The sequence below is a fragment of the Sphaerisporangium dianthi genome (genome assembly GCF_042654065.1).
GTDB lineage: Bacteria > Actinomycetota > Actinomycetes > Streptosporangiales > Streptosporangiaceae > Sphaerisporangium > Sphaerisporangium dianthi.
On record NZ_JBHSFP010000002.1, the window covers coordinates 112481 to 225225 of the forward strand.

The 112745-nt window shown below is 71.4% G+C and carries 106 protein-coding genes and 1 pseudogene (2 of these 107 running past the window's edge); 70 read left to right on the top strand and 37 right to left on the bottom strand.

The genetic code is table 11. From position 1 onward, the window contains the following. A protein-coding gene (locus ACFO60_RS03555; protein WP_380836767.1) for a hypothetical protein crosses the window boundary here: on the top strand, positions 1–990 show its 3' portion. It extends 666 nt beyond the left edge of the window; the window shows 990 of its 1656 coding nt (coding positions 667–1656); its start codon lies off the left edge, out of view; its stop codon occupies positions 988–990. 67 nt (positions 991–1057) lie between these two features. Here the strand turns inward: ACFO60_RS03555 and ACFO60_RS03560 are convergent, their stop codons facing one another. Next, the gene (locus ACFO60_RS03560) at positions 1058–1306 is read right to left on the bottom strand and encodes a glutaredoxin family protein (protein ID WP_380836770.1); all 249 of its coding nucleotides are present in this window, start codon (positions 1304–1306) and stop codon (positions 1058–1060) included. Positions 1307–1540: 234 nt separating this feature from the next. Between ACFO60_RS03560 and ACFO60_RS03565 the strand changes: the two genes are divergently transcribed. The 13 genes from ACFO60_RS03565 (at position 1541) to ccsB (ending at position 15397) form a co-directional block, all read left to right on the top strand. Beyond that, the gene (locus tag ACFO60_RS03565; protein ID WP_380836773.1) at positions 1541–2248 is read left to right on the top strand and encodes a redox-sensing transcriptional repressor Rex; all 708 of its coding nucleotides are present in this window, start codon (positions 1541–1543) and stop codon (positions 2246–2248) included. Next, the gene (locus tag ACFO60_RS03570; protein WP_380836776.1) at positions 2245–3594 is read left to right on the top strand and encodes a glutamyl-tRNA reductase; all 1350 of its coding nucleotides are present in this window, start codon (positions 2245–2247) and stop codon (positions 3592–3594) included. The genes ACFO60_RS03565 and ACFO60_RS03570 overlap by 4 nt, the downstream gene beginning before the upstream one ends. Then, positions 3591–4532: a hydroxymethylbilane synthase gene (hemC, locus tag ACFO60_RS03575; RefSeq protein ID WP_380836779.1), complete on the top strand. Its 942-nt coding sequence runs from the start codon at positions 3591–3593 to the stop codon at positions 4530–4532. Before ACFO60_RS03570 ends, hemC begins: the two co-directional genes overlap by 4 nt. Before the next feature lie 122 nt (positions 4533–4654). Then, complete coding sequence (locus ACFO60_RS03580; RefSeq protein ID WP_380838075.1) at positions 4655–6187, top strand: bifunctional uroporphyrinogen-III C-methyltransferase/uroporphyrinogen-III synthase; 1533 nt, start codon at positions 4655–4657, stop codon at positions 6185–6187. A gap of 88 nt (positions 6188–6275) precedes the next feature. Continuing rightward, positions 6276–7271: a porphobilinogen synthase gene (hemB, locus tag ACFO60_RS03585; RefSeq protein ID WP_380836782.1), complete on the top strand. Its 996-nt coding sequence runs from the start codon at positions 6276–6278 to the stop codon at positions 7269–7271. A gap of 84 nt (positions 7272–7355) precedes the next feature. After that, positions 7356–8009, top strand: coding sequence for a bifunctional DNA primase/polymerase (locus tag ACFO60_RS03590; protein ID WP_380836785.1), 654 nt, complete (start codon positions 7356–7358; stop codon positions 8007–8009). Positions 8010–8168: 159 nt separating this feature from the next. After that, positions 8169–9473, top strand: a complete 1305-nt coding sequence (gene hemL / locus ACFO60_RS03595) for a glutamate-1-semialdehyde 2,1-aminomutase (RefSeq protein ID WP_380836788.1) — start codon at positions 8169–8171, stop codon at positions 9471–9473. A 62-nt stretch (positions 9474–9535) separates the two neighbouring features. Beyond that, positions 9536–10585: a LysR family transcriptional regulator gene (locus tag ACFO60_RS03600; RefSeq protein WP_380836791.1), complete on the top strand. Its 1050-nt coding sequence runs from the start codon at positions 9536–9538 to the stop codon at positions 10583–10585. A 13-nt stretch (positions 10586–10598) separates the two neighbouring features. After that, positions 10599–11240 carry a histidine phosphatase family protein gene (locus ACFO60_RS03605; RefSeq protein WP_380836794.1) on the top strand — a complete coding sequence of 214 codons (642 nt, stop codon included), beginning with the start codon at positions 10599–10601 and terminating at the stop codon, positions 11238–11240. A gap of 98 nt (positions 11241–11338) precedes the next feature. Beyond that, positions 11339–11920: a TlpA family protein disulfide reductase gene (locus tag ACFO60_RS03610; protein ID WP_380836797.1), complete on the top strand. Its 582-nt coding sequence runs from the start codon at positions 11339–11341 to the stop codon at positions 11918–11920. A gap of 63 nt (positions 11921–11983) precedes the next feature. Further along, positions 11984–12691, top strand: a complete 708-nt coding sequence (locus ACFO60_RS03615) for a cytochrome c biogenesis CcdA family protein (RefSeq protein ID WP_380838077.1) — start codon at positions 11984–11986, stop codon at positions 12689–12691. After that, positions 12691–14382, top strand: coding sequence for a cytochrome c biogenesis protein ResB (gene resB / locus ACFO60_RS03620; protein WP_380836800.1), 1692 nt, complete (start codon positions 12691–12693; stop codon positions 14380–14382). The genes ACFO60_RS03615 and resB overlap by 1 nt, the downstream gene beginning before the upstream one ends. Next, positions 14372–15397, top strand: coding sequence for a c-type cytochrome biogenesis protein CcsB (gene ccsB, locus ACFO60_RS03625; protein ID WP_380836803.1), 1026 nt, complete (start codon positions 14372–14374; stop codon positions 15395–15397). Before resB ends, ccsB begins: the two co-directional genes overlap by 11 nt. A 126-nt stretch (positions 15398–15523) precedes the next feature. Here the strand turns inward: ccsB and ACFO60_RS03630 are convergent, their stop codons facing one another. After that, positions 15524–15829, bottom strand: a complete 306-nt coding sequence (locus ACFO60_RS03630; RefSeq protein ID WP_380836806.1) for a PLD nuclease N-terminal domain-containing protein — start codon at positions 15827–15829, stop codon at positions 15524–15526. Between the two features lie 136 nt (positions 15830–15965). On the opposite strand from ACFO60_RS03630, the gene ACFO60_RS03635 reads away from it, so the two are divergent. Then, positions 15966–17024 (top strand): hypothetical protein, encoded by a 1059-nt coding sequence (locus ACFO60_RS03635; RefSeq protein ID WP_380836809.1) that lies wholly within the window; start codon positions 15966–15968, stop codon positions 17022–17024. A gap of 10 nt (positions 17025–17034) precedes the next feature. Further along, on the top strand, positions 17035–17283 hold the full coding sequence (locus tag ACFO60_RS03640) for a hypothetical protein (protein WP_380836812.1): 249 nt from the start codon (positions 17035–17037) through the stop codon (positions 17281–17283). Between the two features lie 247 nt (positions 17284–17530). Here the strand turns inward: ACFO60_RS03640 and ACFO60_RS03645 are convergent, their stop codons facing one another. Continuing rightward, positions 17531–17770: a BldC family transcriptional regulator gene (locus ACFO60_RS03645; RefSeq protein ID WP_189165217.1), complete on the bottom strand. Its 240-nt coding sequence runs from the start codon at positions 17768–17770 to the stop codon at positions 17531–17533. A 293-nt stretch (positions 17771–18063) separates the two neighbouring features. On the opposite strand from ACFO60_RS03645, the gene ACFO60_RS03650 reads away from it, so the two are divergent. Next, positions 18064–18264, top strand: a complete 201-nt coding sequence (locus ACFO60_RS03650) for a DUF4229 domain-containing protein (RefSeq protein WP_380836815.1) — start codon at positions 18064–18066, stop codon at positions 18262–18264. On the opposite strand, the gene ACFO60_RS03655 is transcribed toward ACFO60_RS03650, so the two are convergent. Next, positions 18261–19541: a delta-60 repeat domain-containing protein gene (locus ACFO60_RS03655; protein WP_380836818.1), complete on the bottom strand. Its 1281-nt coding sequence runs from the start codon at positions 19539–19541 to the stop codon at positions 18261–18263. The genes ACFO60_RS03650 and ACFO60_RS03655 overlap by 4 nt on opposite strands. 78 nt (positions 19542–19619) lie before the next feature. Between ACFO60_RS03655 and ACFO60_RS03660 the strand changes: the two genes are divergently transcribed. From ACFO60_RS03660 to ACFO60_RS03740, 17 genes are all read left to right on the top strand, one after another. Further along, positions 19620–20354: a demethylmenaquinone methyltransferase gene (locus ACFO60_RS03660; protein WP_380836821.1), complete on the top strand. Its 735-nt coding sequence runs from the start codon at positions 19620–19622 to the stop codon at positions 20352–20354. A 127-nt stretch (positions 20355–20481) separates the two neighbouring features. Continuing rightward, positions 20482–21756 carry a geranylgeranyl reductase family protein gene (locus ACFO60_RS03665; protein ID WP_380836824.1) on the top strand — a complete coding sequence of 425 codons (1275 nt, stop codon included), beginning with the start codon at positions 20482–20484 and terminating at the stop codon, positions 21754–21756. A 92-nt stretch (positions 21757–21848) separates the two neighbouring features. Continuing rightward, on the top strand, positions 21849–22208 hold the full coding sequence (locus ACFO60_RS03670; RefSeq protein WP_036325316.1) for an NADH-quinone oxidoreductase subunit A: 360 nt from the start codon (positions 21849–21851) through the stop codon (positions 22206–22208). 39 nt (positions 22209–22247) lie between these two features. Further along, complete coding sequence (locus ACFO60_RS03675; protein ID WP_380836827.1) at positions 22248–22799, top strand: NuoB/complex I 20 kDa subunit family protein; 552 nt, start codon at positions 22248–22250, stop codon at positions 22797–22799. Continuing rightward, positions 22796–23482, top strand: coding sequence for an NADH-quinone oxidoreductase subunit C (locus tag ACFO60_RS03680; protein ID WP_380836830.1), 687 nt, complete (start codon positions 22796–22798; stop codon positions 23480–23482). Before ACFO60_RS03675 ends, ACFO60_RS03680 begins: the two co-directional genes overlap by 4 nt. Then, positions 23479–24831, top strand: a complete 1353-nt coding sequence (locus tag ACFO60_RS03685) for an NADH-quinone oxidoreductase subunit D (RefSeq protein WP_380836832.1) — start codon at positions 23479–23481, stop codon at positions 24829–24831. Before ACFO60_RS03680 ends, ACFO60_RS03685 begins: the two co-directional genes overlap by 4 nt. Further along, positions 24828–25496: an NADH-quinone oxidoreductase subunit NuoE gene (nuoE, locus tag ACFO60_RS03690; protein WP_380836834.1), complete on the top strand. Its 669-nt coding sequence runs from the start codon at positions 24828–24830 to the stop codon at positions 25494–25496. Before ACFO60_RS03685 ends, nuoE begins: the two co-directional genes overlap by 4 nt. Continuing rightward, entirely contained in the window at positions 25493–26782 is a 1290-nt protein-coding gene (gene nuoF, locus ACFO60_RS03695) for an NADH-quinone oxidoreductase subunit NuoF (protein ID WP_380836836.1), read from the top strand. The genes nuoE and nuoF overlap by 4 nt, the downstream gene beginning before the upstream one ends. Then, positions 26779–29208: an NADH-quinone oxidoreductase subunit G gene (locus ACFO60_RS03700; protein ID WP_380836837.1), complete on the top strand. Its 2430-nt coding sequence runs from the start codon at positions 26779–26781 to the stop codon at positions 29206–29208. Before nuoF ends, ACFO60_RS03700 begins: the two co-directional genes overlap by 4 nt. A gap of 82 nt (positions 29209–29290) precedes the next feature. Then, positions 29291–30649, top strand: coding sequence for an NADH-quinone oxidoreductase subunit NuoH (gene nuoH, locus ACFO60_RS03705; protein ID WP_380836839.1), 1359 nt, complete (start codon positions 29291–29293; stop codon positions 30647–30649). Then, entirely contained in the window at positions 30636–31151 is a 516-nt protein-coding gene (nuoI, locus tag ACFO60_RS03710; protein WP_380836841.1) for an NADH-quinone oxidoreductase subunit NuoI, read from the top strand. Before nuoH ends, nuoI begins: the two co-directional genes overlap by 14 nt. Next, positions 31144–32034 (top strand): NADH-quinone oxidoreductase subunit J, encoded by an 891-nt coding sequence (locus tag ACFO60_RS03715; protein WP_380836842.1) that lies wholly within the window; start codon positions 31144–31146, stop codon positions 32032–32034. The genes nuoI and ACFO60_RS03715 overlap by 8 nt, the downstream gene beginning before the upstream one ends. Then, the gene (gene nuoK / locus ACFO60_RS03720) at positions 32031–32327 is read left to right on the top strand and encodes an NADH-quinone oxidoreductase subunit NuoK (protein ID WP_354837848.1); all 297 of its coding nucleotides are present in this window, start codon (positions 32031–32033) and stop codon (positions 32325–32327) included. The genes ACFO60_RS03715 and nuoK overlap by 4 nt, the downstream gene beginning before the upstream one ends. A 9-nt stretch (positions 32328–32336) precedes the next feature. After that, on the top strand, positions 32337–34247 hold the full coding sequence (gene nuoL, locus ACFO60_RS03725) for an NADH-quinone oxidoreductase subunit L (protein WP_380836844.1): 1911 nt from the start codon (positions 32337–32339) through the stop codon (positions 34245–34247). Continuing rightward, positions 34247–35776: an NADH-quinone oxidoreductase subunit M gene (locus ACFO60_RS03730; RefSeq protein WP_380836846.1), complete on the top strand. Its 1530-nt coding sequence runs from the start codon at positions 34247–34249 to the stop codon at positions 35774–35776. The genes nuoL and ACFO60_RS03730 overlap by 1 nt, the downstream gene beginning before the upstream one ends. Continuing rightward, positions 35773–37332 carry an NADH-quinone oxidoreductase subunit NuoN gene (gene nuoN, locus ACFO60_RS03735; RefSeq protein ID WP_380836849.1) on the top strand — a complete coding sequence of 520 codons (1560 nt, stop codon included), beginning with the start codon at positions 35773–35775 and terminating at the stop codon, positions 37330–37332. Before ACFO60_RS03730 ends, nuoN begins: the two co-directional genes overlap by 4 nt. A gap of 12 nt (positions 37333–37344) precedes the next feature. Then, positions 37345–38340: a polyprenyl synthetase family protein gene (locus tag ACFO60_RS03740; RefSeq protein WP_380836852.1), complete on the top strand. Its 996-nt coding sequence runs from the start codon at positions 37345–37347 to the stop codon at positions 38338–38340. A gap of 138 nt (positions 38341–38478) precedes the next feature. Here the strand turns inward: ACFO60_RS03740 and ACFO60_RS03745 are convergent, their stop codons facing one another. Together ACFO60_RS03745 and rarD are read right to left on the bottom strand one after the other, a co-directional pair. Next, positions 38479–39567, bottom strand: a complete 1089-nt coding sequence (locus ACFO60_RS03745) for an LLM class flavin-dependent oxidoreductase (RefSeq protein WP_380836855.1) — start codon at positions 39565–39567, stop codon at positions 38479–38481. A 155-nt stretch (positions 39568–39722) separates the two neighbouring features. Next, positions 39723–40640, bottom strand: a complete 918-nt coding sequence (rarD, locus tag ACFO60_RS03750) for an EamA family transporter RarD (RefSeq protein WP_380836857.1) — start codon at positions 40638–40640, stop codon at positions 39723–39725. A gap of 139 nt (positions 40641–40779) precedes the next feature. On the opposite strand from rarD, the gene msrA reads away from it, so the two are divergent. The 3 genes from msrA to ACFO60_RS03765 all read left to right on the top strand — a co-directional run bounded on the left by msrA (position 40780) and on the right by ACFO60_RS03765 (position 41845). Next, positions 40780–41442, top strand: a complete 663-nt coding sequence (gene msrA, locus ACFO60_RS03755; protein WP_380836860.1) for a peptide-methionine (S)-S-oxide reductase MsrA — start codon at positions 40780–40782, stop codon at positions 41440–41442. Between the two features lie 77 nt (positions 41443–41519). Beyond that, complete coding sequence (locus tag ACFO60_RS03760) at positions 41520–41720, top strand: hypothetical protein (protein WP_380836862.1); 201 nt, start codon at positions 41520–41522, stop codon at positions 41718–41720. After that, positions 41717–41845 (top strand): hypothetical protein, encoded by a 129-nt coding sequence (locus tag ACFO60_RS03765; protein ID WP_380836865.1) that lies wholly within the window; start codon positions 41717–41719, stop codon positions 41843–41845. The genes ACFO60_RS03760 and ACFO60_RS03765 overlap by 4 nt, the downstream gene beginning before the upstream one ends. 117 nt (positions 41846–41962) lie before the next feature. On the opposite strand, the gene ACFO60_RS03770 is transcribed toward ACFO60_RS03765, so the two are convergent. Continuing rightward, positions 41963–42565 (bottom strand): hypothetical protein, encoded by a 603-nt coding sequence (locus ACFO60_RS03770; RefSeq protein WP_380836867.1) that lies wholly within the window; start codon positions 42563–42565, stop codon positions 41963–41965. Between the two features lie 118 nt (positions 42566–42683). Here ACFO60_RS03770 and ACFO60_RS03775 point away from each other — a divergent pair. Continuing rightward, positions 42684–42791 (top strand): annotated as a pseudogene (locus ACFO60_RS03775) (peptide-methionine (S)-S-oxide reductase MsrA); the annotation flags it as partial. Between the two features lie 458 nt (positions 42792–43249). Here the strand turns inward: ACFO60_RS03775 and ACFO60_RS03780 are convergent. Continuing rightward, complete coding sequence (locus ACFO60_RS03780; protein ID WP_380836870.1) at positions 43250–43903, bottom strand: DUF998 domain-containing protein; 654 nt, start codon at positions 43901–43903, stop codon at positions 43250–43252. Positions 43904–43975: 72 nt separating this feature from the next. On the opposite strand from ACFO60_RS03780, the gene ACFO60_RS03785 reads away from it, so the two are divergent. Next, positions 43976–44449 carry a MarR family winged helix-turn-helix transcriptional regulator gene (locus ACFO60_RS03785; RefSeq protein WP_380836872.1) on the top strand — a complete coding sequence of 158 codons (474 nt, stop codon included), beginning with the start codon at positions 43976–43978 and terminating at the stop codon, positions 44447–44449. 607 nt (positions 44450–45056) lie between these two features. On the opposite strand, the gene ACFO60_RS03790 is transcribed toward ACFO60_RS03785, so the two are convergent. From ACFO60_RS03790 to ACFO60_RS03805, 4 genes are all read right to left on the bottom strand, one after another. Next, the gene (locus ACFO60_RS03790; RefSeq protein WP_380836874.1) at positions 45057–45362 is read right to left on the bottom strand and encodes a hypothetical protein; all 306 of its coding nucleotides are present in this window, start codon (positions 45360–45362) and stop codon (positions 45057–45059) included. A gap of 680 nt (positions 45363–46042) precedes the next feature. Beyond that, positions 46043–46969 (bottom strand): DUF6891 domain-containing protein, encoded by a 927-nt coding sequence (locus ACFO60_RS03795; RefSeq protein WP_380836876.1) that lies wholly within the window; start codon positions 46967–46969, stop codon positions 46043–46045. A gap of 18 nt (positions 46970–46987) precedes the next feature. Then, positions 46988–47653, bottom strand: coding sequence for a response regulator (locus ACFO60_RS03800; RefSeq protein ID WP_380836879.1), 666 nt, complete (start codon positions 47651–47653; stop codon positions 46988–46990). Further along, positions 47650–48924: a sensor histidine kinase gene (locus tag ACFO60_RS03805; RefSeq protein WP_380836882.1), complete on the bottom strand. Its 1275-nt coding sequence runs from the start codon at positions 48922–48924 to the stop codon at positions 47650–47652. The genes ACFO60_RS03800 and ACFO60_RS03805 overlap by 4 nt, the downstream gene beginning before the upstream one ends. A gap of 230 nt (positions 48925–49154) precedes the next feature. Between ACFO60_RS03805 and ACFO60_RS03810 the strand changes: the two genes are divergently transcribed. Further along, positions 49155–50243, top strand: a complete 1089-nt coding sequence (locus tag ACFO60_RS03810) for a hypothetical protein (protein WP_380836885.1) — start codon at positions 49155–49157, stop codon at positions 50241–50243. Between the two features lie 267 nt (positions 50244–50510). On the opposite strand, the gene ACFO60_RS03815 is transcribed toward ACFO60_RS03810, so the two are convergent. Both ACFO60_RS03815 and ACFO60_RS03820 read right to left on the bottom strand, forming a co-directional pair. Then, positions 50511–50705, bottom strand: a complete 195-nt coding sequence (locus ACFO60_RS03815; protein ID WP_380836888.1) for a sigma factor — start codon at positions 50703–50705, stop codon at positions 50511–50513. Positions 50706–50839: 134 nt separating this feature from the next. Next, positions 50840–51778, bottom strand: coding sequence for a GlxA family transcriptional regulator (locus ACFO60_RS03820; RefSeq protein ID WP_380836890.1), 939 nt, complete (start codon positions 51776–51778; stop codon positions 50840–50842). 272 nt (positions 51779–52050) lie between these two features. Between ACFO60_RS03820 and ACFO60_RS03825 the strand changes: the two genes are divergently transcribed. Continuing rightward, the gene (locus ACFO60_RS03825) at positions 52051–52461 is read left to right on the top strand and encodes a DUF6010 family protein (protein WP_380836892.1); all 411 of its coding nucleotides are present in this window, start codon (positions 52051–52053) and stop codon (positions 52459–52461) included. Here ACFO60_RS03825 and ACFO60_RS03830 read toward each other — a convergent pair. Then, entirely contained in the window at positions 52445–53368 is a 924-nt protein-coding gene (locus tag ACFO60_RS03830) for a helix-turn-helix transcriptional regulator (protein WP_380836895.1), read from the bottom strand. The genes ACFO60_RS03825 and ACFO60_RS03830 overlap by 17 nt on opposite strands. Before the next feature lie 462 nt (positions 53369–53830). Between ACFO60_RS03830 and ACFO60_RS03835 the strand changes: the two genes are divergently transcribed. The 3 genes from ACFO60_RS03835 (at position 53831) to ACFO60_RS03845 (ending at position 57121) form a co-directional block, all read left to right on the top strand. After that, positions 53831–54073, top strand: coding sequence for a hypothetical protein (locus ACFO60_RS03835; RefSeq protein ID WP_380836897.1), 243 nt, complete (start codon positions 53831–53833; stop codon positions 54071–54073). A 122-nt stretch (positions 54074–54195) separates the two neighbouring features. Further along, on the top strand, positions 54196–56715 hold the full coding sequence (locus ACFO60_RS03840; RefSeq protein WP_380836899.1) for an FAD-dependent oxidoreductase: 2520 nt from the start codon (positions 54196–54198) through the stop codon (positions 56713–56715). Positions 56716–56818: 103 nt separating this feature from the next. Beyond that, complete coding sequence (locus ACFO60_RS03845) at positions 56819–57121, top strand: 2TM domain-containing protein (protein WP_380836902.1); 303 nt, start codon at positions 56819–56821, stop codon at positions 57119–57121. 25 nt (positions 57122–57146) lie between these two features. On the opposite strand, the gene ACFO60_RS03850 is transcribed toward ACFO60_RS03845, so the two are convergent. Then, entirely contained in the window at positions 57147–58763 is a 1617-nt protein-coding gene (locus ACFO60_RS03850; RefSeq protein WP_380836904.1) for an FAD-dependent oxidoreductase, read from the bottom strand. Continuing rightward, positions 58760–60001: an MFS transporter gene (locus ACFO60_RS03855; RefSeq protein ID WP_380836907.1), complete on the bottom strand. Its 1242-nt coding sequence runs from the start codon at positions 59999–60001 to the stop codon at positions 58760–58762. The genes ACFO60_RS03850 and ACFO60_RS03855 overlap by 4 nt, the downstream gene beginning before the upstream one ends. 142 nt (positions 60002–60143) lie before the next feature. Between ACFO60_RS03855 and ACFO60_RS03860 the strand changes: the two genes are divergently transcribed. Together ACFO60_RS03860 and ACFO60_RS03865 are read left to right on the top strand one after the other, a co-directional pair. Then, a complete protein-coding gene (locus ACFO60_RS03860; protein ID WP_380836910.1) occupies positions 60144–60965 on the top strand; it encodes an alpha/beta fold hydrolase in 822 nt (273 codons plus the stop codon). 171 nt (positions 60966–61136) lie between these two features. Beyond that, positions 61137–61865, top strand: coding sequence for a hypothetical protein (locus ACFO60_RS03865; RefSeq protein ID WP_380836913.1), 729 nt, complete (start codon positions 61137–61139; stop codon positions 61863–61865). A 50-nt stretch (positions 61866–61915) separates the two neighbouring features. On the opposite strand, the gene ACFO60_RS03870 is transcribed toward ACFO60_RS03865, so the two are convergent. Together ACFO60_RS03870 and ACFO60_RS03875 are read right to left on the bottom strand one after the other, a co-directional pair. Further along, positions 61916–62569, bottom strand: a complete 654-nt coding sequence (locus ACFO60_RS03870; protein WP_380836916.1) for a DJ-1/PfpI family protein — start codon at positions 62567–62569, stop codon at positions 61916–61918. A gap of 1 nt (position 62570) precedes the next feature. Beyond that, the gene (locus ACFO60_RS03875; protein WP_380836919.1) at positions 62571–63539 is read right to left on the bottom strand and encodes a GlxA family transcriptional regulator; all 969 of its coding nucleotides are present in this window, start codon (positions 63537–63539) and stop codon (positions 62571–62573) included. 219 nt (positions 63540–63758) lie between these two features. Between ACFO60_RS03875 and ACFO60_RS03880 the strand changes: the two genes are divergently transcribed. Continuing rightward, positions 63759–64571 (top strand): DUF1206 domain-containing protein, encoded by an 813-nt coding sequence (locus ACFO60_RS03880; protein WP_380836922.1) that lies wholly within the window; start codon positions 63759–63761, stop codon positions 64569–64571. Positions 64572–64614: 43 nt separating this feature from the next. On the opposite strand, the gene ACFO60_RS03885 is transcribed toward ACFO60_RS03880, so the two are convergent. Continuing rightward, positions 64615–65358: an SAM-dependent methyltransferase gene (locus ACFO60_RS03885; protein ID WP_380836925.1), complete on the bottom strand. Its 744-nt coding sequence runs from the start codon at positions 65356–65358 to the stop codon at positions 64615–64617. A gap of 160 nt (positions 65359–65518) precedes the next feature. On the opposite strand from ACFO60_RS03885, the gene ACFO60_RS03890 reads away from it, so the two are divergent. Next, a complete protein-coding gene (locus ACFO60_RS03890) occupies positions 65519–65923 on the top strand; it encodes a hypothetical protein (RefSeq protein ID WP_380836928.1) in 405 nt (134 codons plus the stop codon). 170 nt (positions 65924–66093) lie between these two features. Continuing rightward, entirely contained in the window at positions 66094–66420 is a 327-nt protein-coding gene (locus tag ACFO60_RS03895; RefSeq protein ID WP_380836931.1) for a hypothetical protein, read from the top strand. A 92-nt stretch (positions 66421–66512) separates the two neighbouring features. Here the strand turns inward: ACFO60_RS03895 and ACFO60_RS03900 are convergent, their stop codons facing one another. Then, entirely contained in the window at positions 66513–67352 is an 840-nt protein-coding gene (locus tag ACFO60_RS03900; protein WP_380836934.1) for an oxidoreductase, read from the bottom strand. A gap of 147 nt (positions 67353–67499) precedes the next feature. Between ACFO60_RS03900 and ACFO60_RS03905 the strand changes: the two genes are divergently transcribed. After that, positions 67500–68045, top strand: coding sequence for a TetR/AcrR family transcriptional regulator (locus tag ACFO60_RS03905; protein ID WP_380836937.1), 546 nt, complete (start codon positions 67500–67502; stop codon positions 68043–68045). Between the two features lie 30 nt (positions 68046–68075). Here the strand turns inward: ACFO60_RS03905 and ACFO60_RS03910 are convergent, their stop codons facing one another. Continuing rightward, positions 68076–69062, bottom strand: a complete 987-nt coding sequence (locus tag ACFO60_RS03910; RefSeq protein WP_380836940.1) for an NAD(P)-dependent alcohol dehydrogenase — start codon at positions 69060–69062, stop codon at positions 68076–68078. 272 nt (positions 69063–69334) lie between these two features. Here ACFO60_RS03910 and ACFO60_RS03915 point away from each other — a divergent pair, with 272 nt between their 5' ends. After that, entirely contained in the window at positions 69335–70093 is a 759-nt protein-coding gene (locus ACFO60_RS03915) for a DUF2306 domain-containing protein (RefSeq protein WP_380836943.1), read from the top strand. 32 nt (positions 70094–70125) lie between these two features. Here ACFO60_RS03915 and ACFO60_RS03920 read toward each other — a convergent pair whose 3' ends face one another. Together ACFO60_RS03920 and ACFO60_RS03925 are read right to left on the bottom strand one after the other, a co-directional pair. Then, positions 70126–70815 (bottom strand): response regulator, encoded by a 690-nt coding sequence (locus tag ACFO60_RS03920; protein WP_380836947.1) that lies wholly within the window; start codon positions 70813–70815, stop codon positions 70126–70128. Beyond that, complete coding sequence (locus ACFO60_RS03925) at positions 70812–71951, bottom strand: sensor histidine kinase (protein WP_380836954.1); 1140 nt, start codon at positions 71949–71951, stop codon at positions 70812–70814. Before ACFO60_RS03925 ends, ACFO60_RS03920 begins: the two co-directional genes overlap by 4 nt. Positions 71952–72164: 213 nt before the next feature. Between ACFO60_RS03925 and ACFO60_RS03930 the strand changes: the two genes are divergently transcribed. Beyond that, positions 72165–73514 carry a cation:proton antiporter gene (locus tag ACFO60_RS03930; RefSeq protein ID WP_380836957.1) on the top strand — a complete coding sequence of 450 codons (1350 nt, stop codon included), beginning with the start codon at positions 72165–72167 and terminating at the stop codon, positions 73512–73514. Positions 73515–73753: 239 nt separating this feature from the next. Here the strand turns inward: ACFO60_RS03930 and ACFO60_RS03935 are convergent, their stop codons facing one another. The 3 genes from ACFO60_RS03935 to ACFO60_RS03945 all read right to left on the bottom strand — a co-directional run bounded on the left by ACFO60_RS03935 (position 73754) and on the right by ACFO60_RS03945 (position 78101). Then, positions 73754–75172 carry a glycoside hydrolase family 6 protein gene (locus ACFO60_RS03935; RefSeq protein WP_380836960.1) on the bottom strand — a complete coding sequence of 473 codons (1419 nt, stop codon included), beginning with the start codon at positions 75170–75172 and terminating at the stop codon, positions 73754–73756. A 5-nt stretch (positions 75173–75177) separates the two neighbouring features. Next, positions 75178–77322 carry a glycoside hydrolase family 6 protein gene (locus ACFO60_RS03940; protein ID WP_380836963.1) on the bottom strand — a complete coding sequence of 715 codons (2145 nt, stop codon included), beginning with the start codon at positions 77320–77322 and terminating at the stop codon, positions 75178–75180. A gap of 266 nt (positions 77323–77588) precedes the next feature. Next, positions 77589–78101, bottom strand: a complete 513-nt coding sequence (locus tag ACFO60_RS03945; protein ID WP_380836966.1) for a winged helix-turn-helix transcriptional regulator — start codon at positions 78099–78101, stop codon at positions 77589–77591. Between the two features lie 194 nt (positions 78102–78295). Here ACFO60_RS03945 and ACFO60_RS03950 point away from each other — a divergent pair, with 194 nt between their 5' ends. From ACFO60_RS03950 to ACFO60_RS03965, 4 genes are all read left to right on the top strand, one after another. Further along, complete coding sequence (locus ACFO60_RS03950; protein WP_380836969.1) at positions 78296–78976, top strand: SDR family oxidoreductase; 681 nt, start codon at positions 78296–78298, stop codon at positions 78974–78976. 265 nt (positions 78977–79241) lie between these two features. Further along, on the top strand, positions 79242–80312 hold the full coding sequence (locus tag ACFO60_RS03955) for a glycerophosphodiester phosphodiesterase family protein (protein WP_380836972.1): 1071 nt from the start codon (positions 79242–79244) through the stop codon (positions 80310–80312). Between the two features lie 88 nt (positions 80313–80400). After that, positions 80401–83535, top strand: a complete 3135-nt coding sequence (locus ACFO60_RS03960) for an AfsR/SARP family transcriptional regulator (protein WP_380836975.1) — start codon at positions 80401–80403, stop codon at positions 83533–83535. A 66-nt stretch (positions 83536–83601) separates the two neighbouring features. Next, a complete protein-coding gene (locus ACFO60_RS03965) occupies positions 83602–84765 on the top strand; it encodes an FAD-dependent monooxygenase (protein ID WP_380836978.1) in 1164 nt (387 codons plus the stop codon). Positions 84766–84782: 17 nt separating this feature from the next. Here ACFO60_RS03965 and ACFO60_RS03970 read toward each other — a convergent pair whose 3' ends face one another. Next, entirely contained in the window at positions 84783–85727 is a 945-nt protein-coding gene (locus tag ACFO60_RS03970; protein ID WP_380836980.1) for an SDR family NAD(P)-dependent oxidoreductase, read from the bottom strand. Between the two features lie 175 nt (positions 85728–85902). Here ACFO60_RS03970 and ACFO60_RS03975 point away from each other — a divergent pair, with 175 nt between their 5' ends. Next, a complete protein-coding gene (locus ACFO60_RS03975; protein ID WP_380836983.1) occupies positions 85903–86481 on the top strand; it encodes a TetR/AcrR family transcriptional regulator in 579 nt (192 codons plus the stop codon). A 67-nt stretch (positions 86482–86548) separates the two neighbouring features. Here ACFO60_RS03975 and ACFO60_RS03980 read toward each other — a convergent pair whose 3' ends face one another. Together ACFO60_RS03980 and ACFO60_RS03985 are read right to left on the bottom strand one after the other, a co-directional pair. Then, positions 86549–90709, bottom strand: a complete 4161-nt coding sequence (locus ACFO60_RS03980; protein WP_380836986.1) for a Pls/PosA family non-ribosomal peptide synthetase — start codon at positions 90707–90709, stop codon at positions 86549–86551. A gap of 43 nt (positions 90710–90752) precedes the next feature. Next, positions 90753–92135, bottom strand: a complete 1383-nt coding sequence (locus tag ACFO60_RS03985; protein WP_380836994.1) for an aspartate aminotransferase family protein — start codon at positions 92133–92135, stop codon at positions 90753–90755. A 578-nt stretch (positions 92136–92713) separates the two neighbouring features. On the opposite strand from ACFO60_RS03985, the gene ACFO60_RS03990 reads away from it, so the two are divergent. Beyond that, positions 92714–95101 (top strand): ATP-binding protein, encoded by a 2388-nt coding sequence (locus tag ACFO60_RS03990; RefSeq protein ID WP_380836996.1) that lies wholly within the window; start codon positions 92714–92716, stop codon positions 95099–95101. A 179-nt stretch (positions 95102–95280) separates the two neighbouring features. Here ACFO60_RS03990 and ACFO60_RS03995 read toward each other — a convergent pair whose 3' ends face one another. From ACFO60_RS03995 to ACFO60_RS04005, 3 genes are read right to left on the bottom strand one after another with little or no spacing between them, the layout of a single operon-like run. Then, positions 95281–95442, bottom strand: coding sequence for a hypothetical protein (locus tag ACFO60_RS03995; protein ID WP_380836999.1), 162 nt, complete (start codon positions 95440–95442; stop codon positions 95281–95283). Beyond that, positions 95435–95926, bottom strand: coding sequence for an ATP-binding protein (locus tag ACFO60_RS04000; RefSeq protein ID WP_380837002.1), 492 nt, complete (start codon positions 95924–95926; stop codon positions 95435–95437). The genes ACFO60_RS03995 and ACFO60_RS04000 overlap by 8 nt, the downstream gene beginning before the upstream one ends. Then, the gene (locus ACFO60_RS04005) at positions 95923–96120 is read right to left on the bottom strand and encodes a DUF5999 family protein (RefSeq protein WP_380837005.1); all 198 of its coding nucleotides are present in this window, start codon (positions 96118–96120) and stop codon (positions 95923–95925) included. Before ACFO60_RS04005 ends, ACFO60_RS04000 begins: the two co-directional genes overlap by 4 nt. Before the next feature lie 315 nt (positions 96121–96435). Here ACFO60_RS04005 and ACFO60_RS04010 point away from each other — a divergent pair, with 315 nt between their 5' ends. Next, positions 96436–97317, top strand: a complete 882-nt coding sequence (locus tag ACFO60_RS04010) for a chitosanase (RefSeq protein WP_380837008.1) — start codon at positions 96436–96438, stop codon at positions 97315–97317. Between the two features lie 75 nt (positions 97318–97392). Here ACFO60_RS04010 and ACFO60_RS04015 read toward each other — a convergent pair whose 3' ends face one another. Together ACFO60_RS04015 and ACFO60_RS04020 are read right to left on the bottom strand one after the other, a co-directional pair. Continuing rightward, positions 97393–97761: a DUF742 domain-containing protein gene (locus ACFO60_RS04015; protein ID WP_380837011.1), complete on the bottom strand. Its 369-nt coding sequence runs from the start codon at positions 97759–97761 to the stop codon at positions 97393–97395. Beyond that, entirely contained in the window at positions 97758–100076 is a 2319-nt protein-coding gene (locus tag ACFO60_RS04020; protein WP_380837012.1) for a sensor histidine kinase, read from the bottom strand. The genes ACFO60_RS04015 and ACFO60_RS04020 overlap by 4 nt, the downstream gene beginning before the upstream one ends. A gap of 167 nt (positions 100077–100243) precedes the next feature. Here ACFO60_RS04020 and ACFO60_RS04025 point away from each other — a divergent pair, with 167 nt between their 5' ends. The 3 genes from ACFO60_RS04025 (at position 100244) to ACFO60_RS04035 (ending at position 102241) form a co-directional block, all read left to right on the top strand. Beyond that, on the top strand, positions 100244–101173 hold the full coding sequence (locus tag ACFO60_RS04025; RefSeq protein WP_380837014.1) for an EamA family transporter: 930 nt from the start codon (positions 100244–100246) through the stop codon (positions 101171–101173). Then, positions 101170–101787 carry a GntR family transcriptional regulator gene (locus ACFO60_RS04030; RefSeq protein ID WP_380837017.1) on the top strand — a complete coding sequence of 206 codons (618 nt, stop codon included), beginning with the start codon at positions 101170–101172 and terminating at the stop codon, positions 101785–101787. Before ACFO60_RS04025 ends, ACFO60_RS04030 begins: the two co-directional genes overlap by 4 nt. A gap of 103 nt (positions 101788–101890) precedes the next feature. Continuing rightward, positions 101891–102241 (top strand): hypothetical protein, encoded by a 351-nt coding sequence (locus ACFO60_RS04035; protein ID WP_380837019.1) that lies wholly within the window; start codon positions 101891–101893, stop codon positions 102239–102241. A 41-nt stretch (positions 102242–102282) separates the two neighbouring features. Here the strand turns inward: ACFO60_RS04035 and ACFO60_RS04040 are convergent, their stop codons facing one another. Beyond that, a complete protein-coding gene (locus tag ACFO60_RS04040) occupies positions 102283–103038 on the bottom strand; it encodes a crotonase/enoyl-CoA hydratase family protein (RefSeq protein WP_380837020.1) in 756 nt (251 codons plus the stop codon). A gap of 254 nt (positions 103039–103292) precedes the next feature. On the opposite strand from ACFO60_RS04040, the gene ACFO60_RS04045 reads away from it, so the two are divergent. From ACFO60_RS04045 to ACFO60_RS04080, 8 genes are all read left to right on the top strand, one after another. Next, complete coding sequence (locus ACFO60_RS04045) at positions 103293–104759, top strand: sugar transferase (RefSeq protein WP_380837022.1); 1467 nt, start codon at positions 103293–103295, stop codon at positions 104757–104759. After that, positions 104759–105826, top strand: coding sequence for a glucose-1-phosphate thymidylyltransferase (locus ACFO60_RS04050; RefSeq protein WP_380837025.1), 1068 nt, complete (start codon positions 104759–104761; stop codon positions 105824–105826). The genes ACFO60_RS04045 and ACFO60_RS04050 overlap by 1 nt, the downstream gene beginning before the upstream one ends. Beyond that, positions 105823–106791 carry a dTDP-glucose 4,6-dehydratase gene (gene rfbB, locus ACFO60_RS04055; RefSeq protein WP_380837027.1) on the top strand — a complete coding sequence of 323 codons (969 nt, stop codon included), beginning with the start codon at positions 105823–105825 and terminating at the stop codon, positions 106789–106791. The genes ACFO60_RS04050 and rfbB overlap by 4 nt, the downstream gene beginning before the upstream one ends. Beyond that, the gene (gene rfbD / locus ACFO60_RS04060) at positions 106788–107660 is read left to right on the top strand and encodes a dTDP-4-dehydrorhamnose reductase (RefSeq protein ID WP_380837030.1); all 873 of its coding nucleotides are present in this window, start codon (positions 106788–106790) and stop codon (positions 107658–107660) included. The genes rfbB and rfbD overlap by 4 nt, the downstream gene beginning before the upstream one ends. Continuing rightward, positions 107660–109132, top strand: coding sequence for an MFS transporter (locus tag ACFO60_RS04065; RefSeq protein ID WP_380837033.1), 1473 nt, complete (start codon positions 107660–107662; stop codon positions 109130–109132). The genes rfbD and ACFO60_RS04065 overlap by 1 nt, the downstream gene beginning before the upstream one ends. Beyond that, positions 109129–110073: a glycosyltransferase family 2 protein gene (locus ACFO60_RS04070; RefSeq protein ID WP_380837036.1), complete on the top strand. Its 945-nt coding sequence runs from the start codon at positions 109129–109131 to the stop codon at positions 110071–110073. Before ACFO60_RS04065 ends, ACFO60_RS04070 begins: the two co-directional genes overlap by 4 nt. 97 nt (positions 110074–110170) lie before the next feature. Beyond that, positions 110171–111352, top strand: a complete 1182-nt coding sequence (locus ACFO60_RS04075) for a hypothetical protein (protein ID WP_380837038.1) — start codon at positions 110171–110173, stop codon at positions 111350–111352. After that, complete coding sequence (locus ACFO60_RS04080) at positions 111349–112122, top strand: WecB/TagA/CpsF family glycosyltransferase (protein WP_380837041.1); 774 nt, start codon at positions 111349–111351, stop codon at positions 112120–112122. Before ACFO60_RS04075 ends, ACFO60_RS04080 begins: the two co-directional genes overlap by 4 nt. A 46-nt stretch (positions 112123–112168) precedes the next feature. Here the strand turns inward: ACFO60_RS04080 and ACFO60_RS04085 are convergent, their stop codons facing one another. Continuing rightward, on the bottom strand, positions 112169–112745 hold the 3' portion of the coding sequence (locus tag ACFO60_RS04085; RefSeq protein ID WP_380837044.1) for a glycosyltransferase. Its footprint extends 359 nt past the window's final position; only the last 577 of its 936 coding nucleotides appear in the window; its start codon lies off the right edge, out of view; its stop codon occupies positions 112169–112171.

Genomic DNA, 112745 nt, shown 5'->3' on the forward strand with positions numbered 1-112745 from the left:
CCCTACGACGAGGAGCGTGACGGCGCGGACGACGACGACTGGGACGACGAGCGCCCGCCCGCGCGCCGGCGGGTTCCCGAGCACGCGCCCGAGGCCGCCTACGAGTCGGGGCCGCTGCCCGCGACCCCGGGGCCGCCCGCGGCGCCGCCGCGCCGCTCGGGTCTCGGCGACCTCGTGGCCGAGTACCGCGCCAACGATCCGGGGGACGTGGACTACGCGGCCCGCATGCAGCCCTCCGGCGGGTTCGGCGGTCCGGGCGGCATGAACGGCCCCGGCGGCTACGGCGGGCCGATGACCGGCGAGTTCATGGGACCGGACGCGCCGGGCGGCGGCCCCCAGGGGCAGGGCGCGCCCGGGCCCGCGGGGCCTTTCGGCTCCCCCATGGCCGGCGCGCCGGGCCGGTCCTCGCGTGGCCAGCACGGGCCGGGGCCTTCCACGGGGGACCCCACCGGACAGTACGGGCGCGGCCCGTTCGACGCCGGCCCCGGGGCGAACGGCGCCCACCGCGGCCCAGGGGGCCAGGACCCCTCGTTCCCGGCCACGGGCATGCTCTTCAACAGCAATGAGATCAACCGGTCGCTCGCCCGTCCGGACGTGCCGGTGGCGGGCGGGCGCCGCGCCGAGGCACCGCTGGGCTCGGGGCCCTCGGTCAGGCCTTCGCCCAGCATCTACGGCCTGCTCACCGTGTTCACCCTGATAGACGGGTCGGGCGACGCGTTCGACCGCCTGGCGGAGGAGACCGTGGAGGCCGTGCAGCGCAGCGAGCCCGACACGCTGATCTTCATCTGCCACGCGGTCAAGTCGGCGCCGGCCCAGCGCATCGTCTACGAGCTCTACCGGGACGAGGTGGCCTTCAGCGAGCACCAGCGCCAGGCGCACATGGAACGGTTCGCCCGTGAGCGCGTCGCCCACGTGCTGGCGGCCAACGTCATCGAACTCAACGTCAACGCCGCCAAGGTCGTCCCCCTCCCGACCGCCTTCCGCGTCTGAGAGCTTCGCGCGCCGGACCCCGCTCGGAGCGCCCGGGCCGGGGCGGGGTCAGGCGGACATGGCGGGGTCAGGCGGACAGGGCGGTGCGCAGGCGGGATTCGTCCACGCGCCAGAAGTCGTGCTGCACGCCGTCGATCAGCGTGACGGGGATCATCTCCCAGTAGGCCGCCTGGTCCTGCTCGGAGGCGGTGATGTCGCGCTCCTCCCAGGGAACGCCCAGCTCGTCGGCCACCCGCCGGACGACGGCCCTGGCATCGTCGCAGAGATGGCAGCCGGGCTTGCCGAGCAGGGTGATCGTGTGGTCTCGCGGAGCCATGCGCCCAGCCTAGCGGGCCCTCACGGTGTGTGAAGGATCACATCCGCGGGGGGTGGATCAGGGACCGCCACCCCTACCTGGGAAGGTTGGGACCCGAGAGCGGGCGCTCGTACTTTGTGCATAGCTTCACAAAGGTACTAACCTGAAGACCTGCGCCCTTTCTCCTCGACATCCGTCGCAACTGCGAGCGCGGCCGGGGCGCACCGGCCGCCCGTCCCCTGGAGTTACGGCCAAGTGACCCGCCGCCCGTCCCAAGCGCGTGAACGGGGCATCCCCGATGCGACCGTCGCGCGGTTGCCGCTCTACCTGCGCGCGCTGAACGGACTCGCCGAGCGGGGCATCGCCACCGTAAGCTCAGAAGACCTGGCCGTCGCCGCGGGGGTGAACTCGGCGAAGCTCCGCAAGGACCTGTCCCATCTGGGGTCGTACGGGACACGTGGTGTCGGCTACGACGTCCAATATCTGATCTACCAGATCTCCCGCGAGCTGGGCCTGACGCAAGACTGGGCCGTCGCCATCGTCGGGGTCGGAAACCTCGGCCGGGCGCTCGCGAACTACGGCGGGTTCGTGTCCCGCGGGTTCCGGGTGGCGGCGCTGTTCGACGCCGACACCGCCGTGGTCGGCGAGCAGCTCGTGGGGATGGCCGTGGACCACATCGACGAGCTGGAAAGCGTGATCGACAAGCGGGGGGTCTCCATCGTGGTGATCGCGACGCCCGCGGCGGCGGCCCAGCAGGTGGCCGACCGGGTCATCGCCGCCGGGATCACGAGTATCTTGAACTTCGCCCCCGTCGTGCTCACCGTGCCTGACGGAGTCGATGTCCGCAAGGTCGACCTTTCGACCGAACTGCAAATCCTTGCGTTCCATGAGCAGCGCAAAGCGGATCGCGAAACAGGGAGTCCAATGATGGCCGAGGACTGGGCCGAGGCGATGGACGCATGAGCCTTCTCACGGTAGGCCTCAGCCACCGGACGGCGCCGGTTGCGCTGCTCGAACGCGTCTCGGCGTCCGGGGACGCCCTGGTGAAGCTCCTGCACGACATCAGCCGCGACGCGCACGTGTCCGAGGTCATGCTCGTCTCCACCTGCAACCGGGTGGAGGTGTACGCCGAGGTCGACCGCTTCCACGGCGGCGTCACGGCGGTCACCGAGCTGCTGAGCCTGCACTCCGGCGTCCCCCAGGAGCAGCTCACCCGCCACCTGTACGTCCACTACGAGGACAGGGTGGTCGAGCACCTGTTCACGGTGACCTGCGGCCTCGACTCCATGGTCGTCGGCGAGGGGCAGATCCTCGGCCAGGTGCGCCAGTCGCTGCGCCTGGCCCAAGAGCAGGGCACCGCGGGGACCACGCTCAACGAGCTGGCCCAGCAGGCGCTGCGCGTCGGCAAGCGGGCCCACACCGAGACCGGCATCGACCGCGCGGGCGCGTCCCTGGTCGGGGTGGGCCTCACCCTGGCCGAGCGGGTCCTCGGCCCGATCCAGGGCAAGCGGGCGCTGGTGGTGGGCGCGGGGTCGATGAGCGCGCTGTCCACGGCGACGCTCGGCCGCGCCGGCGTCACCGACATCGTGGTCGCCAACCGCACCTTCGAGCGGGCCGCGCGGCTGGCGCAGAGCGTCGGCGGCCGAGCGGTCGAGCTGGCCGACGTCCAGCGCGAGCTCGCCGCCGCCGACCTGGTCATTTCATGCACCGGAGCAGGTAGCGTGGTCATCGACACCGAAATGGTGGCGCGGGCCGCGCGCGACAGGCCGCTGTTCCTGCTCGACCTCGCGCTCCCACACGACGTGGACCCCGGCGTCCGCACGATCCCCGGCGTCACGCTGGTCGACCTCGAGTCCATGCAGCAGGCCGGGCTCGGCGACCAGGCCGATGGTGGCGACGGTGTCACCGAGGGCGTCGACGCGGTCCGGTCCATCGTGGCGGCCGAGGTGGGCGCGTACCTCCGTGCCGAGCGCGCGGCCAAGGTCACCCCGACGGTGGTGGCCCTGCGGACCAAGGCCGCCGACGTCGTGGAGGCCGAGCTCGGACGCCTGGTCACCCGGGTGCCCGAGATGGACGAGCGGGTGCGGGGCGAGATCGCGCAGACTGTGCGCCGGGTCGTGGACAAACTGCTCCACGAGCCGACGGTGCGTGTCAAGCGGTTGGCCGCGTCCCCGGCGGGTGATCATTATGCCGAGGCGCTGCGCGAACTGTTCGACCTGAACCCGAAGGTGCCGGAGGCAGTGACGAGAGCCGATGTGGCGGAGGTCGAGACCGACGCCACCGGTCACGCGGGCGAGGAGGACGCATGAGCGGCGAGGCCGTGGGACTCGACACCGGCCGGCGCGTCCTTCGCCTGGGCACGCGCAGGAGCCTGATGGCGACGACCCAGTCAGGGCAGGTGGCCGACCGGCTGACCGCGCTGACCGGCCGCCCGGTCGAACTGGTCGGCGTGACGACCTTCGGCGACGTCACCAAGACCCATCTGGCGCAGCTCGGCGGCACCGGCGTGTTCGTCAGCGCCCTTCGCGACAAGCTGATCGAAGGCGAGATCGACTTCGCGGTCCACTCGCTGAAGGACCTGCCGACCAAGCCCGACCCGCGCGTGGTCATCGCGGCCATCCCGCCCAGGGACGACGCGAGGGACGCGCTCGTCGGCTCGGCCAAGCTCGCCGACCTCGCGCCCGGCGACCGGGTGGGCACCGGCTCCCCGCGCCGGGTGGCCCAGCTCCGCATGCTCCGCCCCGACCTCGAATACGTCCCGATCCGCGGCAACGCCGACACCCGCATCGGAAAGGTGACCTCCGGCGAGCTTCGCGCCGTGGTGCTGGCCGCCGCCGGGCTCGGGCGCATCGGCCGCGACGCCGAGGTCGCCCAATTCTTCGACGTCGCCGAGATGCTTCCCGCGCCGGGCCAGGGGGCCCTCGCGGTGGAGTGCCGCGCCGACGACACCGCCCTGATCGAGCTGCTCGCCGTCCTGGACGAGCCCCGCACCCGCGCGGCGGTCGTCGCCGAGCGGGCCGTGCTGGCCACCCTGGAGGCGGGTTGCAGCGCGCCCGTAGGTGCGTACGCGGCCGATGACGGGCACATTCTCAACCTGACCGCCACCGTGGTCGCCATAGATGGCACACGGTCGGTGCGCAAGTCCACCGCCGGTGATCCCGCGGCGGCCATGGAGCTCGGTCGCGACCTCGCGACCGCCATGATCGCCGAGGGGGCCGGCACGTTGATGGGGGAGCGGACCCATTGAGCTCCGGAAGCCAGACCAGCAAGACCACCGAGCCCGGTACGGCGGAGACCACGGGGGCGCCTTCGGCCACCGGCGGCCGGGAGGGCGTCGGCGCATGTGGTCACGCCGGTTTCGTGGCGTTCGTGGGCGCCGGGCCGGGTGACGAGAACCTCCTGACGCTCCGGGGCGCCGACCTGCTGTCGCGGGCCGACGTCGTGGTGCTCGACAGGGAGGCCTACGGCGCCCTGCTGCGCCACTGCCGCGACGACGTCAAGGTCGTTGACGTCGCCGACGGCATGGGCGCGGTGTCGCTGAAGGCCGTGCAGGAGGCCAAGGCGGGGTGCAACGTCGTGCGCCTGTGCGCGGGCGACCCCGGCCTGTTCTCCTCGGTCACCGAGGAGGTCGCGGCGTGCGCTAAGGCCGACGTCGAGTTCGAGATCGTGCCGGGCGTGCCGCCGGCGACCGCGGTGCTGACCTACGCGGGCATCGCCCCCGCCGTCGCCGTGCCGGAGTTCCGCATCGTGGACGCCACGCAGGTGGACGACTGGTCGGCGCACGCCGGGTCCGCGGGCACGGTGGTGATCTACAACGGCATCGCGGAGGCCGTCCCGATCGCCAAGGCGCTCGTGGCGGCGGGCAAGCCCGACACCACGCCGGTCGCCGTGACCCAGAGCGGCACCACGACCGAGCAGTACACCGTGGTCTCCTCGCTCGGCAGGCTCGCCGCCGACCTCAAGCACGCCGGCATCACCGAGCCCGCGCTCATCGTCGTCGGCGAGGCCGTCGGCACCCGCGACCGGCTGTCGTGGTTCGAGAACAAGCCGCTGTTCGGCTGGCGGGTCCTCGTGCCGCGAACAAAAGAGCAGGCCGCCGGCCTGTCCGAGCAGCTCCGCTCGTACGGCGCGGTGCCCGAGGAGGTGCCTACGATCTCCGTGGAGCCGCCGCGCACCCCGCAGCAGATGGACCGCGCGATCAAGGGCCTGGTCACCGGCCGCTACGAGTGGGTCGCCTTCACCTCTGCCAACGCCGTCAAGGCGATCAGGGAGAAGTTCGAGGAGTACGGCCTGGACGCGCGGGCGTTCGCCGGGCTGAAGGTCGCGGCGGTCGGCGAGGCCACGGCCAGGGCGCTGGTGGAGTTCGGCGTCAAGCCCGACCTGGTGCCGGTGGGCGAGCACTCCTCCGAGGGGCTGCTCGCCGAGTGGCCGCCGTACGACTCGATGCTCGACCCGATCAACCGCGTGCTGCTGCCGCGCGCCGACATCGCGACCGAGACGCTCATCGCCGGGCTCACCGAGCTGGGCTGGGAGTGCGACGACGTCACCGCCTACCGCACCGTCCGTGCGGCGCCGCCTCCCGCCCCGACCCGCGAGGCGATCAAGGGCGGCGGCTTCGACGCCGTGCTGTTCACCTCCTCCAGCACCGTGCGCAACCTGGTCGGCATCGCCGGCAAGCCGCACAACGTGACGGTCATCGCGGTCATCGGGCCGCAGACCGCCAAGACCGCGGAGGAGTTCGGCCTGCGGGTCGACATCATGGCCGACAATCCTTCGGCTTCGGCACTCGCGGCCGCCCTGGCGGAGTACGGTGCCAAGCAGCGCCAGGCGGCCCTCGCCGCCGGCGACGTTCCCCGGCGGCCCTCACAGACCCGCAGGGGCGCCCGCCGCCGGGCAAAGTGACCCGGCCGGCCTGACCGGGTCACCGACGCATTACAGATCCCCAGGTCGCGCGCACGCGCGGTCCCCGCGACCAGGCCTGGGAGGGGAGATGAGGATGACCGAGGCGGAGTTCCCCGTCGCGCGGCCGCGCAGGCTGCGCGGCACCGCGGCGATGCGGCGCATGGTGGCCGGCACCCGGTTGCACCCGGCCGAGCTGGTGCTGCCGATGTTCGTCAAGGAGGGCGTGACCGAGCCCCAGCCGGTGACGTCGATGCCCGGGGTGTTCCAGCACACCCGCGACTCGCTGCGCAAGGCCGCCCACGAGGCCGCCGAGGCCGGCGTGGGCGGGCTGATCCTGTTCGGCATCCCTGAGGTCAAGGACGCCAGGGGATCGGCCGGGGACGACCCGGACGGCATCGTGCAGAAGGCCGTGGCCGATCTGCGCGCCGACCTCGGCGACGCCGTCGTGGTGATGACCGACACCTGCCTGGACGAGTTCACCGACCACGGGCACTGCGGCGTGCTGACCGCCGCCGGCGAGGTCGACAACGACGCCACGCTCGAACGGTACGCCTCCGTGGCGCTCGCCCAGGCCGCCGCGGGGTCGCAGGTCGTCGCGCCGAGCGGCATGATGGACGGCCAGGTGGGCGCCATCCGCGCCGCTCTGGACGCGAACGGCTTCTCGCACATCCCGATCCTCGCCTACTCGGCGAAGTACGCCTCGGCCTTCTACGGGCCCTTCAGGGAGGCCGCCGAGTGCGCTCCCCAGTTCGGCGACCGCAACGCCTACCAGCAGGATCCCGCGGGCCCCGTGGGTGAGGCGCTGCGCGAGGTGCGCCTGGACCTGGCCGAAGGCGCGGACGCCGTCATGGTCAAGCCCGCGCTGGCCTATCTGGACATCCTGCGGCAGGTGCGCGACAGCGTGGACGTGCCCGTCGCGGCCTACCAGGTGAGCGGCGAGTACGCCATGGTGGAGGCCGCGGCGGCCAACGGCTGGATCGACCGCGACCGCATCATCATGGAGTCTCTGATCGCCATCCGGCGCGCCGGGGCGGACATGATCCTCACCTACTGGGCTACCGAAGTGGCCAGGAGACTATCCTGACGGGCCATTTTCCGGGGGTCGGCTCACCTTGGGCGACCCCCATCATGCATCATCGGTGAAAGGCAGGGGTGGGGGAGGAACACGATGGTGGGGGTACCGCTGGCGGCTCGCCGGGCGAAGAGGCGAGCTCGATCTCATGCGAAGGCGCACGCGATCACCTCGGTGATCGAGTACGCCGAGATGGGCTGGGCGAGCTGTCTGGGCGCCCACTCACTGCGCGAGGGCGCGCGCGCCTGTTCGTGCGACCGCGTCGGCTGTCCCGATCCGGGAGCCCATCCGATCTCACCGGCCTGGCAGATGATGGCCACCACGGACACCGCGCTGCTCACCCGCTGGTGGGAGCAGAACCCCGACGCGAACGTGATCCTCCCCACCGGCAGGGTGTTCGACGTCTTCGACGTACCTGGCACGGCGGGCCAGACGGCCCTCACGGCCATGGACGCCGCGAACTTCACCACGGGCCCGGTCGCCGCCAACGGCGACCGGGTCCTTTTCTATGTGGCCACGCGCGGCGCCCCCGAGGACGAGGACGAGTGGTGGTCCTGCCATCTCGACTACGCCCCCGAGACGATCGACGCGACTCCGGGCCTGCGCTGGCACTGCCGCGACAGCTACGTCCTGGCCCCGCCGTCGTCGCTGGCCGACGGCAGCCACGCCCGCTGGCTGCGCCCTCCCGACGGCCGGCCCCTCCCCGACCCGCTCCACGTCCTCGACTGGCTGGCCGACGCCTGCGAGTGACCGTCGCGGCCTGTCACAGGTCCTGAGCGACCGGCCGCCCTCGGATGCGCCTTCCACCTGCTCGGACGCGCCTCCGGCCGCGTGTTCTCCGTACGTCCGGCGCCTGGGCGGTTCCGGGGCCCGCCGAGGGCCGGCGCCGCCGGGGACTAACCTGGACGCGTGAGCCGTACCAAGATCTCAGAGGACCTGTTCGAGCGCGCCCGCGCCGTCGTGCCCGGAGGCGTCAACTCCCCGGTGCGCGCCTTCGGCGCCGTCGGCGGCACCCCCCGGTTCATGGAGTCCGGCGAGGGCCCGTACATCGTGGACGCCGACGGCAACCGCTACGTCGACCTGGTGTGCTCCTGGGGGCCGATGATCCTCGGCCACCGCCATCCGGCCGTGGTGGAGGCGCTCACGCGGGCCCTCACGCGGGGCACCTCGTTCGGCGCCGCGACGCGGGGCGAGGTCGAACTGGCCGAAGAGATCGTCTCCCGGGTCGCCCCGGTCGAGAAGGTCCGCCTGGTCAGCTCGGGCACCGAGGCGACGATGTCGGCGGTGCGGCTCGCGCGCGGGTTCACCGGGCGCTCGCGCGTCGTGAAGTTCGCCGGCTGCTACCACGGCCACGTCGACGCGCTGCTGGCCGCCGCGGGGTCCGGCGTGGTGACCTTCGGCCTGCCGGACACCCCGGGCGTCACCGGCTCCTCCGCGGCGGACACCATCGTCCTGCCGTACAACTCGCCCGACGCGGTCCGCGAGGCGTTCGCCGCGCACGGCGGCGAGATCGCCTGCGTGATCACCGAGGCGTGCCCGGCCAACATGGGCGTGGTGCCGCCGGCCCCGGGGTTCAACGCCCTGCTGCGCGAGCTGTGCACGGCGAACGGCGCCCTGCTCATCGTGGACGAGGTGCTCACCGGCTTCAGGGTCACCGGCGCCGGGTGGTACGGCCTGGACCCGGTGGAGGCCGACCTGATGACGTTCGGCAAGGTCATGGGCGGCGGTCTGCCGGCCGCGGCGTTCGGCGGGCGGGCCGAGGTCATGAGCCGCCTCGCGCCGGAGGGGCCGGTGTACCAGGCGGGCACCCTCTCGGGCAACCCGCTGGCCTGCGCGGCCGGGCTGGCGACGCTCCGGGCCTGCGACGACGAGGTGTACGACCGGGTGGACGCCGCGGCGCTGATCATCGGACGGGCCGCGTCGGACGCCCTGGCCACGGCCGGGGTGCCACACCGGCTCCAGCGGGCGGGCAACCTGTTCTCGGTCTTCTTCACGGCCGACCCGGTCACCGACTTCGACGGGGCGCGCCGCCAGGACACCGGCGCCTACCGCGCCTTCTTCCACTCCATGCTCGACCAGGGCGTCTACCTGCCGCCCTCGGCGTACGAGGCGTGGTTCCTGTCGGCCGCCCACGGCGAGGAGGCCGTCTCCCGCGTCGCGGAGGCCCTGCCCGCCGCCGCCAAGGCCGCCGCGGCCGCCGCGTCCACCGGCTGACCCGGTTCCCCTGGTTTCAGCGTGAGGGCGACGCGGCGGGGTTGATGATTTAGCATCGCTATATGCTCGATCTTCATCGGTTGAAGGCACTGCACGCGGTGTCGGTGTACGGGTCGGTCGGAGCCGCGGCGGAGGCGCTGATGGTGACGCCTTCGGCCATCTCCCAGCAGATCGCCAAGCTCGAGCGCGAGACCGGGGCGCGGCTCATCGAGCGCAACGGACGCGGGGTCAAGCTCACCGACGCCGCGGGGCTGCTCGCCGAGCACGCCGAGCGCATCCTCGCCCTCGTCGAGACGGCGGAGGCCGACTTCGAGGCGCTGCGCGGCGCGGTGGTCGGGCGGCTGACGATGGCCGCGTTCCCGACGGCGGCCCGCGGGCTGCTCCCCGGGGCGCTCAGCGAGCTCAGGCAGCGCCACCCCGATCTCGACCTGGTGCTGTACGAACGCGAGCCCGAGCGGCAGGTCCGCGAGGTGGCGCGCGGCGAGCTGGACCTCGGGCTCGTCCAAGACTGGCTGAACCGCCCGATGGCCATCCCCGAGGGACTGTCGCGGGCCTCGCTGCTCGACGACGTGGCCGATGTGATCCTCCCCGCCTCCCACCCGCTGGCCGGTCGCCGCGAGATCGACCTGGCGGAGCTGCACGGCGAGCGGTGGGTCATCTCCTCGCCCGGCACCGTCTGCCACGACTGGTTGCTCTTCACGCTGCGGACCGCGTCTCTGGAGCCCGAGTTCTCCTGCATGGCCGACGAGTACCCGACGCAGATCGCGCTGGTGGCGGCCGGTCACGGCTGCGCCATCGTGCCGCGCCTCGGCCGCGACCACATCCCGCCGGACGTCGCCGTCGTGCCGATCAGGCCCCGCCCGACCCGCCGCATCTACGCCGTGTGGCGCACCGACGCGGCCCGCCGCCCGGCGATCCGCGCGGCCGTGGAGGTGCTGCGGCAGATGGCCCCGCCGCCCGGCCTGCTGCCGGCGGCGGACGCCCCGTCCCCGGCGGTCGAGAGGGCCGGCGTCCCGGCCCCGGCGATCGGCGGGGACGGCGCCCTGTCCTCGGCCGCGGCGCGGGGCCACGCCGGGCCGACGCGGCGCGGCCCGCGGGGGCGGGGCCAGTAGGCTGTTGTCCGTCATGACTGAAAGCACCGTTGTTCACCTGCTCCGGCACGGAGAGGTGCACAATCCACAGGGCCTGCTCTACGGCAGGTTGCCCGGATATCACCTCTCCGAGAACGGCCGCTCGATGGCCGAGGTGGTGGCGAAGGCGCTCGCGGGCCGCGACATCGTCGCGCTCTGCAGCTCGCCCCTCGAGCGCGCGCAGGAGACGGCGGCCCCCATCGCGCAGACGCTCGATCTCCCCGTCCAGACCGACGAGCGGCTGATCGAGGCCGACAACATCTTCCAGGGCCATGCCGTCGGCGGCATGTTCCGCGCGCCCCGCAACCTGCGCCACATGTGGAACCCGGCGCGGCCGTCATGGGGCGAGCCGTACGTCGAGATCGTCCGGCGCATGCGCGCGGCGATCGACGCCGCCCGCTCGCGAGCCAGAGGCCACGAGGTGGTGATGGTCAGCCACCAGCTCCCGATCTGGGTGATCCGGCTGGCCGCCGAGGGCCGGCGGCTGTGGCACGACCCGCGCCGCCGCCAGTGCGCGCTGGCGAGCCTGACGAGCTTCACCTTCGAGGGCGACCGGCTGGCGAGCGTGGGCTACAGCGAGCCCGCGGGCGCGCTCGTCAAGCCGGCCGGGCCGGTCCGCCCGGCCAGACGACGCTAGCCGCCGGCCGCGCGCCTCGTGCCCCGATTTCGAGAGCGTGCGATGCGCTGGGTAGGGTTTGAAGCTCTACCAGTTGTAGTACAAGGAGACCCTGCTCCGTGTCCTCGAAGTCACGTGCCTTCGTCACCGCGCTGCTGGCCGTGACGGCCCTGGCGGGATGCGCCGGCAGTCAGGGATCATCGCAGCCGCAGTCGGGTGACACGCGTTTCGTCGCAGGCGACGGCAGCATGCGCGTGGTGCCCGCCGCCGAGCGGCAGGCGGCCCCGGCGATCGAGGGGCAGACGCTGGACGGCGAACGCGTCTCGCTGGCCGCCCACAAGGGCAACGTCGTGGTGCTCAACTTCTGGGCCTCCTGGTGCGGCCCCTGCCGCGGCGAGGCGCCGATCCTGAAGGACCTCGCGGCCAAGACCGGAGAGCGCGGCGTGCGGTTCCTCGGCGTGGACGCGAAGGACGACAAGGCGCAGGCCCTGGCCTTCCAGCGCACCCAGCAGCCGGGATATCCGAGCCTGTACGACCAGCCGGGCAAGATCGCGCTCGCCTTCCGCGGCATGGTCAACCCCGCGGCGATCCCCTCCACGCTCGTGCTCGACCGCAAGGGCCGGGTCGCGGCCCGGGCGCTCGGAGAGGTCCGCTACTCCGACCTGCTGAACGTGATCACCAAGGTCAGCGATGAGAGGTAGCCGCCGCCCCGGCGCCCGCCCCGGCCGGCGGGGCGGGCCGTGAGCGGCTTCGCGAGCACGGTCATGGCGGGCTCACTGATGCTCGCCCTGCCGGTGGCGCTGGCCGCGGGCCTGGTGTCGTTCCTGTCGCCGTGCGTGCTGCCGCTGGTGCCCGGCTACCTGTCCTACGTCACCGGCATGAGCGGTGACCCCCGGCGCGGGCGCATGGTGGCCGGCAGCGTCCTGTTCGTCCTCGGCTTCTCCCTGGTATTCGTGGCGGGCGGCGCGCTGTTCGGCGGCCTCGGCTCGCTGCTGCTCGGCAACGCCGAGGTGATCACCCGCGTCCTGGGCGCGCTGACGATCGTGCTCGGGCTGGGCTTCCTCGGCCTGCTGCCCTGGCTGCAGCGGGACGTGCGCATCCACCGCTTCCCCGCCGCCGGCATCGCGGGCGCGCCGCTGCTCGGCATCGTCTTCGGCCTCGGCTGGACGCCGTGCATCGGCCCGACGCTGTCGGCCGTGCTCACCCTCTCCCTCGACCAGGCCAGCGCGGCGCGGGGCGCCCTGCTCGCCTTCGCCTACGCCCTGGGCCTGGGCGTCCCCTTCGTCCTGGCGGCGCTCGCCTACCGCAAGGCCATCCAGACCTTCCAGGCGGTACGCCGCCACTCGCGGCTCATCACCCGCGCCGGCGGCGCCATGCTCGTCGTCGTCGGCGTGCTGCTGGTGACGGGCCTGTGGGGCCAGTTCATCGCCGGCCTGCAGGGCTGGGTGGGCGCATTCGAACCGGTGATCTGATGACGACGACCGAACCGATCACGACCGAGCCGAGCCGCCCCGCGGGGCACGGGGCGGCCGGGTGGCTGCGCTGGGCCTGGCGCCTGCTCACCTCGATGCGCACGGCGCTGATCCTGCTGTTCCTGTTCGCGCTGGCCTCGGTGCCCGGGTCGATCTACCCGCAGCGGTCGATCAGCCCCGACAAGGTGGCGCAGTACTTCAAGGACAGTCCAGGCGCCGCGGCCTGGCTCGACCGGCTGTGGCTGTTCGACGTGTTCACCTCACCGTGGTTCGCGGCGACCTACCTGCTGCTGTTCATCTCGCTCGCCGGGTGTGTCATCCCCCGGGCGGCGAGCCACCTGCGCGAGCTGCGGCGCAAGCCCCCGGCGGTGCCGCGCAACCTCGCGCGGCTTCCCCAGCACGCCTCCTTCGAGTCCGGCGGCCTCACGGTCGCGTCCGCGGCCGGGGCGCTGCGGGCCAGGCGCTTTCGCACCGTCACCGGGCCGGGATGGGTGGCCGCCGAGAAGGGCTACCTGCGCGAGACCGGCAACCTGCTCTTCCACGTCGCGCTGCTCGCCCTGCTGCTCGCGGTCGGCGCCGGCGGCCTGTACGGCTACCGCGGCAACGTGCTGCTCGTCGAGGGCAACGGTTTCGCCAACACCGTCGCCGCCTACGACCGCTACATCCCCGGCCAGCGGGTCTCCGCCGACTCTCTTGAGCCCTTCTCCTTCACGCTGAACGACTTCCAGGCCACCTATGTCGGCTCGGGAGAGCGCCGCGGCCAGCCGCTGGACTTCTCGGCGCGGCTTTCGGTGTCGGACCGCCCCGGGGCGGCCGACCGGCCGTACGACCTGAAGGTCAACGAGCCGCTGGACGTCAACGGCACGCAGACCTACCTGCTCGGCCACGGGTACGCCCCGGTGTTCAAGGTGCTCGACGGGAAGGGACAGGTGGCCTTCGAGGGGCCCGTGCCGTGCCTGACCGCCGACCAGACGACCTACACCTCCGAGTGCGTGATCAAGGTGCCGGACGCCCGGCCGCAGCAGCTCGGCTTCCTGGTGCGCTTCCTGCCCACCACCGTGCCGGCCCAGGACGGCTCATACGTGTCGATCTTCCCGGGCGCGGCCAACCCGACGGCGCAGGTCTTCGCCTTCTCGGGCGATCTCGGCATGAGCTCCGGGCGACCGCAGTCGGTGTACCAGCTCGACACCAAGAACCTCAAGCCGCTGGTCATGGGCCTCAAGACCAAGCCGCTCGCCGTCGGCGAGACCCTCGCGCTGCCCGGCGGCGCCGGCTCGATCCAGCTCGGCGGCGTGCGCGAGTGGATCAGCCTCCAGATCGCCTACGACCCCGGCCGGTTCCCGGCGCTGCTGGCGGCGGGCCTCGCCGTGCTGGGGCTGGTCCTGTCGCTGACCGTCCGCCGCCGCCGCGTCTGGGTGCGGGTGGCCGAGGCCGCCGGCGGGGCCCGCACGGTGGAGGTGGGCGGGCTCACCCGCACCGAGGGCGGCGACGCCGGGTTCGCCGAGGAGTTCGCCCAGATCGTCGCGGCCCTGAGAGGCACGCAGGCGGACCAGGACCACGGTCCGCCGCACGGCCCGGGGGAGGGGCCGGACGCCTCTCCGCAGGGATCAGAGGGCGGCCGCGCCGCCCCGTCGCAAGCAGTCGAGGCCGGTCAGGCCGCCTCGCCGCAAGGAGTCAAGGATGCCCACTGAGGTCAACGCGGGGCTCGCCACGCTCAGCGACCAGCTGATCCTGGCCACCGTCCTGCTGTACGTGTTCGCCATGATCGGGTACGCGCTCGACCTCGGCTTCGGCCGGGCTCGCGGCACGGGCCGGACGGTCGCCGCCGAGGCGGGCGCCCGGGCCGGGGTCGCGGCGCGGGCGGCGGGCGCCGTCCAGACGCTCGACCGTCCTTCAGACGGAGGCACGCGCGAGGAGGACGCCTCCGAGGGCGCCGCCGCGGCGAGCGGCGGCGATCGCCCCGCGGGCGGGTCGCCGCCGGCGTGGGCGGCGCGCGCGGCCACCGTCGCGGTCGCGCTGAGCGTGCTCGGCTGGGCCGCGCACCTCGGCGCCCTCGTCACCCGGGGCCTGGCCGTGGGCCGCTGGCCCTGGGGCAACATGTACGAGTTCGTGGTGGCGATCTGCTTCGCCGCGGTCACCGCGTTCCTGGTCATGCAGGCGCGCCAGCCGGTGCGCTTCCTCGGCGCCTTCGTCTCGCTGGCCGCGGCGCTCGGGCTCGGCTTCGCCGTCCGCTACCTGCACGTGCAGGCCGGCCCGGTCGTGCCCGCGCTGAACTCCTACTGGATCGCCATCCACGTCACCGCGGCGATCTGCGCCAGCGGCCTGTTCATCCTCGCCGGCGTCGCGGGCGTCCTGTACCTCCTGCGAGGAGAGGGGCCCTCGCGGCTTCCCAGCCGGGCCGAGCTCGACCAGGTGGCGCACCGCGCCATCGTCATCGCCTTCCCGATCTGGACGTTCGCGGTGATCGCCGGAGCGCTCTGGGCAGACAAGGCGTGGGGACGCTACTGGGGCTGGGACCCCAAGGAGGTCTGGTCGTTCATCGCCTGGATCGCCTACGCGGCCTACCTGCACGCCAGGGCCACCGCCGGCTGGCGGGGAAGGGCCGCGGTGATCGTCCAGCTGGTCGCCTTCGGCTGCCTGCTGTTCAATCTGGTCGGCGTGAACATCTTCCTGTCAGGCCTGCACTCCTACGCGCAGGTGCCCTGACCCCGCACCCTCCCCTGACCGCCCAGAGCACCCCCTAGGCCCGACCTTCCGCGCCGGAATTCCCCCGGCGCGGAAGCCCGCCCGCCCCCGCGAAGCCCTGGGCGAAGCGAGGCGAAGTGAACACCCTCAATCGTCCTCCTGGCGGAGGCGACGGTCGAGGTCGCGCAGGAAGTCGGGGTCGTCGTCGGGGCCGCGGGGCGCGGCGGGCCGGGGGCCTGACCGGCCCATGCGCTGCCGCTGGACGGCCTGCTGACTCAGTGGGCGGCCCAGAAGCAGCCACAACACGCCGCCGATGTCGGGCAGCAGGACGACGATGAGAACCCACAGGAACTTGGGCAGGTTCCGGACGTCGCCATCCGGCGTGGTGATCACGTCGAAGAGGCAGTAGAGCCAGAAGGCTAACAGCGCCAGGCCGAGAAGCACGCTAGGCATGTCCGCAGGGTATGTCATCCAACAGGAGATCGTGTCCAGCCGGGCATCTCCGGGGCCCGCGATCCATCCCCATCGGACATTACAGATGACTCCCGGGCGGCCTCGTCGTACGGTGGACCGTGACCACGCTTCGCGGATGGGAGAGGCTGCCGATGCTCGCGTTCGCCAGGGCCCGCTGGGCGCGGCCTTGACGGCGTTCCCCGGCGACAAGGGGCGCCATCGCAGAGGGCCGCGCTGGCGGCAGCGGGGGTCCTACGTCTTCCCCCATCGCGGTGAGGCGCCCCGTGAGGGGGCCGCCGAGTCCGGCGACGCCGACCGCGCCGATTCCCCGCGCGAGGGCCGCGGCGACCGCCGCGACGGCGGGCGTCCCGAGTCCTTCCGCGAGGCTCGCGCCGAGCTTCGCGACGGCGGGCGCAGGGCCGGCCGCCGTGAGAGCAAGGCCGACGCGTTCTTCGCCGACGAGCGGCCGCACACCGACGCGGCGCGGGCCGTCACCGCCCCGGTCGTCGACCGGCCCCAGTACATCTGGCGCGATTTCGAGCTGGACGACGAGCCGCCGTTGGCGCAGCCGAACTCCCCTGACACGCCCGACCGCGGGGACGGCCTCAAGCACTGCGGCCCGCTGGAGCAGATCCTGCATCGCCAGTGGGACGCCGCCGAGGGGCCGCCCTCCGCGGACGCCGTCCGCGCCGTCGACAGCCTGGCCCGGCTTCCCGAGCGGCTGAAGGCGCTCCTGGCGGTCGGACTCGACGGCATCTACGTCGGGCCCGGCGGAGTGCCCGATCTGGACGACATGGGCTATCTGAGGGGCGCTCCGCTGCCCTCGGGCAAGGCGACGTGGGACGTCTGCGCCGGCGCCTACGGCGACCGCAAGATCGTGGTGGGCGACCGGCCTTCTCCGACGCCCGACGTGATGATGCACGAGACCGGCCACGCTCTGGACGACATCGACTCCGCGACGGGCGAGTGGGTGTCTGACTCGCCGGAGTTCGCCGCGCTTTATGACGAGTGCGCCCCGCTGTTCGCGTCGGCGTTCCACAAGCAGCTGGGCGGTCTCGGGCGCAAAGAGTTCTTCGCGGACGCCTTCGCCGCCATCGCCTCCCGGCAGCGTCCGGCGCTGGTGGACATGCTGAACGGGGACACGCGCGCGGCGCTCAATGTCATGCTGTTCTTCAATCGGCGCTACGGAATCTAGGTGATCCGCCATGTACGTCATCCGGCTCGCCGATGGGACGTTGCGGATACCGCGCACCCTGACGAGCGACGACGGTCGCCTGATCGGCAACGCCTATGTGGAACTCGCGCCGAGCGATCCCGAGTACGCGCGATGGCTGCCCGAGTCGATCACCGAGGAGCAGGAGGCCGAACGGCGCAGGCGCTGGCGCGACGAGAACGACGACCTGGAGCGGGAGTTCCTGGCCTTCAAGCAGTCACAGGCGGGCTCCGACCACTGAGCGCGTGCCCGCGGCGCCCGAAATGGCATGTCGGCGTGCTGTGGCCGCGTGAGGGCGCGGGTCCGGGGCGGCCGCTCGAAGAGGGCCAAAGAGATCGGGCCCGAAATCGCGTTAAAGGCGCGACCAAAAAAGAACAGTGACCCTGCGGCTTCCGGGGGGCACGCAGGATCACCGGTGGTGCATGGTGAGACCCGAGATCACCGTGCCTCGCGACGGACGCCAGGCTCGGCAGGCTCTCACCCGTACATCAAACACGCGGTGAGTCGCCGCTCGGCCTTTCGGCCGTGAGGACTTCCTCGCCACGCAGGAGAGCGTGCACCTCCGACTCGCGGAAACGCCGGTGCCCTCCGGGGGTGCGGATGCTACTGATGCGGCCGGCTGCCGCCCAGCGCGTCACCGTTTTTGGATCGACCCGGAAGAGGGCGGCAACCTCTCCAGGGGTCAGCAGGCGCTCGCTGCTACTCTCCACAATCTCTCCCCCTCGCATCCCGCGTCCTGAAGCGGGCGGACAGGTATCCAGTTTGCCGAGCGAAAACTGATATATCCGTGATTTACATCCAATGATCACGGGTTGTTATCAGCTGACTGCCCGTTTGTTATATGATAGAGCCTCTTTGGGGCGCTCGTGGGTGTTTCTTTACATAAGCGCCGTGATGGGAACACTAGCAGTGCTCGCTCCCGATGCGAAGTGAGCGCTGTAAAGCTCCGTGCCCGAAATCGGCTCCCCCTCCAGGGAGGCCGTTGGCCGCGCCCACCGGCAGGTGACGTAACCTCGACGTTGTGCGACCGTTTCTCGTTTACACCGCGTCACGGCTGGGTCTGTTCGCCGTCACCCTGGGTGTGCTCTACCTGATCGGCCTCCACAACGCGCTGTGGCTCATCGTGACCAGCTTCGTGGTCAGCGGCATAGCCAGTTACGTGCTGCTGTCCAAGCAGCGAGACGCGGTGAGTGAGCAGATCAGCAAGGGCCGCAGAGGCTAGGGGAGCGGAAACATGCCGACCCGGGCATGGTACTCGTGTCCGAGGTGCGTGGTGTCGCTTCCGACGAGAAGGCCGTCTTTGAGCGCGAGGAACGCTTTGACGCCGATGCCCCGGTCACGGGTCGGGTTCCACGCGAGCGCCTTGCCGGTCGAGGGGTGAATCGCCCCGATGCCGGGCCGCGCGACCGCGCCCGGCCCCGCCGAGTCCGAGCCGCGCGGGTTGTTCAGCCAGCGCTGATGACCGCCGACGTACACCGCGGCCCCCGTGACGGCCACCGAGTACAGCGAGTCACCGCCGGTGTGGTTGACCCAAGTGGGCCGGACGTGGTCCCCGCGAGAATAGGTCTCGAAGCGGGCCGCTGAATCGCACAGCTTGCGCGGGCCCTTGGCGCCTCCTGTCGTCACCACGACGAAATACTGCCCGTCAGGTGAGAAATCCAGCCCCCGCACGTAAGAAGGGAACACCTCTTTACAGGCGGCGGCGTACGACTCGGTGTGCCAGCCGGTTACCGACGGCCGGGCCGCGCCGATGTCGATGAGTCCCACCTGGGGGCGGCGGTGCCCGTCCAGCGTCGTGAACGAGCCGTCCACCGCGAGCCGGTCGCGGGCGGCGGCCATCGCGTGGACCTTCACCTCGCCGCCGATGCCGCCGCCGGGGGTGACGGTGAACGACGGGTCGACCGCCCCGGTGGCCGGGTCGACCCGGGCCAGCGCGGTGCGCGGGACCCGGCCGACGCCGGTGAAGTCGCCGCCGACGTACAGGCGGTCGCCGTGCAGCACGAGGCTCGCGACCTCGCCGCCGTTGACCGGGGCCGAGAAGCCGGGGACCGGCGAGCCGTCGGCGACCTTGAGCCGGGTCAGGCCCCGCCCGGCGGCGCCGCCGGCCGAGACGAACGCCCCGCCGGCGTACACCGTGCCGTCGGGGCCGGCGGCCAGCGCGTGCACCGGACCGTCGAGGCGCGGTGCGAAGCGGCGGTCGACCCGCCCGGTGGCCAGGTCGAAGGCGAACAGGTTGCTCCTCGCGAGCCGGCCGGACCCGCCGGCCTCGCGCACCTGGCTGAACGAGCCGCCGACGACGACGGTGCCACCGACGAGGGCCAAGGCGTTCACGATGCCGTCGAGCACGTGCGGAGTGGAGGCCACGGGGTCGGCCGACACCACGCGCGGGTGGGGCACGCCCCCGGCGGAGGCGGGAGAGCCCGGGAGCAGGACGAGGGCCCCGGCGAGCAGTGGGGCGGAGATTGCGGTCGACCTCCGGGTCGACATTCGGGCGTACATCCACCAAGTCCTAGCAGACGGACGGTGATCGGGCGGCTACTTTGGGTGGATGAGCGCAAGCCCACTAAGCTTGTCGCCATGACGCGTGCCTCCCTGGACAAACAGCCGCACGAGGTGGCGGCGATGTTCGACCGCACGGCCCGGCGCTACGACTTGGTCAACGACGTGCTGTCTCTCGGTCAAGACCGCATCTGGCGCAGGGCCACGGCCGCCGCGGTGGACGCCGGTCCCGGAGAGCTGGTCCTCGACCTCGCCGCGGGCACCGGCACCTCGACCGACGCCTTCACCGGCCTCGGCGCGCGCGCCATCGCGTGCGACTTCTCCCTCGGCATGCTCCGCACGGGCGCGGCCAGGCGCGGCGGCTCCGGCCTGTCCGGCGGCGGGGTGCGCGGCGTCACGTTCGTCGGGGGCGACGCACTGAAACTTCCATTCGCCGACGACGCCTTCGACGCGGTGACCATCTCCTTCGGCCTGCGCAACGTCAACGACACGGTGGGCGGGCTGCGCGAGATGCTCCGGGTGACGCGCCCGGGGGGGCGGCTGGTGGTGTGCGAGTTCTCCCGCCCGACGATCAAGCCGTTCGAGCTCGTCTACACGCAGTACCTGATGAAGATGCTGCCGCCGGTCGCGCGGGCCGTGAGCTCCAACCCCGATTCCTACGAGTACCTCGCCGAGTCGATCCGCGCCTGGCCCGACCAGCCCGCTCTGGCCCGGCTGGTGGCCGAGGCCGGGTGGCGGGGCGTCCAGTGGCGCAATCTCTCGCTGGGCATCGTGGCCTTGCACCGCGCGGTTAAGCCGAGCGCGGGTGAGTAGGTAAGCTCCATCTGACAGCGGGCACGGAAAAAGGGTTAGACTTCCGCCGACAAGTTTGTGAAGTAGTTCACAAAGGAACGAAGGCCCCGATCCCAAGGCCCTCGACATCCACGACAGGACAGGTCCCGTGAGCGAGTCAGCCCCCGCGGCGGACGCCGACGTCATCGTCGTCGGCGCCGGTCCCGCAGGTTCGACCACGGCCTTCTATCTCGCGCAGGCCGGCTTGAACGTGCTGCTGCTGGAGAAGACGCGCTTCCCGCGCGAGAAGGTCTGCGGGGACGGCCTCACTCCGCGCGCGGTCAAAGAACTGATCGACATGGGCGTCGACATCGACGCCCCAGGCTGGATCCGCAACAAGGGGCTGCGCGTCATCGGCGGCGGCCTGCGCCTCGAGCTGCCCTGGCCCGAGCTGTCGAGCTATCCCGGCTTCGGCCTCGTGCGCACGCGCATGGACTTCGACGAGATCCTCGCCGCCCACGCCGAACGCGGCGGCGCCACCGTGCTGCAGGGCGTCAACGTCACCGGGCCCGTCCTCGACCCGCGCGGCGGCCACATCATCGGCGTGACCGCCAAGAAGGACGGCGAGCCGGTCACCTACCGCTCCCGCCTGGTCGTCGCCGCCGACGGCAACTCCACGCGGATGTCCCTGGCGATGGGCCTGCACCGGCGCGACGACCGTCCCATGGGCGTCGCCGTGCGCACCTACTTCACCAGCCCCCGGCACGACGACGACTGGCTCGAGTCGTGGCTCGAGCTGTGGGACACCGACGACGACGGCCAGGCCCGCCTGCTGCCGGGGTACGGCTGGGTGTTCGGCGTCGGCGACGGCACCAGCAACGTCGGGCTCGGCCTGCTCAACACCAGCGAGGCGTTCCAGCACCTGGACTACCGCGACCTGCTGCGCCGCTGGGTGAAGAACATGCCGTCCGAGTGGGGGTTCTCCGAAGAGAGCATGACCGGGCCGATCCGCGGCGCGGCGCTGCCGATGGCCTTCAACCGGCAGCCGCACTACACCCGCGGCCTGGTGCTGGTCGGCGACGCCGGCGGCATGATCAACCCGTTCAACGGCGAGGGCATCGCCTACGCCATGGAGACCGGGCGCATCGCCGCCGAGACGATCGCCACGGCGCTGTCCGGCCTCACCCCCGCCCAGCAGGAGCGGGCGCTGCGCGCCTATCCCCAGACGCTCAAAGACGTCTACGGCGGCTACTACACACTGGGAAGGCTGTTCGTCGAGGCCATCGGCAAGCCGGGCGTCATGGGCTTCCTCACGCGGCACGGTCTGCCACATCCCACTCTGATGCGGTTCGCTCTGAAGCTCCTTGCTAATCTCACGGACCGGCGGGGCGATGCGCCAGACCGGATCATCAACGCCCTGTCCAAGGTCACGCCGCCGGCATGACACCGCACCCGGAACGAAGATCGATGATCGCCCTGCTTAGACTCGTCAACCGATCGAAGAAAGCCATAGCGCTCAGAGGGGACGCATAAGCGATGGAACTGTACGTGCCGATCCTGGTGCTCGCGGTTCTCGCGGCGGGCTTCGCCGTCTTCTCCGTGGGAATCGCGCCCTTCACCGGCCCCAAGCGCTGGAACCGCGCGAAGCTCGACGCCTACGAGTGTGGCATCGAGCCCACGCCGCAGCCCGTCGGCGGCGGCCGGTTCCCCCTGAAGTACATGATCACGGCGATGCTCTTCATCGTGTTCGACATCGAGATCATCTTCCTTTATCCGTGGGCGGTCGCTTTCGACAAGCTCGGGGTCTTCGGTCTGGTCGAGATGGTGCTGTTCATCGTCACCGTGTTGGTCGCCTACGCCTACGTGTGGCGTCGCCGCGGCCTGGACTGGGACTGAGAGGCAGCGTGCCGGAGGCGCGCGAGAGGAAGCACTGAGATGGGTCTCGAAGAGAAACTGCCCAGCGGGTTCATCCTGTCCACCGTGGAGCAGGCGGCCGGATGGGCGCGGAAGAACTCCGTGTGGCCGGCCACGTTCGGCCTGGCCTGCTGCGCCATCGAACTGATGGCCACCGGCGGCCCCAACCACGACCTTGCCCGGTTCGGCATGGAGCGCGCCTCGGCGTCCCCTCGCCAGGCCGACCTGATGATCGTGGCCGGTCGCCTGTCGCAGAAGATGGCGCCGGTGCTGCGCCAGATCTACGACCAGATGGCCGAGCCCAAGTGGGTCATCGCCATGGGCGTCTGCGCGTCCAGCGGTGGCATGTTCAACAACTACGCGATCGTGCAGGGCGTCGACCACGTCGTGCCGGTGGACATCTACCTGCCCGGCTGCCCGCCGCGCCCTGAGATGCTCATCGACGCGATCGTCAAGCTGCACGACAAGATCCAGAACACGAAGTTCGGCGCGCACCGCGCCAAGCAGATCGACGAGCTGGAACTGCGTGCTCTGCGGTCGCTGCCGCTCATCGATCAGGGGACCTCGAAATGAGCACTGACAACCTGCCCGACGTGCCTGAAGTGCCCGAGGAGCCGATCGCCCGGCGGGGCATGTTCGGCGCCTCCGACTCCGGCGACACCTCCGGGTACGGCCGCCTGGTCGTCCGCCGGCCCGCGCCGCTGTCGAGCGCCAGGCCCTACGGCGGCTACTTCGACGAGGTGGCCGACGCGCTCGAGAGCGCCGCCGGCGACGCCTACGCCGGCATGGTCGAGCGGGTGGTCGTCGACCGCGGCGAGCTGACGCTCCACGTGGCGCGCGAGCGGCTCGTCGAGGTCATGAGCCACCTGCGTGACGACGCGTCGCTGCGGTTCGAGCTCTCCCTCGGCGTCTCGGGCGTGCACTACCCCGAGGAGACCGGCGCCGAGCTGCGCGCGGTGTATCACCTGTGCTCGATCACCCTCAACCGGCGCGTCCGGGTCGAGGTCTCGTGCCCCGACGCAGATCCGCACATTCCGTCCACGGTTTCGGTGTACCCGACGCATGACTGGCACGAACGCGAGACCTACGACTTCTTCGGCATCGTCTTCGACGGCCACCCCGCGCTCACCCGCATCGAGATGCCCGACGACTGGGACGGCCACCCCCAGCGCAAGGACTACCCGCTCGGCGGCATCCCGGTCCAGTACCGCGGCGCCACCATCCCCTCGCCGGACAACAGGAGGTCGTACGCATGACCGCCATCCACGACGGTGAGACCGCCCAGAACGAGCAGGACGTCGCCGAGGGCCGGGTCTACAACGTCAACGGGCAAGACTGGGACCAGGTCGTCGAGGCCGTCGCCGAGTCCTCGGAAGAGCGCCTGGTCATCAACATGGGCCCCCAGCACCCGTCCACCCACGGCGTGCTCAGGCTCGTGCTGACCCTCGACGGCGAGTCCGTCACCGAGGCCCGCACGGTGATCGGCTACCTGCACACCGGCATCGAGAAGAACATGGAGTTCCGGACGTGGACCCAGGGGGTCACGTTCGTCACCCGCATGGACTACCTCTCGCCGATCTTCAACGAGACGGCGTACTGCCTGGCGGTGGAGAAGCTCCTCGGCATCACCGACCGGGTGCCGCTGCGCGCGCAGACCATCCGGGTCATGATGATGGAGCTCAACCGCATCTCCTCCCACCTGGTGGCCATCGCGACCTTCGGCCTCGAGCTCGGCGCCACCACGCCGATGCTGTTCGGCTTCCGTGAGCGCGAGATGGTGCTCGACCTGTTCGAGTACATCACCGGCCTGCGCATGAACATGGCCTACGTCCGCCCGGGCGGTGTGTCGGTCGACCTGCCCGCCGGCGCCGTCGACAAGATCGGCGAGTTCCTCAAGGTCATGCCGGGCCGCATCAAGGAGATGCGCAAGCTCCTGGACGCGAACCCGGCCTACACCCGGCGCACCAAGGACGTCGCCTATCTCGACCTCACCGGCTGCATGGCCCTCGGCATCACCGGGCCCATGCTGCGCGCCGCGGGCCTGCCGTGGGACCTGCGCAAGTCGCAGCCCTACTGCGGCTACGAGACCTACGACTTCGGCGTGCCGACCGAGACCTCCTGCGACGTCTACGGCCGCTACCTGGTGCGCGTGGCCGAGATGGAGGAATCTCTCAAGATCATCTCCCAGTGCCTCGACCGGCTGTCGGGCTCGGAGCTCAAGGGCAAGCCGGTCATGATCGAGGACAAGAAGATCGGCTGGCCGGCGCAGCTCGCGCTCGGCCCCGACGGCCTCGGCAACTCGCCCGACCACATCGCCCACATCATGAGCAGCTCCATGGAAGCGCTCATCCACCACTTCAAGCTGGTGACCGAGGGCTTCCGCGTGCCGGCCGGGCAGGCGTACGTGCCGGTCGAGTCGCCGCGCGGCGAGCTGGGCGCCCACGTCGTGAGCGATGGGGGCACCCGCCCCTATCGCGTACACTTCCGCGACCCCTCGTTCACGAACCTGCAGGCCGTGCCCGCGACCTGCGAAGGCGGCATGATCGCCGACGTCATCGCCGCGGTCGCGTCCATCGACCCGGTCATGGGAGGTGTGGACCGGTGACGACTTATTCGCCGGAAGTCCGCGAGCGTCTCGAACGAGACGCGAAAGAGATCATCGGACGTTATCCGAAGAGCCGCTCGGCGCTGCTGCCGCTGCTGCACCTGGTGCAGGCCGAGGACGGATACGTCTCGGACGCCGGCCAGGAGTTCTGCGCCGAGATGCTCGGCCTCACCAAGGCCGAGGTCGTGGGCGTGTCGACGTTCTACACGATGTACAAGCGCAAGCCCGCCGGCGAGTTCCACGTCGGCGTGTGCATCAACGCGCTGTGCGCCATCATGGGCGGCGACCAGATCTGGGACGAGCTCACCGAGCACGTCGGCGTCGGCAACGGCGAGACCACGGGCGACGGCAAGGTCTCGCTCGAACGGCTCGAGTGCAACGCGGCCTGCGACTTCGCGCCGGTCATGATGGTCAACTGGGAGTTCTTCGACAACCAGACCCCAGAGACGGCCAAGAAGCTGGTCGACGACCTGCGCGCCGGCAAGGAGGTCGCGCCGACCCGCGGCCCGGCCCGCCTGTGCTCGTTCAAGGACGCCTCGCGCGTGCTCGCGGGCCTGCCCGACGGCCAGGCCGGCGACGGCCCCTCGGCCGCCGGCCCCTCGCTCGAGGGCCTCAAGATCGCCAAGGCGAACGGCTGGACGGCACCGAAGGGGGCCTCGGAATGACGACTCTGACTCCGGTCCTCACCGCGAACTGGGATCGGGCGGACTCGTTCACCCTCCAGGGATACGGCGAGTACACCGCCGCCAAGAAGGCGCTCGGCATGGACCCCGACGCCATCATCAAGGCGGTCAAGGACTCCGGCCTGCGCGGCCGCGGCGGCGCCGGCTTCCCGACCGGCATGAAGTGGGGCTTCATCCCGCAGGGCGACGGCAAGGCGCACTATCTGGTCGTCAACGCCGACGAGTCCGAGCCGGGCACCTGCAAGGACATCCCGCTCATGATGGCCAACCCCCACTCGCTGGTCGAGGGCGTCATCATCACGGCCTACGCCATCCGCGCCAACCAGGCCTTCATCTACGTGCGCGGCGAGGTGCTCCACGTCATCCGCCGGGTGCAGGCGGCCGTGCGCGAGGCGTACGAGAAGGGCTATCTCGGTACGAACATCTTCGGCTCCGGCTACGACCTGGAGCTGATCGTGCACAGCGGCGCCGGCGCCTACATCTGCGGCGAAGAGACCGCTCTGCTCGACTCGCTGGAGGGTTACAGAGGCCAACCTCGGCTCAAGCCCCCCTTCCCCGCGGTCGCGGGTCTGTACGCGTGTCCCACCGTCATCAACAACGTCGAGTCGGTCGCCAGCGTTCCCAGCATCATCGGAAACGGCGCCGACTGGTTCGCCTCGATGGGCACCGAGAAGTCCAAGGGCTTCGGCATCTTCTCCCTGAGCGGCCACGTGACCCGCCCCGGGCAGTACGAGGCGCCGCTCGGCATCACCCTGCGCGAGCTGCTCGACATGGCGGGCGGCATCCGGGCGGGCCACCGGCTGAAGTTCTGGACGCCCGGCGGGTCCTCCACGCCGATCTTCACCGACGAGCACCTGGACGTGCCGCTCGACTTCGAGTCGGTCGGCGCCAAGGGCTCGATGCTCGGCACCCGCGCGCTGCAGATCTTCGACGAGACCACGTGCGTCGTGCGCGCCGTCCTGCGCTGGACCGAGTTCTACGCGCACGAGTCCTGCGGCAAGTGCACCCCCTGCCGCGAGGGCACCTACTGGCTCAAGCAGGTGCTCAAGCGTCTGGAGAAGGGCCAGGGCACCGAAGAGGACCTGACCACCATCACCGACATCGCCGACAACATCCTCGGCCGATCGTTCTGCGCCCTCGGCGACGGCGCGACCAGCCCGATCCACTCGTCGGTGAAGCACTTCCGCGACGAATACCTCAAGCACTTCGAGATCGGCGGATGCCCCTTCGACCGGGCGGCGTCCACCGTGTGGGGGGCCTCCGCATGACCGTTCAGACATCCTCGGCAGGGCCGGTCGAGCAGCCGGTGGACATGCTGACCCTCACCATCGACGGCTTCCAGGTCAGCGTCCCGAAGGGCACCCTGATCATCCGGGCGGCCGAGCTGCTGGGCATCCAGATCCCGAGGTTCTGCGACCACCCGCTGCTCGAGCCGGCGGCCAACTGCCGCCAGTGCCTGGTGGACATCACCGACGCCGGCAACGGCCGCGGCTTCCCCAAGCCGCAGCCGTCGTGCGCCATCGAGGTCGCCGAGGGCATGGTCGTGCAGACGCAGCTCACCTCGCCGGTCGCCGAGAAGGCCCAGCGCGGCGTCATGGAACTGCTGCTCATGAACCACCCGCTCGACTGCCCGGTCTGCGACAAGGGCGGCGAGTGCCCGCTGCAGAACCAGGCCATGTCGAACGGCCAGGGCGAGTCCCGGTTCCACGAGCACAAGCGCACCTTCGAAAAGCCCATCCCGCTGTCCACCGAGGTGCTGCTCGACCGCGAGCGCTGCGTCCAGTGCGCCCGCTGCATCCGCTTCTCCGACGAGATCGCCGGCGACCCGCTGATCGACTTCTTCGAGCGCGGCGCCGCCGAGCAGGTCGGCGTCGCCGACGGCGAGCCGTTCCAGTCGTACTTCTCGGGCAACACCGTCCAGATCTGCCCGGTGGGTGCGCTCACCGGCGCGGCCTACCGCTTCCGGGCGCGGCCGTTCGACCTGGTGTCCACCCCGAGCGCCTGCGAGCACTGCGCCAGCGGATGCGAGCTGCGCACCGACCACCGCCGCGGCAGGGTCACCCGCCGCCTGGCCATGGACGACCCGCAGGTCAACGAAGAGTGGAACTGCGACAAGGGCCGCTGGGCCTTCTCCTACACCACCGAGCCCGATCGCCTGCAGACTCCGCTGGTCCGCGACGCCGAGGGCTACCTGCGTCCCGCCTCCTGGCCGGAGGCCCTGACCGCCGCCGCCGAGGGCCTGGCCCGGGCACGCGGCAAGGCCGGGGTGCTGGTCGGCGGCCGGGTGACCGTCGAGGACGCCTACGCCTACGCCAAGTTCGCCCGCGTCGCGCTCGGCACCAACGACGTCGACTTCCGCTCCCGCCCGCTGTCGGAGGAGGAGTCGGCCTTCCTCGCCCACGCGGTGGCGGGCAAGGGCATCGAGGTCTCCTACACCGACCTCGAGAAGGCCCCGGCCGTCCTGCTCGTCGGGTTCGAGCCCGAGGAAGAGTCGCCGATGGTCTTCCTGCGCCTGCGCAAGGCATGGCGCAAGCGCGGCGTGAAGGTCTTCTCCGTGGCGCCGTTCGCCGCCCCCGGCCTGGCCAAGATGGGCGGCACCCTGGTGCGCACCCTGCCCGGCGCCGAGGCCGAGGCCCTGGGCGAGCTGATCTCCGGCTCCTCGTCCGTCGCCGACGCGCTCAAGCAGCCCGGCACGATCATCCTGGTCGGCGAGCGGCTCGCGACCTCCAAGGGCGCTCTGTCCGCCGTCGTGCGGCTCAGCGCGACGTCCGGCGCGCGGCTCGCCTGGGTGCCCCGCCGGGCCGGCGAGCGCGGCGCCGTCGAGGCCGGCGCGCTGCCGAACCTCCTGCCGATCGGCCGCCCGGTCTCCGACGAGGCCGCCCGCGCCGAGGTCGCCCGCGCCTGGAACGTCGGCGCCCTGCCCGACGCCCCGGGACGCGACACCGGCGCCATCCTCGCCGCGGCGCTCACCGGCGAGCTGGACGCCCTGGTCGTCGGCGGCGTCGACCCCTACGATCTGGCCGACCCCGAGGCGGCGCTGGCCGCCCTGGAGAACACCCCGTTCATCGTCTCGCTGGAGATGCGCGCCAGCGCCGTCACCGACCGGGCCGACGTGGTGCTGCCCATCGCGGCCGTCACCGAGAAGAGCGGCACGTTCGTCGACTGGGAGGGACGAGGCCGCTCGTTCGAGCGGGCGATCGAGGTGCCGGGTCTGATGAGCGACCTGCGCGCCATCGCCGCGCTCAGCGACCACATGGACGTGCACCTGGGCCTGCCCGACGCCGCCGCCGCCCGCCGCGAGCTCGCGGCCGTCGGCGCCTGGCGCGGCTCCCGGGCGGCCGCCCCGAGCGTCACCGGCGGCACCCAGTCCGACCCGGCGACCGGCGAGGCCGTCCTGGCCACCTGGCACCTGCTGCTCGACTCCGGCCGGCTCCAGGACGGCGAGCCCTACCTGGCGGGTACGGGCCGGGCCGTGGAGGCGCTGCTGTCGGAGGCCACGGCCGCCGAGATCGGAGCGCTCGACAGCGGTAAGGTCACGATCACCACGGAGGGCGGCACGGTCACGCTGCCCGCGCGGGTGGCCGACCTGCCCGACCGCGTCGTGTGGGTGCCGGCCAACTCCGCCGGCTGCTCGGTCACCCGAGACCTGCGCGCCGTGGCCGGTGACGTCGTCAAGATCGGGAGTGTCTCGTGAGCGGCACGCCCAGGGCAGTGAGCGCAGTGGCCTGCGGGGCAAGCGCCGCCCGCGCAGCGAATGAGGAGTTGGTGAGCGACCAATGACAGGGCCTCTGCTCGTCGCCGATCCGGCCGGGCCCACCCTGGCCGACTTCGGCAAGGATCCCTTGTGGATCTCCATCATCAAGGCCGTCTTCATCTTCGTGTTCCTGATGCTGGGTGTGCTGTTCGGCGTGTGGACCGAGCGCAAGCTCATCTCGCGCATGCAGCACCGCTACGGCCCCAACCGCGCGGGCAAGTTCGGCCTGCTGCAGTCGGTGGCCGACGGCATCAAGATGGGGCTGAAGGAGGACATCCTCCCGAGGACCGTCGACAAGCTGGTCTACGTCCTCGCCCCGATCATCATCGCGGTGCCGGCCTTCCTGTCGTACTCCATCATCCCGTTCGGGCCGATGGTGTCGATGTTCGGCGTGCGCACCCCGCTGCAGCTCACCGACCTGCCGGTCGCGGTGCTGGTCGTCCTCGCGATGGCCTCCATCGGCGTCTACGGCATCGTGCTCGCGGGCTGGGGCTCGCGCTCGCCGTACGCCGTGCTGGGCGGCCTGCGCTCCACCGCGCAGGTCATCTCCTACGAGATCGCGATGGGCCTGTCGTTCGTGGCGGTGTTCCTGTTCGCGGGCACGCTGTCCACCTCCGAGATCGTGGCCAAGCAGGCGTCCGGCGGCACCTGGGCGCTCGGCGGGCTGAACATCCCGCTGCCGTCCTGGTACGCGGTGCTGCTGATCCCGTCGTTCCTGATCTACGTGATCACGATGCTCGGCGAGACCAACCGCGTGCCGTTCGACCTGCCCGAGGGCGAGGGCGAACTGGTCGGCGGCTTCCACACCGAGTACTCCTCGTCGCTGAAGTTCGCGATGTTCATGCTGGCCGAGTACGCCAACGTGTTCACGGTGTCGGGCCTTTGCATCACGCTGTTCCTCGGCGGGTGGCGGGCACCGTGGCCGATCTCGCTGTGGGACGGGGCCAACGTGGGCTGGTGGCCCATGCTGTGGTTCTTCGTCAAGCTCGTGCTGGTGTTCGCGTTCTTCATCTGGGTGCGCGCGTCGCTGCCCCGCATCCGCTACGACCAGCTCATGGCCTTCGGCTGGAAGGTCCTGATCCCGCTGAACCTGGCGTGGATCCTGCTGGTCGCCACCGTGCGTGCCACCCAGAACGCCGGCGCCCAGCGCAACCTGGTGCTCGTGATCGCGGCGGTGGTCGTCATCGGCTGCCTTGCGATCTACTTCCGCTTCGACACGGTCAACCAGCGTCGCAGGGAAGCGCAGGCGGCGGAGGTCGAGGCCGACTTCGAACAGCTGCGCGACGAACCCACCGCCGGCGGGTTCCCGGTGCCGGCCCTCGACCTGCCGCACTACCACGGCGTCAACGGACGCAAGGAGGTCCCCAGTGGGACTAACTGATTTCCTGAACCCCGTGAAGGGGTTCGGCGTCACCTTCCACCACATGTTCAAGAAGCCGGTGACGGTGAACTATCCCGAGGAGAAGAAGCCCACGGCTCCTCGGTTTCACGGCCGCCACCAGCTGAACCGCTGGCCGGACGGGCTGGAGAAGTGCGTCGGGTGCGAGCTGTGCGCCTGGGCCTGTCCGGCCGACGCCATCTTCGTGGAAGGCGCCGACAACACCGACGAAGAGCGTTACTCGCCGGGCGAGCGGTACGGCCGGACGTACCAGATCAACTATCTGCGGTGCATCCTTTGCGGCCTGTGCATCGAGGCGTGCCCGACACGGGCGCTCACGATGACCAACGAGTACGAGCTCGCGGACACCAGCCGTGAGAGCCTCATCTACACCAAAGAGATGCTGCTCGCGCCGCTGGGTCCCGGCATGGAGACGCCTCCGCATCCCATGCGCCTCGGCGAGACCGAAGAGGACTACTACCGGTTGGGCCGTAGCAATGGGTGAAACGATCACGTTCTGGGTGCTGGCGGTCGTCTCGGTCACCGCCGCGTTCGGGCTCGTCTTCAGCCGCAAGGCGGTGTACTCCGCGCTCATGCTGGGCGTGGTGATGCTGTCGCTGGCGGTGCTCTACGCCGTGCAGGACGCCCCGTTCCTCGCCGTGGTGCAGATCATCGTCTACACCGGCGCGGTCATGATGCTCTTCCTGTTCGTGCTCATGCTGGTCGGCGTCGACTCCTCCGACTCCCTGGTCGAGACGATCAGGGGGCAGCGGTTCTGGGCCTTCGTCGCCGGGCTCGGCTTCGCCGTGCTCCTGGCGGCCGGCATCGGCAACGCGGTGATCGGCGACGCCACCGGGCTGAGCGGGGCGGTCAGCGCCGAGGGCGGCAACGTCCCGACGCTCGCCGGGCTCATCTTCACCCGCTACGTCTTCGCCTTCGAGGTCACCTCCGCGCTGCTCATCACGGCCGCGCTCGGCGCGATGGTGCTGGCGCACCGCGAGCGCAGCGCGCCCAAGCCCACGCAGAAGGACCTGGCGCGCGCCCGCTTCCTCGGCGAGCACCCGACCCCGCTGCCCGGGCCGGGCACCTACGCGCGGCACAACGCGATCGACATGCCGGCCCTGCTGCCGGACGGCACCGTTTCCGAGCTGTCGGTCAACCGGGTCATCGCCCGCCACGACGTCGAGGACGGCCACCTGCCCGACAATCCGAGGCTGGCCGACGCGATCAGGAAGGTCGCCGCGAGCGGCGTCCGCACCGAGCAGCCGAAGGTCGTCCAGGCGGTCGCCGAGGCCCCCGAGGCCCCGGTCGCGGCGCAGGAGCAGCCCAAGGCCGCCCAGACGGCCGGCCCGGCCGCGGACCGCCCCCTCGAGGAGGAAGGCAAGTGACCACCCACTACCTGGTGCTCTCGGCGCTGCTGTTCGCCATCGGCGCCGTGGGCGTGCTGGTACGCCGCAACGCCATCGTCGTGTTCATGTGCGTGGAGCTGATGCTCAACGCGTGCAACCTGGCTTTCGTCACCTTCGCCCGGCAGCACGGCAACCTGGAAGGCCAGATCATCGCGTTCTTCGTGATGATCGTGGCCGCAGCCGAGGTAGTCGTCGGTCTCGCGATCATCGTGACGATCTTCCGAACCCGCAGGTCCGCGTCGGTGGACGACGCCAACCTGCTGAAGTACTAAGAGGTCGCCGTGGAAACCGCTGCTGAGATCGTCCAGCACTCCGGTGGAGTGATCGGCCTCTCCTGGCTCACGATCGCCCTGCCCCTGCTGGGCGCGGCGATCCTGCTGCTGGGCGGCCGCCGGAGCGACCGCTGGGGCCACTTCCTCGGCGTCGCCATGTCACTGGCGTCGTTCGTGGTCGCCGTGCTCGTCTTCTTCGAACTGCTCGGCTTCGGAGCCGACCAGCGCCGCCGCGCGGTGGAGCTGTACGACTTCCTGCCCGGCGGCTCCATCGACGTCAAGATGGGCCTGCTGCTGGACCCGCTGTCGATCTCGTTCGCCCTGCTGATCACCGGTGTCGGGTCACTGATCCACATCTACTCGATCGGCTACATGGCGCACGACCCGAACCGGCGGCGGTTCTTCGCCTACCTGAACCTCTTCGTCGCCGCGATGCTGCTGCTGGTGCTGGCCGACAACTACCTCGGCCTGTACGTCGGCTGGGAGGGCGTGGGCCTGGCGTCCTACCTGCTCATCGGTTTCTGGCAGCACAAGCCCTCCGCGGCGGCCGCGGCCAAGAAGGCCTTCATCGTCAACCGCGTCGGTGACATGGGCCTCGCGCTCGGCATCTTCGTCATCTTCACGACGTTCGGCACCGTGGCGTTCGGCCCCGTCCTGTCCAGCGTCCCGCAGGCGTCGCAGGGCACGCTGACCCTCATCGGCCTCGCGCTCCTGCTCGGCGCGTGCGGCAAGTCGGCGCAGCTCCCGCTGCAGTCCTGGCTCCTGGACGCGATGGAGGGCCCGACCCCGGTCTCGGCCCTCATCCACGCGGCCACCATGGTCACCGCCGGCGTCTACCTCGTGGTCCGCTCCGGTCCGATCTACGTCGGCGCCCCGACGGCGGCGCTCGTCGTGACCATCGTCGGCGTCGCCACGCTGCTCGCCGGTGCGATCATCGGTACCGCCAAGGACGACATCAAGAAGGCCCTCGCCGGATCGACGATGTCGCAGATCGGCTACATGATGCTCGCCGCCGGCCTCGGCCCGGTCGGGTACGCCTTCGCGATCGCCCACCTGATCGCCCACGGCTTCTTCAAGGCCTCGATGTTCCTCGGCGCCGGCTCGGTCATGCACGCCATGAACGACGAGGTCGACATGCGCAAGTACGGCGGCCTGGCTTCCAAGATGCGTATCACCTGGGCCACGTTCGGGCTCGGCTACCTGGCGATCATCGGTTTCCCGCTGCTGTCCGGCTACTGGACCAAGGACGGCATCATCGAGACCGCGATGGAGCACAACCCGGTCCTCGGCTGGCTCGCCGTGATCGGCGCGGGCATCACCGGCTTCTACATGTCGCGCCTGTTCTTCATGACCTTCCACGGCAAGCCCCGCTGGGAGAAGAACGCCCACCCGCACGAGTCGCCGGCCGTGATGACCTGGCCGCTGATCCTGCTGTCGATCGGCTCGGTCTTCGGCGGCGGCTTCCTCATCGCGGGCAACCGGTTCATGGAGTTCCTGGCCCCGGCCGTCGGCCGCCCCGAGGAACTGCCGGCGTTCCACCCGTTCAGCGTCACGGGCCTCGCGACCCTGGCGCTGGTGGCGGTCGGCGTCGCCTACGCGTGGATGAAGTACGGCAGGGCCGACGTCCCCGCCGTCGCTCCGCGCGGGTCGTTCCTCACCGTCTTCGCCCGTCGTGACCTGTACGGCGACGCGATCAACGAGGCGCTGTTCATGCGTCCCGGCCAGTGGCTGACCCGGCTCGCGGTGTTCTTCGACAACCGCGGCGTCGACGGGCTGGTCAACGGGCTGGCGGCGCTCATCGGCGGCACCTCCGGGCGCCTGCGCCGCGTCCAGACCGGCTTCGTCCGGTCGTACGCCTTGTCGATATTCTTCGGTGCCGCCCTCCTGGTCGGCGCATGGTTCGTCGTAGGGAACCTGTGATGCCCTGGCTCTCAATCCTGATGGGCGTGCCCGTGGTGGGCGCGCTGGCGGTGGCGGCGGTGCCCAAGGGCAACGACAAACTCGCCAAGCAGCTCACCCTCGGGGTGTCGCTCGTCGTGCTGGCGCTCACGCTGGTCATGGCGTCCCGGTTCGATCCGTCGGGGGCCCGCGACCAGTTCAGCGAGGTCTACTCGTGGATCCCGTCGTTCGGGGTGCACTACGCGGTCGCCGTCGACGGCATCGCGCTGGTGCTCATCGCGCTCGCGGTGGTGCTGGTGCCGATCGTGGTGCTGGCCTCCTGGCACGACGCCGACCGGCCCGAGGCCAAGCGGTCCGTCAAGACGTACTTCGCGCTCATCCTGGTGCTCGAGGCGATGATGATCGGCGTCTTCGCGGCGACCGACATCTTCCTGTTCTACGTGTTCTTCGAGGCCATGCTGATCCCGATGTACTTCATGATCGGGTCCTACGGCGGGGCGCAGCGGTCGTACGCGGCCGTGAAGTTCCTGCTGTACTCGCTGTTCGGCGGCCTGCTCATGCTGGTGGCCGTGATCGCGCTGTACTCGATCGCGGGCAAGGGCACCTTCCTGCAGCCCGAGCTCATCGGGGTCATCAAGGACCCGGCCACGCAGAAGTGGCTGTTCCTCGGCTTCTTCGTCGCCTTCGCCGTCAAGGCGCCGCTGTGGCCCTTCCACACCTGGCTGCCCGACGCCGCCGCCCAGGCGCCCGCCGGCGCGGCCGTGCTGCTCGTCGGCGTGCTGGACAAGGTCGGCACCTACGGCATGCTGCGCTTCTGCCTGGAGCTGTTCCCCGACGCCGCGAAGTTCTTCACGCCGCTGGTGATCGCGCTCAGCGTCATCGGCATCGTGTACGGCGCGATCGTCGCCATCGGGCAGACCGACATGAAGCGGCTCATCGCCTACACGTCGATCTCGCACTTCGGCTTCATCACCATGGGCGTCTTCGCCATGACGGCCGACGCCGGCTCGGGCGCGACGCTGTACATGGTCAACCACGGGTTCTCCACCGGGGCGCTGTTCCTGCTGGCGGGCTTCCTGATCAACCGCAGAGGGTCACAGTTCATCGCCGACTACGGAGGCGTGCAGAAGGTCGCCCCCGTGCTGGCGGGCACCTTCCTGGTCGCCGGCCTCTCGTCGCTGTCGCTTCCGGGCCTTTCGACCTTCGTCAGCGAGTTCCTCGTCCTGATCGGCACCTACGAGCGCTACGTCGTGCCGAGCATCATCGCGCTGTCCGGCATGGTCCTCGCGGCCATCTACATCCTGTGGATGTACCAGCGCATGATGACCGGTCCGACGGCCGAGTCGGTCAAGGCGCTCCCCGACCTGAACCTCCGCGAGAAGGTCGTCGTCGCTCCGCTCATCGCGCTGCTCATCGGCTTCGGTTTCTTCCCCGGGCCGCTGCTCGACGTGATCAACCCGGCGGTCAAGCAGACCCTCACCAGCGTGCAGGCGCCCCCGTTCACTCCCGCGATACCCGCCACCGCTGAGAAGAAGGGGGCAGGCCAGTGAGCACGCTCTCCGCCGCCGCGATCGAGGCGCCGAAGATCGAATACGGTGAGCTCGCGCCGATGCTCATCGTCTTCGGCGCGGCGATGATCGGCGTCCTGGTCGAGGCGTTCACGCCGCGCTACCTGCGCAAGTCGATCCAGATGCCCATCACGATCCTGTCGATGGCGGGCGCGTTCGCGCTGACCGTCTGGGAGGGCGTCCAGGGCGTGCACAACGCCGCCGCCATGGGCGCCGTCGCCGTGGACGGGCCGTCGCTGTTCATCTGGGGCGCCATCCTCCTGCTCGCGATCGTCTGCGTGCTGCTGATCAACGACGACGACCACTTCGTCGCGCAGGCCTCGGCCGTGCCGGGCAGCGCCGAGGAGGACCAGGCGCTGTCCGAGGGCGGCGCCCACACCGAGATCTATCCGCTGGTGCTCTTCGCGGTCGGCGGCATGATGCTCTTCCCCGCCTCGAACGACCTGCTGATCATGTTCGTGGCCCTGGAGGTCATGTCCCTCCCGCTGTACCTGCTGTGCGGCCTGGCCCGCCGCCGCCGCCTCCTCTCGCAGGAGGCGGCGATGAAGTACTTCCTGCTCGGCGCCTTCTCCTCGGCGTTCTTCCTGTACGGCACCGCGCTGCTGTACGGGTTCGCCGGGTCGGTGGACCTCGCGGCGATCGAGAAGTCCCTCAGCACCGTCGGCGGCCAGGACAGCCTGCTGTTCATGGGCGCGGCGACGCTGGGCGTCGGCCTGCTCTTCAAGATCGGCGCCGCGCCGTTCCAGGCGTGGAAGCCGGACGTGTACCAGGGCTCGCCCACGCCCATCACCGCGCTGATGGCCTCCGGAACCCTGATCGCGGCGTTCGGCGCGTTGCTGCGGGTCTTCTGGGTCGCGCTGGGCAACCTCGACGCCGAGTGGACTCCGGTGCTGTGGGCCGTCGCCATCCTCACGATGGTCGTCGGCGCCGTGCTCGCGATCACCCAGACCGACATCAAGCGCATGCTGGCCTACTCGTCGATCGCGCACACCGGCTTCCTGCTCACGGCGGTCGTCGCCACCGGCAAGTCGGAGCAGAACGCCGGCGCCCTGGCGGGCATCCTGTTCTACCTCGTCGCCTACGGCTTCGCCACGGTCGGCGCGTTCGCGGTCGTCACCATGGTGCGCGACCCCGGCGGCGAGGCGGGCCACCTGTCCCGCTGGGCCGGCCTTGGCAAGCGTTCCCCGATGCTCGCCGGCATCTTCGCGCTGTTCCTGCTCGCCTTCGCCGGCATCCCGCTCACGTCCGGGTTCTTCGGAAAGTACGCCGTGTTCGCGGCCGCCGTCTCGGGCGGAGCTGTTCAGCTGGTCATCGTGGGTGTTGTGACGTCGGCGATGGCCGCGTTCTTCTACGTCCGCGTGATCGTCCTGATGTTCTTCAGCGACCCGGCGCCCGAGGGCCCCACCATCGCCGCCCCCAGCATGGGGACCGCGGCTGTGGTCACGCTTTCCGCGGCGGCTACGGTAGTGCTCGGGGTCTTCCCGCAGCCGGTGCTCGACCTAGCGCACACGGCCGCGCAGTCGCTGTTCGTTCGTTAGGAGTAATGCTTGATGGCCGCGCCGCCCGTAGTCGACCTGCCGTTCATCGACGAGGGGCTCGCAGCGGATATCGCGAGCGGTCTCGACGCTGTCGAGAAGCTGCTCCGCACGTCCGCCGACAGCGAGGACGCCTTCGTCAAGGAGGCGTCCAAGCACCTCATCGAGGCGGGCGGCAAGCGCTTCCGAGCGATGATCGTGCTGCTCGCATCGCACTTCGGTGACTTCAGCGCCCCCGGTGTGATCCCGGGGGCGGTGGTCATCGAGCTGACCCACCTGGCCACGCTCTACCACGACGACGTGATGGACGAGGCGCGGGTGCGGCGCGGCTCGCCGTCAGCGAACGCCCTGTGGGACAACAAGGTCGCCATCCTCACCGGCGACTACCTCTTCGCCCAGGCCTCCGAGATCCTCGCCGACCTCGGGCCCGAGCTCGTCCGCATCCAGGCCCGCACGTTCTCCCGCCTGGTCCGCGGCCAGATCCGCGAGACCATCGGGCCGCGCCCGGGCGTGGACGCCGTCAGCCACTACATCGAGGTGCTGGCCGACAAGACCGGCTCGCTGATCGCCACCTCAGGACGGTTCGGCGCGATGCTCGCCGGCGCGTCCCCCGAGATCGCCGACCGCCTCACCAGCGCCTGTGAGGCCATAGGCGTGGCCTGGCAGCTCGGCGACGACCTGCTGGACGTGGCGTCCAGCGCCGGACAGAGCGGCAAGACGCCCGGCACCGACCTGCGCGAGGGCATCCGCACCCTTCCCGTCCTCTATGTGCTCGCCTCGACGGCCCCTGAGGACGCCCGGCTGCGCGAGCTGCTGTCCGGCCCGGTCGCCGACGAGGACGTGACGGAGGCGGTGGAGCTGCTCCGCGCCAACCAGGCCATGGTCCGCGCCCGCGCGGAGCTGATGTCCTGGGTGGGGCGGGCCCGCGACGACCTGATGACCCTGCCCGACATCCCGGCCCGCTCCGCCCTGCTCGCCCTCTGCGACTACGTCGCGGACCGCTCAGGCTGAGCTTCCCTGGACCGGCCGGGCCGACCCGTTTGGACCGGCCGGGCTGACCCGTTCACGTGTCGGCGGGCCGAACCGTTCCCGGACGGGGCGGTCGCGGGGCCGCCCCTGCGGGTACGGCGGGCCGACGTCGTTCTCGCCTCAGGCGCCGCTCAGCAGCTCCACGACCGGGGCCAGCCGGTCGGCGTACATGGCGTTCACCGTGATGTAGGAGATCTGGTGGGCGTCCCTGCGGCGCAGCAGCCGGTCGGCCATCTGCCGGGGCGAGCCGTCCAGCACGGCGATCGAGTCCGCCGGAAGGTCCGGGCCGAGCCGGCCGGCCAGCCACGGCGGCACCTCGTCGCCGACCACGTGCACTCCGACGCTGAGCTCCAGCCGGTCGAAGTCGTCACTGGCCTGCCGGACCAGCCGTACGGGGTCGGCCAGGCCGTCCTCGGAGGTGGAGGGGGGCAGCCCCAGGGCGACGGTGTCGGCGTTCCTGGCGGCGAAGCCCAGCATGCGCGCCCCGCCCGCCGCGATCAGCACTCGAGGACCACCCGCCCCGCCCGCACCGGGCCTGCCGGTACCAGCCCCGTCCGTCGCCGGCCTGCCGGTACCAGCCCCGTCCGTCGCCGGCCTGCCGGTACCAGCCCCGTCCGTCGCCGGCCTGCCGGTACCAGCCCCGTCCGTCGCCGGCCTGCCGGTACCAGCCCCGTCCGTTGCCGGCCTGCCGGTGCCTGATCCGTCGACACGTGGTCTGTGGGTGCCCGACCCGACCGCACCGGGCCTGCCGGTGCCTGGCGCGTCCGCGCCAGGCCTGTCGCCGTGCGGCCCGTCGGCGCCCGGCCACCTGCGCACCTGCCGGATGACCTCCTCCAGCCTCCTGATGCGCTGGTCGACCGTGCCGAACGGCATGCCGAGCCGGGCCGCGTCCTTGCCGGCGTCCGGCCTCCCGACGCCCAGTCCCAGCTCGAAGCGGCCACCGGACAGCATGCCGAGGCCGTTCACCTCCCACGCCAGCTGCTCCGGCCGCCGGTTGGCGACCGACAGGACGAAGGAGCCCAGCCCCAGGGTCGACGTCGCCGCCGCCGCGGCGCTCAGCGCCAGGAGGGGTGGCAGGGTGCCCAGCGTGTCCGGGGTGAGGAACGTCGCGTACCCCATCTCCTCGGCGCGGCGCGCGAGCTTGGACCATTGATCGGCGTCGCGGGCCGTCCCTGCGACGATCCCGAAGCGGAACAGGCGATCTGCCATCGTGTACTCCCTCGGCTCTCCGCCGATGCTCTCGCGCGCGACGGGGAGTCGTCGTCCGCCGGCCGGGGCCGTCCGCCCTACCGCCCGGGACGTAGCGGCGGCCCGGCGGGTACGCCGGGGGTCGTAGCCCGTGCCGCAGGGCGGCCGGAGGCGCGTCAGACGGTCTCGAGCGCGGGAGCGGAGCCGACGGCGCGTCGGGTCGCGTGGGCGTGACGCAGCCCTTCCCAGCTGAACACCGCCAGCGCCAGCCAGATGATCGCGAAACCGGCCCATCGGCTGGGCGCCATGGTCTCGTGCGCCACCAGGATGCCGCACAGGAACTGCAGGATGGGGGCGATGTACTGGAGAAGCCCGATGGTCGTGAGCGGCACGCGGATCGCGGCGGCGGTGAAGCACATCAGCGGAACCGCGGTGACCACACCCGCGCCGGCCAGCAGCGCGGCGTGGCCGAGCCCCGCCGTCCCGAACGTGGCCGTCCCCTGCCCCTGCAGGAAGGCCAGGTAAGCGAGCGCGGGCGCCAGCAGCACCAGCGTCTCCACGGTCAGGCTCTCCGCCGCGCCGACGTTCGCCGACTTCTTGACCAGCCCGTACGTGCCGAAAGTGACCGCGAGCACCAGGGCGATCCACGGCGGGCGGCCGTAGTCCACGGTCAGCACGACGACGGCCAGCGTGCCGAGCGCCACGGCCGCCCACTGCCACGGCCGCAGCCGCTCGCGGAAGATCAATACGCCGAACAGCACGCTCACCAACGGGTTGATGAAGTACCCGAGCGCGCTCTCCACCACATGTCCGGCGTTCACGGCGTAGATGTACACGCCCCAGTTCACCGAGACGAGTACGGCGGCGAGGGAGAGCAGGAGCAGCTTCCTCGGCTGCCTCGCCAGCTCGCGGAACCACGCCCAGTGGCGCCGTACGGCCAGAACCGCGATCACGGCGACCAGCGACCACACCATGCGATGCGCGAGGATCTCGACGGCCCCGGACGGCTTGAGCAGCGGCCAGTACAAGGGGAACAGACCCCACATGCTGTAGGCGGCTACGCCATACAGGACACCACGGCGCGAATCAGGCATGTACGCTATCTTCGCTGCTGGCAGCATTTAACACAAATAAGTAAGTCTTCTCCCTCTCTTAAGAGATGCTTATTTCAGGAACAACCGGCGGCCCCCGCTGGTTGCCTAGTCTGCAAAGAGTGTCCGACGGAGGTGCGCGATGGGTTGGCTCTTCGGCAAGAACAAGACTTCGATGGTGACTCCGCAGGAGGCACTGCCCGGCCGCCCGGGCAAGATGCCCGTGCCGGCGCGGCACGAGGTCCTCGACGCGCCTCTGGCCCCGCCGTACCCCGACGGGACCGAGATCGCCGAGTTCGGGATGGGCTGCTTCTGGGGCGCCGAGCGCACGTTCTGGCAGACCCCCGGCGTCGTCTCCACCTCGGTCGGGTACCAGGGCGGCTACACGCCCAACCCGACCTACGAGGAGGTCTGCACCGGCCTCACCGGCCACACCGAGGTCGTCCGAGTGGTCTTCGACCCCGCGAAGGTCTCCTACGAGGAGCTGCTCAAGGTCTTCTGGGAGGGCCACAACCCCACCCAGGGCATGCGCCAGGGCAACGACGTGGGCACGCAGTACCGCTCCGCGATCTACACCCACGGCCCCGCCCAGGAGAAGTCCGCCGCGGCCTCGCGCGACGCCTACCAGCAGGTCCTCATCGCCTCCGGCTACGGCGACATCACCACCGAGATCACCCCGGCCCCCGAGTACCACTTCGCCGAGGACTACCACCAGCAGTACCTCTACAAGAACCCGGGCGGCTACTGCGGCATCGGCGGCACCGGCGTCAGCTGCCCCATCGGCCTGACCACCGGCGAGGCCTGATCGATCGAGCTAGGGGCCGCACTCATCCGGGTGCGGCCCCTAGTCATGTGTGCGCCTGCGCAGGTCACAACCAGGGCTTGGGCGGCACGACCAACGACCTCGGACGGATCTCTGTCCTGGTGGAACGCTACGCGGACCTCCCCTTGGGCTCCGCCGACGCATTGGTGATCGCCCTCGCGGAGCGCTTCCACCTCCCCGAGGTCTTCACGGTCGACGTCAGAGACTTCTCGGTGGTCAGGCCGGCTCACATCCCGGCCCTCACGATCGTGTCCGCATGACCGAGTGCGACCACCACCAGCAGTACCTGGACAAGAACCCGGGCGGCTACTGCGGCACCGGCGTCAGGCTGGGTGACCTGTCCGAGTGGTCCTGTCCGACGGGGCTGACGACCTCGGATGAGTAGCCGGGAGAGCGTGGAGACCCTCCTACGGCCTTGGGCTGTTCGGCGCCTCGTTCGTTGCCACCCGACTGGCGATCGTGGATGTCGCCGCCGAAGATCTTTCCCGGCGCTGTGGCTGAGCTAGCAGACGCCGGGCAACGTACACACCTTGGTGGCCATCTTCCTGACGTCTCTGGTCAGCCGGCCGGGGTCGTAGGTTCCCTCGGTGGTCGTGTAGATCATCAGTGCGCTGCCCCTGCGCGCGACGATGCCGCTGACCGTCGTGTTCACGCTGCCGTCCTGCCAGGTCTGGTAACCCATGCCCATGGACTCGTCACCGGCCTTGGCCTTACTCGTCCGCCAACGGATCTTGAGTTCGGGTTCCGACGGGTCACCCTTGCGCGCGCACCGCTTGACCTCGGCGCGCAGACGGGTGAACGAGGTATGGGCGGCACGGGGGCTCTTGTAGATGACGAGCTGTTCGGAGGAGCCGCTAGGTGCGCTGGTCCAATGCGTGATCGTACGGACCGCCGCCCGATCGCGATCGATGGCACGCCGGTGTCCGCACGGGTTCAGCTCCAACGGCTTCGTGAGCTTGTCGCTGATCTGATAGCCCTGTTCTTCCGCTTCTTCGGAGCTCAGGCGCCTGCGCGCGTCGTGCTCGTAAATCAGGAAGTTCTTCGGAATCTCGATCGCGGTCGCCGGGGACAGCACCAGCAGCAACGAGAGTGTCACGTTGATCATGCAGAGTTAGATGCCGATGGGAACGGTTCGGTTCTCGGTGTCGACGGCGCCTGAACTGGGTTCAGCCGTCGTTGCGCCTCGGCTTCTCGCCGGATCGACTCAAGCGCGAAGAGCCCAGGCAAAGAGCTACCACCAGCAGTATCTGTTCCGTAACCCAAACGGCCACTGCGGCCTCGGAGGCACCGGCGTGAGCTGCCCCATCGGCCTGACGACCGGCGAGGCCTGATCCACTCAGCCACGGGCCGCACCACGTCCAGGTGCGGCCTGTAGGCATGTGTGCGGCTCCGCCCGGACATGGCCCTCGCTCCGCTCGGACGGCCATGCGTGGATCCCGGCCCCCATGCCTGAGGTTCCGATGCCCGACTCTCTCGACGGAGAAGAACCCGGCAGCCTGTTGAGCGACATCACCGCGCTCGCCGCGAACGACGTGTGGGCTGTTGGCGCGGTCACCCCCCACCTCTGCTGCGACACATGGACGTCTCCTCGATCGCCCGGCTCCTCGGCGTCAGCCGCTCCACCATCTACAAGTACGTCCCCGAGCTGAAGCCCGGCAGCGACCGCCAGATCGAGGCCGACCTACCCCAGCCACGCACCGAGCTCAGCCCGGCCGCAGAGCCTCAACCCGCTGACCTGGGCGGGACGCATCGGAACGGAAAGTCCCGTCAAGGAGATCAACCGAGGCGCCTAGCGAGACCTTCTGTTCCGATGTTCGTCAGCCCCGGTCCGTCCGGCGGCGTCCCGTGCCTTCCAGGCCAGCCAGACCATCCACACGTACCCCGTGAGGATCGACAGCCGCTCGGCGAGCCCGCTCGGCGCGGGCGACCAGGTGCCGCCGTAATCGAGGCCGGCCAGCACCCCGGCCACCACCCAGAAGAGCACCACCAGCGTTCCGCTGGCGATGCAGTATGCCTTCGCGAACCGGCGGGCGTAGACGAGGGCCGCGCCCGCCAGGGAGAAGAAGGCGATCGGCCCGGCGACACTGTGCAGGATGCCGTGCCAGGTCACGGCGGGGTCGCTTCCCGGCGGGTAACCGAGGCCGGGATCGGAGGAGAAGATCCCCGCCGCGAACAGGGCGGCCCCGTGTACCGCGACCAGCCGTGGCCCCCAGACCGAGCCGGGACCGGCCGGGAACGTCCTGCGCAGGCTGTCGGCGAACCCGATGATCGCCACCGCGCAAGCCAGGAAGGCGGCGATCTGGATCCAGCCGCGCCCGGTCAGCGCGAGCTCGCTGATCCAGTTGCGCATCGGGTCGTAGCCGGGCCTGAGCGTCCCCTCGATGAGCCACACCAAGGTGAACAGCACCGGCCCTGCCAGGCCGCCCAGCATCCATCTCCGCATTGTCTGCACTCCTCATCTTCTGCATGATGCAGATATTGATTAGTGCAGAATATGCGCATGTAAGGTGGGCCTATGTCAAGTCCCGGGTCGGCCGATCGCCACGCCCTGCTCGCGCGGCTGCAGGTGGAGGTGACCCAGACGATCGCGGACGGCATCCTGTTCCAGCAGGCGGTCGCCGACCGTCTCGGCCTCAGCCTGAGCGACTTCAAGTGCCTCACGGCGCTGGGCGAGACCGGCCAGGCCACCGCCGGGGATCTCGCCGTCCGCACCGGTCTCACCACCGGGGCCGTGACGCGCATGATCGACCGTCTTGAGCGTGCCGGGTGGGTGACCCGCCGGCACGACGCCGAGGACCGGCGGCGGGTCATCGTCGAGCCGGTGGCCGAGCGGCTGGAGGAGATCTGGCCGCTGCTCGCTGGCATGTCACGCGGATGGGCCGAGGCGCTGGCCGTCTACGACGACGAGATCGTCGAGACGATGCTCGAGCTCTTCACCCGTATGCGCTCGGTCGCCCGCGACCAGGCCGCCCTGCTCCGCGAGCGATGAGGCGGGCAGCGTGAACGGGCGGAGGCAGGGGGAGCTCGGGTTGGCGATCGGACCGCGGATCCCCTGGACGGCCGCGAAGGCTCTCCCCGCCTACCCCGCGGTCCGGATCGGCGCGGGCGGCGATGGCGAGCGCGCACTGCGGCGCGGATCTCGGCGTCGGCGATCTTGTCGCCGAGTAACGCGTACAGCCGGGATGGTTTCGGTGGAAGCGTGGCCGAGACGGCGACGGACGGCCTCGATGAAGACGCTGGCGTTGATGAGTTCGGTGGCGTGGGCGTGGGCGTGGCGCAGTCGAATCGAGGCGGCGGCCGCGGACCGGATGGCGGCTTTCCGGCGGATGACCCAGCGGGCCCGGCCTTGCCGGTGGGATCCAGGCTCATCAGTGCCAGGTGGGCGCTGGCCGACCACTTTCGCGTCGATCAACCGCCTCCCAGGGAACCGGTGCCGGACTGGCTCGCGGACCGCTCGATCTACACCGTCGGCATGCCTCGCGAGGACGTCGCCGATCTACGGCACACAGCAGGTCAGGATTCAGCGTTTTGGCCTGCCGGCGCTGGGCTCCCCTGCGGCGGGCGACCTGGGCGGGGGCCGATCTGCCGAACCTTGATCAGTCGACGCACGTCGCCTCGTGGGTGGACCGGAAGACCCATGTGCCGCCACCCGGAGAAGCATAGGTCAATATCGTGTTGTAGGTCCCAGTGGTGCAGTCGTGGCCGACCGCGAGGACGGCCTGCCGGGCCCGCTGTTCGGCCGCCGCCACCCCGGCCGCGTAGGTGTTGCCTGCCCCCGTAGCAGTGGCGTTGCGGGGAGTGTCGTAGCCGTCGGCGTGCGCGGCCACAGACGCGGTGGCCAGGCCGGCCGCCACCACCGCTGAGACGAGGCCGAGCCGGCGGAGCCAAGTGACTTTTTGCATGTTTCTCCTTATGGGAGGACGGGCCTTTGAACGATCAACATTGATTTAGCGTAGATCGATACAGCGCGATATTTACCGATCGGCCACAAAGATCTGGCGACCGTCGTCCTCATGATGGAGAGCATGGCTAATACGGCAACCGCCATTTGCGGGGTGAGCTGGGACAATGCGCCCCACTCCGATCGATCTTGTGATGGAATGCGAGGCAACTAGAAAAGCCGCTCGTGATCATGTAAGTGTGAAAAGTGCAAGATCGGAGCGGCTGTTGTCCGAGCTGGAGGGCATTCCCGACCTGGCGCAGCGACTCGGCAGGCTACGTGCGTGAAGACCGGCGAAAAGACGACGCGTCCACGGGCCGCGCCATGCCCAGGTGCGGCCCGCAGGTATGTGTCCATGCTGCGCCGGCCGGGAGTCCAGCAGGGTTTCACGGACTGCGAGCACGCCCGCGAGCAGATCGCGGCGCGTATCCCACCCGGGCCATGCGCACTGTGGTCCCGACACGTATCGATGCCTGAAGCGCGGTGCCGCCACCAGCGGTACCTGTAAAGAAGCCTGGCGGCTACTGCGGCATCGGCGATACGGGTGTGAGCTGCGCTCACCGGCCTCACCGTCGCGAAGCCTGATCCGTGGAGTTCGCTCTCACCTGGAGGGCGGGCTTTACCTGACCAGCCGAAGTCTTCTCATCCGATGAGCCGTTTGCGCCAATCCAGGGGCGCGACGGTCATGGCCCGGCCGGGGTCGCCGTTCCACTTCACCGGAAGCCCGGCTTCCGTCAGCGCGGCCACGACCTGCCGGCCGATGGTCGCCGTGGTGTCCGGTGAGCCATCGAAGCCGCCGTACAGCAGTGTCAGTCCGTGTCCTTCCGCCGCGGTGTCTGTGCATTGTTGGTGGAAATAGACGAAGCCGCGGGCATCCGGTGAGCCTGCCTCGCCGATCTCGGCCTGACCGCACGAACGGCAGCAGGCGAAGTTCTCCCGAGCGGTGACGCCTGCGGCCTCCAGGTTCGTGAAGGCTCTGGTGAGTCGTTCCGGGTCCGTCTCTCCCTCCCAGGCGGTCTGCTCCTCGACGCGCTCCAGCCACATCCGATTCACCAGTTGCCACGCCTGCTCGGAGGACACCGGTCGGCGGTCCCCTGACACGAGATATTCCTCCGCGATCTCCGCAAGTTGTGCGCGAGTGTTGTAGCCGCCCATGATCACGACGCGGAGGCACGACTCGAGCTCCTGCCGCTCATCTTCATCAAGTTCGATCGGAGGCACAGGCTCCGGGCTGCCCAGGTCCAAGGGCTTCCAGTTGAGCCCCGAATCCCAGTCGGCCTGCGAACGTGCCCAGCCTGTGATGGCCGCGATCACGGGGGCAGGCGTGTTCAGGGTCACCTCGAAGTGCCGATCCGGCGCACCGTCGCGATGCTCCAGCGCGTAGTCGCTTCCCTCTTCGTGCCAAACCTGGATGAAGACGTCGGGCAGGTCCGGAATTCGTTGGACGACCAGAAAACGGTTGTTCTGACCGCCGAGCCGACGAATCAGTTCGGTGAGCTCTTCCGCGGTCGCCCGGACGTACCGATGGCCGTCCTCCGTCTGCGCCATGATCGCGAGCATGCCGACCATGCTGGCACGGTTCGTCGGTCATGGGGTGGCGTTGCCGGTGTTCCAGGCCCAGGCGGCGATGCCGACGCGGTTGCGGGCCTCGAGCTTGCGCTGGATGCCGGCGATGTGGTTCTTGACCGTACCGGGCGAGATGAACAGGGCGGCCGCGATCTCGGCGTTGGTGTGACCCTGGGCGACCAGGCGGGTGATCTGGAGTTCGCGATCGGTGAGTCGCGCGCGGTCGGCGCGGCCGGACGTGGGCGGCGGTGGCGCGGTGAGATCGCGCAGGAGCCGTACGGTGATCTGCGGGCTGATGAGGGTGTCACCGGACATGGCGGCGCGGACGGCTTCGGCGAGGAGGGTGGGGCTGGAGCGTTTCAGCAGGAAGCCGCAGGCGCCGTTGCGCAGCGCGGTGTAGACGTAGTCGTCGAGGCCGAAGGTGGTGACGACCACGACACGGATCGGGTCGGCCACCTGTGGCCCGGCGAGCAGGCGGGTCACCTCGAGCCCGTCGATGCGGGGCATTCGGATGTCGGCGAGCACCACGTCGGGGCGCAGATGGCGGGCCTGTTCGACGGCGGTCGCCCCGCAGGCGGCCTCGGCGACGACGGTCATGTCCGGCTGGGCGTCAAGGATGATCCGGAACGCGCTGCGGATGTCCTCCTGATCGTCGGCGACCAGGACGCGGGTCGGCCTGCCGGTCATGCCGTCACCGGCCTGACGCCCCCGCCGTGGGGCGAGGCCGGCAGCGGCATGGTGGCGGCGACACGCCATCCGTGCGGAGCATGCGGGCCGGCGGCCAGCTCGCCGCCGAGCGCCTCGACGCGTTCGGTCAGGCCCGCCAGGCCGAAACCGCCGGTGCGGGCCGCAGTGCCGGGCACCTGCCCGGCGGCGGGTCCGGTTCGGGCGTCGTCTGTCACGGTGACCTCCAGGGCATGCCCGGTGAGATCACTCACGGTACGGGTGCGGCGGACGGTCACCTCCACCCGGCCGGCCGGCTCCGCGTGGCGGCGCACGTTGGTCAGTGCCTCCACGACGATGCGGTACGCCGTCGCGGCCACTTCCCGGGGCACGACGCCATCGGGGTCTTCGAGCCGCGCGTCGATGTCAAGGTGAACCATTGCGGCGCCGGAGACGGAGAACCGATCGGCCAGCTCGCGGAGGTCCGCCAAGGCCGGGAGCGGCGTTCGGCCCGCCGACTCCCCGGCCGTCAGATCGTCCGCGTCATGCAGCATCCGCACGGTCCGGTCCATCGACGCCAGCGCCTGGAGCGCGGCCTGCTCGATGCGCTGGAACGCGGCCTCCGCCTGCCGCGGGTCCTGCCGGGCGAGGATTCGGCCGGCCTGGGCTTGGGCGAGCATCCCGCTGACGTCGTGGGCGACGAAGTCGTGCAGGTCGCGGGCGAGCTGCGCGCGTTGCGCCTGGCGTGCCGCGCGTACCGAGCGGGCGCGATGGTCGTCCAGGGAGCGCAGGTAGAGCCCGACCGTGGCCGCGAGGACCGCCGACAGCCCCCAGACCGCGAATCCGGCCAGCGCCTCGAAGGTCGGAGGCCCCAGCCCGAACCGCAGCAGCAAGACCGGCGTGGCCACCCCCGCCAGTCCCGCGGCGATCAGCGCGTGGCGGACTGGCGCGGCACGCACCGCCAGGATGACCAGGATGAGTAAGCCCGCGGACTCGCCGGCCACCCAGCCGGTCGCAGAGGTTTCCACCCGGTGGGCCGCGCCGAGCAGCAGGACGGCGGCGGTCGCGGCCAGCGACACGATGCCCGCCCCGCCGGTGACCGCCGCGATCCGGCGGCCCTCGTACGGCCAGGCGGCGAGCACCCCGAGCGCGGCCGCCATCGTCAAGGACATCGGCAGCGTGGCCGACCAGCCGTACGCGGGCGCGGTGGCGATCCCGGCCAGCGCCACGAGGACGGCGGCGGCCGCACCGGCCCGCTCGCGCCACCGCCGGGCTCCGCTGCTTCGTCTGCGCATACACCGAGCCTAGATATTCGGCCGTTCCACCGGCCTGTGCCGAACGGCACATTCACCCGCCCGAATCCGCTTCCGGCCATGCCGTTCGGCACCTGGGCCGATGGCTGTCCCTCCTCGACGCTGGATCCGGGACGTGACCTTCCAGTGCCGCGGACACGGGCTCGCCGCGCCGCCTCGCGGGCGCGTCCGGACGTGGTTCGCGAACGAGATCGTGGGGATGTGATGGGCGGATGCTCCGCTGGTGGAGGTACTGGCCGGCCTGGTCCGGGTACGCCGCGGCCGCGTGGTCGCTGTCATACGGGGCGCTCGGACTCTTCTGGGCGCTGGGCGGCGGCGGCTTCCCGTTCGCGTCCGTCGACGACGCCCACGCCTCGGGTTCGATCCTGGAGGGCGGCCGGGTCGGGATCGTCGCGCCGGCCATGGCCGCCATCGGGCCGGCCGGCGCGATCGCCGCGCTGGCGATGGCCCGGGAATGGGGACGAGACGGTACCCGTAGGGCACTGGTCGTCTTCGGCTGGGCCCTGGCCGCAACGCTCGCCCTGGTGATCCCCGACTACACCCTGCTCGCGCTGCTGGCCTTCGCCCCGCTGCTGCTGGTGTTCGCCTTCACCGGGGTGCCCGGGCCGCAGGACGGCATCGGGGACATCCTGTACTGGCATCGGGTGAACCTGATCGTGATCTTCGCCGGTGGCCTGCTGTGGGCCCTGGCGACCCTCGCCTACCAGAGGCGTACCAGGCGGGCGTGCGCGCATTGCGGCCGGCGCGGCGCGGCGACCGGGCGGTGGACCACGCCGGACGCGGTGCGCCGCTGGGGCCGATGGGCCGTCTACGTGGCGTGCGCCGCGCCCGTGCCGTACGAGGTCACCCGAATCGCCTGGTATCTCGGAATCCCGCTCGGCATCCCCGAGGATTTCGCGCGGATGATGCGGGAGACGCCCGGCATGCTGGAGGTGGGACTTGGCTGCGCCATCGCGTCGATCTGCGGGTGCGTCCTCACCCACGGCCTCGTCCACAGGTGGGGCGAGGTGTACCCGCGCTGGGTCTGGTTCAGGGCGGGCGGACGAGTGCCGCCGGCGCTCGCCGTGATCCCCGCGTCCATCGTGGCGGTCGTCCTGATACCCGCCGGCCTGATGAACGTCCGGATGGGCGTCGATCTCGCCTCGTGGGGCGCCAACGCGCCGAGCATGCTGTGGATCGTGTGGGGCGCCGCACTCGGCGCCGCCGCCTGCGCCTACGGCCTGCGCCGACGCGGCCCCTGCCCCTACTGCCGGCCGGCCGAGACCTTCGACCGGCCCGCCGAACCGGTACACACGCTGTAGCGCTCGAGTATGCCCTCCAAGTACCTTTTCAAGGTCCCGAACGGCCACTGCGGCACCGGCGTGAGCTGCGCCATTGGCCTCGCCACCGGTGGGGCTTGACCCGCCGGACCAAGGTCGCACCTGTCCAGGTGCGACCGTGGGCATGCGTACGACTCCGCCCTGAGATGGCGCTCGCTCCGCCGAAGGTGTCGGCTCGACTCAGGAGGGGGGCGGGCGCCTGTTTCGCATGAGTCGCCGGTCCGCCGGCGCTCCTTCAGGCACGTCAGGTCAACGGTCGTGGAGACACCCGCTCGCGTGGGTACGGGCGAACGCCTCCTGCACCACGTCTTCGGCCGTCGCCCGATCACCCACCATGATCAGTGCCAGCCGGACGAGACCTAGATGATGCTCCGAGAAGATCGCCGCGACGTTCACTCGTTCTTTGATGAGGGGCTCCCCTGTGGAGAGCAGGTCGACTTCCACATCACAGAGACGCACGGGCGGCCGGGATGCTGCTTGAGACATCGGAAATCAGAGCGAATCGCCGGATGGACGTCTGGACGTCGTTCCGCCTGACTGGTCACTGCTCCGCTCGGGCGGCTCCGTCGGGGCCGGGCTCAGCGGAATGTGCGCCGGTAGGTGTGCGGGCTGACGCCTGTGACCCGCTTGAAGCGGTCGCGGAAAGCGGTGGGGGAGGCGAAACCGACCTGGGCGCCGATGCGTTCGACGGTGTGGTCGGTGGTCTCCAGCAGGTGCTGGGCCTGGCGGACGCGGGCTCGGTGCAGCCATTGGAGCGGGGTCGCGCCGGTCTGCTCGCGGAAGCGGCGCATCAGTGTGCGGGGGCTCATGCCGGCGTGGGCGGCGATGTCGGTCATGGTCATATCGCGAGCCAGGGAGGCTTGCAGCCAGATGAGCAGAGGTTCGAGCGCGGAGCCTCGGGGCGCGGGCGGGAGCGGCTGGACGATGAACTGGGCCTGCCCGCCTTCCCGTTCCAGCGGCATGACCGACAGTCGTGCGGCGTCGGCGGCCACGGCGGAGCCGTGGTCGCGGCGGATCAGGTGCAGGCACAGGTCCAGCCCGGCCGCGGCGCCCGCGGAGGTGAGGATCTGCCCGTTGTCGACATAGAGAACGTCGGGCTCCACCGTGATGTCGGGGTAGGCGGTGACCAGCCGGTCGGCCGCGGCCCAGTGGGTGGTGGCACGCAGTCCGCCGAGCAACCCGGCGGCGGCCAGAGAGAAGGCGCCCGAGCAGATGGAGGCGATGCGGGTGCCGTTGGCGGCGGCGGCCTTCAGCGCGTGGCGTACGGCCGGTGGCAGCGGGTCCATCGGGCGCGCGGTGCCGGGGACGATGATCGTGCCGGCGTCCTCCAGCCCGTCCAGCCCGAAGGGGGCGCGCAGGGTGAACAGACCGGCGTCCACCTCAGGGTGTTCGGCGCAGATGCGCACCTGGTAGCCGGGACGGCCGTCTTGCAACCGCGTACGGGTGAAGACCTCGATCGGGGTGGACAGATCAAAGGGAATCACCAGGTCGAGGGCGAGAACGGCGACGGTGTGCATGGCGGAACAGTACCCATCCGCCCGTATTGCGCCGAGGCTCCGGATCCGCTGCCGCTGCCGCTGCCACCGAGGAGTCTCCCGGTCAGTCCGTATGGCGGTATCCCGTTGAAAGATGTCGGAAATCCCTCTGGGAGCCGAACCGGCGGCCCGGCTAGCGTCGGTGACGTTTCCGGCTTCGGCGAGAGAAGGAACATGTACCCGTTCGTCCGCCCCGGCGGCGGTCCGGACCACGTACGCATCGGCTTCCGGCGTAGGGGGGCAACCAGATGATCATGAGCGTCGTCCCGCCGGTATTGATCGGCCTGCTCTACGTCGTGGTGATGTCACTGATTCGCGAACCGCACCGGCGCCGCTTCAATGCCATCATGCTGGCCGGGGCGGGAGCCGCCTACCTCAGCGGCGGTGGCCTGAACGGCTGGGAGTTCGCCTTCACCGCGGTCGTCACCTACTGCGCTTACCGTGGGCTGGAGTCGTGGACGTTCATCGGTGTCGGCTGGCTGCTGCACACCGCGTGGGACGTCCTGCACCATCTCAAGGGCAACCCGATCATCCCGTTCGCCCATGACTCGTCCCTCGGCTGCGCCATTTGCGACCCGGTCATCGCCCTGTGGTGCCTCCGCGGAGGCCCCTCGCTCGTGGACCTCGTCCGTTCCCGGCAGGGACTGCTCAACCGCTCTCGATGACCCGCTCCGGGATCGGTGGAGGCGCCGATGTGCGTCCTCCCCCGGGAACACCAGGCCGATGTGCGTCCTCGCCCGCGTCCGCGATGACTTTCAGGAGGCGCAGCCGCTCCTCATGTCCGGGCTGGGGGGTGAACACGATCATCAGCGGTCCGGGCGGTGGCTGCAGCGGATAGGCGTCCCATTCGACGGCGATGCCGCCGACGCGCGGGTGCTGGATGGTCTTGGCGCCGTGGACGCCTTCCCTGACGTCGTGCCGTGCCCAAAGCCTGCGGAAGTCGGCGCTGCCGATGCTCAGTTCGTCCACGACCGCGACCGCTCGTGGGTGGCCGGGATCGGTGGAGACGGCGGCGCGCAGTATGCCGATGTAGCCCAGCGCCGTGGCCTCCCACTCCGGGCACCGCGGCTGGAACTCCTCGTGGAACAGCGTGAGGAGCACGTTGCGCCGGGCCGGTGGAAGCTCGAGGGGATCGCCCAGCAGCGCCGCGGCCAGATCGTTCCACACGAGCATGTCGAGGTGGCGGGTGGCCACGAACGCCGGCAGGTCGATCGCCGCCAGCAGCAGCCTGGCGTTCATCGGCACCTGGTCCGTCACCCGGCGGGCCGGCGGTCGTGGCCTGCGCGTCAACTGCGCCAGCCTCATCAGGTGACGCCGTTCCACCTCGTCCAGATCGAGCGCGTCGGCGATCGAGTCCAGTATCGCGTCGGAGGGGCGCACGTTCCTGCCCTGCTCCAGGCGCTGGTAGTAGTCGGTGCTCAGCCCGGCCAGAGCCGCGACCTCCTCGCGTCGCAGTCCCTCGACCTTCCGCCTCGGACCGGGTTCCAGCCCGAGGTCCTGCGGGGTCGTCCTCTCGCGCCGGGAGCGCAGGAACATCCCGAGCTCATGGGCCGCTGCCCGCTCGTTGACCATGGTTGAAGTTTGCACTGTCACCGTGCCGTGATGGCGGCTCCACCACATCCGACATTTCCGGGTTCTCTTACTGTCCGGTCCTCTCCTGGCGTCTTCGGTCACGAACCCGTGGAACACACCCGATGTCCCGGAGCCACATCACCGCAGCCCGTGACCGGAGCCGGCCCCGGTAGCGGACCGCTGATCATCACCGGGCCGGCCCGGCACGGTGCGCGCGTCATCCTCGCCGTACGTGACGCCGCGAGCGGCGAGCGGCATGAAAGATACATGAGGCCGTGCCGGGCGGGATGCGCCTTCAGGCCGCCGCCGCAGCACGGAACCACAGCCTCTTGGTAGGCATGCCAAACCCAGGTTCAGAAGATCCAGGGAGCCCTCCGCCGCCGGTCCTACAGTCGGCGATACGACGTCAACTCGTCGTGGGGCCCGGACCTGCACCCAACCCTGATCGATGGGAGCCGAACCGTGAGACTCAGAACGCGCGTCGCCGTCGTCGCGGCCGTCGTCGCCTCCAGCGCCGGCCTGCTCGCCGCCCCCGCACAGGCGGCCAGGCTGATCAGCACCTTCGCGCCCAGCGAGGCCGGCGGGATCTTCTGCCACGCGGTGGAGGACTACTTCGAGGCACGGAAAGCCGAGGCGGAAGGGCACCCCGGGGACTGGTACACCTGCGAGCTGACACCCGCCAGGTGGGAACTCTACGAACGCTGACTCGTCCCCTGAGTCAAGGGCCGCGTCCCTCCAGGGGCGCGGCCCGACGCGTAGCGCGGACGACCGGTCGGCTCGCTGAAGCGATTCACACTTTATCCAGTGGCGCGGTGTTGGCTGCCCGCATGGCGTTCGAAGAGACCGACGTGGTGGTCATCGGGTCGGGTATGGGTGGGCTCGCGGCGGCCCGGATGCTAGCGCAGTTCGGCGGCAAACGGGTTCTCGTCCTGGAGCAGCACTACACGCTCGGTGGGATGACGCACGAGTTCTCCCGCGAGGACCGGTATCGGTTCGGCACCGGCGTGCACTACATCAGCGCGAATGCCGGTCCGTTCCTGAACTTCATGACCGATGGGCGGGTGCAACTGCAGCCGCTCCCCGACGACTACGACGTGCTGCACTTTCCCGGGTTCGACTTCGCGGTGCCCGCCACCCGGGCCAAGTTCCAGGCACGGCTGGCCGAACGGTTCCCGGACGAGGTCGAGGCGATCGACCGGTACTTCCGCAAGACGCGCCGGGCCATGGCAGGACTCGCCGCGCGCAACGTCGTGTCGTCGCTGCCCGCGCCGGTGCGCAGTGTCGGTCTCCCCGTCGTCGAGCGGCTGTTCCCGGCCACGTATCGCCCGCTGCGCGAGGAGGTTCACCGCAGCGTCGCCGATCCGAGGCTCCGGGCGATCCTCCAGGCGCGCTGGGGCCTGTACGGGACACCACCGGCGAGAAGCGCGTTCGGCTATCACGCCGCCGTCCCGACGACGTTCTTCATGGACGGCACCGCCCATCCGGTGGGCGGCCCGAAGGCCATCAACGAGGTCGTCCTTGCGGCCCTCGGCGAGCACGGCGTCGAACTGCGCGCCCGCCAGCTGGTGGAGCGGATCGTCGTCGAGCGGGGCCGGGTGTCCGGCGTCGACGTCTCCGACACCGCCACCGGGCGCGCCTACCGGGTGAAGGCGCCGACGGTCGTCTCGGCGGCGGGTGTACGCAACACCTATGCCCTGCTGGACCGCTCGGCCGAGGTGGCGGACCTGCCGGCCGAGCCGTCGGCGGTCATGCTCTTCCTCGGTCTCGAGCGGTCGCCGGCCGCGTTCGGGTTGCGCGGTGAGAACCACTGGTTCATGCCCGACCTCGACGGTTCCCCGCACGGCACGCTCTACGTCTCGTTCGCGTCCCTGAACAACCCTGCCGCCCGCTTCCACACCGTCGAGGTGCTGGAGCTCGTCGATCCGGCCACGTTCGACCAGTGGCGGGACCGGCCCGAGGAGTACCGGAAGATCAAGGAGGAGTGGACCGAGCGCCTGCTGGACCGCCTGGAGGAGCGATGGCCCGGTTTCCGGGAGACCGTCGCGTTCGCCGAGCTGGCGACACCGTTGACGTTCGAGCACTACCAGCACAGCGTCCGCGGCTCGTTCTACGGTCTCGCGGCGACCCCGGAACGGCTGCGCTCCCGGCGCGCGGGTACGCGTACGCCGGTGAAGGGCCTGGTGGTGGCCGGGCAGGACGCCTGGGGTTCCGGCCTGGTCGGCGCCCTCGCCGGCGGGTTGATGGCGGCCAACGCGGTGCTTCGGCCACGGCAGGTCGGGGCGATGTGGCGGGCCGTGCGCGGCCCGGTCGCCCGGCGTTCGGGTGACTGGCGCGGTTACCTGCGGGTGTCCGCGATCGAACGGCTGACCCCGTCGATCCGCAAGATCCGCCTGGTGCCGCTCGACACCGGAGCGACGCCGTTCGGGTTCGTCGCGGGGCAGTATCTGAAGATCGAGCTGCCGGTCGCGGTCGAACCGGTCGAACGCTCCTATTCGATCTCCAGCGGTCCGGACGTCACGGACTTCGTCGAGATCGCGGTGAAGCGGGAGCCGGACGGCCTCGGCTCCACCTTCCTGCACGACGAGTTGCAGGTCGGGCAGGCCTTGCGGGTGGGCGGGCCGTTCGGTGAGTTCACGTGGGCTCCCACCGGAAGCGGCGGAACACTGCTCCTGATCGCCGGCGGCGTCGGCATCACCCCGCTGATGAGCGTCCTGGCCGCCGCGGCCTCCGCCGGGCATCGCGGCCGCATCGTACTGCTGGTCGGCTGCCGGGACGAAGTGCCGTTCCAGCGCGAACTGGATGAGTTGCGGGCCGGCCTGCCCGGCCTCGAGGTGGTCGTCTTCCGGACCGGGCCGGGCGGGCGGGGGCGGATCGACCTCGACGGGCTGCGTCCGTATGCCGCAGGCGTGGCTCGCGTGCATCTGTGCGGACCGGCGCCGATGATGCAGGACGTGCTCGGCCACCTGGCGAGACTCGACGTGCCGCGGGACATCGTGCGCACCGAGGCGTTCGTGTCGGGCCGCAGCGGCCAGACCCGGCGGGAGCGCGCGCACGCCATCGCGGTCGCGGCGCAGGAGGCCGGCGTCACCGGCTACACGATCGGGACTCCCGGCGGCGGGTCCTTCCCGTGCCCGCCGGGACGGACGGTTCTCGACGCCGCGAACGCCGCCCGCGTCCCGTTCCCGCAGTCCTGCGGTGAGGGCGCCTGCGGCACCTGCCGGGTGCGGGTGCTGAAGGGGAACTACGAGACCGACACCCGGGGCCTGTTCTCGGCCGAGGAGCTCGACGAGGGCTGGCGGCTGGCCTGCCAGACCCTGCCCACCGGTGACCTGGTCATCGATCGCTGACGGCCGGCTTCGAGGGCGTCGGAACCCGAACCCATGCACCGCGCTCGCACCCATCGCCCACCGGTTTCACGGAACGAAGAAATCATGATCGTGAGGAGCGGAAATGTACGACCGCCAGCCCTTGCCCGATGTCGATCCCGACCCGATCCGGGCGCGCGCCATCCGGCAGTTGCATCTCAAACGGGGCCTCAAGCTCCATGCCCTGATCTACGTGATGGCCAATGTCATCCAGGTGGTCGTGTGGTTCGCGTACACCTCGGAGCAGTTCTTCTGGCCGCTCTGGTCGCTGCTCGGCTGGGGCATCGGCCTGGTCTTCCACATCTGGGCCGTGTATTCGGGCGCCAGCCTCGACGAGGCGCGCATCGAACGTGAGGTCAACCGGATCCACGGCGGAGCGGGTCGCTGAGCGTGCGGCGGACGGCAGCGTCCGGTCAGTCGCCGGCGAGCGCCGCGTGGACCGAGGAGACCGCGCTCGCGCCCTCACCGACCGCGGTGGCCACGCGTTTGATCGAGCCCGAGCGCACGTCGCCCACCGCGAACACCCGTGGCGCGCTGGTCTGGAACGGCAGCGCCGACCGGTGATCGGTACGGACGAAGCCGCGCTCGTCCTTGGCCACGCCCGTCAGCCAGGCCGACACCGGATCGGCGCCGATGAAGCAGAACAGCGCCCGGCAGTCGAGCCGGTATCGGGATCCGCCGTGCCGTTCGACGACGATCGACGCGAGCGTGTCCTGGCCGTCGAGGTCGCATACCGAGGCGCCGGTGTGCAGGCGGATCGCGGGATGCGTGCGGATCCGGTCGGCCAGGTAGGACGACATCCGGGCGCCGAGGGCGGCGCCGCGGATGATCAGGTCGACCGACGCGCCGCGGGCGGCGAGGGACAGCGCGGCCTGTCCGGCCGAGTTCGCGCCGCCGATGACGGTCACCGGCTGGTCCTCGTACCCGCGCACCTCCAGGTCGGTCGCCGCGTACCGGATGCGGCCCGCCTTCTCGAACGTCGCCCAGCGAGGGATGTCGAGGCGCCGGTAGTGCGCCCCGGTCGCGGCGATCACCGCGCGCGACTCGATGCGTGAGCCGTCCGCAAGCACTACCGCCGGCCGGCATTCGTCGGACGGATCGAGACTCGTGACCGCGCACGGCGAGAAGATCCGTACGCCGAACTTGAGCGCCTGGATCATGGCGAGCCGGGTCAGGTTCTCGCCGCTGACGCCCTGCGGGAAGCCGAGGTAGTTCTCGATACGGGCGCTCTTGGCGGCCTGACCGCCGATTCCGGAACGGTCGAGAAGCACCGTGACCAGGCCCTCGGACGCCGCGTACACGGCCGCGGCCAACCCCGCGGGGCCACTGCCGACCACGACCAGATCGACCGGACGCCCGTCGGACCGGTAGGAGAGGCCGAGCGCGTCGGCGACCGCGCCCGGCGTCACATTCCGCAGGACCGAGCCGGTGACCACCGCGGCCGGCAGGTCGGCTTCGCCGATCCCCGCCGAGCGCATCAGGGCGAGTCCGGACACCGCTGTCGCGTCGAACCACGCGTGCGGCAGGAGCAGTTGTGTCACGTAGGTGCGCAGGTCCAGCGCCGCCGCGTCGCCCGCCCGGCCGACGATCTCCAAGGCGTTGCCGGCCGCCGCCCGGATGGCGTCGCGACGCGTCCTGAACGCCTCGATCAGCACGTCGGCGATGTCGACCTGTTCGGCGAGGACCCGGCGCAGCATCGCCGCGCGGACCCGGACCACCGTTCCGGCGGTCACCACCCGGGCGGTCAGGTAGACGTGCTGACCGGTGAGCAGGCTCAGTTCGCCGAGGAAGTCCCCGGGGTGACCCTGGTAGACCCGGTGCTCAGGCTCGAGCGCGGTCGCCTCGCGGACGATGTCCACGGTCGCCGAGCCGAGCAGGAAGAGGTCGTAGGAGTCGTCGCCGGTCGCGTACAGCTCCTGGCCGGCCTCGGCCGGCTCCACGTCGCCGTACGAGGCGAGCCGGCGGAACTGCTCGTCGGAAAGGCGCGGGCCGCTCGGCGGGTTGCCGGTCGGCGCGGGACCCGCGTTCACGCCGGCACCGCCACGGGCGCGGCCCTGGTCCGTGCGATCGTCACCACGTAGAGGAGAAGGCCGGCGGCGGTGAGCGCGAAGCCCGCCCACACGGTCGACAGCGTGCCCCAGCCCGCGTCGATCACGACCGCCCCGCCGATCGCGCCCAGCGAGTTCGCCAGGTTGAGGGCGGCCAGGTTGAGCGCCCCCATCAGCGCCGGCGCGTCCGGGGCGAGGCTGGTGAGCCGGACCTGGATCGTCGGGATGGCGTACATCATCGTGGCGCCGACCCCGAACAGGCACGGGAACAGCACCGCGAGATCGGAACCGGCCACGCCGAGCAGCACGAGCAGCACCAGGACACCGCCGTAGCCGTAGAGCAGGCCCCGGTTCTCATGGCGGTCCGCGACCCGCCCGCCGAGGTGGTTGCCGGCCGCCATGCCCAGGCCGAAGACGGCGAGGGCGATCGGGATGAGCGAGGCGTCGCGGCCGGCGCCGTCGGTGATGAACGGGCCGATGAACGTGTAGACCGCGAAGATGCTGGAGATGCCGAGCGCCGCCACGGTGACCATCAGCCAGACGTTGAACCGGCGCAGCGCGCCCAGCTCACCGGCGATGGAGCCGCCGCGCAGGTCGTCGGTGCGCGGCAGCCACGCGACCAGAGCGGCGCCGGCGGCCAGCCCGATGGCGACGACGGTCCAGTACATGACCCGCCAGCCGGCGTTCTGCCCGATGAACGTGCCGAGCGGGGAACCGACGATGGTCGCGACCGTGAGGCCGCCCATGACGGTCGCGAACGCCTTGCCGCCGCGGCCCGGGCCGTACACATAGCCGGCCACGACGGCGCCGGCGCCGAAGAACGCGCCCTGCACGCATCCGGCGACGAACCGGAAGACCACGAGAAGCTCGAGGTTCGGCGCCAGCGCGGAAAGCCCGTTGCCGATCAGGAACAGCAGGATCAGGCCGAGCAGCAGGGTACGCCGATTGACCCGGGCGGCGAGCAGGGTGATCGCCGGAGAGCCGATCATGACGCCGAAGGCGTACGCCGTGATCGCGTAGGTGGCGACGGGGATCGAGACGTCCAGGTCGGCCGAGAAGAGCTGGATGATGCCGTTGCTGCCGAACTCCCCGGTGCCGATCGCGAAGGTGCCGAGCGCCAGCGCGAAGAGGGTCGGCTTCGGACTGCCCATCCGCGACGTGCCGGCGCGATGCCGGTGCTCCTCGGCGGCGCACTGCCTTTCGAACGCTTGGTGATGCATGGACTGGGATTCTGACGGCATCGAGTTGACGGCTTGTTCCCGCGCCCGGAGTTCGGATTCAGTGCCTGTCCACAACGGGTTCCTAGCGTTCGCCCTAGTCAGGGTGCATCCGCTCACTGACCGATCGACGAGGGAGAAGCACGTGTTGCGTACGATCAAATCCGTGGCGTCGGTCGCCACGACCGCGGCCGTCGTCGCGGGCCTGGGTGTTCTCGCCATGGCCGGCGCGGAGGCGCACTCGGGCGGGCATCCGGGAAAGAAGCCGACGATCGTGCTGGTGCACGGCGCGTTCGCCGACAGCAGCGGGTTCAACGAGGTGACCAGGCGGCTGCTCGCCGACGGCTACCCGGTGGTCGCGGCGTCCAACCCGCTCCGGGGGCTCTCCTCCGACGCGGCGCAGGTCAAGGCCCTGCTGCAGAGCGTCCAGGGGCCGATCGTGCTGGTCGGGCACTCGTACGGCGGCGCCGTGATCTCGTCGGCCGCCACCGGCGTCACCGGAGTGAAGGCCCTGGTCTACCTGGGCGCGTTCGTGCCGGAGGAGGGCGAGAGCGCGGAGCAGCTGGCCAACCAGTTCCCCGGCAGCACGGTGGGCGAGTCGTTGAAGCCGGTACCGCTGCCGGACGGGCAGGTCGACCTCTACATCGACCCGAAGGTGTTCCACGCCCGGTTCGCGGGAGACCTGCCGGCCAAGGAGGCGGCGCTTTACGCGATCACCCAGCGCCCCGCGACCGGGACCGCGCTCGGCGAGCCGGCGTCCGGTCCGCAGGCGTGGCACACGATCCCGAACTACAACCTGATCAGCGGCGCCGACAAGATCATTCCGCCGGCGGCGCAGGAGTTCATGGCGAAGCGGGCCGGCGCCAAGGTCCAGGTGGTCAAGGGCGCGTCGCACATGCTGTTCGTGTCGCAGCCGGGCACGACCGTCGCGTTCATCGAGAAGGCGGCCCGCGAGACCGCGCGCTGAGCGGTCCGGCCGCGACCTGCCGGGGTCGGCTGTACCGGCGACCGTCGCTGAGACCGGGCGCGTGAACAGACCGTCTGAGCAGGCACTACCGTTCCTTTAGCGAGGTGGGGGCCTTCGGCCTGCTGCCCAGGGGGAACACGGGGGGCGATCATGGTTCAGGGCGGAGCATCCATGGACTTCAGCGAGAGCGTGCGCTCGGCCTTCCGGCGTGGTGAGAGCGACGCCGTGGTGCGCATGAGCGAGGCCGAGATCGAGCGGGCCCGGGCGGCGGGCGACCCGGCGGGCGAGGTGGAGGCCCGGTACAGCCTGGCCCGGGTCGCCATCCGCGGCGGTGACCTGCGGGGTGGAGAGGCGAAGGCACGGGAGGCGCTCGAGGTCGCGCTGCGCTCCGGTGACCGCGGCCTTGAGGAACGGCCGAGGCACGTGCTGGCCGCGGTGGCGCGCATGTCCGGCGACCTGCTCCGCGCTCGCGATCTGTACCGGGAGAGCATCGCCCTCAACGAGGCGCTCGGCCGGCCCAAGATGGTCAACACCGAGAATCACAACCTCGCGTTCTGCGAGCTGGGTCTGGGCGATCTCGACGTGGCGAGGAAGCTGTTCGCCGAGGGGCGCGAGCAGGTGTTCCGCAACGGCTGGGCCGACCTCGTCCCGTACGTCTGGGTGGCGGGCGCCGCGCTCGCGTCGGCCGAGGGCGATCACGCGCGGGCGGCGCGGCTGACGGGGGTCGCGGAGGTCGCGTTCGCGTCGCTCGGCCAGGTACCGGACCCCGACGACGCCGCCGACCTCGCCAAGGCGCGAGCCGCCGCCATCGAGGCGCTCGGCCAGGCCGCCTTCGACGGGGAGCACGCGCGAGGCCGGCTCCTCGATCCGCGCGCGGAGTTCGCCGACGATCGAGCCTGACACGACGGTCCTCGACACTCGGACGAGGCCCGGAGCCCGGGCATCCCCGGTCAACCGCCGAGCGCGGGTGGATCGGCCGGGCACCCGGGCCGCAGCAAGGAGCGCAGCAGGGCGGTGATCTCCGCGGGGGCGGTTTCCGGCGTTCCGGCGTTGAACGGTGGCCGCGGCGCGTACTCCAAGCCCAGTTGGATCGCCATGGCGGTGTCCTCGTCCGCCAGCAGGGACGCGAGGTAGAGCGCCATGTCGACGCCGGCCAGCACGCCGGCCGAGGTTATGATCTTGCCTTCCCTGACGAAGCGTTCGTCGACCGGTCGAGCCCCGTACTGGGTGAGCAGGTCCCTGGCCACCCAGTGAGTGGCCGCCTTCACCCCCTCCAGCAGGCCCGCCGCGCCGAGGGTGAGCGAGCCCACGCATACCGAGGTGGTCCAGGTGGTGGTGGGATGCGCCGTCTTGACGTAGTGGATCAGCGCCTGGTCCGCCGTGCCGCGCGTCACGTCCTTGGTGCCGGGCACCACCAGGACGTCGGGTCTGGGCAGGTCGGCGAAGGAGGCGGTCGCGGTGAGGGTGACCTCCGCGTCGGCGACGACGCCCGGCCGCTCGGCCACGAAGGTCACCGTCGCGCCAGGGATGTTCCGGAGCACGAAGTACGGTCCCAGCGCGTCCATGGCGTCGTAACCCGCGTACAGGGGGATGGCGATGTGCATGTCAGCTCTCCTTGCCGTGGAATCTGCGCCGGTACTCCCCAGGCGAGATCTTGAGGTGGCGGTGGAAGACGCGGTAGAGGGTCTCGGGCGTTCCGAGTCCGACCCTGCCCGCTATCCGGTCGAGCGGCTCATCGGTGCTTTCGAGCAGTCGCTTGGCCGCCGCCGTTCGCACGTGCTCGACATACCGTGCGGGTGACACGCCGACCTCGGCCCTGAACAGGCGCGAGAAATGCCGGACGCTCGTGTTCACGCGTCCCGCGAGGACCTCGAGCGAGAGGTCGGCATTCAGGTTCTCCTCGATCCAGCTCTGGAGGTCGCGCAGGGGTTCACGCTTCGGCGTCCGCGCGCTCAGCGGCGTGCTGAACTGGCTCTGCCCGCCTGGTCGCTGCAGGTACACGACCAGCCAGCGGGAGATCTCCCTGGCCAGATCGTGCCCGTGGTCGCTCGCGACCAGCGCGAGAGCGAGATCGATCCCCGAAGTGACCCCCGCCGAAGTCCAGACGTTGCCGTCGCGTACGTAGATGCGGTCGGCGTCCACCCGCACGTTCGGATGTTCGCGTGAGAGCAGGTCTCCCACCGCCCAGTGGGTGGTCGCCCGCCGCCCCTCCAGCAGTCCGGCCTCGGCCAGCAGCAGCGTGCCCGAGCAGATGGACCCGACCCGGTCCGACACCGCGGCGATCCGCCGGATCTCCGGGACCAGCTCCGCCGTTTCCGCGGACACCATGCGGGCCGGAAGACCACCGACGACCAGCAGCGTGTCGATGGGGCCCTCCACGCTTCGCAGCGGCGAGCCGGCGGTCACCGTGACGCCGGACAAGGAGCGCACGGCACCGGCACGGACGGCGGTGACCTCCACCCGGTAGTCGGCGTTCGCATCGAGCAGGCCGGCCGCGGAGAAGACGTCGGCCGGGCCGGCGAGATCGAGCAACTGGAAGTCGTCGAAGAGCACCATCACGACGCGATGGGACATGCCGCCATACTCGGCCACCCGTGGCGATGGCCACAAGGACACATACCTTGCAGTTCCGGCCATGATGCGGCGCTGCCGCCAGGAGGACTACGGGGAGTCAGGAGCCCTGAACGGGGGAAATTGTTCATATAGCGAGAAGTGAGTACGGACATCGCACGTTTGACCGACTCGGTTCAGGTCAGCAGGCAGACCGATCCACCTTCCAGGAGAGGAACCGCTATGACGACCGCGAATCAGGCCGGCCGGCGGCTGGAGGGCGCGGCCCGGCGCGTGGCCGACCACCCCGTCCTGGAGAAACTCGCCAAAGTCGGATTCGCCGCCCGTGGCGTCCTGTACGCGATCATCGGGCTGGCCGCGCTCCAGATCGCGTTCGGCAGCGGCGGGGAGGCCGACAAGAGCAGCGCGATCCACGTCGTGCGCGACGCGCCCCTCGGTGACACTCTGCTGTGGGTCATGGCCGTCGGCCTGGCCGCACTGACGATCTGGCACATCTCCGAGGCCATCTGGGGCCGGCCCGAGGTCTACTACCGCGTCGAGTCCGTCGCCAAGGCCGCCGTCTACACCGCCCTGGTGTTCTCGATGGTGGCCCTGCTCACCAAGAACAAGGCCGCCTCCTCGACCGACAGTCAGTCGCAGGATGCCGCCAAGGCGCTGTTCGACCTGCCCGGTGGTCAGGTTCTGGTCGCCCTGATAGCGCTCGCCCTGATCGGCTTCGGCCTGTCCTGGATCCACGAGGGGTGGACCGGGAAGTTCATGCGGGACATGCACGTGGCCGAGCCGCTCGCCCACGGCCTCGTGGTCCACATCGGCAAGGCCGGCTATGTCGCCCGTGGCGTCATCGCTCTCGCCGCCGGCGCGTTGATCGGCCAGGCGGCCCTCACCTACGACCCCGACAAGGCGGTCGGCATCGACGGCGCGCTCAAGTCGCTCGCCGACACCCCGGTCGGTCCGTGGCTGCTCGTCGTGACCGCGATCGGCCTGATCCTGTTCGCCCTCTACTGCTTCGCGGAGGCCCGCTGGCACCGCGTGTGAGCCGGATCGCGCCCCGCGCCCGGACGGTCGCGTAGCGCACGGGTCAGCCTGTTCGCTGGAGCAGGAGGGTGACGAAGCCGAGGATTCCCCGGTAGCCGTGCAGCCACATGTCGCGGTGCTGGAGGGCGGCGGCGCGGGCCGCGTCGGCGTCCGGGCCGGGGTTCTCGTTGGCCCAGCGCAGGAGGGTCCCCGTCCAGGACCACTCGTAGTCGTCCCATTCGGACAGGTCGCTGGTGTACGCGTAGACGGTGCTGAAACCGGCGGACTCGGCGGCGGCGACGGTGCCCGGCAGGTCGAGGTACTCAGAGGACTCGGCGCCCAGCCGGGTGAGCGCCTCCGGCGTCGGCGGCCGTTCCCAGAATCCCTCTCCGATCAGCGCCAGCCCGTTCGGCCTCAGGTAGCGGCGCACGCGGTCGACGGTGGGGCCGAGGCCGCCGAACGCGTGTGTCGCCCCGACGCAGATGACCAGGTCGTACGGCTCTGCCACGGGGAAGTCGGCGGCCGGTCTCTCGTGCAGCCGGATGCGCTCCCAGACGCCCTGGATGTCCGCGTGGCTCTCGGCCGCCTTGAGCGCGTCGGCGGAGACGTCGACGCCGTCGGCGGTCGCGTCCTCGTAGAGCGCCAGCGCGCGCAGCGTCCAGGCCGCCTCGCCGCAGCCGAGGTCGAGGACCCTCGCCGCCTCGGGCAGCCGGGCCCGGCGCAGCAGCCGGGTCACGTGCGCGCCGGAGACCGGCGCGGCGATGGGATGGTCGCGATGGGCGAGATGGCTGATGAGCTGGCGTTCCACGGAAGCCAATCTGTCCTATCTCTCACCGGTCACACCAGCTGTTTTATCCGCATCGCCGGAAACACGCCGCGCTTGGCCTTGCTGCCGTTCTGGGCGAGCGACAGGTGGCGGCGGCGGTGCGAGCAAGCGTTCTGCAAGCGGGCGGGAATAACGTCACGCCATGACTCGCAGAATGTGGTTGACCGTATTGGTCTCAGCGCTCGCCATCCTGTCGTCCGGATGCGGTGGTGCGGGCGGGAGCACGCCGACGCCCCGCGATCAGGCCGGGAGTGGTCGATCCGAGAGCGCGGCGCCGGCCGAGACCTCCTGTGGCGGGGTCGCGGAGAAGGTCGAGAAGCATGTGCGGCGACCCGAGATCCTGTCGGTCACCATCGCGGGCCAGTGCACCTCGTTGTCGATCAAGACGGACCTGGATGACGGGAAGTCCGGCACGGCCGAGCGGATATGCGAGGCCGCGGCCGAAGTGGCCTACACCGGTGACACGAACGCCATCCGCGTGCTCGGCGGCTCGGGCAAGGAGCTCTCCGTGGGAATCGCCGGCGCCAGGTGTCTGGCGCAGCCGTAGGCCCCGTCCCTTCGACGACGGGCCGCGGTCGGCGCCCGCCGCGCTGAAAGCCGCCTGAAATCGATCTGCAAGGAGTTCTTCCTAACGTCTGTGGCGTAACAGGAACCACTGGGAAGGCACTGATGAACATCCTCAAGAACACTTTAGCCGTTGCCGCGGCATGCGCCCTTATGGCTCTGAGCAGCGCCTGCGGCGCCGGCGGCAATGCCGCCGTCTGTGAAGAGGCCACCAAGGCGTTCACCGACTACAGCAGCAAGGCGGCCGCCTCCGCCGGGAGCATGGAGACGTTCAACTCGGCCACCGCCGAGCTCGCCGCCGAGCTCAAGGGCCTCGCGGGCAAGACCGACGGCGACCTGAAGACGGCGCTGACCGGAATGGCCGACTCCTGGGCCGGCTTCAAGATCGACACCTCCGACCCCGCCGTCGCGACGAAGATGAGCGAGTTCACCACGAAGGCCACCGAGGCCACGCAGCAGCTCGCCGCCGCCTGCTCGTGACGCCGGCGGCGACGCTCAGCCCATCCGCGCCAGGGGCATGGTGGACGCGATCGCCCACGTGACACCGCGCCCGCGCCGGCGGAGCCGGCTGTTCACTCGCCGGGCGGGAAGTCCGCCGAGCGGCTCACCTCGGCCCAGCGGGCGGCCTCGGCGGCACGCTCGCGGGACGACCGTTCGGTGAGTTCCACGGCGCCCGCCCCGAGGAGCAGGCGCAGCGGGGGCTCGTCGAGGTCCACGATGTCGAGGATGATGCGCGCCGCCCGCACGGGGTCTCCCGGCGCGTTCAGGTCGAAGCCGGCGCGCCGGCGGTTCATGGCGCCGACGGTCTCCTCGTAGTCCGGCCCGACGGGGGGGATCTCCATGGACGAGCCGGCCCAGTCGGTGCGGAACGCTCCGGGTTCGATGATGCTGACCTTGATCCCCAGCGGCTTCACCTCGTTGTTGAGCACTTCGGAGAAGCCTTCGACGGCGAACTTCGCCGACTGGTAGGCCGCCAGGCCGGGAGATCCGCCCACGCGTCCCCCGACGGAGGAGAACTGGACGATGTGACCGCGACGCTGGGCGCGCAGGATCGGCAGGGCGGCCTTCGTGACGTTGACGACGCCGAAGAAGTTTGCTTCGACCTGCGCGCGGAAGTCGTCGTCGGGGGTCTCCTCGATGGGGGAGGAGTTGGCGTAGCCGGCGTTGTTCACGACGACGTCGAGCCCGCCGAACGCGCTGACGGCGAGCTGTACGGCGGCGCGTGCCGCGTCGGCGTCGGTGACGTCGAGGGCGAAGGCGCGCACGTTGTCGCCGTACTTGCGCACGAGGTCGTCGAGTCGCTCAGGCCGCCGGGCGGTGGCGACCACGTTGTCGCCGTGCTCCAGCGCGGCTTCGGCGAGTGCGCGGCCGAAGCCGCGTGAGCTGCCGGTGATGAGCCAGGTCCTGATCATGCCTGTTCTTCTTTCTGTTCGCGCCGGTTCGATCCCGTACGCGGTCTCGATCATCTGTTACACCGTTGTGGCATTTATGAAGGTATATGCCGCGCACGTGACGATGTCAAACGGTGATGTGTCGCACCGGTGTAGGCTGGAGGGGATATGAGAGCTGATGCCGCACGCAACGTGGACGCGGTCCTGCGCACCGGCGCCCGCCTGCTGGCCGAGGACCCCGCGGCCGGCATGGGCGCGATCGCCGCCGAGGCCGGGGTCGACCGGCGCACCGTCTACAGGCGCTTTCCCAGCCGCGAGGCTCTGCTCGCGGCCGTCTTCCAGGCGAAGCTCGACTCCGCCCAGCGGGTCCTGGACGAGGCGCGTCTCGTCGAGGCCCCGGTGGCGGTGGCTCTTCACCGGTACGTGGAGGGCATCGTCCCGGTCAGCCGCGACTGGCCGGTGGACGTGCGCCGCATGATGCGGGCCGATCCGGCCGCGAGCGTCCGCAGGGAGGAGCAGAGCGGCCGGCTCGACCGGTTCGTCCAGCGGGCGGCCGACGAGGGCCTGCTACGCGCGGACGTCCCGGTCGCCTGGGCTCGCGCCACGCTCGACCACCTGGTCGACACCGCCGCCCACGGCTTCCCCCTGATCGACCCGCCGCAGGCCGCCGACCTGGTCGTCGACATCCTCCTCAACGGCGTCGGACGGCGATAGACCTCTCCGGGCCGCACCCGGGCGCCGTTCTCAGACGGTGATGACGACCTTGCCCGGGGCGTGCCCTTCCTCCACGTATCCGATCGCCGCAGGGATCTCCTCGAACGGGTAGCACCGGTCGACGACGGGGGTGACCCGTCCGTCCTCGATGAGCCCGGTCAGCGTCATGAGGTTCCGCTTGGGCTCCTCGCAGTGGACCACGTCCGCGATGGCCATGCGCTGGGACACGAACGGTGAAAGCGCGAGCGTCGAGAACGCGTGAGCGGCGGGCTGCAGCCACCGGCCGGGCCGGCCGCCGACGACGACGCAGGCTCCCTTGCGCGTCAGCACCCTGCGGCACGCCGATCCCGAGCGGCTTCCCGCGTTGTCGAGCAGCAGGTCGTAGCGCCGTCCGTTCCGCGTGAAGTCCTCTTTGGTGTAGTCGATGACCTCGTCCGCGCCGATCGTCCGGACCAGCTCGACGTTGCGGGTGCTGCAGACGCCGGTGACCTTGGCGCCGAGCGCGCGGGCGATCTGCACGGCGAACGTGCCCACGCCGCCCGAGGCCCCGTTGACGAGGACCTCGTGTCCGGGCTGGATCCTTCCCGCGTCGCGAAGGCCCAGCAGGGCGGTCATGGCCGCCATCGGCACCGCCGCGGCCTGCTCGTAGGTGAGGTTCTTCGGCTTCGGCGCGAGCTTGTCCTCCCGGACGCACACGTACTCGGAGAAGCCGCCCTGCAAGGGCATCGCGTACACCTCGTCGCCGGGACGGAACCCCTTCACGTTCTTGCCGACCGCTTCGACCTGCCCGGCGACGTCGGCGCCCAAGATGGCGAGCTTCGGCCCGCGCAACCCGACGCTGCCGCCCATCAGGCGCGCGACGTACGGCTCACCCCTCATGTGGTGCCAGTCGTAGGGCTGGACGGAGGTGGCGCGCACCCGGACCAGCGCCTCGTCGTCGCCGGGCACGGGCTTGTCCATGTCGGTGAGCTCGAGGACATCGGGTGAGCCGTACGAGCGCAAGACGAAGGCCCTCATCGCATTCTCCTCATCCTTTACGGGGACGCCGGCCGAGGCGCGGACCCATGGCCCGCCGCACTCGCGGATCGGCGAAGTGGCGGGCGTGGCCGGATCGGAGGCTCCCTGACCGGATGGCGGCGAGCGTGTCCCGGGCCGCCAAGAGACAATGTAGGAAGCCTGAACAAAGGGCTCATCAGCCGAAAGTACGCCCATTCGATGGATGATCGGCCACTGTAGGTCGGACCGGTCTACCGATGAGCCGCCCCGGTCCCGGACGGCACGATCGGCTCATGACCGACAGTCCGACGGTGCTCCCACCGTTCCCGCGGCCGCCGAGAGGCGCCGGTCCGACGACCGTCCGGAACACGTCAGAGGCGGCCGCCACGGCCAGGCCCGAGAGGGCGGGGTGGCTCGTGCCCGCCTTGCTGATCGCGCTCAGCGCCGTTCCCGTGGTCGCGGGCGTGATCCGCATGACCGAGTTGACCGGCGGCGCCGCGGTCACGCCGGAGAACGCGCGATTCTTTGCCTCGCCGGTGCCGGTGACGCTGCACATCGTCGCCGTCACCCTGTACAGCATCCTCGGCGCCTTCCAGTTCGCCCCGCGATTCCGCCGCCGGAGGCCCGGCTGGCATCGCGTGGCCGGGCGGCTCCTGGTCGTGTGCGGGCTCGTGGCGGCGCTCACCGGTCTGGAGATGACGCTGTTCTACCCTCGCCCCGAGGGTGACGGCGATCTGCTCGCCGGCTTCCGGCTCGTGTTCGGCACGGCCATGCTGCTGTCCATCGTCCTCGGGGTCTCCGCGATCCGCCGACGGGACATCGCCCGGCACCGCGCCTGGATGATGCGCGGTTACGCGATCGGCGTGGCCGCGGGCACGCAGGCACTGACGCACCTGCCATGGTTCCTGATCGTGGGCACGCAGCCGGGCGAGCTTCCCCGGGCGCTGCTCGTGGGCGCCGGCTGGGTGATCAACCTCGCCGTGGCCGAATGGTTCATCCGCAGGCGGCGGCCGGGCGGCCGGGCCCGCGCCGCGGCCAGGCCCTGGCGATGATCGCGCGGACGGTCTCGGCCAGGCCCGCAGGCCTAGCGATGCTTGCGCGGGCGGTCGCGCGGGCCGGTGAAGGAGACGCGGTTGGTCTCGTAGGCCCACATGGCGATCTCGACGCGGTTGCGGGCGCCGAGCTTGGCCATCAGGCTGGCGATGTGGGACTTGACCGTGCTGAGAGAGATGTGGAGCTCGTCGGCGATCTCGGTGTTGGTCCGTCCCCGCGCCACCGTGGTGAGGATCTGTTCCTCCCGGTGGGTGAGCGACTCGATGGGTTGCGTCGCGGGTGAGGCGGGCCCGGTGCGGGCGAAGGTCTCGAGCAGCCGCGCGGTGATGCTCGGCGCGATGAGCGCGTCGCCGGACGCGGCGGCGTGGACCGCCTGCGAGAGCAGATCAGCGCCGGCGTTCTTGAGCAGGAAGCCCCGGGCGCCGGCCCGCAGGGCGGCGTAGACGTACTCGTCGAGGTCGAACGTGGTGATGACGACGACGGCGAGCGGGTCCTCGACGCCCGGCCCGGCGAGCAGGCGGGTCGCCTCGATGCCGTCGAGGCCGGGCATGCGGATGTCGAACAGGCACACGTCAGGACGCAGGCGCCGCGCGAGTTCGACGGCCCGCCGGCCGTCGGCGGCCTGGCCGACGACCTCGATGTCCGGCTGGACGTCGAGGATCATCGCGAGGCCGGTGCGGACGATCTCCTGGTCGTCGGCGACGACCACCTTGATGCTCACGTCGCCGAGCCCGTCCGAGGCAGCGTGGCGTTCACGCTCCAGCCGCCGCCGGGATCGGGGCCGGCCGCGCAGGTGCCGCCGAGCAGGTCGGCGCGTTCGATCATGCCGATCAGCCCGTACCCGGGCGACGCGGCGGGGCGGATGAGGCTGGTGTCGCCGTCGTCGTGCACGCGCAGGCGCACCGCCGTGTCGTCGGCGGTCACGCGGACCTCGACGCGGGTGGCGTGACGCGCGTGCCGTCTGGCGTTGGTGACCGACTCCTGGGCGAGACGGTAGACCGCGGCTCCGACCGACGGAGGGAGGTCGCCGAGATCGCCCGCCATCGTCACCTCGACGGAGGGGCCAGAGCGACCGGTGCTCGCGAGCTCTCCGAGATCGGCGATGCCCCTGCCGGGCGCCAGGTCGGCCGGCTGGTCACGGCGCAGGACGCGGACCATGGCCCGCATCTCGTCCAGGGCGCGCGCCGCCTCCGCCTCGATCACGCGGAGCGCGTCGGTCGCGGCGTTCGGTCGCGAGGCCGACGTGGCGAGACCCGCTTGCGCGCGAATGGCCATCGCCGAGACGTGGTGGGCGACGGTGTCGTGCAGGTCGCGGGCCAGTTGTTCGCGTTCGAGCAGTTTGACCTGGTCGAGCTGGCGCATTCTGGCGTTGGCCCTGTACCGGAACGTCGCGCCCAGGGTGGTGGCCGTGCACATGACGGTGAACGCGCCGACCGCGTCGGCGAGCACGATGCGGTGGAAGGCGATCGCGAGATAGACAGAGAAAAGCATGATCGCCACGCCGATCACGGTCTCGCGTCCCGACCCCCACCGGGACAACGCGTACACCACGCACAGCAGATACGCCATGGTGTAGGTCTCGGGGGAGTCACCGCCCGCGAACAGCGGGGCGAGGTTCGTGGTGCAGAAGACGATCGTGATCATCAGCAGCGGCCGGGTGCGGCGCCACAACAGCGTGGGCACCAGCCCCACGGTGACGGCCACCGAGATGGCCCGCCATGGAAGGTCCGGCCGCACGACCCCTTCGAGCACCGCGAGCGGCACGAGCACCGCCACGAGAGCCCAGTCTCGCCACACCCGTCGCGGCGGGTTCGGGGGGCGGGGCTCGTCCCACACTGAGCGAAGGAGGTCGCGCACGAAATCATGGTACGAGAGCCCGTGTCGCTACGGACTGGCCCAAAGTAGGAGATGTACCAACCGCCGGTACGCCCGCGGCTCAGCCGGCGAGCGGGACCGATACCGGGCCGGCGCGAGCGCGCCCTGGCTCCAGCGGTCCACTATTGACCCGCAAGCGGATGGGCAGCAGATTCAGGGTAGATCGTTATGGTCGCCTACCCTTGAGGGGGATGGATGCCGGTCCCGTTAGCCGCCGCGCCAGTGGCCCCGATCGCCGCCCACGAGCTTCTGGTGTTCCTGCTCCAGGTCGGTCTACTGCTCGCGCTGGCCCTGCTCCTCGGCAGGCTCGCCGCCCGTTTCGGCATGCCGGCGGTCGTCGGCGAACTGTTCGTCGGTGTGATCCTCGGCCCGTCCTTCCTGGCGCACGTCGCGCCGGGCGTGCAGGACTGGCTGTTCCCCGCGGAGCCCGCGCAGTTCCACCTGCTCGACGCGGTCGGCCAGATCGGCGTGCTGCTGCTGGTCGGCCTCACCGGCATCCACATGGACACCGGGATGATCCGCCGGCGCGGCGCCACGGCCGCCGGCGTCAGCATCGGCGGCCTGGTCGTCCCGCTCGCCCTCGGCATCGGCGCCGGGTTCCTGCTGCCGGGCAGGCTGATCCCGGACGGCACCGACCCCACCGTCTTCGCGCTGTTCCTCGGCGTGGCGATGTGCGTCAGCGCGATCCCGGTGATCGCCAAGACGCTCATGGACATGAAGTTGCTGCACCGCAACATCGGCCAGCTCACCCTGACCGCCGGCATGATCGACGACGCCTTCGGCTGGTTCATGCTCTCGATCGTCAGCGCGATGGCCGTGAGCGCGGTGTCCACCGGCACCGTCCTGACCTCGCTGGCCTATCTGGCGGCCATCGTCGTCTTCGCTCTCACGGCCGGCCGTCCGCTGGTCAGGGGCGCGTTCCGGCTCACCGCCCACGCGGACGAGCCGGGCCCGACCGTCGCCACCGCGGCCGTGCTCATCCTGCTCGCCGGGGCCGGCACCCACGCCCTGGGCCTTGAGGCGGTGTTCGGCGCGTTCGTCTGCGGCATCCTGATCGGCGGCGCGGGCCGGGTCGATCCGGCCAAGCTGGCCCCGCTGCGCACGGTCGTGCTGTCGGGGTTCGCGCCGATCTTCTTCGCCACCGCGGGCCTGCGGATGGACCTCACCGCGCTGGCCGATCCCACGGTCCTGCTCGTCGGGCTCGCCGTGCTGGCCCTCGCGATCATCGGCAAGTTCGTCGGCGCGTACGCCGGCGCGCGGCTGAGCCGGCTGAACCGGTGGGAGGCCCTCGCGCTGGGCGCCGGGCTCAACGCCCGCGGCGTCATCGAGGTCGTCGTCGCCATGGTCGGCCTGCGGCTCGGCATTCTCAGCGTCGAGGTGTACACCATCGTGGTGCTCGTCGCGATCGTCACCTCGCTGATGGCGCCGCCGATCCTGCGCATGGCCATGGCCCGGGTCGAGCAGACGGCCGAGGAGGACATCCGCGAGAGCGGGTACGAGGCGTGGGACAGGCAGCCCGCGGCCGACGGCAAGCCGGCCCTGTGACCTGCGCGGTGCGGCGGTCTGATCCATAAGTGGGCGGACGGCGCTCGTCCCGCACCGAGTGCGGGCGGCCGCGGCCGCCCGCGGCGGTGAGGATCCCACCTTCACGCGTGCCGCGGTGACCCGGCCCAGGCCGGCGGACCGCTGCTCGCCGATCACCACCCCTGACTTTCGTCGGGGATTCCCCGCGGCCTCCACGAGCGGGGTGATCGTCCCGGCGGGCGCGGCCGGGACGTGGGCGGTCAGAGGGCCGGGTGGGCGTTGGCCACGAGCATGGAGAACTGGGCGTGGTGCCACAGGCCGGCGGGAGGCGCGCCGGGGAGGGCGCCGGTGGGTTCGTCGGGGTCGATGCGGCCGTACCTGGTCGGATCGCACATCACGTCGTACCGGTTGTGGGGGTCGTCCTCGTCATGGATCGGCGGGACGCTCACGCCGTCCGACTCGCCGGGCGGTTTGATCCAGACGTAGGCGTCGATCCCGGCCGCCGGCTCCGCTCTCGGCCGCTCGCCCAGGCCCGCGCCCTTCTGGTTGCAGTAGTTGAAGCGGTAGGACCGCCGGTCGATCCTGCTCTGGTCCACGTAGGTGTCGAGCTGGGCCGAGGTCCCGGCCGCCGTGGGCCGGTCCGGCCCGCCCCAGCCGTTGCGCGAGGTGTCGATGATCACGCGGATGGCGGCCGGGAAGCCGCGGGCGATCAGAGCGGCGCGCAGGGCGGTCGCGTGGTCCCGCTCGTCGAAGACTGGGTTCCAGTCGAAGAAGCGGCTGGTCCAGAGCGGGCCGCCGTTGACGGTGGCCCTCGGGTCGGGCATGAAGACCTCGTCGAGCGGGACGTACTCGGCGACGCCGGTGGCGAAGCCGCGCACGCCGGAGAGCCCTCGGGAGGTGCCGCGCACCGTGGACGTCACCAGCTCGGCGAACGGCGTGGAATAGGGCTCGTACCCCATCAGCGGCGCGCTTCCCGCGTCCAGATAGAGGCGGACGTTGGGGGATGCGCCCAGCTTGTCCAGGGCGTACCGGACGCCGTCCACGTACGCGCCGCTCGCCCGCTCAAGCTGGCAGTCGATGGTCGGGACGCCCGTGGTGACCGCCAGGTCGGCCAGCGAGTGCGGCTCGACGACCAGGGCGACGCGCAGGTTCCGGTAGGCGGGCAGGCGGAGGATCTCGGCCATCGGGTCGATGTACTCGGCCTTGTACCGGGCGAGGCCGCCGGAGACGATGGACAGCTCGCCGGCCGAGGCGGGGTTGGCGCAGTTCCGGTCCGGCAGGTCGTACACGACGAAGGTGATGTGGCGGGCCCGCTGCCGCAGCGCGGCGTCCAGGTGGTCCCGCAGTGTCCTGTCCGCGCCGGGACCGCCGGTGACCTTGGCGATGCGGTCCAGCCAGACCGCGGTGGGGACCTTCGCCAGCCGGCGCATCCTGTCGGCGGTCGCGCCGCCCTCGGCCACGGCGGACGCCTCGACGTTGGCCGCCCAGCCCGGGTCGACGTAGCCCGGCCCGCCGGCGTAGGGGTTGAGGGGGGACGGGCCGGCGTGCGCCGGGGTGTACGGCTCGGCGTGCGCCGCGCTCCGCGCGCCGAGCAGGCCCGTCGCGGCGAGGGTCATCGCGGCGGTGACCGCGAGGGCGTGGCGCCATCGTGGCCGGCGGTCCTTCCCGGCGGATGCCATCGACGTCATCTCCGAGAGGCGGGCTCGAGGGGCGGATAGGCGTTGTCCGCCAGCATCATGAACTGGTCGTGGTGCCAGTCGCCGGCGGCGGGCGCGTTGGGCAGGGCGTTGGTGAGCGTGCTCTGGGAGAATCGGTTCGTCGCGGTGGGGTCGCACATCGGGTCGACCAGCCGGTCGGTGTCCGGGGGCAGCACCGGGCCGCCGGCGCCGTCGGACTCGCCCGGCGGCTTGATCCACAGGTAGGCGTCGACGCCGGGCAGCGGGGCCGCGGCGGGCCGGGCGCCGAGGCCGGCGCCCTTCTGGTTGCACGGGCTGTACCGGTACGGGCGACGGTCCAGGCGGCTCTGGTCCACATAGGTGTTCACATCGTTCGAGGTGCTCACGGAGACCGGCCGGGCAGGCCCGCCCCAGCCGTTGCGCGAGGTGTCGATCACGATGCCGATCGAGCTCGGGAAGCCCTTGGCGATGAGGGCGGTGCGCATCGCCGTGGCGAAGTCCCGCTCGTCCAAGTAGGGGTTCCAGTCGAAGAACCGGCTGGCTCTGACCTGGACGCCGCCGATGGTCAGGGACGAGTCGGGCAGGAAGGGCTCCTCGGTGGGGATGTAGTCGGCGACGTTGGTCGCGATGCCGTCCAGGCTGGTCAGGCCACCGGCCGAGCCCTGCACGGTCGAGGTGAGGAGGTCGGCGAGCGGTCCGAAGTTGGTGTCCCAGCCGACCCAGCCGGAGTGAGCGGCGTCGAGGTAGGTGTAGACGTTGGGCAGCGGCGAGAGCTTGTCCAGGGCATAGCGGATGCCCGAGACGTAGACGCCCGACTGCCCGGCGATCGTGCACGACACGGTGTGCCTGCCGGTGATGAGGTCGGTCAGGGAACGCGGCTCCACGATCGCGGCGATGCGCAGCTTCTGGTACTTCGGCTTCCCGGCGATCGCGGCGATGGCGTCGACGAACTGCGTCTTGTACCGGTTGAGGCCGTCCTCGGCGGCGTGCAGTTCGGCGCCGGAGACCAGGGACAGGCAGTTCTTGTCCGGCAGGTCGTACAGCACCACCGTGACGTAGCCGGCGTTCTGCGCCAGGGCCGCGTCCAGATGGTCCTCCAGGGTCATGGTGACGCCGGCGCCGCCGGTGACCTTGGCCATGCTGTCCAGCCAGATGCCGGTGGAGACCGTCTTCAGACTGCGGATTCTCTCCGCCGCGGCTCCGCCGGCCTGCGCCGCGGAGCTTTCGACGCCGGCGGTCCAGCCGGCGTCGACGTACCCGGTGGCTCCCGCGAACGGGTTGTCCACCGGGACCTCCGGCGTGGGGCTGGGGGTGGGCGACGGGGTGGGGACGTCGTCGTCCTGCTCGGTGGCGTTCCACAGCACGGCGCTGCTGCCGGTGATCTGGCTGCTGCGGGAGTCGAACGTCGCCGAGCCGTTCAGCGTGTCGTCGTCCTGGGCCGCGGACACGATGACCATCTGCGGGATGTCCCAGTTCGCCGGGGTGAAGGTCAGCGTCGGCCAGGCGGTGAGGTCCCTGTCGCCGCCCACCCGGGCCGTGCCGACGGTGACGTTGCCCGGCGGTTGCCGGTTGAGCTTCACCTGGACGCTCGCCGTGCCCCCCTCCGGCACGGTGAGCGACGTGGGAGAGATGACGATGCGCAGCGGGGCGGGCGTGGGCGTCGCGCTCGGCGAAGGGCTGGGGCTGGGCGAAGGGCTGGGGCTCGGGGACGGGGAGGGGCTCGGGGGCGGGAACAGGATGACCTCGCACGGCACCCCGTTGATCGCGAAGTCCGCAGGAGGCGGGTTGCTTCCCGTCCAGGACCCGTTGAAGCCGACGGTGAAGGAGCCGGCCGGGCCCCAGGACTGCCCCTTGGCGGTGACCCGGGCGCCCGACTGGCTCCACTGGGCGGACCAGCCCTGGGTGATCCGCTGGGACCCCGGGAAGGTGAAGGTGAGCGTCCAGTACGTGAGGGGTTCACTGTTCTTGACGGCGACGGTGGCCGTGAACCCGCCCGAGCCGGTGCCCCACTGGGAGCTGGAGTAGGTCACCTCGCAGGTGAGGGCCGCGTGGGCGGCGGCGACGGTGCCGGTGACGAGCCCCGCCGCGGCGAGCGCCGCGGCCATGGCCACCGCCAGGATCCTGCGTCGTAATCGGCCCTTGCCCAGTCCCATGAAAGATCATCTCCATGACGTGGCCGTGGGGGGCCCGCCGTCTTCGCGCGACGGCGGCCTTCGGGTCCCATCCCGGTTCGATGCGAGGCGGTGGCGCTTCCAGGTTCGGTGCCCTGTCTAGAGGTGTACAACAGGGGGCGGCCGATGCGCCGTCACGGGCCGGTGGCGGCGGGCCGGAGGACCGGGCCCGGGCGCGCGGACGGCTCCGGCACCTTGGAAAACGCGGCGGGGCGGGGTCCGGCCGGACGCGGAAACCGGTGAAAGATTCAGCTCACGCCGGACGCCGCCGTCTCGGCGGGCTCGCTCTCAGGCTCGCTCTCGGGCCGGGTCGTCTGGACGAAGGTGACCTCCGGGAGCGGCACCGCGCGCCCGGACTCGTCGACGAAGGCCACGGCGAGGCGCTCGCCGGTGAGGCTGCTGCGGCGTTCGATGGACGGGCCGGCCTCGTGGGGGCGGTGAACGTCGCCCCATTGCTGGAGCGCGCCGAGCACGACGCGCAGGTCTTCGCCCGCGGGCGTGAGGTGGTAGCCGTGGCGCGCGCGCCTGCCGGCCTCGCTGTAGGGACGCCGCTCCAGGATGCCGGCTTCGACCAGGCGCGCCAGGCGGTCGGTGAGCAGGTCGGTGGAGATGCCGAGGCCGGTCTGGATGTCTCCGAACCGGGTGCGGCCCTGGAACACCTCGCGAAGGACCAGGACCATCCACGGGTCGCCGATCACTTCGAGGCTGCGCTGGATCGAGCACTGAGCGTCCAGCATGGCGCGGCGGGTCGTCCTTCTCACGCGCCCAGGATACCTCTCACTTGTTTTTTCCAAGCGAGATGCTAGCTTGGTTTTACCAAGCCAGGTGGTCCACCGGAGGTACGCTGAGAAGCGGAGGGCCAGGTGGGCCGCCCTCAGCGGCCATCACGCGCGTCCCGGATCCGTCCGGCGCTCGCCGCCGGTCCGGTTCCGCCATCCATGAAAGAAGAGACGACATGAACATCGACAACGCCGTTGCCGTGGTGACCGGCGGCAATCGCGGCCTCGGCCGCGCCTTCGTGACGCAGCTGCTCGACCGCGGCGCCAAGGTGTACGCGGCGGCCCGCAGGCCGGAGACCGTCGACGTGCCCGGCGCGGTGCCGCTGCGGCTGGACATCACCGACCCCGAGTCGGTGGCGCAGGCCGCCAAGATCGCTGCCGACGCGACCCTGCTCGTCAACAACGCGGGCGTCTCCACGCACGCCGGGCTGGTCGACGGCGACTTCGGCGACATCCGCCTGGAGATGGAGACCCACTACTTCGGCAGCCTCGCCGTGACGCGCGCGTTCGCGCCGGTGATCGAGGCCAACGGGGGCGGCGCGATCCTCAACGTGCTGTCGGTGCTCTCGTGGGTGCACGTGCCGGTGTACGGCGGCTACAGCGTCGCCAAGGCCGCCGAGTGGGCGATGACCAACGTGGTCCGGCAGGAGCTGGCCCCGAAGGGCATCCGGGTGACGAGCCTGCACGTCGGCTACATGGACACCGACATGGCCTCCTACGTCGCCCCCGAGAACAAGTCGGACCCGGCCGCGGTGGCCTCCGCCGCCCTGGACGGCATCGCCGCCGGCGAGGCGGAGGTCATATTCGACGAGTTCAGCCGCACCAGCAAGCAGAACCTCTCGGCGCCTCTGTCCTGAGGGCCGCTCGTCCCGAAGCCGGGGCTAGGCGGTGCGGGTGTGAGCGCGGGGGGCCGCCCCGGCCCGGCGGGGCCGGGGGCCGCGGAACCAGAAGGTCGCTCGACCTTCGTCGGGTGTTTCCTCCCAGGTCATGCGTGATCGGCAGGTTGGACCAGTGGCACCGGCGGCACCACGTCCGTGGTGTCGCGTGCCGCTGTTCTGACCGCCGCCGCAGCCGTCCCGTACGGGGCGGGCGCGGCACCCGCAGGGAACGAGAAACACACCAATGATCGGTTTTCGCTCGGCCGCAGCCGCCGCCGTCATCGCCGGGGCCGCCGCCGTGGCCATCCCGGGCGCCGCGCTCGCGGACCCCGGAGAGTCCGCCAGGCACCACAAGAGCTTCGACCTCCAGGCGCACCGCGGCGGGCTCGGGCTCGTGGTCGAGAGCACCCTGGACTCCTTCGCCAACGGGCTGCGCGTGGGCGTCACCACGCTGGAGCTGGACATCCAGATCACCGAGGACGGCAAGGCCGTCGTCACCCACGACCGCAAGACCGACGGCCGCAAGTGCCAGGACACCGGCCCGGTGACCCCCGGCGACCCCGAGTACCCCTACATCGGCAAGTACATCAACACCCTCAGCCTCGCTCAGGTGAAGACGCTGGACTGCGGCTCCAAGCCGCTCGCCGAGTTCCCCGGGCAGCGTCCCGCCCCCGGTGCGCGGATGCCGCAGCTCAGCGAGGTGTTCGACCTGGTCAAGCGCTTCCACGCCAACAAGGTGATGATGAACGTCGAGACCAAGGTCGAGGCGGGAGCGCCGGAGCAGACCGCCCCGCGCGAGCAGTTCGTGCAGGTCGCAGCCCAGGAGATCCGGAAGGCGCACATGCTGCGCCAGGTCACCATCCAGAGCTTCGACTGGGGCTCGCTGATGCGCATGCGCGAGGTCGAGCCGCGGCTGCCGCTCGTGGCGCTCACCAACTACGACTTCCTGCAGACCGGCCAGCCGGGCGCCTCTCCGTGGCTCGGCGGCATCGACGTCGACGACTTCGGCGGCGACCCGCTGAAGGCGATCAAGTCCTTCGGGGCCGACGCGTTCTCGCCCGTCCACGGGTTCCCGCAGAACGGGAAGGTCACCGACCCCGGGTACCGGCCCTACGTCACCAGGCAGATGGTGGACCAGGCCCACCGCCTCGGGCTGAAGGTGATCCCCTGGACCGTCGACGACGAGCCCACGATCAACAAGCTCATCGACGACGGCGTCGACGGCCTCATCACCGACTACCCCGACCGCCTGCGCACGGTGCTCGACGCGCGCGGTTTCACGCTCCCCAAGCAGTACTCCGGCCCTCGCGCCTGATCGGCGCATCCCCGCGTCCGATGGGCGGCCGCCGCCCAAGGCCCGCGCGCCGCCCATCGGCCCCGGTCACTGCGCGACAATCGATTCCGTGCAGTTCGGTATCCTCGGCCCGCTCGAGGTGCGGACGGACGAGGGAGATCCCGTCCACGTCGGCGGGCCCCGCCCGCGGGCGCTGCTCGCGCTGCTCCTGCTCGACGCGGGGCGGCTCGTCGGCGTCGACCGCCTGATCGACGGGCAGTACGGCGACCGCCCCCCGGCGGGCGCCGCCAACGCCGTCCAGGCCCAGGTCTCCCGGCTCCGGCGAGCCCTGCCGCCCGGCCTGGTCGAGTTCCACGGCGCGGGGTACCGGCTCGCGGTGGATCCCGGCGACGTCGACGCGTGCCGGTTCGAAGAGCTCACCCGCGAGGGGCGCGGGCTCCTGGTCACCGGACGGCACGACCGCGCGGCGGCCGTGCTGCGTGACGCGCTCGGGCTGTGGCGGGGTCCCGCGCTGGCCGACGTGGCGAGCGCGCCGTTCGCCGCGGCGCAGGCCTCCCGGCTGGAGGAACTGCGGCTGACGGCCCGCGAAGACCTCGCCGAAGCCGAGCTGGCCCTGCCCGCGGGCACCTCGGCCGCCGAGCTGCGGCGGCTGGTGGCCGACCACCCGCTGCGCGAACGCCTGGCCGGCCAGCTCATGCGGGCGCTGCACGCCGAGGGGCGGCGGGCCGCGGCGCTCGCCGTCTTCGCCGACCTGCGGCGGCTGCTCGCGGACGAGCTGGGCGCCGACCCCTCGCCGGAGCTTTCCGCGCTGCACCTGGCGCTCCTGCGCGACGGCGGCGACGGCGGCGACGGCGACGGCGGTGGCGGTGGTGGCGGTCGCGGTGGCGAGGCGCGGCGGCGGGCGCCGTCCCGGCTGCCCGCGCCGCTCACCGGCCTCGTGGGACGCGAGGAAGAACTGGCCCGCATCGGCGCGCTCCGAGATCGGCGGCTGGTCACCCTGACCGGGCCGGGCGGCACCGGCAAGACCCGGCTGGCCGTCGAGGCGGCCCGCCGCCGCTCGCCGGAGGCCTGCTTCGTCGACCTGTCTCCGATGGAGGACGCCGAGCAGATCGCCCCCGCGGTGCTGACCGCCCTCGGGCTGCGCGAGGCGGGGCTGCAGCCGCCGGCGCCGGGCGCTCCCGCCGACCCGGGCGAGCGGCTCGTGGCGGCGCTCGCCGACCGAGAGCTGCTGCTCGTCCTGGACAACTGCGAGCACCTGGTCGCCGGGGCCGCCGCGCTCGCCCGCCGCCTGCTCGACGCCTGCCCCGGGCTGTCCATTCTGTGCACCAGCCGTGAGCCGCTGGGGCTCACCGGCGAGACGCTCGTCCCGGTGCCCCCGCTCGCGGTGCCGCCCCCGGGCGCCGGCGGAGACGACGCGCTCGCCTACCCCGCGGTGCGCCTGTTCCTCGAACGGGCCGCCGCCGTGCGTCCCGGCGTGACCATGCGGCCGGAGTTCGCCGAGATCTGCGCGGCGCTCGACGGCCTGCCGCTGGCCATCGAGCTGGCGGCTGCCAGGCTCAGGTCCTTCACCGCCGAGGAGATCGCCGCGCGCCTGAGCGAGCACGGCAGGTTCGCCCTGCTCTCCCGCGGCGACCGCACCGCGGCGGCCCGGCACCGGACGCTCCACGCCGTCGTCGACTGGAGCTGGAGCCTGCTCGGCCCGGCCGAACAGGCGTTCGCCCGGCGGTTCTCGGTGTTCTCGGGGGGCGCCTCTCTTGAGGCCGTCGAACGCGTGTGCGGCGACGGCGAGCTGCTCGCCGACCTGGTGGACAAGTCGCTCATCGAGGCGGACGGCGGGCGCTACCGCATGCTGGAGACCATCCGCCTGTTCTGCGCGCAGCGGCTGGAGGAGTCCGGGGAACAGCCGCGCGTACGGGCCGAGCACGCCGCCCACCACCTGCGTCTGGCGCGGCGCGCCGACCCCTGGCTGCGAAGGGCCGAGCAGCTCGAATGGCTGGCGCGGCTGTCCGCCGAGGACGGCAACGTGCGGGCCGCGCTCACCTACGCCGGGAAGGACGACCCCGCCACCGGGCTGCGGCTGGTCGCGGCGCTGGCGGCGTACTGGTGGCTGAGCGGGCGGCGCGGCCAGGCCGCCTCCTCGGCGCTCCGGCTGCTCGAACGGGTCGGCGCCGAGCCGCCCGCCGGGCTGGAGGAGGAGTACGTCCTGTGCGTGCTGAACGCCCTGCCGCACGTCCTGCCGGAGCAGTGGGCGCGGGCCGAGCAGATCATGCGGTCGCTGCCCCATCCGGTGCGCTATCCGTTCACCAACGCGCTGTGGGGGATGGCCGCCGGGCCGCCCGCCCCCGAGGGCGCCGCCGAGAGGGGGCGGCTGCTCGGCTCCGACCCGTGGAGCCTCGCCACCTCCCGGCTGGGGAACGCGTTGCTGCTCCTGCTCGACGGCAGGATCGCCGACGCCGAGCGAGAGCTGGAGGCGACGCTGTCCGCCTTCCGTTCCCTGGGCGAGCGGTGGGGGATGGCGCAGCCGCTGGAATGGCTGGCGCTGATCCGCGGCAGGCGCGGCGAGTGGGCGAGGGCGCGGCGGCTCTGGGCGGAGGCCCTCGGCCTGTACGAGCAGCTCGGCGCCCTGGAGGAGATGGTGGACGTGCTGTGCCGCCGGGCCGAGGCGATGCTGCGCGAGGGCGACTTCGCGGCGGCCCGCGCCGACCTGGCACGCGCCGCCGAGCTGGCGCGGATGACCAGCCCGTCGCGCCGGTCCCCGTGGGTCGAGCTGGGCCGCGGCGAGCTGGCCCGCCTGTCCGGCGACCACGCCGAGGCGCGCGACCGTTACCGGGCGGCGCTCGACGCGGCCGCGGGCGGCGCCTTCGCCACCGCCGGGGTCCTGCCGGTGGCGCACACCGCGATGGGACGGCTGGCCGAGGTGGAGGGCGACCTCGCCGCGGCCGTGAGCCACCACGGGGAGGCGCTGCGCCTGGCGGGCTCGACGAGGGTGGTGGCCATGGAGATGGCCGACATCGCGGAAGGCCGCGCGGGACCCGCCCTGCTCGACGGCGCGGGCGAGCGCGCCGCGTTCCTGCTCGGCGTCGCGGTGGCCCTGCGCGGCACCGCGGTCACCGGCGACCGCGACGTCGCCCGCGTCGCCGCGGGGGCCACCGGCCTGATCGGGCCGGACGTCTTCGCCGCCCGCTTCGCCGAGGGCGCCGCCCTGACCCCCGGCCAGGCGCTGGCGGCCCTCGGCCTTCGCTGACAGACCTCCGCCGGGCCGTCAGCCGGCCGTCGGCGGACCGTCAGCGCCGCCCGGCACCCTCGGGGCATGGACAACACCACCATCCTGATCTCCGGCGCGGGGATAGCCGGGCCCGCCCTCGGCTGCCTGCTCAGGGCATACGGGTTCGGCGTCACCGTCGTGGAGAAGGCCCCGGCGCCGCGTCCCGGCGGGCAGGCCGTCGACTTCAAGGGCGAGACGCACCTTTCGGTGCTGCGGAGCATGGGGATCCTCGCGGACGTCCGCCGGATGCGGACCGGCGGCGCCGACCAGGAGATCGTCGACGCCGGCGGCCGTCGTCTGGCGGTGATGCCCGGGGAGTTCACCGGCGGCGATGTGGAGATCCGGCGCGGCGACCTGTCGCGGCTGCTGTATGACAGAAGCTCCGCGGCGGGGTGCGAGTACGTGTTCGGGGACTCCCTCACCTCGCTCACCGAGACGGCGGACGGCGTGCACGTGACCTTCGAACGCGGCGCTCCCCGCACGTTCGGCCTGGTGGTCGGCGCGGACGGCATCCACTCCAACGTCCGCGGGCTGGCCTTCGGCCCGGAGCGCGACCATGTCCGCCACCTCGGGCACTACTACGCCCTCGCGGAGCTGCCCGAGAGCGTCGGGGACGTCCCGCGGATGTACAACGAGCCGGGCAGGATGGTCGCCGCCGGCGGGCCGAAGGGGCCGGCCTTCTTCGTCTTCGCCTCGCCTGAGCTCTCGTACGACCGCTACGACACCGAGGCGATGAAGCGCGTCGTCATCGACGCCTACGCCGGGATGGGCTGGCGGACGCCGGAGATTCTGGAGCAGGTGCGGCGCGCGGAGGACCTCTACCTCGACTCGATCAGCCAGGTGCGCGTCGATCACTATGCCAAGGGACGGGTGGTGCTGCTCGGGGACACCGCCTACGGCAACACGCTCGGCGGGTTCGGCACCGGCCTCGCCGTGGTCGGCGCCTACGTCCTCGCGGGAGAGCTGGCGATGGCCGGCGGCGACCACCAGGCGGCCTTCCGGCGCTACGAGGAGCTCCTCCGGCCCTACGCGAAGATCGCCAGGAACGGGAACGCGGGCCCGTTCCTGGCGCCGGGCACTCCCGGCAGGATCCGCATGCGCAACCGGATCTTCAAAAGCCGCCTGCTGCTCAAGGGCATGCTGAAGATGACCGACATGTTCGCCACCGGCATCACCCTTCCGGACTATCCGTCCCCTGCGCGCCGCTGACCGCCCGTCCGCACGTCTCAGGAGGCCAGGAACTCCTCCGAGATCTGCCAGAGGCGGGCGGCGGCCTCGGGGTCGACGGCGTAGGCCGCGACTCCGGTGCGGGTGCCGGGCCGGTTCGGCCCGGCCTCTTCGCAGTCCTCGAAGTAGCGCCCGCCGATGCCGTCGAGCAGCGGCGAGGTGGCGACGAGCACGGAGGTCGCGGCCCCCTGCTCGGGGGTCTTCCAGTCGGTCACGGCGGTGGGGTTCGCGGTGCGCAGCCGCTCGATCTCCTCCATGGAGACGTGCCGCTGCAGGTTGGTGCGGATCCCTCCGGGGTGCAGGGCGTTGACGGTGATGCCGTCGTCCGCCCATCGCCCGGTCGCCTCGACCGCGAACAGGACGTTCGCCGTCTTGGACTGGCCGTAGGCGGTCCACGGGTCGTACGGGCGCTCCCGGTAGTGGATGTCCTCGAAGACGATCGGGGAGCGCAGGTGCGCGGAGGAGCTGACGGACACGACGCGGGCGCCGCCCGCCGCGGCGAGCGCCGGGCGCAGGGCGGTGGCGAGCCCGAAGTGGCCGAGGTGGTTGGTGGCGAACTGCAGTTCCCAGCCTTCCGGCGTGCGGGTCTCCGGGGCGGCCATCACGCCGGCGTTTCCGACGAGGATGTGGAGCGGCCCGCCCCACGCGGCGGCGAAGGCGGCGACCGACGCCCGGTCGGCGAGGTCCAGCGGCGCGACGTGGACCTCCTTGTTGCCGGTGGTGGCGATGATGTCGTCGGCGGTGCGGCGGCCCGCCTCCGGGTCGCGGACGGCCAGGGTGACCTCCGCGCCGGCGCCGGCGAGCGCGCGGGCGGTCTCGACGCCGATGCCGGAGGCTCCGCCGGTCACGATGGCGCGGCGGCCGGTGAGGTCGATGCCGTCCACGACTTGCGCGGCGGTGGACGAGGCGCTGAACGGTGTGGTGATGCGAGGTGCCGTGGTCATGTCGGTGCCTGATTTCGCTCGGCGATGCGGATGGGGAGGCCCACGCGGTACGCTGCAAGCGGAGGATCCTCCAGTTGGGTGGACTCTAATCGGAGCTTCCTCCGTTTGGCAAACGGCGCCCGCGGATGGGACAGTCGCAGGGACGCTCCGGCGGACGGACGAGGAGGAACGCGACGTGTCGGTCACCGGCTCCCGGCCGCTTCGCGCGGACGCCCGGCGCAACCGCGAGCGGCTTCTCGACGCCGCCGTGCGCGCGTTCGCCCACGACGGGCCCGACGTGACGCTCGACGCGATCGCCAAGGCGGCGGGAGTCGGCATCGGCACGCTCTACCGCCACTTCCCCACCCGCGAGGCGCTGGTCGAGGCGGCGTACCGCAACGAGCTCGCACGGCTGTGCGACGCCGTGCCCGATCTGCTCTCGGCCATGCCGCCGGTCGAGGCGACGCGCGCATGGATGGACCGCTTCCTGGACTACATGACGACCAAGCGGGGCATGGCCGACGCGCTGCGCGCGGTCATCGCCTCTGGCGGCGACCCGTTCGCGCAGAGCCGCGACCGGCTGATCGGCGCCATCGGGGCGCTGCTCGGTGCGGGGGCGGCGGCGGGCGTCGTGCGCGCGGACGTGGAACCGGCCGATGTGCTCACCGGGCTGGGCGGCGTCACCCTCGCCGCGGGCGCCCCCGCCCAACGCGCCCAGGCCGGCCGTCTGCTCGACCTGCTGATGGACGGCCTCCGCTACGGCGCCGCCTCCTGATCGGCGCCCCCTGATCGCCGCCCCCGTGATCGGCGCCTGCCACCATGGCGCCGCCCGCTGACCGTCACTACTCCCGGGCGAGGGCGATCTCGCCGCGATCGGCGCCGCCGGACGGCCCGGCAGGGGGCGCGGCCGAGGCCAGGTGGACGGCGGGGTTGCCGCGCCAGTGGGCGCGAGGGGCGACCTCCTCGCCTTTCATCAGGAAGGAGTCGGCGTCGAGCACGGCGCCGTCGCCCATGCGCACGCCGTAGTGCACCAGGGCGTTGGTCCCCAGGCTGCAGCCCGCGCCGATCGCGATGTGGTCGGACTTGAACGTCCCGTCCTCCAGCGAGTGCGCCTGGATCAGGCTCTTCTGGGCGAGCGTGCAGTCGTCGCCGACCGTGACCAGCGTCCGCTCCGGTATGTAGCAGCCGTCGTCGAAGACCCTGCGCCCGATGCGCACCCCGGCCAGCCGCCAGGCGAGGTTCTTGTACGGCGTGCCGTTGAGCATGTCCAGGTAGAGCGGGTTGGTGAGCTTCCACATCCGCTCGTGCCACCAGTAGTAGGGCTGGTAGATCGAGCAGAACCGCGGCGCCAGCGCGCGGAAGCCGGTGGCCAGGCGCTCGGCCAGCACGAAGTAGGCCAGGGTGAACACCACCGCTCCGGCGATGCCGGCGGCGATCGCCGGAGCGCCGACGGCGCCGTAGAGGCGGGCGGCGGCCATGGCCAGCAGGATCAGGCCGAGGACGTGCAGCCACCGGCTGACCAGGTAGAGCGCGATGGTCACCGTGTTGTGGCGGGTCTTCGCGGCCAGACGCCGGCGCAGCTCCTCCCCGGTCTTGAGATGGTCGAAGCGGGTGTCGCGCTGCACCGAGCGCGGGATCTCGAAGCAGGGGGAGCCGAGGAGCCCGACGTCCTGCCTCAGGGGCCCGTCGATGGGCAGCATGACCTTGGTCGCGAGCAGGCAGTTGTCGCCGGTGCGGCTCTGGGCCGGGTAGGCGATGTCGTTGCCGACGAAGGTGTGCGCGCCGATCGTCGCGCGCGACAGCCGGAACGCCCCGGCGGAGAAGTCGGCGTTGACGATCGACAGCCCGTCCGACACCATCGTGCCGCTGCCGACCGTGGCCAGGTGCGGGGACTCGTGCTTGTGCTGCAGGCCGAAGTTGGACCCCGTCTGCTCGACCTTCGACAGGTCGTACCCAAGGCAGCGCAGGTAGTGGACGATCCACGAGCTGTCGCCGAACAGATGCGTGAAGACCTGCGTGTTGGTGACCCGCGCGACCGCCCGGTGCGCCCAGTAGTGGAAGCCGTAGAGCGGGTAGTCCCGGCCCTCGCGCAGGGCCCGGCGCAGCAGGCGGGGGACGGTCGCCAGGAAGGCGAACCCGGCCGCCAGCCCGCCGAAGTAGACGACGAGCGAGGCGGCCACCGCGTCCCGGTAGGCCGGCCACGCCGTCAGATCCCTGGGACGGGTGGTGTCCGCCAGTTCGGCGAGGACGGGGAACCGCGTGCCCAGCCAGTGCAGGCCGCCGATGCCCAGCGGCAGGTACACGCCGAGGATGGTCAGCAGTTGCATGGCGCCGAAGCGGGTGGTGCGCCACCTGCCGCAGCGCGCCCGTTCCAGGGCCAGGTAGTCGGTGGCGGCCGGCTGGGCGGGCGACCCGTGCCAGCGTTCGCCGTCCGGCACCGCCTGCGCGGACTGGAGCGAGGATGAGTGGCCGAGCTGGGCGCGGTCGCCGATGGAGGCGCCGATGTCGATCACCGTCCGCTCGCCGACGAAGGCGTCCTCGCCTATGGTCACCGGTCCGGTCTCGATCACGCCCGCGCGTGCCCGGTAGCAGGTGAAGAAGGAGTCCTTGCGGATCACCGTGCCGCCGCCGATGGTCAGCAGGTCGGTGCAGACAGGAACGTTCCTGGACAGGATGAGCGTGCCGGGGCCGATGCGCGCGCCGAGCGCGCGCAGGTACAGCACGTACAGCGGAGAGCCCGCGAACATGGCGAGCGGGCTGGTGCGCACCAGCGTCTTGACCGTCCAGAACCGCAGGTAGGCCAGGCTCCAGACCCGTACGGCGCCGGGTTTCCAGCGGCCGACGAGCGTCCATTTGGCCGCGATCGGCACCGCGCACAGCGTCACGAAGAAGGCCGCGCCGGCCGCGGCCGACCGCGCGTAGATCTCGGCCGTGCCGGTCGCGCCGGACACCCAGCGGTAGCAGCGGGCCAGCAGCAGCGCGCCGAGGAAGGAGTACCCGAGGAACAGAAGCGCCTGCAGGAGCCCGCACAGCAGGTACCCGGCGGTGCTCGCCCGGACCGGCGCCGTCGCCGGCGGCGCCTCGGTCGCGTGCCCGGACGCGGCGGCGGCCCCGGCCGTGAGGACGCGCGCCAGGTCGCGGACGGTGGGGTGCAGGTAGACGTCCTTGATCGACACCGGCGGCAGGTCGGCGCGTTCCCTGACCCTCGCGCAGAAACGCGTCATCAGCAGCGAGTTGGCGCCGAGCTCGTCGAAGAAGTGGCTGTCGACCGAGACCTGTTCCACCCCGGCCACGTCGGCCAGCACGTCCGCGAGCGTGCTCTCGGCGGCGGTCGACGGGGCCACGTACGGCCGTGCGGTGGAGAGGCCGCGGGGCCCCGAGGGCGGCGGCAGGTTCTTGCGGTCGGCCTTGGTGCTCAGCAGCATCGGGATGCCGGGCAGCGGTTCCAGGTAGGCCGGGATCATGTACCCGGGCAGGCGCCCGCGCAGCTCGCGGTAGATCCGCTCGGCGTCCACCCCGGGTCCGTCGTCGCGGGCGCTGTAGTAGGCCACCAGCTCCACCACGCCGGGCTCCGGCTCGAAGGTGTCCACCACGGCCTGGGCGACGCCCGGGACCTGGAGCAGCACCGACTCGATCTCCGACAGCTCGACCCGGTAGCCGTTGATCTGCACCTGGGTGTCGATGCGGCCGTGGTACTCGATCTCGCCGTCGTCGTTGATCCGGCCGAGGTCGCCGGTCCGGTAGATGCGGCCGGACGGGTTGCCGGGGATGCCGAGGAAGTCGGGGATGAAGGCCCGTTCTGTCAGGTCGTCGCGGTTGACGTACCCGCGGGCGAGCCCGACTCCGGCGATGCCGATCTCGCCGAGCTCACCGGGGGGCAGCGCGCGCGGCCCGGCCGGGTCGAGGATGGCCACCGCGTAGGTCGGCAGCGGGACGCCGAGCGTCACCGGCCGGGCAGGGTCGAGCTCGGCCCAGGTGGCGGTGACGGTGGCCTCGGTCGGGCCGTACACGTTCAGGAACCGGCGGCCGGGCCGGTGCCAGCGGCGCACGAGGTCGGCGGGGCACGCCTCTCCCGAGACCAGCAGGAAGCGCAGGCCGGGAAGGTCCTCGTCGAGGGTGGCCAGCAGGGTGGGCACGCAGCACAGGGCGGTGACCTTCCGGTCCCGCAGGAAGCCGGACAGGTCACGGCCGAGCAGCGTCGCCCCCGGAGGCCGCGGCACGAGGGTCGCGCCGGACAGCAGCGGCACCCAGATCTCCTCCACCGAGAAGTCGAAGGCGATGGTCATGCCCTGGTACACCCGGTCGCCGGGGGCCAGCCCGTAGGCGTCGACGGCGACGCGGACGAAGTTGCAGATCGACGCGTGCTCGACGGCCACGCCCTTGGGGCGGCCCGTGGTGCCGGAGGTGTAGACGATGTAGCACAGCTCGCCCGCCGGCTCCCCCCGCTCCTCGCCGGTCAGCCGCCGGCCGTCCTCGGCCTCGATCAGCGGCTCCACCTCGTCCAGGCACAGGACGGCGGCGTCGAGGTGCTCGAGGCGGTCGCGCAGGTGCGACAGCGACAGCACGGTGCGCACGCCGGCGTCCCGCGCGATGTAGGCCAGCCGGTCGGCGGGGAAACCGGCGTCCAGCGGCACGTACGCCGCGTTGATCTTCAAGGCGGCGAGCATGCCGACGTAGGAGCACACGGCGCGGTCGAAGACCAGCGCGATGCGCTCGCCGGGCTGTGCGCCCTGTTTCAGCAGGTGGCGGGCGAGCCGGTTGGCCCGCGCGTCGAGCTCGTCGTAGGTGAGCGTGACCTCCGCGGCGTCGACCGCCGTCCGGGCGTGCTCCCCGGTGGCGCGCAGCCGGTCGCACAGCTCCTCGAACAGGTGGTCCAGCCGCTCGCCGTCCCGCCGCAGGGCCGCCTGCGGACCGCCGGCGCCGATCAGGACGTGCCCGGCGGGGGCGTTGCCCCGCCGGGGATCGGCGCGCCCGGCGTCTCGGACCTCGGCCTGTCTGGTCATGCTGCCTCCATCAACCCCCGCGGGCCCTCGTCGTGCCGGACCGTCAGGCCGCCACCAGGCTGCACGCGGTGACGGCATCGACGAGGATGGAGCACGCGGTCTCGACGACGTCGGCGGTGACGTTCAGGGGCGGCAGGATCCGCACGACGCAGTCCGCGCGCCCGCCGACCTCGATGATCAGCCCCCGGCGCAGGGCGGCGCCCTGGACGCGGTGCGCCAGCTCGGTGGCGGGGGCGCCGTCGCGCGGGTCGGCCAGCTCCACGCCCCACATCAGGCCGACGCCGCGCACCTCACGGACCCAGGGGTTGGCCGTCAGCGGGGCCAGCCGCTCGGCGACCTGCTCGCCGCGCCGCCGGACGTTGCCGAGCACGTCGTCGCGGAGCATGACGCGCACGGCCTCCGCCCCCGAGGCGAAGGCGAGCTGGTTGCCGCGGAAGGTGCCGATGTGCGCGCCGGGCGCCCACACGTCGAGCCGCCGGTCGTAGAGGATGATCGCCACGGGCAGGCCCATGCCGCTCAGCCCCTTGGACGCGACGATCACGTCGGGCTCGATGTCGTACCTCTCGAAGGCGAACCACGTGCCCGTGCGCCCGCAGCCGGTCTGCACCTCGTCCACGATCAGGGGGATGTCCAGTTCGCGGGTCAGCGCGCGCACGCGCCGGGCGAAGGCGCGGCGGGCCGGGATGACGCCGCCCTCACCCTGGACGATCTCCAGGATGACCGCGGCGGGCAGCGGGACGCCGCCGTTCCCGTCGTGCAGCGACCGTTCGAGCTGTCCGGCGCAGTTGGTGTCGCAGGTGCCGGCCGACAGGCCGAGCGGGCAGCGCGCGCAGTAGGAGTAGGGGGAGAAGTGGATCCCGGGGACGCCGTTGGCCACCGGCTGCTTCTGCCGCACGAGGCCGCTGAGCGCCATCGCCGCGTGGCCGCTGCCGTGGAAGCCGCCCTGGAAGGCGACGACGTCGCCGCGGCCGGTGGCGATCTTGCACAGTTTGACCGCGGCGTCGACGGCGTCGCCTCCGGTGGGCCCGCAGAAGTGCACCTTCATGCGGTCGCGCAGCGCGGCGGGGAGCATCGACAGCTGTGCCTCGGTGAAGGCGTCCTTGGCCGGGGTCGGGAAGTCCAGGCCGTGGGTGAGCCGGGTGAGCTGCGCCGTGGCGGCCCGCACGAGCTCTGGGTGGTTGTGCCCCAGGGACAGAACGCCGGCGCCGGTCAGGAAGTCGATGAAGACGTTGCCGTCCAGATCGCGGACGAAGCTCCCCGACGCCTCGGCGATGGCGATCGGGAGGCGGCGCGGATAGGTGCGCGCGTTCGACTCGCGGACGGCCTGCCGGTCGAGCAATTCGGCCGAACGCGGACCGGGTAGGTCGCCCTCGACCAGGGGGTGGGGCAGGATCTCGGATATGGCGCTGGGATCGGCCAGGCTCATCGGGCTCTCCTCTCAAGGCCGCCGAGGTGCTGGTTCCTTTCAAGGCGGGCCGACGTGTCCGGTTCTCCTGTTCTGGTGTTCTCCGGCCGGCTTCGCATATGTGGACTTCGTCCGGTATTGACGGTCGAAGAGGCCTTCCGCGATGGCGCTTGCGAATCATGGCCTCAGGTACACGGTTACGATTCCACCCCGGTTACCAGCACAAACTCCCCAATCCACCTCGCATCACGGCAAGCGTCGCATTTGGCGATCCAAGCGTGGGTGGACGGTTTTCGCTGATTGTGGTGGTTTGCGGAGAATGTCGCTAAGGGTGACCCCGATACGCTCCGCTGGGCGAGAGCGGTCTTTATCCGGCGAGCCGGACGACTGCGGGAATCCCATCAAAGTTTTGCGGTGACCTGACGTGATCTGTGCGATTCGAACCGTGCGCGCGGTGATCTGCGGGGGTATGGACTATTGATGTGGGCTCATGAACTAAGGGCGGTTTTGGAGTCGGCGTGTCGTACTGAAGCCCTGGGTGAGCGAATATGGCATCGAGCTCAGCGAGCCGCCGGCCGGCGCAGGGATTGCCGGCCGACGTGACGAGCTTCGTCGGACGTCGGCAGGAGATGGCCGAGGTCAAGTCGCTGCTGTCGAAGTCGAGACTGGTCACGCTCACTGGCTTCGGCGGGGTCGGCAAGACCCGGCTGGCCTCCCAGACCGCCCAGGACGTGCAGCGCGCCTTCCCCGACGGCGTATGGTTCGTCGACCTGTCAGCGCTGGACGACCCCGATCTGCTCGTGCCGACCCTGCTGGAGACCCTCCAGCTCGAGGAGCGGTCCAGCCGCCCTTCCATGGCGGCGGTCGCCGAGCACCTGGCCGACAAGAAGGCCCTGCTCATCCTGGACAACTGCGAGCATCTGCTGCACGACTGCGCTGTGCTCGTGGAGGACCTCCTGGTCATCGCGGACGGGCTCCGGATCATCATCACGAGCAGGGAGCCGCTGCGCATCCACGGCGAGCGCACCCTCGTCGTGCACCCCCTCCCCGTCCCCGACGGGGAAGGGGAGCGGCTGTCGACCGAGGCGCTCGCGGAGGTGGACGCGGTACGCCTGTTCGTGGAGCGTACCGACGCGGTGCTGCCGGGCTTCTCGGTCACCGACGACAACCGCGACGCCGTGGTGCAGATCTGCCGGCGCCTGGACGGCATCCCGCTGGCCATCGAGCTCGCGGCCGTGCGGTTGCGCGCCCTGTCGGTCCAGCAGCTCCTCGACCGGCTGGAGGACCGGTTCAAGATGCTCACGACCGGGTCGCGGACGGCCGCCCTGCGCCAGCAGACGCTGCGCGCCCTGGTCGACTGGAGTTACGGGCTGTGCACCGAGCCGGAGCGGCTCCTGTGGGCGCGCGCCTCGGTGTTCTCCGGCGGCCTGGACCTCGAGGCGGCCGAGGCCGTCTGCTCCGGCGACGGCATAGCCCGCGAGGACGTCGTGGACGTGGTCAGCGGTCTGGTGGAGAAGTCCGTGCTGGTCCGCGAGGAGTACCCCGTGGGCGTGCGCTACCGGCTGCTGGACACCGTCCGGCAGTACGGCAGGGACCGGCTCGCCGAGTCCGGCGGGCAGGCGGAGCTGCGCCGCAGGCACCGCGAGTTCTACCGCGCGGTGGCGCACCAGGCGTACGCGCTGATCTTCACCGGCGCGCAGCTCGAGTGGCAGCGCCGGCTCCGGCTGGAGCACGCCAACCTGCGGGCGGCCCTGCACGCCTGCTTCGACGACGGCGACGCCGAGGACGGCCTGCGCATGGCCACGGACCTGCTCTACCACTGGAAGACCATGCACCAGATCGGGGAGGGGCGCCGCTGGCTGGAGGACGGCCTGGCCAAGGTCACCGCACCGTGCGAGTCACGGGCCTGGGCGCTGTGCTACGGGAGCTGGATGGCGATCATCATGGGCCACATCCCGGCGGCGACCGCGATGATCGACGAGGCGCGCGAACTGGGGGAGATGCTCGAACTCCCCTCCTTGCGCGCCTACGTCGCCCTGTTCTCGGGGATGACGGCCGTCTACCGCGGCGAGATCGACACGGCGACCGGCCTCTACGAGGAGGCGCTGGCCGGGCACCGCGCCGCCGGGGACGAGCGAGGTCAGGTGCTGACGCTGACCAGGCTCTGCCTCACCTACGGGCGCAAGAGGGACGTGGAGCGGGCGGCCGCGGCCGGCGAGGAGGCGGTCCGCATCTGCGACGCCCGCGGCGAGGGCTGGCACCGTGCCTACGCCGTCATGGCCCTCGGCGTGCTGGCCTGGCGCGAGGGGGACATCGCGCGCGCCATCGACCTGGAGAAGGAGAGCCTGAGGTTCAACGGCACGATGGAGGACTGGCTCGGCGTGGGGATCAACCTGGACGTGCTGGCCTGGATCTCCGTCGCCGAGCGCGACCATGCGCGGGCGGCCCGGCTGATCGGTGCGCTGTGGGCCATGTGGCGGACCTCCGGCAGACCGCTGTTGCAGTTCGGCCATCTGCTCGTCTACCACGACGAGTGCGAGGCGAGCATCCACCAGGCGCTCGGCGAGCCCGCCTTCCGGGCCGCCCTGGACCAGGGCGCGCGGCTGTCGTTCGAGGAGGTGCTCGCCTACGCCATGCAGGAGAGGGCGCCCGCCGCCCCGGACGAGGGGGCACGCTGCACGTCCTCGCCGCTGACCCGCAGGGAGATGGAGATCGCCCGGCTGGTCGCCCAAGGGGCGAGCAACAAGGACATCGCCACCACGCTGGTCATCGCCCGGCGGACGGCCGAGGGGCACATCGAGCACATGCTGAGCAAGCTCGGCTTCCACTCGCGCGCGCAGATCGCGGTGTGGATGGCCGAGCAGGATCGCCTCGCCGGGGCGCACGAGTTCGAAGGGCCGTCCCCGGCCGCCCCGCGGGGCCCGGCGGTGGCGGGGAGCCCGGAGGCGAGGAGGGGCGCCCGGCAGCCGGGCCGGGCGGCCAGGTGAAGGTCGTGGCGCCATGCGCGGGACGCCGGGGCCGGCGGACGCGGGCGGTCCGACGGCCCCGGCGCCGCCAGGGGAGGGGGCGGGCCCGAAGGCCCGGGAGGCACAGCGGGGAAGCCCGCGCCGGGGAGCGTGAGTGACGCGGGCGCGGCGTGCGCGCCGGCCCGCCGGGCCGGCCGTCCTCAGTAGGGGAGCATTGTGCGCCCCGACGGGGTGCGCAGGTCCTGGGCTTCGTCGGCGAGGCGGCGGCGCGGCCTGCGCGCCTTCTGGCGGGCCCGGTACGCCTGCCGGCCCGCGGGGACCGCGACGGGGCCCGCCTGGTCGCGGCGGGGGTCCTCACTCATCGTCGCGGCTCTCCTCGGTCTCGGCCGGCGCGGTCTCGGGCTCGCAGGCCACCTCGAACCAGACGACCTTCCCGGTGGACAGCGGGTGGCTGCCCCACGAGGTGGAAAGCGCTTGCATCAGGTACATGCCGCGACCGCCCTCATCTCCCTCGTGGACCTCCCGGACTCGAGGCGGGGCGGGGTTGGTGTCCTGGACCTCGCAGCGCAGCGTTCCGTCGTCCATCGCCAGCGACATGACGGCGCCCCACGAGTGGCGCATGGCGTTGGTGACGACCTCGCTGACGAGCAGCTCGACGACCTCCGCCTGAGCCGAGAGGCCCCAGTCCGACAGCTTCCTGCGCACGCGCCTGCGGGTCTGCGGGACCGTGGTCGGCTCGGGGACCAGCACCCACGACGCGCGTCTGCCGGTCTGGCGCGCGGGCCAGAGGTGCACGGCCGTGCGGGCGTGCCAGCGGGTCCTTCCTGGGGTGTAAGCGGTGGTCATGCGGCACATCCGTTGGCGACGCGATGGGCGGGAGGGACACTGCGCCCGTCAGGCAGCAACTCGCCAGTGTCGTCGAAGACGACCACCCCGTTGCAGAGCAGCCCCCACCCCTGCTCCGGGTGGAACGCCACCAGGCAGGCCGCTTCGTGATCGACAGCGTTGGCCGGCGGGCACTGCGGTTGGTGTTGACACATGACTGGCACCTGAATCCGATGTGATCTCTTACTGGCGGGTCGTGTTCCTCGACATCTCGAGCATCGTCCTGTTGACGCATACCTAGTAACGGGACAACTACCCACTTTGATACCCATTCCACCCAAATGGGTGCCTATTCTTTACCTTGGGGAGTGCCCCGGCTGACCAGGCGGGACGAACGCGGCCCAGGCGATCTACCCTGCCTTCGGGAACCCAAGGAGACTCGCGGTGCTCGCTGGGGAGTCCGTTGACACGCGTCCGCCGGCGATGTTCTCATTCGTTAGTAAAGTTTCCTAACCAGTAAGGGAGGCCAGGTGCCGATCCCCCCGGCTTCACGGCACTCGCGCGTGCGCGTCCTGGCGGTCCCGGCGGTGGTCGTGCTCCTGGTCGCGGCCTGCGGCGCGGGCAGGGACACGCCCGCCGGGGCGTCCACGGGTCACGCGGCGGCAACGACGGCGGGCAAAGCGGAGGCGATGGCGGCGTCCGCCGGCCTTACCGACCCGCGGAAGAAGGACATCGCCATGCGACTGGTGTCGAGCGCGGAGAACTCCTCGCTCGAATGGCAGGCCCAGTACGGCTACATCGAGGACATCGACGACGGCCGGGGCTACACCGCCGGCATCATCGGGTTCTGCTCCGGCACCGGCGACATGCTGGAGCTCGTCGAGCTGTACACCGCGCGCGAGCCGGGCAACGTCCTGGCGAAGCATCTGCCCGCGCTGCGCGCCGTCGACGGCACCGACTCGCACAAGGGGCTCGGCCGGGAGTTCGTCAAGGACTGGAAGGCCGCGGCCAAGGACACGGCCTTCCAGACCGCGCAGGACGACGAGCGCGACCGGGTGTACTTCGACCCGGCGGTCCAGCAGGCCAAGAAGGACGGCCTGCGCGCCCTCGGCCAGTTCATCTACTACGACGCCTTCGTCATGCACGGCCCCGGCGAGGACGCCGTCAGCTTCGGCGGCATCCGCGAGACGGCGCTGAAGAAGGCCAGGCCGCCCGCGCAGGGCGGCGACGAGCAGGCCTACCTCGACGCCTTCCTCGACGCCCGCAAGGCCGCCATGAAGACCGAGGAGGCCCACGGCGACACCAGCAGGGTGGACACCGAGCAGCGGGTCTTCCTCAAGGCGGGCAACCTCGACCTGAACCCGCCGCTGTCGTGGAAGGTGTACGGCGACGATTACCTCATCGACGAGTAGGGCGCCGCGGCGCGGGAAGGCGGCGCGCCCCCACCGATGATCGGTGAAGGCCCGCAGGCCGGCGCGAGGGCGGCCTCACAAGGCCTTCAGGCCCTGGATCACCTCGCGCAGCAGGCGTTCCTCGGGCAGCTGCGAGACGGTCGCGGGAGGCCGGACGGTGACGAGACCCTGGTCGCGCAGGTCGCCGAGGAGGACCCGGGTGACGCCGAGCGACAGGCCGCTCTCTGAGGCGAGGTCGACCACCGACATGGGCTGGGCGCACATGCGCAGGATCCGCAGATGCTCGGGGCTGAGGCCCGGCTGCGGCCTGCCGCCCGGCACGGCCCTGACGATCGCGACCATGTCGAACGCGGGCCCCGAGGGCCGGGTGCGGCCCCGGGTGACGGTGTAGGGGCGGATGAGCGGTCCGGCGTCCTGGTCCAGCCAGCGTTCGCCCTCACTCATGACGCGTTCCCCTCACCCTCGTGCGCCCGCTCCCAGCCCGCCCGGAACGAAGAGAACATGTCGGGGGACGGCTGGAGCGGCTCGGCATCGGCGCGCCCCTCCGGCGCGCCGTTCGCCTGGGCCCCCGGGCTCTTGGACGCGCGCTCCGGAGCGGGCGCCTCGCGAAGCTGGGGGGCCAGACTGGCCTGGCGCACCCGGTGCGGCAGGCCGGCGCCGCGGCGAGATCCCCTGGTCTCCTCGCCGGCGCCTTTCGCGCGGTGGGCGCCTCCCGCCTCACCGGTGGGCCGGGTGGTCGCGCCGGACCGGCCGTTGCCGCTCCCGAGCGCGGCGGTGAGGCTCGGGCCGGCGCCGAACCACCCCTCGTCGCCGTCGGTGGTCTGCTCCGCCGAGGGCGGTTCCGCCGAGTGCGGCTCGGGAGATCGCTCGGTCGGCATGACCAGGCTCTCGGGCAGCAGCACGATCGCCGTGGTGCCCCCGTAGGGGGAGGGCCGCAGCGAGACGCGGATCTCCCGCCGGGCCGCGAGGCGGCCCACCACGAACAGCCCGAGCCGGTCGCTGTCGGCGAGGTCGAACTCCGGCGGGTCGGCCAGCCGCCGGTTGATCTGCTCCATCTCCTCCGGGCTCAGGCCGAGGCCGCGGTCCTCGATCTCGATGGCGAAGCCCCTGGCGACCAGCTCGCCGCGGACCTCCACGTGGGTCTGCGGCGGGGAGAAGATCGTGGCGTTCTCCACGAGCTCGGCGAGCAGGTGGATGACGTCGGTGGCCGCGGCGCCCGCCAGCGACATGCTCTCCGGTATGGCCACCTGGACGCGCAGGTAGTCCTCGACCTCCTCCACCGCGGCGCGGACGACGTCGTAGAGGGGGATCGGGTTGCGCCAGCCGCGTCCCGGGACGGCGCCGGAGAGAATGATCAGGCCCTCGGCGTGCCGCCGCATGCGGGTGGTGAGGTGGTCGATGCCGAACAGCTCGTCGAGCATCTCCGGCTCGGTGACCTTGCGCTCGAGCGCGTCCAGCATGGACAGCTGGCGGTGCAGCAGCGACTGGTTGCGGCGGGCGAGGTTCAGGAAGACCTTGCCGACGCCCTTGCGGATCTCCGCCTGCCCCACCGCCGCCTCGATCGCGGTGGTCTGCACCGAGGTGAACGCCTCTCCGACGTTGGCGACCTCCACGGTGGGGCCGGCGGCGATCGGCGGGGTCTCGGCGGCCACGTCGACGTCCTCGCCCTGCCGCAGCCGCTGGACGACGCGCGGCAGGCGCTGGTGGGCGAGTTCGAGGGCGGCGTGCTGCAGGCTGATCAGTTCGGCGGTGATGCGCCGGCCGAACCGGATGGAGACGTACAGGGAGACGCCCACCGCGATGAGGCCGAGGAACAGCGTGAGGGCGATGCGCCACAGGATCACGCCGGCCAGCGGGACGGCGCGGTCGGCGATGCGCTGCGACACGATCCCGTTCTGCCGGTCGAACGCCGTCGTCAGGGAGATGATGTTGGTTCCCCAGTTGACCGAGCCGCCGGGCAGTCTCCTGCCGGGCTGCACGTCCTGCGCCACCTGGTCCTCGATGGAGGCGAACCTGGTGTAGGTCGGGGAGTTCTGCAGCACGAGGTACGGCTGGCGCAGGTCGGGGTCCAGGAGCTGGAAGCCCATGTCGTACAGCATCCTGCGCTTGGTCACCATGGTGGTGAACACGATGCGCTCGTCGCGGGTCATGGAGCCGGCGCGCACGACGCCGGCGAGCAGGGCGGCCTGCTCGCTCATCAGGTCGCGGCTGCGGTCGATCAGCGTCACCGCTCTGGTCGGCGGGCCGATCTCCAGGTCTCCGACGAACTTGAGGCTGTCGTACACGCGGCCGACGGCGTCGGAGATCAGGCGGTAGGCGTCCAGGGTGAGCAGGCGGCTGAAGCTCCTTGAGTCGACTCGCGCCCGGATGTCGGGCAGCCGGTGCGTGGTCTCGATCAGTTCGGTCACCCGCTGGTACATCTGCGGGCTGGACTCCTGCTCCGAGGCGCTGGACAGCACGGCCTGCTCCAGCGCGCCGCGTGCCTGGTCGGTCTTGGCGCGCTGGACCTCCAGTTCGTTGAGGCCGCCGGAACCCGAGCTGAGGTAGACCACCGACTCGTAGCGCTCGTTCTGGATCTGCGTCGCCAGGGCTCCGGTGGGGACGATCAGGCTGTCGTAGATCGTCCGGACTCTGAGGAGGTCAAGACCGCTCTGGACGGTGATCATCGCGGAGTACGCCCAGATGCCCAGCAGAGACAACAGCGGCACCAGTACCAGAGTCAGGATCTTGAACTTGATGGACCTCTTACGCCCGCCCATGTGACCTCGCAGGGGAACCGCATCGTTACACGCGGGTTATTGGTGGCGAAACAGTACCAACGTGGGTCAGGTGTAGGTAGGGCCTCTAAGTAACTAAACGGGCCCTTTTCGGCGTACTAGTCGCTCCACTGTGGCAATTATCGTCTGGTTGTCAGACAATATGGTGCATGCACTCCGACGCCTCCACGACCGTCTCCGGACCCGCCGCCGTGGTCGCCGCCGCCGTCCTGTGGGGCACCGCGGGGACGGCCGGCACGCTCGCTCTGAGCGGCGCCGCCGACCCTGTGGCGCTCGCCGCGGCCCGCCTGGTGATCGGCGGCGCCGTCCTGGCGGCGGCGGCCGGGCCCGCCGCCTGGCGCCTGCTCTCCGGCGGGCGCGGGCGCGTCCTGCCGCTCACCGCCGCCGCGCTGGCCGTGGCCGCCTACCAACTGTGCTATTTCGCCGCCGTCGGCCGCACCGGCGTCGCGGTCGGGACGGTGGTGGCGATCGGCAGCGGGCCGGCCTTCACCGGCGTGCTGTCCTGGCTGCACGACGGCCGGCGGCCCGGCCGGCGCTGGACGGTCGCGACGGCCGCCGCCGTCGCAGGGTGCGCCGCCCTGGTGCTCGGCGGTCAGACCGTCGGCGTCGACCCGGGCGGCGTCCTGCTGGCCCTGCTGGGAGGGCTGCTCTACGGCTTCTACTCGGTGACCGCCGCCCGGTCGATCACCGCGGGAGCCGCCTCGGGCGCGGTCATGGGCGTGCTCTTCGGCGGCGCCGCCGTGGTGATGCTGCCGGTCCTGCTGTGGAGCGGCACGGCCTGGCTGGGGGAGCCCGGCGGGCTGCTCACCGCCGTATATCTGGGGTGCGCCACCACCGCCCTCTCCTATTTCCTCTACGGGCGGGGCCTGCGCACCACGCCGGTGGCCAGAGCGTCCACCCTGGCGCTCGCCGAGCCCGCCGTCGCCGCGCTGCTCGGCGTCGCCGTCCTGCACGAGCGGCTCACCGCCGTCTCCTGGGCGGGGCTGGCACTGCTCGGCGCCGGCCTGCTCCTGGTGGCCCTGCCCGGACCGGCCGGCGTCCCCGAGGCCGCGCCGCGCACGGCACAATCGTCGGCGTGAAGCTGCGCCCGGTCTCCACGGTCGACGCCCTCGCCGCCGCCCTGCGCCGGCGCGTGCTGTCCGGCGAGATCCCCCCTGGCACCGCGCTGCCCGAGCAGGAGCTCGGAGCCCTGTACGGCGTGGCGCGCCCGACCGTCCGCGAGGCCCTGGCCGCGCTCGTCCACGAAGGCGTGCTGCGGCGCGAGCGCAACCGCAGCGCCTACGTCCCCGAGGTCACCCGCGCCGACCTGGACGATCTGATGTACGTCCGCCGGCCGCTCGAGGCCCTCATGGCGGGCAGGCTGGCCGGCCGCCGGGTGCCGCGGGCGGACGGCGCGCTCGCCCGCATGGCCGCCCTGGCGCCGGACGCGCCGTGGGCCGACGTGGTGGCCGAGCACATGACGCTGCACGAGGAGCTCATCATCGCCGTGGGCAGCCCACGGCTGGAGCGCCTGTACGGCGTCCTCGCCGCCGAGACCCGGCTCGGGCTCGTGCGGCTGCGCACGATCTACCCCGACAGGGCGACGCTGATAGCCGAGCACATAGATCTGCTCGACGCCATCGCGCGCGGGCCGCAGGACGCCGCCAGGGCGGCCGTGGCCGCCCACCTGGACCACACATGGGGCGACGAGTGACGGCCGCCGGCGGGGTCCTGCCGGCCGGCCGGCCGCCCGGGAGCGTGCGCTGATTAGCGGCTTCGCTTGCATGGAGTGCTCGTAAGTCGTCACAATCGCGCCCATGCACGGCAACTCTGTGCCGGATACCTATGTCTACGTCACCGAAGAGGGCGTCACACGTCACTACGCCGATGGCAGCGTGGAAGCCCTCGCGTGGGAGGACGTCGTCGAGGTCCGGGTGGGCGGGGTCACGGAATCCGACATCCTCATAGTCCTGCTCGACCGCGACGGGCAAGGATGCGTGGTGCCGCGCTCGGCGACCGACGCCACCTTCCTGGCGAGGCTGCGCTATCTGCCCGACTTCGACCTCGACCGGCTGAGCGAGGCGTTCACGGCCGCCGCGCCCGCCTACGTGGTCGTGTGGCGCAGCCCCGACCCGCCGACCCCGCTGCCCGACCTCGAATACGACTGAGCCTCGAAGGCCTTCCCGTGCGGCCGCGCGCCGCCCGTCGATCAGTCACCGTGCCGGCCCGCGCCCGCGCGGAAACGGCCCACGCCCTCCTTGGCCGCCCCTCGCAGGGAGACCAGGCCGTGGCGGAACTCCTCGCGCAGGGCCTCCTCCTCCGATAGCCCTTCCTGCGCGAGGGCCGACAGCCGGTCCTGACGCATGCATTCCTGGGGCTGCCCGGCGAGCTGGAGCGCCAGCTCCTCGGCACGCGCGCGCGCCGTCCCCGGCGGCACCACCCGGTCGACCAGGCCGATGCGCAGGGCCTCCGCGGCGTCCACCGGGCGGCCGGTGAGGATCATGTCCATGGCCCGGCCCGCGCCGACGAGACGCGGCAGCCGCACCGTTCCGCCGTCGATGAGCGGGACGCCCCAGCGGCGGCAGAACACCCCGAAGGTCGCGTCCTCGGCGGCGACCCGCAGGTCGCACCAGATCGCCAGCTCCAGCCCGCCGGCCACCGCGTACCCCTCCACGGCCGCGATCACCGGCTTGGACAGGCGCATGCGGGTCGGGCCCATCGGGCCGTCCCCGTCCTCCGCGAGGCGGTTGCCGCGTTCGGTGCCGACGGCGTGCAGGTCGGCGCCGGAGCAGAAGACGCCGTTGTCGCCCCACAGCACGGCGACGGCCGCGTCGGAGGCGTCGAACGCGCGGAAGGCGTCCGCGAGCGCCGTGGCGGTCGGTCCGTCCACCGCGTTACGGACATCCGGACGGGAAAGGACGACGGTCGTGACCGGACCGGATCGCTCCAGGTGAATGCCAGACATGTGTTGAATCTAGCGAGCCTGGGGTTACGTACACAGGTTTGGACCGTTCCGTCAAGGAGCGTTGGTCGGGAGTTCAGGCCGATTGTGGCCATTGCCAGGCTATTTCGCTAGGCCCAAATGATCTTTAAGATGTGAACGGGTACCCGCGCTCGTGATGTTTGAGCCACGTGTCAACCAAAGAGACGCAATGGCCGTCTGGTATCTGCACGGTCCGGCAGTTGCCACGGTCTGGCAGGAGCAGGGTAGGGGTGGGCATGAGGGTGGGGCTTGAGGAGCGTGATGTCGCGCTCCTTGAAGTAGGCCCGCTGACCGCGTCGAGCATCTGGACGCGCTCCTATATGCGGGCTCTACTGGCGGGCGATCTGGCATGCGCCTTGATCGCCTGCGAGGCGGTCATGGGATTCAGGCTCTGGGTGGGCGCCTTCATCCCGTGGTCGGAGTTGCTGTTCGGTTTCGGACTCGCGCTGGTCGCCTGGCCGTGCGCCTTGGCGCTGGCCGGTGTCTACCGCGAGAAGAGCCACGGCGAGGGCAGCGAGGAGTTCCGCGCCGTCTTCGAGGGCGGGGTGGGGCTCACGGCGGCCGTGGCAATCGCCGCGTACGCCACCCAGACGATGATCGCCCGAAGCTACGTCATGGCGATGCTGCCGCTGGCCACGGTGCTCACGCTGGTGTTCCGCCATCGCATGCGCAAGCGGCTGCACCGGCGGCGCGCCGAGGGCGAGTACCTCCGGCGCGTCGTCGCCGTCGGGCACAGGACGGCCGTGCTCGACCTGGTCATGCAGTTCCGGCGCCAGCCGTACCACGGCATGCGCGTCGTCGCGGCGTGCCTGCCGCCGGGGCAGTATCCCGGCAACGGGCTCGACGTCGACGGCGTGCCCGTCTACGGCGACTTCGCCGACGTCGCCACCGTGGCCGACAAGGTCTCCGCCGACGCGGTCGCCGTGCTGGCCTGCCCCGAGCTGGACGGCGCCGCGCTGCGCCGGCTGGCCTGGAGCATCGAGAGCAAGGGCACCGAACTGCTGGTCGCCCCGGCCCTCATGGACGTCGCGGGCCCGCGCACCAGCATCAGGCCGGTCGCGGGGATGCCCCTGCTGCACGTCGAGCACCCCGAGTTCGACGGGACGCGCCAGATCGTCAAGAGCCTTTTCGACCGGCTGCTGGCGACGGCGGCGCTGTCGGTCCTCGCGGTTCCCATGGTGGTGATCGCCCTGCTGGTACGGGCGACCAGCCCGGGGTACGCGCTGTTCAGGCAGACCAGGGTCGGCCGCGACGGGCGGGAGTTCCAGGTCTTCAAGTTCCGCACGATGGTGCGGGACGCCGAGAAGCTCAAGTCGGAACTGGCGGATGACAACGAGTTTGACGGCGTGTTGTTCAAAATGAGGAACGATCCAAGAATCACCCGCGTCGGCGGCTACCTGCGCCGGTACTCGCTGGACGAGCTGCCGCAGTTGCTGAACGTCCTGCGCGGCGAGATGTCGCTCGTCGGCCCGCGCCCGCCGCTTCCCGAGGAGGTCGCCCAGTACGGCACGGACGTGCGCCGGCGCCTGGTCGTCAAGCCGGGCATGACCGGCCTGTGGCAGGTCAGCGGCCGGTCCGACCTGTCCTGGGAGGAGTCGGTCCGGCTGGACCTGCGGTACGTCGAGAACTGGTCGCTCATCCTCGACCTGCAGATCCTGTGGAAGACCTGGTCGGCCGTGACCCGTGGCGGAGGGGCGTACTAGTGAAGGCGCTCGTGCTCGCCGGCGGGTCCGGCACCCGTCTCAGACCGATCACCCACACCTCCGCCAAGCAACTGGTGCCGGTGGCCAACAAGCCCGTGCTGTTCTACGGGCTGGAGGCCATCGCCGCGGCGGGCGTCCGCGAGGTCGGCATGGTGGTCGGCGACACCCACGAAGAGATCGAGGCCGCCGTCGGCGACGGGTCGGCGTTCGGCCTGGAGGTCACCTACCTGCGCCAGCAGGCCCCGCTCGGCCTCGCCCACGCGGTGCTCATCGCCCGCGAGTACCTCGGCGAGGAAGACTTCGTCATGTACCTCGGCGACAACTTCATCGTCGGCGGCATCGAGCCGCTGGTGCGGCGGTTCGAGGATGAGCGCCCGGACGCCCAGATCATGCTGACCCGCGTGCCCGACCCCCGGCAGTTCGGGGTGGCCCAGCTGGACGCCGCCGGCCGGGTGGTGGGCCTGGAGGAGAAGCCCGAGAAGCCCAAGAGCGATCTCGCCCTGGTCGGCGTCTACCTGTTCAGTCCCGCGGTGCACGAGGCCGTCGCGGCGCTCAAGCCCTCCTGGCGCGGCGAGCTCGAGATCACCGAGGCGATCCAGTGGCTCATCGACGCGGGCCGTCCCGTCGCCTCCACGGTGATCTCCGGCTACTGGAAGGACACCGGCAACGTCGCCGACATGCTGGAGGTCAACCGGCTCGTGCTGGAGGACGTCGAGCAGCGGCTGGACGGCGACGTCGACGGCGCGAGCGAGATCATCGGCCGGGTCGTGGTCGAGGCGGGGGCGAAGGTCGCCAATTCCCGCATCGTCGGACCGGTGATCATTGGGGCCGGGGCCGTCGTGCGCGACTCCTACGTCGGCCCGTTCACCTCCGTGGCGGAGAACTGTCAGCTGGTGGACAGCGAGATCGAGTACTCGATCCTGCTGCGGCGCGCGTCCATTCTCGGGGTACGCCGCATCGAGGCGTCCCTGATCGGGCACGATGTCGAGGTGACGCCCGCTCCCAACACGCCCAGAGCCCACCGGCTGGTGCTCGGAGATCACAGCAAGGTGCAGATCAGCTCATGAGAGTTCTGGTAACCGGCGGCGCCGGTTTCATCGGGTCGCACTATGTCCGGACGCTGGTCAGGGGCGGTTACCCCGCGTTCGCGGGCGCCGAGGTCACGGTGCTCGACCTGCTCACCTACGCGGGCAACCTCGCCAACCTCGCGCCCGTCGAGGGCGGCTACGCCTTCGTGCACGGCGACATCTGCGACGCCGCGCTGCTCGACGAGGTCGTCCCCGGCCACGACGTGGTGGTCAACTTCGCCGCCGAGTCGCACGTCGACCGGTCCATCGACGGCCCGGGCGCGTTCGTGCGCACCAACGTGCTCGGCACCCAGGCACTGCTGCAGGCCTGCCTGTCCGCCGGGGTGCCCAAGGTCGTCCAGGTGTCCACCGACGAGGTGTACGGCTCGATCGCGGAGGGCTCCTGGGCCGAGGACGCCCCGCTCGCGCCGCGCTCGCCGTACTCCGCGGCCAAGGCGGGCGGCGACCTGATGGCCCGCGCCTACGCCGTCACCCACGGCCTGCCGGTGTCGATCACGCGCTGCGGCAACAACTACGGCCCCTACCAGTTCCCCGAGAAGGTCGTCCCGCTCTTCGTCACCAACATCCTCGAAGGCCGCACGGTCCCGCTGTACGGAGACGGCGGCAACGTGCGCGACTGGGTGCACGTGGACGACCACTGCCGCGGCATCCAGCTCGTCGCCGAGCGCGGCGAGCCGGGCGAGGTCTACCACATCGCGGGCACGGCGGAGCTGACCAACGTGGAGCTCACCCGGCGCATCCTCGCCGAGCTCGACGCCGACTGGAGCTCGGTCGAGCAGGTGCCCGACCGCAAGGGACACGACCGCCGCTACTCCCTCGACGACGCGCGGCTGCGCGCCATGGGGTACGCCCCGCGCACCGGCTTCGACGAGGGCATCGCCTCGACCGTCCGCTGGTACGCCGACAACCCGTCCTGGTGGAAGCCACTCAAGGGCGCTCGGTGAAGCGGCTGCTGGTCACGGGCGCGAAGGGCATGCTCGGCGGCGCCGTGGTCGCCGCGGCGGAACGCGATCCGGACGCGCCCGGCATCCTCGCCTGCGGGCGCGACCGCCTCGACCTGCGCTACCCCGACGGCGTGCGGGAGGTGCTGCGCGAGGAGCGTCCGGACGTCGTGGTGAACTGCGCCGGCTGGACCGCCGTGGACGACGCCGAGACCCGCGAGATCGACGCGCTCGCCGTCAACGGCCACGGCGTGCGCGCCCTCGCCCAGGGCTGCGCCGAGATCGGCGCGAGGCTGCTGCACATCTCCACCGACTACGTCTTCGACGGGACGGCCCGCGCCCCCTACGCCGAGGACGCCCCGACCCGGCCGGCCAACGCCTACGGGCGCGGCAAGCTCGCCGGCGAGCGCGCCGTCCTCGACCTGCTGCCCGAGGCCGGTTACGTCGTGCGCACCGCCTGGCTGTACGGCGCCGGCGGACGCAACTTCGTCCAGACGATGATCGGCCTGGAGGGCTCCCGCGACACCGTCAGCGTGGTCGACGACCAGCGCGGCCAGCCGACCTGGACCGGCGACCTCGCCGAGCGGCTGCTGCGGCTGGCGCGCGCCGAGGCCCCGCCCGGTGTCTACCACGGCACCAGCGGCGGCCAGACGACCTGGTACGAGCTCGCCCGCGAGATCTTCACCCTGCTCGGGGCCGACCCCGGCCGGGTGAGGCCCGTCTCCAGCGCGGCCTTCCCCTCGCCGACCGCCCGGCCCGCGTTCAGCGTCCTCGGCCACGACCGCTGGGCCGTCGCGGGCATGCCGCCCATCCGCCACTGGCGCGACGCGCTGCACGACGCCTGGCCCTCGCTCGCCGGAGGCCGGGCCTGATGTACCTGTCGGAGACACGCCGGGCCGACGCGTCCAAGACCCCGGCGGACGCGGCCGCGGACGGCGAGGCGGCCCGCGCGGAGCCCACCGGGACGGGCGGCGGCGGGGGCGGCGCCGGGACGAAGGGCGTCCTTGCCGGCAACGTCGTCGCGCTCGGCATGGTGAGCCTGTTCACCGACATCTCCTCCGAGATGGTGACCGCCGTCCTGCCGCTCTACCTGATCTACCAGCTCGCGCTGAGCCCGATGCAGTTCGGCTTCCTGGACGGCGTCTACACCGGGGCGACGGCCGTGCTGCGGCTGGTGGGCGGGCACGTCGCCGACCGCTTCCGCCGCCGCAAGCTGGTCGCGGGCGCCGGGTACGCGCTCTCGGCGGTGTGCAAGCTCGGCTACCTGCTGGCGGGGCGTTCGGTGCCGCTGATCGGCCTGGTCATCGGCCTGGACCGCGCGGGCAAGGGCCTGCGCACGGCGCCGCGCGACGCGATGATCTCGCTGAGCGCGCCGCCGGAGGCGCAGGGGCGCGCGTTCGGGGTGCACCGCGCCATGGACACCGCGGGGGCCCTCATGGGCCCGCTGGCCGCGTTCGGCGTGGTGGCCGCCGTGGGCGCCGCCTCCGGCTACGACGCGGTCTTCGTGGTCAGCGGCTGCGTCGCGGCGATCGGTGTGCTGGTCCTGGTCCTCTTCGTCCGGGAACCGTCCCCCGCGGCACGGCCGGACGCCGAAGCACGGCCGGACGCCGAAGCACGCGCCGATGGCCACGAGGAGCCCGGCGCCGAGCCACGCGTCGGGGAGCGTGAGGAAGCCGGCGCCTGGGACCGTGAGACCGGGGCCGAGTCGCGTGCCGGGGACCGCGCGGAGGCCGGCGCCGGGCCGCGCGAGCGGCGCCGGGCGGTGTCGCTGCGCGGGGCCGTCGATCTGCTGCGCGAGCGGCCGTTCCGCCGGGTGCTCGTCGCCATGCTGCCTCTGTCGCTCGCGACCATCAGCGACTCGTTCCTCTATCTGATGCTCCAGCGCAGGCTGGACATCGACGCCGGATGGCTGCCGCTGCTGCCGGTCGGGGTCGCGGCGGCCTACCTGCTGGCGGCGGTGCCGTTCGGCCGGCTCGCCGACCGGGCCGGCCGCTCCACGGTCGTGATCGGCGGCTACCTCGCCCTGCTGGCCTGCTACATGCTGCTGCTCCTGCCGCCCGCCCCGGCCGTCCTGATCGCGGCGCTGGTGCTGCGCGGGCTGTCGTACGCGGCCACCGACGGCGTGGTCAGCGCGCTCGCCGGGCCCCTGCTGCCGGAGGAGCGGCGGGCCACCGGCCTCGCCGTCGTCCAGACCGGTCAGGCGCTCGGCGCGATGGCCGCCTCGTGGGCGTTCGGCCTGCTGTGGACCGCCCAAGGACCGCGGTCCGCGGTCGTGGTGATGGCGGCGGGCCTCGGCCTCGCCCTGGCCGTCGCCGTCCCGCTGCTCAGGAAGGCGCGCGGATGAACCTGTCTGTGATCATCGTGACCTACCGCAGCGCCGGGTACATCGCCCGCTGCCTCGCGGCCGTCGAGCGGGCGGTCAAGGCCGTCGACGCCGAGGTCATCGTCGTGGACAACAACTCCCCCGACGACACGGTGGAGGTGGCGAGGGCCGCCGCGCCGTGGGCGACCGTCGTGGACAGGAAGGTCAACGGCGGCTTCGCCGAAGGGTGCGTCGCGGGCGCGGAGGTCGCGCGCGGCGGCCATGTGGTCTTCGTCAACCCCGACGCGGAGGTCCAGCCGGACGCCTTCGCCGCCCTGCTCGACTGCGCCGCCCGCAACCCGAAGGCCGGCATCGTCGGCGGCCGCTGCATCACCGAGACCGGCGAGAACGACCCGCGGTCGTGGTGGGGGCGCCCGACGCCCTGGTCGATGCTCTGCTTCGCCACGGGCCTGTCCACGGTCTTCCCCGGCCGCGCCCTGTTCGACCCGGAGTCCCCGTCGGTGTGGACGGGCGAGCGGCGGGTGCCGATCGTGACCGGCGCGCTGATGCTGGTCGACCGGCGTGTCTGGGACGAGGTGGGAGGGTTCGACACGCGCATCTTCATGTACGGCGAGGACGCCGACCTGTGCCTGCGAGCCGGGGCCGCCGGCTACCGGCCCATGGTGACCGACCGGGCCGTGTTCGTGCATCCGGGCGGCATGTCGTCGTCGAGCCTCTCCAAGCTGGTGCTGCTGTTCACCGGCAAGGCCACCGTGGTCCGGCGGCACTTCCCGCGCGGGCTGCGCGGCGCTGGGGTGTCCCTGCTGCTGTTCGGCGTCTGGCTGCGGGCGGCGCTGAGCCGCCGGGTGGCCCCGCCGGACACGCGACGGCAGGGACGTCCCACCGCCGAGCGCGGCGACTGGGCCGAGTTGTGGGCGGTCCGTGACCGGTGGCGCGGAGGCTGGGATGCCGTCAAATCGTGAAAAGTCATCGCCAATAATCAATTGCGATGTTCAGTGATTTTCTCCGAGTTTTAAACCGTTTCCGTCGTGCATTCGAGTCAGAGATGTGGGGTGAGTGATGACTCGCCATGAGGGCCGCCTCGGCGCGCTCGCCGCGGTCGACGCGTCCGCGGCCGAGCTCGCCGACCGCATGGTCGGCCTGTCGGTCCGCGGGCTTCCTCCCGGTTACACCGACGGCATGTTCGTCTTCACCAGGCGCGGCAGGCGTGGCGGCGACGGGCGCTGGACCGCGGTCCCCGAGGGACGCAGCGTGCGCTACAGCGCGATCGTCGCCCTGGGCGCGGCCGCGCTGCCCGAGGACCGTCAGCGGGCCGCCCTGGCGGGCGACACCGTCCACGACCTGGTGGGCAACCTCGTCAAAGAGCTGCCCGCCGTCACCAACCTCGGCGACGCCGCCCTCATCGCGTGGGCGGCGGCCGAGACGGGCCACCCCGACCTGGACGCGGGCCTTCGCCGGCTCGCCGAGCTGGAGGGCGCGCTGAGCTCCGGCGACCCGGTGTACACCGTGGAGGTGTCGTGGGCGCTGGCCGCCCTCGTCGCCGCCCACCGGGTCGCGGGCGGCGGCGCCGGCCTTTCCGGGAAGCTGGAGCGCGCGCGAGAGCGGCTGCTCACCGGCCTGGGCGGCGACCGCCTCTACCGGCACGTCCTCGGCCCCGCCTCCTGGTACCGCGCCCACGTCGGATGCTTCGCCGACCAGGTGTACCCCCTGCAGGCCCTCGCGCGCCTGCACGCGCACACCGGGGACGGCGAAGCCCGGAAGGCCGCCGAGCAGATCGCCGCGGGCATCTGCGAGGCCCAGGGGCCGCAGGGCCAGTGGTGGTGGCACTACGACGCCCGCACCGGAGGGGTGGTCGAGGGCTACCCGGTCTACAGCGTCCACCAGCTGGCCATGGCCCCGATGGCGCTGCTCGACCTGGCCGACGCCGGGGGCGCCTCCCACCTGAAGGAGATCGCGCTCGGCCTGCACTGGATGACGTCCCGGCCCGAGGTCGCCGACGAGCTGATCGTCGAAGAGCTCGACCTCACCTGGCGCAAGGCCGCGCGGGACGACCCCAAGAAGATCGTGCGCGGGGTGCGCGCGGTGGCGACCGCCATCAACCAGGGCTCGCGCATCGGCGTGCTCGACCGCATCTACCCGCCGCTCGCCGTCGACCGCGAGTGCCGCCCCTACGAGCTGGGGTGGCTGCTGTACGCCTGGCTGTTCTCGCTGCCCCGCGACACGCCGGGGCAGCAGAGGTGAGCGGCGCGGCGCCGCGCCAGGCGCTCCTCGGCGTGTCCCTGGACGCCCTCACCATGGAGCAGACCGTCGCACGGTGCATGGAGGCCGTCGAGAACCGCGAGAACCTCACGATCGGCGTGGTGAACGCCGCCAAGGCCGTCCACATGAGCCACGACGACCTGCTGCGCGACTCGGTGACCTCGTGCGACCTCGTCGTCGCCGACGGCCAGGCCGTCGTGTGGGCCGCGAGGCTGCTCGGCCGTCCGCTGCCCGAACGGGTGGCCGGCATCGACCTGTTCACCGCGCTGATGGCGGAGGGGGCCAGGCGGTCCTACCGCGCGTACTTCCTCGGCGCCCGTCCCGAGGTGCTGGAGCGGGTGGTCGCCGAGGTGCGCACCCGCTTCCCGGGCCTCACGGTCGCCGGGGCCCGCGACGGCTACTTCACCGACGACGAGGCCCCCGAGGTGGCCGCGCGCATCGGCGAGGCCGAGCCCGATCTGCTGTTCCTCGGCATGACCTCCCCGAAGAAGGAGATCTTCCTGGCGCGGTTCGCCGGCGACATCCGCGCCGGGGTGATCCACGGCGTCGGCGGCTCGTTCGACGTGCTGGCGGGCAAGGTGCGCCGGGCCCCCGTCCTGTGGCAGCGGCTCGGCGCCGAATGGCTCTACCGTTTCCTCCAGGAGCCGTTGCGGCTCGGCCCCCGCTATCTGTCGACCAACAGCCGCTTCGCCTGGATGGTGGTGAAGGAGTACGTCCACGGTCGCAGAACCCGTGACAGAGCCCCGGTGTGAGGATGCCCGCCCCCGGTCGGTCAACGGTGCCTTCGGCGACGCTCTGTCAGGTTCTGCTGCTCTCGTCGCGCAGCCACGTCGTGTAGTCCTTGGCCCGTACGGCGCGGCGGGCCTGGGCGCGCGCGACGAGCGTCACGGCCAGGAACACCCCAAGGTGCGGCAGCAGCCAGGGCGCGCGGCCGGCGATGGCCAGCAGGTCGCGCAGGCCCGTCCGGGCCTCCTGCCCGGCCATGGGGCCCTGCTCGATCTCGGCCACGACCGTCACGGCGCGGACGCGGCGCCGGAGGAGGTCGCCGAGCGTGCGCGGCGGGTGGATCACCGCGTGCGCGTGCCGCACCACGCGCCGTTCGCCGGGCTCGAAGGCGAGCGAGGCCGCCAGGTCGTCCCCCATCACCGGGGGCAGGGCCATGAGGCGGCGGTCGCCGTCCCGCGACACCGCGATCACGCCGCGGCCGAACAGTCCCTCGCGGACGGCCGGCAGGCGGCTCCAGACGGCGTAGTAGGCGCGCACGGTCCAGGGCCGGTCGCCCAGCACCAGCGCGCGCTCAGGGGCCGCCGCGAGCGTCCTTGGAGCGGTCCCAGGCGAGCCCAGGCCGACGGCCCGCGGCGCGGACGAGACCTGC

Bases quoted from the DNA above. Each gene is read 5' to 3' on its own strand.
- ACFO60_RS03560 (WP_380836770.1), bottom strand. From the start codon at position 1,306: ATGGCTCCGCGAGACCACACGATCACCCTGCTCGGCAAGCCCGGCTGC.
- ACFO60_RS03570 (WP_380836776.1), top strand. From the start codon at position 2,245: ATGAGCCTTCTCACGGTAGGCCTCAGCCACCGGACGGCGCCGGTTGCG.
- hemC (WP_380836779.1), top strand. From the start codon at position 3,591: ATGAGCGGCGAGGCCGTGGGACTCGACACCGGCCGGCGCGTCCTTCGC.
- hemB (WP_380836782.1), top strand. From the start codon at position 6,276: ATGAGGATGACCGAGGCGGAGTTCCCCGTCGCGCGGCCGCGCAGGCTG.
- ACFO60_RS03590 (WP_380836785.1), top strand. From the start codon at position 7,356: ATGGTGGGGGTACCGCTGGCGGCTCGCCGGGCGAAGAGGCGAGCTCGA.
- ACFO60_RS03600 (WP_380836791.1), top strand. From the start codon at position 9,536: ATGCTCGATCTTCATCGGTTGAAGGCACTGCACGCGGTGTCGGTGTAC.
- ACFO60_RS03605 (WP_380836794.1), top strand. From the start codon at position 10,599: ATGACTGAAAGCACCGTTGTTCACCTGCTCCGGCACGGAGAGGTGCAC.
- ACFO60_RS03615 (WP_380838077.1), top strand. From the start codon at position 11,984: ATGGCGGGCTCACTGATGCTCGCCCTGCCGGTGGCGCTGGCCGCGGGC.
- resB (WP_380836800.1), top strand. From the start codon at position 12,691: ATGACGACGACCGAACCGATCACGACCGAGCCGAGCCGCCCCGCGGGG.
- ccsB (WP_380836803.1), top strand. From the start codon at position 14,372: ATGCCCACTGAGGTCAACGCGGGGCTCGCCACGCTCAGCGACCAGCTG.
- ACFO60_RS03630 (WP_380836806.1), bottom strand. From the start codon at position 15,829: ATGCCTAGCGTGCTTCTCGGCCTGGCGCTGTTAGCCTTCTGGCTCTAC.
- ACFO60_RS03635 (WP_380836809.1), top strand. From the start codon at position 15,966: ATGGGAGAGGCTGCCGATGCTCGCGTTCGCCAGGGCCCGCTGGGCGCG.
- ACFO60_RS03640 (WP_380836812.1), top strand. From the start codon at position 17,035: ATGTACGTCATCCGGCTCGCCGATGGGACGTTGCGGATACCGCGCACC.
- ACFO60_RS03645 (WP_189165217.1), bottom strand. From the start codon at position 17,770: ATGCGAGGGGGAGAGATTGTGGAGAGTAGCAGCGAGCGCCTGCTGACC.
- ACFO60_RS03655 (WP_380836818.1), bottom strand. From the start codon at position 19,541: ATGTACGCCCGAATGTCGACCCGGAGGTCGACCGCAATCTCCGCCCCA.
- ACFO60_RS03660 (WP_380836821.1), top strand. From the start codon at position 19,620: ATGACGCGTGCCTCCCTGGACAAACAGCCGCACGAGGTGGCGGCGATG.
- ACFO60_RS03670 (WP_036325316.1), top strand. From the start codon at position 21,849: ATGGAACTGTACGTGCCGATCCTGGTGCTCGCGGTTCTCGCGGCGGGC.
- ACFO60_RS03675 (WP_380836827.1), top strand. From the start codon at position 22,248: ATGGGTCTCGAAGAGAAACTGCCCAGCGGGTTCATCCTGTCCACCGTG.
- ACFO60_RS03680 (WP_380836830.1), top strand. From the start codon at position 22,796: ATGAGCACTGACAACCTGCCCGACGTGCCTGAAGTGCCCGAGGAGCCG.
- ACFO60_RS03685 (WP_380836832.1), top strand. From the start codon at position 23,479: ATGACCGCCATCCACGACGGTGAGACCGCCCAGAACGAGCAGGACGTC.
- nuoF (WP_380836836.1), top strand. From the start codon at position 25,493: ATGACGACTCTGACTCCGGTCCTCACCGCGAACTGGGATCGGGCGGAC.
- ACFO60_RS03700 (WP_380836837.1), top strand. From the start codon at position 26,779: ATGACCGTTCAGACATCCTCGGCAGGGCCGGTCGAGCAGCCGGTGGAC.
- nuoH (WP_380836839.1), top strand. From the start codon at position 29,291: ATGACAGGGCCTCTGCTCGTCGCCGATCCGGCCGGGCCCACCCTGGCC.
- ACFO60_RS03715 (WP_380836842.1), top strand. From the start codon at position 31,144: ATGGGTGAAACGATCACGTTCTGGGTGCTGGCGGTCGTCTCGGTCACC.
- ACFO60_RS03730 (WP_380836846.1), top strand. From the start codon at position 34,247: ATGCCCTGGCTCTCAATCCTGATGGGCGTGCCCGTGGTGGGCGCGCTG.
- ACFO60_RS03740 (WP_380836852.1), top strand. From the start codon at position 37,345: ATGGCCGCGCCGCCCGTAGTCGACCTGCCGTTCATCGACGAGGGGCTC.
- ACFO60_RS03745 (WP_380836855.1), bottom strand. From the start codon at position 39,567: ATGGCAGATCGCCTGTTCCGCTTCGGGATCGTCGCAGGGACGGCCCGC.
- rarD (WP_380836857.1), bottom strand. From the start codon at position 40,640: ATGCCTGATTCGCGCCGTGGTGTCCTGTATGGCGTAGCCGCCTACAGC.
- msrA (WP_380836860.1), top strand. From the start codon at position 40,780: ATGGGTTGGCTCTTCGGCAAGAACAAGACTTCGATGGTGACTCCGCAG.
- ACFO60_RS03765 (WP_380836865.1), top strand. From the start codon at position 41,717: ATGACCGAGTGCGACCACCACCAGCAGTACCTGGACAAGAACCCGGGC.
- ACFO60_RS03770 (WP_380836867.1), bottom strand. From the start codon at position 42,565: ATGATCAACGTGACACTCTCGTTGCTGCTGGTGCTGTCCCCGGCGACC.
- ACFO60_RS03780 (WP_380836870.1), bottom strand. From the start codon at position 43,903: ATGCGGAGATGGATGCTGGGCGGCCTGGCAGGGCCGGTGCTGTTCACC.
- ACFO60_RS03785 (WP_380836872.1), top strand. From the start codon at position 43,976: ATGTCAAGTCCCGGGTCGGCCGATCGCCACGCCCTGCTCGCGCGGCTG.
- ACFO60_RS03790 (WP_380836874.1), bottom strand. From the start codon at position 45,362: ATGCAAAAAGTCACTTGGCTCCGCCGGCTCGGCCTCGTCTCAGCGGTG.
- ACFO60_RS03795 (WP_380836876.1), bottom strand. From the start codon at position 46,969: ATGGTCGGCATGCTCGCGATCATGGCGCAGACGGAGGACGGCCATCGG.
- ACFO60_RS03800 (WP_380836879.1), bottom strand. From the start codon at position 47,653: ATGACCGGCAGGCCGACCCGCGTCCTGGTCGCCGACGATCAGGAGGAC.
- ACFO60_RS03805 (WP_380836882.1), bottom strand. From the start codon at position 48,924: ATGCGCAGACGAAGCAGCGGAGCCCGGCGGTGGCGCGAGCGGGCCGGT.
- ACFO60_RS03810 (WP_380836885.1), top strand. From the start codon at position 49,155: ATGCTCCGCTGGTGGAGGTACTGGCCGGCCTGGTCCGGGTACGCCGCG.
- ACFO60_RS03820 (WP_380836890.1), bottom strand. From the start codon at position 51,778: ATGCACACCGTCGCCGTTCTCGCCCTCGACCTGGTGATTCCCTTTGAT.
- ACFO60_RS03825 (WP_380836892.1), top strand. From the start codon at position 52,051: ATGAGCGTCGTCCCGCCGGTATTGATCGGCCTGCTCTACGTCGTGGTG.
- ACFO60_RS03830 (WP_380836895.1), bottom strand. From the start codon at position 53,368: ATGGTCAACGAGCGGGCAGCGGCCCATGAGCTCGGGATGTTCCTGCGC.
- ACFO60_RS03840 (WP_380836899.1), top strand. From the start codon at position 54,196: ATGGCGTTCGAAGAGACCGACGTGGTGGTCATCGGGTCGGGTATGGGT.
- ACFO60_RS03845 (WP_380836902.1), top strand. From the start codon at position 56,819: ATGTACGACCGCCAGCCCTTGCCCGATGTCGATCCCGACCCGATCCGG.
- ACFO60_RS03855 (WP_380836907.1), bottom strand. From the start codon at position 60,001: ATGCATCACCAAGCGTTCGAAAGGCAGTGCGCCGCCGAGGAGCACCGG.
- ACFO60_RS03865 (WP_380836913.1), top strand. From the start codon at position 61,137: ATGGACTTCAGCGAGAGCGTGCGCTCGGCCTTCCGGCGTGGTGAGAGC.
- ACFO60_RS03870 (WP_380836916.1), bottom strand. From the start codon at position 62,569: ATGCACATCGCCATCCCCCTGTACGCGGGTTACGACGCCATGGACGCG.
- ACFO60_RS03875 (WP_380836919.1), bottom strand. From the start codon at position 63,539: ATGTCCCATCGCGTCGTGATGGTGCTCTTCGACGACTTCCAGTTGCTC.
- ACFO60_RS03880 (WP_380836922.1), top strand. From the start codon at position 63,759: ATGACGACCGCGAATCAGGCCGGCCGGCGGCTGGAGGGCGCGGCCCGG.
- ACFO60_RS03890 (WP_380836928.1), top strand. From the start codon at position 65,519: ATGACTCGCAGAATGTGGTTGACCGTATTGGTCTCAGCGCTCGCCATC.
- ACFO60_RS03895 (WP_380836931.1), top strand. From the start codon at position 66,094: ATGGCTCTGAGCAGCGCCTGCGGCGCCGGCGGCAATGCCGCCGTCTGT.
- ACFO60_RS03900 (WP_380836934.1), bottom strand. From the start codon at position 67,352: ATGATCAGGACCTGGCTCATCACCGGCAGCTCACGCGGCTTCGGCCGC.
- ACFO60_RS03905 (WP_380836937.1), top strand. From the start codon at position 67,500: ATGAGAGCTGATGCCGCACGCAACGTGGACGCGGTCCTGCGCACCGGC.
- ACFO60_RS03910 (WP_380836940.1), bottom strand. From the start codon at position 69,062: ATGAGGGCCTTCGTCTTGCGCTCGTACGGCTCACCCGATGTCCTCGAG.
- ACFO60_RS03915 (WP_380836943.1), top strand. From the start codon at position 69,335: ATGACCGACAGTCCGACGGTGCTCCCACCGTTCCCGCGGCCGCCGAGA.
- ACFO60_RS03930 (WP_380836957.1), top strand. From the start codon at position 72,165: ATGCCGGTCCCGTTAGCCGCCGCGCCAGTGGCCCCGATCGCCGCCCAC.
- ACFO60_RS03935 (WP_380836960.1), bottom strand. From the start codon at position 75,172: ATGGCATCCGCCGGGAAGGACCGCCGGCCACGATGGCGCCACGCCCTC.
- ACFO60_RS03940 (WP_380836963.1), bottom strand. From the start codon at position 77,322: ATGGGACTGGGCAAGGGCCGATTACGACGCAGGATCCTGGCGGTGGCC.
- ACFO60_RS03950 (WP_380836969.1), top strand. From the start codon at position 78,296: ATGAACATCGACAACGCCGTTGCCGTGGTGACCGGCGGCAATCGCGGC.
- ACFO60_RS03955 (WP_380836972.1), top strand. From the start codon at position 79,242: ATGATCGGTTTTCGCTCGGCCGCAGCCGCCGCCGTCATCGCCGGGGCC.
- ACFO60_RS03965 (WP_380836978.1), top strand. From the start codon at position 83,602: ATGGACAACACCACCATCCTGATCTCCGGCGCGGGGATAGCCGGGCCC.
- ACFO60_RS03970 (WP_380836980.1), bottom strand. From the start codon at position 85,727: ATGACCACGGCACCTCGCATCACCACACCGTTCAGCGCCTCGTCCACC.
- ACFO60_RS03980 (WP_380836986.1), bottom strand. From the start codon at position 90,709: ATGACCAGACAGGCCGAGGTCCGAGACGCCGGGCGCGCCGATCCCCGG.
- ACFO60_RS03985 (WP_380836994.1), bottom strand. From the start codon at position 92,135: ATGAGCCTGGCCGATCCCAGCGCCATATCCGAGATCCTGCCCCACCCC.
- ACFO60_RS03995 (WP_380836999.1), bottom strand. From the start codon at position 95,442: ATGAGTGAGGACCCCCGCCGCGACCAGGCGGGCCCCGTCGCGGTCCCC.
- ACFO60_RS04000 (WP_380837002.1), bottom strand. From the start codon at position 95,926: ATGACCACCGCTTACACCCCAGGAAGGACCCGCTGGCACGCCCGCACG.
- ACFO60_RS04005 (WP_380837005.1), bottom strand. From the start codon at position 96,120: ATGTGTCAACACCAACCGCAGTGCCCGCCGGCCAACGCTGTCGATCAC.
- ACFO60_RS04015 (WP_380837011.1), bottom strand. From the start codon at position 97,761: ATGAGTGAGGGCGAACGCTGGCTGGACCAGGACGCCGGACCGCTCATC.
- ACFO60_RS04020 (WP_380837012.1), bottom strand. From the start codon at position 100,076: ATGGGCGGGCGTAAGAGGTCCATCAAGTTCAAGATCCTGACTCTGGTA.
- ACFO60_RS04025 (WP_380837014.1), top strand. From the start codon at position 100,244: ATGCACTCCGACGCCTCCACGACCGTCTCCGGACCCGCCGCCGTGGTC.
- ACFO60_RS04035 (WP_380837019.1), top strand. From the start codon at position 101,891: ATGCACGGCAACTCTGTGCCGGATACCTATGTCTACGTCACCGAAGAG.
- ACFO60_RS04040 (WP_380837020.1), bottom strand. From the start codon at position 103,038: ATGTCTGGCATTCACCTGGAGCGATCCGGTCCGGTCACGACCGTCGTC.
- ACFO60_RS04045 (WP_380837022.1), top strand. From the start codon at position 103,293: ATGAGGGTGGGGCTTGAGGAGCGTGATGTCGCGCTCCTTGAAGTAGGC.
- rfbB (WP_380837027.1), top strand. From the start codon at position 105,823: ATGAGAGTTCTGGTAACCGGCGGCGCCGGTTTCATCGGGTCGCACTAT.
- ACFO60_RS04065 (WP_380837033.1), top strand. From the start codon at position 107,660: ATGTACCTGTCGGAGACACGCCGGGCCGACGCGTCCAAGACCCCGGCG.
- ACFO60_RS04070 (WP_380837036.1), top strand. From the start codon at position 109,129: ATGAACCTGTCTGTGATCATCGTGACCTACCGCAGCGCCGGGTACATC.
- ACFO60_RS04075 (WP_380837038.1), top strand. From the start codon at position 110,171: ATGACTCGCCATGAGGGCCGCCTCGGCGCGCTCGCCGCGGTCGACGCG.